Below are 115,343 nucleotides of genomic sequence, written 5' to 3'. Positions count from 1 at the left end.
ACATATTATCTCCTTTTTCAATTTTCAAGTTACCATTTTTCTCTAATTCATCAAGAATACCGGTAAGGGTACTTCCTAAGAAAATAGATATTATAGCAGGAGGAGCCTCATTGGCACCTAACCTAAAATCATTTCCTGCGGATGCAATACTTGCTCTTAGCAAATCAGCATTTTCATATACAGCTTTGATCGTTGCTACTAAAAAGCATAAGAACTGAAGATTTTCTCTAGCAGAGTTACTAGGTTGGAAAAGGTTAACACCTGTATCAGTAATCAAAGACCAGTTGTTGTGCTTTCCACTACCATTCAATCCTGCAAATGGTTTCTCATGGAAAAGAACTTTAAGACCGTGCTTTTCGGCTACTTTTTCCATTACTTCCATTAGTAGGAGGTTATGGTCAGTCGCTTTATTGATATCTTCAAATAAAGGTGCTACTTCAAATTGCCCAGGAGCTACTTCATTGTGACGAGTAGAAACAGGAATACCTAATTTCAACGCCTCAATTTCAAAGTCTTTCATGTATTCCTTAACTCTTGAAGGAATAGAACCGAAGTAATGATCATCTAATTGCTGACCTCTTGCAGGGTTGTGACCAAAAACTGATCTTCCCGCCATTACAAGATCCGGACGTGTTGCATATAGCGCTCTGTCTACAACAAAATATTCTTGTTCTACACCTAGTGAAGGGTTTACTTTTTTGACATTTCTGTCAAAAAGCTGACAAATTTCTACAGCTGCTGAGTTGATGGCTTCTGTAGACCTGATAAGAGGCGTCTTAAAATCCAGGGCTTCACCTGTGTAAGAAACAAATATAGTAGGGATGCAAAGGGTTTGATCGAATATGAAGATCGGGGAGCTTGGATCCCAAGCTGTATAACCACGTGCTTCAAAAGTCGTTCTTATCCCACCATTTGGAAAAGAGGAAGCATCAGGCTCTTGCTGAACCAAAGTACTGCCTTTGAATCTCTCCATTCCAGACATTGCGTCGAAAAAAGTATCATGCTTCTCCGCAGTTGATCCCGTTAATGGTTGAAACCAGTGCGTATAGTGCGTTGCTCCTTTAGACATGGCCCATCCTTTAACTGCAGTAGCGATTTCATCTGCAGTGGACATATCAATTTTTGTTCCTTTTTCAATCGCGGTTTTGACTTTTTTAAACACAGGACTTGCTAAGGTTTCCTGCATTTCTTTTAAGCCAAATACATGAGATCCGAAATAATCAGAAATTTTTAAAGAAGGTGCTACTGCATTGACCTTAGATCTGCCTTGCACTTTCATTAACGCTTTTTGTCTTAATGTTGCCATTTGTATAGTTTATGGTTTAAAAACTAATTACAAAATTAGAAAAATAAATGAGTTTTTCTCTATTATGGGCATTTTTAGAGGTGATTTTAGTAATTTTTACATTATTGATAACAAAAGCGCCTTTAATATCCATCAGAACTGGTGTTATTTTTCATTTTCGCCAAATTTATTGCAAAAATGGAAAACTCAATGATATTCACTAAATTTGCATCGCAATAAAAGAAATCAAAAGTTTGAAAAAAGTAGCATTCTATACCCTCGGTTGCAAATTAAATTATGCAGAAACTTCCACAATCAGCCGTATGTTTGAAAAAAGGGCTATTTGAAGGTTGGCTTTGAAGAATCACCCGATATTTTTATCATCAACACTTGTTCGGTAACTGAAAATGCTGACAAAAAGTGCAAGAAGATTGTGAAGGAAGCGAAGAAAATATCTCCCAATGGCTTTATAGCCATTATAGGGTGCTATGCTCAACTTAAACCTCAAGAAATCGCCGGCATACCCGGGGTGGATGCCGTTTTAGGTGCAGCAGAAAAGTTTAGATTAATAGAATTACTTGATGATTTCTCTGCCGGACAGGAAGCCAAAATATACGCTTCTTCTATAGCAAAGGCTGATGAATTTAATAATGCCTACAGCATACATGACCGAACAAGGACTTTCTTAAAAGTACAAGATGGATGTAATTACGGTTGTGCTTTTTGCACCATTCCATTGGCTAGGGGAAAAGCCGAAGCGATACCATTTCCAATATTGTAGCAGCAGCCAATGAAATTGCGGTGACAGCTGTTAAAGAAATCGTAATTACAGGAGTTAATATTGGGGATTATGGTATTCAGAATGGAAAAAGAAAGGAAAAATTCATAGACCTTATTCAGGCCTTAGATCAGGTATCCGGAATTGATAGATTTAGAATATCCTCCATAGAACCAAATCTTCTGACCAATGAAGCGATAACCTTCGTGTCTCAATCCAAACATTTTGTTCCCCACTTTCATGTCCCTCTACAATCCGGAAGCAACACCATTTTAAGAAAAATGGGAAGAAGGTATTTAAGGGAATTGTATGAAGATCGAGTAAGTAAAATCAAAGGGCTAATGCCTCATTGCTGCATCGGAGTAGATGTCATTGTAGGTTTTCCCGGAGAAACTGAAGAATTATTCCTTGAAACGTATGAATTCCTAAAGGAGCTACCCATTTCATACCTACATGTATTTACCTATTCAGAGCGGGCCAATACAAGAGCCGCAGAAATGGAGGATGAAGTCCCTATGAAAACAAGAAATAAAAGGTCTAAAATGTTAAGAATTCTTTCTGAAAAGAAAAAAAGGGCTTTTTATGAAGAGAATATCGGTAAAACCTATACTGTATTATTTGAAGGTGATGTAGAAGACGGTAAAATGTTTGGCTTCACAGAAAACTATATTAGGGTAAGTGCTAAATATGATCCTCTTTTAATCAATGAACTTAAAAAAGTGACTTTAATCGGCATCAATGAGAAGGGAAGTGTGGATGTATTGGAACCTAAAATTGAAGAAATTCACCATTAGTTAATTAAATTGGTAACGTTAATCAACCGATAATCCACCTAATCTTAGATTTTATAATTTTTATAGTGCTAGATTGAATTTCATGCGTTAAATTGGTTTTCAGAAAGATTAATCCACAATACAATTTAATAAAATGATCCCCCATTCTAGAAAGCTTCTTTTTACAGCATTTGTACTATTGTTACAAATCAATTATTCTTTTTCACAAAAAACTAACAAGAAAGATTTTGATCCATACCAAGCAGTAAAAATAGCTGATGATGGAAGCTGGTGCTGGTTTCAGGATGAAAGGGCATTACTAATAGACAATAAGGTAATCTTTACCGGAGTAACTTCGCAAGGTTACAATACAGTTAATGAGTGGAATTTAGATGACAATAGTTCAGCTACTACAATCATAACTGAAGGTTCACTTCCGGCAGATGACCACAATGTGGGTTCAATAATGTTAAGACCTGACGGTAAAATTTTAACCGTCTATTCGGGTCATACTTATGACCCTTATGTAAGACACAGAACGACCGTCAACCCCTACGACATCAGTGAGTGGACTGAAGAAAAAGTTTTCACTGCCAATGCAAAGGTTTGTTATTCCAACACTTATTATCTTGAAGAGGCAGATATTACCTATAATTTCTTTAGGGGAAATGGAAACAATCCACATTATATGGTTTCTGAAGATTATGGTGATACATGGACTTTTGGAGGAAGGCTCTTTGAATTCCCGGGAAGATCTTACTTAAGATATGCCTCAGATGGTAAAAACCGAATTCACTTCATCACCACAGATGGCCATCCTAGGCATATGAACAATAACATCTATCATGGATATGTGGAAAATGGAAAGGCTTATAGGTCTGATGGAACACTTGTAGGTCCTTTAAGCACAACCGAGAACAGCAAGTTTCAACCCTCAGATTTTACTTTGGTATTTGATGGAGATCTTGAAACAAGAGAAGATGTAGGATGGACCAGCGACATCCAACTAGACGAAGAAGGTGAGCCCTATTTCGTATTTACAGTAGCCAAAGATCCGGTAACTAGAGGTGAGAGAGTAAATGTATCAAAAGGTGGATTTGACAACCGGTACCATTATGCGCGTTGGGAAAATGGTCAATGGATAGAAGATGAAATTGCTTACGCAGGGAGTCGCTTGTATCCGGATGAAAATGAATACACAGGTTTGATTAGCCTCAACCCAAAAGATAAAAACGTTCTGTACTTCTCTGCAGATGTACACCCTGTTTCAGGAGAACCTTTATTGGTGGATGGAGAAAGAAGATATGAAATATTTAGAGGAGAAAGGCTAAATGAAAATAGCCCATGGGAATTTACTCCTGTTACCTTTAATTCAAAAGAAAACAATATCAGACCAATTGTTTTAGCAGATGACAACCGAGAGATTGTATTGTGGCTAACCGGAAGGTATACTACTTATAAGGATTATCAGCTGGAAGTATATGGTAAGGTAATTAAGGAGAAAAAAAGGCTGAGGAGAAAAAAGCAAAAAGATAACATTTTTGATCAGCAAGGATCCCAACAACTACGAAGCGGACCTTACCATTCCTTATTTTGCAATGAAACTGGCTAAGGAAAGTGGGTTTGAAACCAAGGTAATTCTAGGAGAAGGAGAAAGAAAGGCATTCAAGCTACCCGAATTGGAAAACAATATGGACAGTGATCTTCTAGTCCTTTTCTTGCGTAGGGTGGCGCTATCCACTGATCAATTGCAACTGATAAAAAACCATATTGCTGCAGGTAAACCTATTCTTGGAATAAGAACTGCCAACCATGCTTTTTCGGTAACTGAGGAAGGTATTCCAATTGGCTTTGAAGATTGGTGGGAATTTGTGCCCGAAGTATTGGGACATGAAAACAAAGGCTATGGAGCTGCAAGTGCAGCAACGCATATCAAGGAGAAAAAAGGGTTGGAAAAGGAATGTTGAAAGGCATCAATAAGGGTAAATGGCAAAGCCAAGGTAATCTTTATCTAATGGAGAATTCCCTGGATAAAAAAGCCAATGTTATACTTAGTGGAACCTCTGATGGTAAAACTATGCCAATAGCCTATACAAGAAAATATGGAGATTCTAGGGTTTTCTATACTTCTTTGGGATTTCCTACTGACTTTGTTCATCCCTATTTTAATCAATTGCTGGAAAATGCAATAGACTGGACACTTAATATAAAATAAGCCAAGTACAAACTTATCCATTAGATTATGAAAAGCTTCATTTTAACCTACCAACCTATTTTATTCACTTCTTTGCTGTTTTTATTTCTTGCCATCGGTTACCAAGCCAAAGCACAGAAAATAAACGGATGGAAAGCGGGTACGGATAAAATTAACATTACACCTTCCTCCTCATTATGGATGGCCGGATATGGCCATAGAGACCATCCCGCAGAAGGTAAATATGGGGAACTTTGGGTGAAAGTTCTGGCCATTGAAGATGCCAAAGGATATCAAACGGTAATTGTAACATCTGACTTGCTGGGCTTACCAAAAAACCTTTCTGACGGGATTAGAAATGCTGTCAACAAAAAATATGGCCTTGAAATATCCCAGATTGTTTTAAACAGTAGCCATACCCATTCCGCTCCTGTTTTAGGGAAATCCTTGTTTGATATTTACCCAATGAATGAGCAGCAACGTAACGATGTGGAGCTATACACGGATCAACTTCAAAATGATATTGTAGCAAGTATTGGCAAGGCAATTTCCAACATGAAACCTTCTCAAATATTTTCCAATAATGGGACAGCACGCTTTCAAGTTAACAGGAGAAACAATAAAGAAAGCGAAGTTCATTTATCAACAGACCTCAATGGACCTATGGATCATGCAGTTCCTGTATTGAAAGTAATGGATGAGAAGGATCAAATTACTACAGTTCTGTTTGGTTACGCCTGCCACCCAACGGTGCTTAGTGGTTACCAGTGGTCAGGAGATTATCCCGGTTATGCTCAGGAAATGGTAGAAAAAATTACCCGGGGGCAATGGCCATGTTTTTTCAAGGTGCCGGAGGAGATCAAAATCCATTGCCAAGAAGGACCCTGCCTTTGGCCAAACAATATGGAACAGTCTTGGCTGCAACGGTTGAAAGAGTCCTTTCTGAAGACATGAAGCCTTTGGAAGCTTCTCTTAATAGTGCTTACACAGAAATAGACCTAGGATTGGAAGCCCCTCCTAGCAAGGCCGAACTTAGTAAAATAATCAATGAGCAGAGTGGTTATATGAAAAGGTGGGCTGTAAGAATGTTAGGAGAAATTGAAGCAGGAAATCCATTGCCTTCTTCTTATCCTTTTCCCGTTCAAGTAATTAAAATAGGAGATCAAGCCCTTTTCACCATGGGGGGAGAAGTAACTGTAGGCTATGCCAATCGCCTCAAAGAAAAATATGGACCGGAAATATTTGTAATGACCTATACCAACGATGTTATGAGTTATATCCCTACCGAAATCATCCTTGAAGAAGGAGGGTATGAAGGTCACACTGCCCAAATGGTCTATGGACTTCCTAGTAAATGGAAGCCTGGGTTAGAAGATCAAATCCTTACAGCTTTTGATAAATTGGCTGCTAAATTAGCCATTCAACCAATAAAATAAATCCAACCTTTTTCAGTAGATCCCATGAGAAAAACAAGTCAGAAAATTATCGCTGTAGTTGTCACACTACTCCTGCAAAGCTCATTTTCTTTGGCCTTATTTGGCCAATCCACATCATCCTATGAGGTATTGTTTGATGGGAAATCCTTGGAGAAATGGTGCCCAAAAAACGCCCCTAACTCTGCCATAAAGGGATGGAAAATCGAAGACGGAACGCTTTATATGGATGGTAAAGGCGGCGGAGATATTATCACGAAGGAAAAGTACAGCGACTTTGAGCTGGTTTTTGAATTTAACCTTACGGCAAATGCGAATAGTGGTATAAAATATTTTGTAGACACTATTTATAACGAAAAAACCGGAAAGATGATGGTCAATGGGCCTGAATATCAAATAATTGATGATTACAATTATGAAGGAGTAAAGGATAACCCCAATGGAACGACATCAACCGGTGCTGCTTACCTTTTCTATCCTCCAAAAAACAAGGAGTTAAAGCCGCATGGTTCATGGAACCAAGGTAAGATTATAGCCAAAGGAAAAAAGGTAAGTCATTATTTAAATGGGAAAAAATTAGTTAGTTATACCCGAGGAAATAAAGATTTCCTGAAAAAGAAATCAGAAAATAAGTTCAAAGATGACGAAAATTATGGAGAGCTTAAAGAAGGGCATATCTTGATAACGGACCATGGTGATAAAGTCTTTTTTCGAAATATTAAAATCAAAAGATTATAGTGAACGAAGTGCTCTTGCCAGAGCTAAATTTGATTAATTCCCAATTGCTGATTGGGTACTTTAACCGTATTTCAATCAGCAATTGGCTTATTATACTATTTCCACAAAAAATCAGGATGAATCAATTTCCACTCAAGGCAAGCATTGCAACCTTGTATTTGACGACTCCAACCAAATATCGCCCTCTATTTTTTAGTTTTGTTTATCTACTTGCTTTACCTTTTACCGGTTCTAAATACCCTGACAGATTTATTTAAACTCTTCTAACATTAAGGAAGATTTCTGGTCGAATGTTTTTGATATTTTAGAGTCCTTGGTCAAATCCCAATAGCTCTGATCCTGTAAAACCAATACTTGTGTGGCAACAATCCAGCTTTGTGTCCAACCTGTAAGGGTTCCCCATGCACCCCATCCGGCATCTGCATTGGAGGCCCAGTACTCCCATCTTTCATAATCAAAAGCCCTAAACCAAGCACCATCAAGATCTTTTATGGTTTCACTTTTCACTTGAATCCTAGTTAAAAAGTCAGATAACTTTTCCAATGCCTCAAAGTAAACAGGGTTTCCCGTAGCATGTGCTGCTTCATTCAGACTAAAGAAAGCAAAATTGCTGGTATACAACATGTCAGCAATTGGATCTCCATTTTCAAATATCAAAGGTGCTTCATGAAGGCCATATTCTTGATTTGAAGCAGTTCTGCCATATTTACCCTTGTCAGCCCCTCCTAATTCCTCCATGATCGCCCCACTCTCTACCTGATTTTCCAAAAGTTTACTCACAATTCTGTCTAGCCACTCCCTATGTTCAGGAGTATCTTCAACTTTCACCAACCAAGCCAAGGGTAAAATCATTCTAGCTCTTTCCTGTTGTATCCCATTGGTCCAATGCCACTCTTCAGGATATTTGTCCATCATTATTTCTATAGCTTTTTTAGACTTGGTAAGCAATGGTTCATATCCGGTTTTGTCATAAAGCCACAAATAAATTGCCCACATCCAAGATTCAAAATGAGGTGCAGGATTAATTGTTTCTTGATTCCAGTAATGTTTCCAGCCTAGACGATGAAGGTTGGCATTGTTTAATCGGCTTCCTCTAAAGCCATTTTTTCCGGTTGTCCTGAAGTTGGCCAAAATACTCTCTAACATTTCTTCATTCCAATCATCTTTTTGCATATGTGCCATCGCTCCTAACACTCCAAGTATGGCCCTGGCGTTGTCATCACCATAATAGACAAAAGGATGTGTATTCGACCAGCCTATCAATCCATATGCAGCTGAATCCGGCTCACTTCGAGGCCCTGTGGTAAGGTTTTCCCTGTACAAGAATTCAATCAAATTTTCCGCCGGCAAATTGTAATCGGGATCTTCTAATAAATTGGCTGCTGCGGCAAGTGCATAGGCCCCTTCCCCTTGAACATCTGCTCTGATCCAATAACGATATTGTTGAGTGCCATCAAAAAATATATTCGAAGAATGACCTTCCAATAACCCTTCGCTTCCATCCCCGGATTGAAATTCTTCAGGCACCGGTGGGCCTATGGGATTTGTACCATCTCCTTGGTACTTTAGCCAATATTCTTTCCACTCCTTGGCGATGTAAAACTTTCCTTTCTCAAACCAATCAACGCCTTTTTTTACTGAATTAATTTTATCCTTACGGCTAATCGTTTCCTTGGCACCAAAAGAAGGTTCTACCACCCGAGGCCAAGTATCAAAACTAAATTGCCTATCCTGAAGAGTAATTTTATTAATAATATGAGCCCATAATGCCTGCCAATGGGCTTCAGGTCCAAATCTTCCCCTAGCAAAATCAGATAATTTACTTAATGCAATAAAGCTTTCGTCATTATTAATTAGTAATGGGTAGGCAGGAACCCCTTCCAAACCATAAACCGCACTGTCAAGACCTGCTACTTTAGCTACTACCATCAAAGGGTCACTTGCCTCAGTGGAAATTACATGACAATCATTTATTCCCAAAATGTTCATGGGATTAAGGCCTTCTCCAAACTTATCTGAAACAACTACCGCCCTTTCAAGTCTGGTTTTCAACACTTCTCCATTACTTTCAAAGCCCTCAAAATCTTCAGGGTATTCTATGTAATATTTAATATTTTTTCTTCAACCAAAGAGAAAAATTTATCAGGGATTTCTACCCTATTCTTCGGATATTCGGTAGACAATACCAATAAAGCTTCCCCATTGTCCATCTCTTCAATGGCTTGCATTACATCTGAATAAAAACCCAAGTCATAGCCCTCCCCTTTTAACCACTGAAAAAGATCAGTATTCCGTGATCCAACAATGTGTATTTTTTCTTTTGAGACTGATGTGCAAGAGGTGATAACTATCAATAAAACAATAAAAAACCAGTGTCTATCCATAAAATAATTTTTTACACTAAAAACCGCAATATAGAAGAAATACCCACTAATTAGCAAGTTTAATTTAATATTTGGTGCAATTTATATTGTGGTTTTTTATCCTCATTGTATCAATGCATAATGCATCAAAAACAGGGTCTTCCGTAAAATATTCTTAATAAAATTCTTAACTTTAATCAAACTCCTATTATTTAAATGATGCGATTTAACTACCTAGATTTTATTCTATTTCACATCTTTTTTTAGCCACATTATCGGTTCAGGCTAAGTACTTCAATGACTCCACTTTATCAAAAGATGCAGTTGAATTGGACATGCATACAAAAGAGATCAATGGACTGAAATTATTGCATCTTTGGCAGAGTTTAGACCAAGATTCATTGGCAATTAATCCTGATGTGGTGTTTATTATGGCAGGGAAAAATGATATTCACCAACTACATAATCCACAAGCTGAGCACACATTTTCATCTAACTATCAGAAAATAATCTCAAGCTTAAAACAAAAAGGCATAGAAACGGTTCTTTTCAATTTCTCTCCCTTAACTATTAAGAATAATGATTTTAATATACCTGATCATAGCGCTTCTCAGCATAATCAAATTAATAAGGCGAATAAAATAATTCAAAGCCTTGCTAAAACAAATGAAATCAAATGGATTGATATGAACTCAGTCTATGCTAATTTTAATAATACAGCGGGATCTGAGTTTAACTCAGACCAAGCCCTAAACCCCGGTATTACCAACCGTATTGCCGCAAATAAAGCCTATGAATACTTGGTGAAAAATAAGAAGCTTGATAAAAAATTAAAAGTATTATTTTTGACAGATGCCCCTACCAAAAGTGAGATTTCTACATGGAACGAACAGGAGAAAAGCATTCAATTTCATTTTAGTAAATTGCTGAATTGGCAAAAAATCGCCCCCTATTTCAAAGTTCCCGATAAATACAAAGGTGACCGAGGATCCTTTAGAGATCCCTTTACTTTTGATGATCAATCAAAGGTAACTTCACTGGAAGATTGGAAGAAACGAAGAAATGAGATTCTTACATCTTGGCATGCTTATATGGGAGAATGGCCTGAATTCATTGAAAACCCAAATTATGAAGTTTTGTATTCAATTAACAAAGCGGATTATATTCAAAAAAAGATCCGTTTTGAATGGGTTCCCGGCCAAATGACCCATGGGTATTTACTGGTTCCCTATCAGGCCAATAATCTACCGGCTGTTGTAACGGTTTATTACGAACCGGAAACAGCAATAGGAGAAGGCAAGGAAGAAAGAGATTTTGCCTTACAATTGGTTAAACGTGGATTTGTAACCCTGTCAATCGGCACAACTGAAACAACTGAGAACAAAACTTATTCTCTATACCATCCACATATTGACAGTGCCACTGTTGAACCACTTTCTTTACTTGCTTATGCATCAGCAAATGCATGGCATCTACTTGCGGGTTTGCCGGAAGTAAATCAAGAAAAAATTGGGATAATGGGGCATAGTTATGGTGGGAAATGGGCCATGTTTGCCTCCTGTTTGTTCGAGAATTTTGCAGCAGCAGCTTGGTCAGATCCCGGAGTTGTTTTTGACCAAGAAAGGCCAAACATCAATTACTGGGAACCTTGGTACCTTGGTTATCATCCAAGACCAAGAAGAGAAAGAGGTGTTCCTACGGCAAATAATCCTGCGAAGGGCACCTATCTTCAGCTCTTGAAAGACAATAGGGATCTGCACGAGCTTCATGTATTAATGGCTCCCCGACCTTTTTAGTCTCCGGAGGAGAAGAGGACGGGGAGCATCGATGGATTCCCTTAAACCATAGCATCAAGGCAAATCAATTGTATGGTTACAATGACCGTGTAGGGATGAGTAATCGACCGGAACACTCTCCCAACCCGGAATCCAATGCAATCATTTACAACTTCTTTGAATATTTCTTAAAAGAATAAATACCTATGAAAGAAAACTTTGAAGGTTTTCTTTCACAAAGGCGTCATCGTTGAGCCAAGGATAAGCTTCATAAACACGATCAATTTCTTCTGATTGACCGGGAGAAAGGACTTCATTTGGATTGAGACACCAAGTTCCCTGTAGTAAACCCTGTCTTCTCAGCACTTCATGAATACCCGGAATACAACCTTTAAACTGGTGTTTGGGATCAAAAATAACAGCATTGGAATCGGTTATTTGCACTCCCAACTCAAGCAATTCAGGCATTGCTGAAAGGTCATTGTCACGGCATTCCTTTATCTTCTCCAGCAGCGCAACGGCTTTAGTGGTCCACACTGCCCAATGGCCAAGTAAACCACCAACCACTCTTTTTGTAATTTTCTCTCCATTCACCACAAAAGTAAATGGTGTAAGGAGGTCTGCCACAATGTTATCATCGTTTCCGGTGTACAAGGCTATTTCCTTATGGCGACTTGAAGAACAAACTGCCCTTACTACATCTAAAGATTGGTACCTGTTAAAGGGGGCCATTTTAATGGCTTGAACATTGGGGATATCAGCAAAATCTTTCCAAAAATCGTAGCTTAACAGTCGGCCACCGGCTGATGGTTGAAGGTAAAATCCAAAAATAGGCATTACTTCTGCAACCTTTTCAGCTCTTTTTATCAAATCCTTTTCTGACCAATCTCCCAATCCCCCGGCACTAAGCAGGCCTAGATCATATCCTAAGTCCTTTGCCAAAGTAGCTTCGGCTACTGCCTGATTAGTGTCTCCAACAATCCCTGCCACCATTGCAAAAGGTCTTTCGATGGCTGCAGCTTTGACTTCTTCCATGGCCATTCTTAAAACCGGCTCAAAAAGTCCATATTTTTTTCCCTAATTTCAAATTGCGTACTATGTACACCCACTGCCATTCCTCCGGCTCCGGAGGCGATATAATAGCGAGACAATGCTCGTTGGTATTTTTCGTCAAGTTCTCTTTCTGCAGTTAAAGCCAATGGGTGGGCAGGAATTACGGTCCCATCATGTAATAATTGCCTGATTGCGGGATTTATATTACTCATTATTTTATAATTAAAATTTTCCTTCTCTTTCTTGAAAGTGGGTTGGTTTATTTAAGGTAGCTCCATCTTGCTGGATCCATTGCACTGTCATCTCAATCATTGTTAACAAAGAAACCGACGGATAGCCAAATAGTTGGTGACAAAGGGAGGCATTGTTTAATAAAACGTTAGGCTCCGGTTCATTTACAAAAACCGGCTTTTTATTCAATAACTTACCAAATTTCTCTGCTACTTGCCGAATGCTGATTGTCTCAGGACCGGTAACATTTAATATTTTAGGTGGACTGCTGGTATGTAACAATGAACGGATAGCAATTTCATTGGCATCTCCTTGCCAGATTACATTCATGTGCCCGCTTCTTAAATCGATTGGCTTTTCGGTATTTACCATTTTACCTATTTCCAAAAGGTTACCATAACGCATATCAATGGCATAGTTAAGCCTGTACATTAACATCGGGATGTTGAACTGATGACTGAAGTATTCAAATACACGTTCTCTCCCCAAGCAGGATTGTGCATATTCACCAATAGGTTCCGGAGGGGTTTCCTCCAAGGCTCCTCCTGATGCATAATGCACAAAGGGATAGATGTTTCCGCTAGAAAATACGATAATTTTAGAATTTTTATACTTTGTGGCTACCCTTCCAGGTAAATAGGCATTCATTGCCCAGGTGGAGTGTTCCTGACCTGTGGTACCAAACTTTTTGCCGGCCATATAAATAACATTCTCAGCCTCAGGTAAAGCCTGTAGGGCTTCATCATCCAACAAATCAGCTGCTATGCAGGTTACGCCATGGTTTTCAAGATCAATTCTTAAGCTATCATCAGAAAATCTGGAAACGCCTATAACTTTTTTATCGATACCGGCTTCCTTTACTGCCCTACTAGCAAGTTTAGCCAAGCTAGGCCCCATTTTGCCTGCAACACCCAATATAATGATGTCTCCTTTTATCTCTTTGAGGTCTTCAATCAAGCCTGCGGTGGGCTTGCTAAGAATTTCTTCTAACTCTTCAATAGATTTCATTGATTCAATAGTAAATTTTAATGGTTTGATCCTTCTCTTAAAACTCCTCGCCTAAAAGAAAAACCTTTTCATATATTATTTTTTATGCATTAAACAAAGAATAGGCATTACTTAATGCCAAAGTAAATAGCACCAATAAGCCAATTACACCAATAATATTGGTGAAAGTATTATTTTTAGGGAGCCCATTATATTGGTATCGTTACCAATTAAAAACAGACCTAAACCGATGAAAGGTACTGCGAATATGGTTATTCCCTGGGCAAAAACAATTAATTCAAGTGGTAGCCTTCCAAATATTAGTGCGATGGATGCTCCAATTATAATAATCAGTGTAATTAAGATTTTTACCGGAGTACCATTTAAATTTCTACCCAAAGACAAAGCATCTGAAAGCAATGTGCCGCCTATACTCGCATTTCCTAAAAGGGAAGAAAAAGAAGCCCCAAATAAACCTATCATAAACACCATAAACGAAAATTTTCCATAAACCGGTTCTAATGCCATCCCAATATCTCCGGCTGAGGTGACTGTCACCCCCTTTGGATATAAGATGGTGGCTGCACTAATCATGATCATGGAGGAAATAAGGCCTAAAATAACGATTCCAGTATAACTCTCTCTCAAAGCATCTTTAGCTTCACCTTTTTCCCAGCCTTTTTCCTGAACCAAATAAGATTGATAAAAAGCGCCTGCGATAGAAAAACTTGAAGCTACCAAAGCGATTACCAAGATAAAGGAACCTTGTGGAATACTTGGATTCAGCCCTGCCATAACCTCAGACCAAACAGGAGGGGCAATTATTAGCGTAAAAAGGAAAGAAATTAACATTATCCCAACCATAATCATCATCACCTTTTCTAAAATCTTATAGAAGGATTTAAAAAACATCAACGATATAGCCATTAATGATATAACTACAATCCACAAGCCATTTGTTTGTCCGAGAGACTCAGAAAGTGCCAACCCTGCCCCAACAGTATTCCCTGCTTGAAAAGCAGCAGTAACAAAGAAAATACTTATTCCGGCAATTAAAGCTGCTGCATTTCCCCATTTTTTCTAAATAAACTGATAAGGGATTGGTCAGAGGCCAACCCTATCCTGGCTCCCATTCCTGTAAAAGTTAACATCAACAGTGCTGCCACTATTATTACCCAAAGTAAATTGTAGCCATAGACTGCACCCAATTTGGAAGTAATGGTAAGGCTACCGGGACCAAATACCAAAGCGGCTGTAATTAGCCCAGGGCCTAGAGATTTAAACCAACGACGGATCATATGTATATTTTATGCAAATTTTAAATGTGAATTATTGATGTGGTTAAAATTAAAAATGCTTTCTGTTAAAGACCTCTGTCAATACCACGGCATCTTTTAAGGTTTCAGGATTTTTCAAAATTTTAGCGTATTTGTTACCAACTGTATATTCGCCTGCTACATCTACAACTTCTCCTAAAATCTTTTTATTGTCATCCAGGTCAACTTGATCGTCAAGTTTAACCAAGGGCTGTTTGATACTTCGGTAAGCACTGGTATGTGTTTTTTCTTTTGGTAAAATTTCTTTCTCTGAGATAGGAGGTAACTCTTCTTTTACCTCCGAATAATCATGATCAGAAACCTCATCACTCCATTCGTCTCTATTGTCTTCAGGGAAGGTTTCCGTTTGATCTTTTCTAATTTCTCGTAACAACTCCTCAAAGGACGGCCCTTGCTTTGGAGCTCGCTCATTATCTTCCTTTTCAGCATACTCCTCCTCGGGTTTCTTTTTCACAAAAGAAGTATAAATAAAATAGAAAATTACTGCTATTAAATATAATACCGTGCTACCGTCCATAATCGTCCGTAGTGATTTGAAATTAAAATTACAAAAATTATCCGGTATGAGACTATTTTTTTGACAGGGATCAAATAAAAAGGTTCAATGGTTTTCTTAGAAATTAAGCTGAATAAATCCTCCAAAGCCTTTCAAAATGGCAAAAAAAATGAGCTTTATTTTAACATAATATGACTATAGTCATTTAATGTTAAATTTTTAATTATTCTTCTTTTATTTAAAATAAATTGATTAAATTATAATATTATTTAAATACAGATTATAGTTGTCATAAAACCTGAATCCTGCCATGAAAACTGCACCCTTAACCCCCTATCAATTAGAAAAAGAAATCGCTTGCCCTAACTTAATGGTCAAAACGCGTTACGGAAATGTTAATTTAAAGTCAATAATTAAAGGTCAAAGAATTATTATTTACACCAACCCTTCTGCGTTAATTCCAAAAACCGATGAAGATCGACACAAACTCATAACCGCTTTGACCAAATTAAAAGAGCTCAATTATCACCTCATTGGGTTTAACATTGATTCATTCGAGGAGCATTTGTACGCCACCAACTGGCTTAATTCTCAACTTGATGATTATTTGGTCTTCCCAATCTTTTATCAACCGATGAATGATTTGAAAAGAGATTTGGAACAAAAATTATCCATGAGAATAAAGATTGATAACCCAATTTATTTCATCAATCAAAAGGGCAATACCCAATACATTGTCAATGGAGATATCCAAAAGTATAAAGACATGGACAATATTGTAAGCTTAGCTTCAAAAATGGTTTTAACCAATCAAAATTTCGACAAAGTATTGTCTCTCAATTGATAATTATAAGGCGGTTAAAACTAACTGGTTTGTACGACCAAGACGGCAAACACTTTTAGTCCGTAAAAAATTGCGGTTAGGGGGTATCTTGTGCTTTGGCCAAAAAACTTATTTGATCCAATGTAATTCAACTTACTGAGGCAATGGCAGGGTCTAAATTTTGATCATCTGAGGGGACTATGTTGTTTTGGGCATGACTAATTTGGGAATTGGTTTTTGAAGACAAGAAAAGATTTTCTTCATTAACCTGTTTATTTAATTTTTGAATACCGGCTTCCATTTTTGCACCAAAATCAACTTGAATATTATCAGTATAAGCCATCCCTTGAAACAATGCATTTTTCCCTATGGTTAGCCTACTTAATGCGACAACCTTTCCTTTAACTTCTCCTAACACCACTATATGCTCGGCTTCAATATCCCCCAGCACTTTTCCACTCTCTCCGATGATAACCCTCTTCTTGGTACTAATATTCCCTCGAATCTCACCTTCTATTCTTACATCATTTTCGGCAGTAATATCACCTTCTAGGTGAAAACCACTCGAAAAAAAAGATACAATATTTGAAGGGTTGAGCTTTGATTTCATGTTGTTGGTGGGCTAGCAAGTTACGGGGCATAAAAACATACTCCCCTATTCGACAGGTGAACGTAAATAAAATAAAATTTGGTGAAACTTCACAATTAATTAAATAAAAGGATTTTTTAGTAGCAACAACCAAAAATTCAATTTAAATCACTCTATTATTATATACTTTTCTTCGAAAAGCACATTCTTCAATAATCAGCCTTTTTATTTCACAAAACATAATTGTTTCCTGAAGCTAATTTTTCAATAAAAATCTTGTGTTACCAATAAAAATCAGGCCTCTTTATCCCAAATTCTTCCCAATTGATTTATCCTCAATGTAAAATATAAAACTCAGGAGCTTCAATGATAATTTAAATAGTTCCCCAATAAAAGGTTCGGGGCAATAATAATAAGAGAGAAAAAACCACCATATTCAAAAACTAGGGAAAGCTGAACTGCACACATTTGTAAATTGAATGGTTTGGGTTAAATTTGTTTAGGTTTAAATCGAATACATGCAACTCTCCAAATTAGAAATAAGAGGCTTTAAAAGTTTTGGTGATAAAGTAATGATCCACTTTGACAAGGGAATCACTGGAATAGTAGGCCCAAATGGTTGTGGCAAGTCAAATGTTGTTGACGCAATTCGGTGGGTACTTGGAGAGCAAAAAACCCGGATGCTTCGTTCTGATAAAATGGAGAATGTAATTTTTAACGGAACAAAGAACAGGAAACAGCTCAATATGGCGGAGGTATCCCTCACCTTCGAAAACACTAAAAATTTATTACCTACAGAATACACACACGTCACGATCACCAGAAGATATTATCGTTCCGGAGAAAGCGAATACCTGCTAAATGGGATCACTTGTCGATTAAAAGACATTACAAATCTTTTTATGGATACTGGAATTAACTCCAATAGCTATGCTATTATAGAGTTAAAAATGATCGATGAACTGCTCAATGATAAAAATAATTCAAGAAGGGATTTATTCGAAGAAGCTGCTGGTATTTCAAAATTCAAAACTCGAAAAAAGAAACCCTAAAGAAATTAGGTGATACAGATGCAGACTTGGATAGAGTGGAAGACCTGCTGTTTGAAATTGAAAAAACTTAAAATCGTTAGAAAAACAAGCTCGACAGGCTACCCGGTATTTTGAAATAAAGAAAGATTATAAATCTGCAAGCATCGCACTTGCTAAAAAAGGGGTAGTTCATCAAAGAGATGTATTAATAAACCTCAACAAAAAACTAGAACATGAAAACGATCAAAAGCTTAAGCTTAATGCTGAGCTAGCCCATAAAGATGCTTTATTGGAGAACCTTAAAGCAGAAATGATCCATAAGGAAAAGTTGCTAGGAAGTAGACAAAAAACCTTAAATGAACATGTTCACAAAATTCGGCAATTTGAAAGTGATAAAAAAATTAAGAATGAAAGACTCCGCTTTCTTCAAGACAAGTCTCACCAGCTGAGAGAGCAGATTGAGCAAGATAAAAAAGCAATGAAAGAGCCGGATTTAGCATCAAATCACTGGAACAAGAGCATCGAATTTCGGAAAAGCTTACTCAAGAGAAAGAACAAACTGTAGAAGAATTAAAAGCTGTTTACGAGGAAAAAAAGGCTCAGCACAATGTCTCCCTCGAAAAACAGAAAGTGATGCAAAGTACTTACTCTCGAAAGCGAGATGAATTGTACCAATTATCAAAAAGCCAAGAGATCAAGCAAATCCAACTCACAACCATTAAGCAGGAGCTGGAGAAAACCGCAACAGATGACAACAGTCAGATTGAAAATTTGGCAGGTTTTGAAGAAAAACTAGGCCTCATAAAAGCGCAATTAGACAAAGAAAACACTGCCTTTGAAGAATTAAAAGAAGAAGAAGCCGCCCACCTGGCCAAACAAGAAGAAACCTCCAGATTGCAAGAATTGATCCGAGAGGAACTTACCCAACTCAATAGAAAACTGGATGCCAAAAGCAATGAATACCAGCTGACAAAATCCTTGGTTGACAACCTTGAAGGATTCCCTGAGGCAATAAAGTTCCTAAGAAAAAACAGTCAATGGGGCAAAAACATGCCTTTGCTATCAGACATTATCACTACAGATGAAAAGTACCGAGTAACCATAGAAAATTTTCTTGAAAACTACATGAATTATTATGTGGTTGACAATGATACCGAAGCAATCGCTGCCGTGAAACTATTAAGTGATTCCGGCAAAGGAAAAGCTCATTTTTTTGTATTGGAAAGGTTCGAGAAATTTAGGGCTAGTCAAAATAAGCTATTTCCCGATGCAGTGGCTGCTACAGAAATAATCGAGTATGATTCCAAGTATGCGCCGCTAGTGGCTTATTTGTTGGATGATGTCTATATCTTTTCCGGAGACATTCACCAAGTACCAAAATCTCAAGAGGGTATTTTCATTACAGAAAGCGGGAAATTCATCGACAGAAAATTTACCATTTCCGGGGGATCAGTAGGCCTCTTTGAAGGTAAAAGGATAGGTCGGGCAAAAAATCTGGAAAAACTCGACAAAGAAATAAAAGTACTCCAGAAAAAAATAAATGAGACCAGGGCCAATCTCGATAAAAAAACAGCTGAACTATCTAAATTAAAAGCCGTTAACTTCAAATTATCGATTGAAGAAAAACAGCTCAAGGTCAATGAATTGAACCAAGACTTTGTTTCAATTAAAACGAAAAAGAGCAATTGGCGGAAATGCTAAATTCCAATGCCAATAAAAAGAAGATATCGAGGATAAGATCTTTACTCTCACTGAAGAACTAGAAATTATCGGCCCCAAATTAAAGGAAGAGAAAGAAGCCTTCGATTTACTTGAAGAAGAAATCAACAATATCAATGCTGATCTGCAGGAAGATGCGGAAGAACTTTCTCACCGCTCCTCACAGTTCAATGAAGAAAACATCCTTTACCATCAACTATTAAACAAACTCCAAAGCATTGAACAAGAAATAAGCTTCAAAAAGAGTACTTACGAAAGTAGTAAAGAGAGAATTGAAAAGGCCCAGACCGATTTGGGGCAAACAGAGCAAGAAATCATGTCCTTGATTGACAATAATGAAGTAAAGGACGATGAGCTTATAGAACTGTACGGGGAGAAAGACAGTATAGAATCCGGGGTAAATGATGCCGAAAAAGACTATTATGCTGCAAGAGGCGAAATTGATGAAGTAGAAAAAGGTATTAGAGAAATTCAAAGGAAAAAAGAGCATTCTGACGCCCTTTTAATGGATCTAAAGCAAACCACCAATGAAATTAATTTGAAGCTAAGCGGAATTAAAGAAAGGCTTAGTGTAGAATTTGAGTTGGATCTGGATGAGATTATGGCTGAGAACCCTGATTTGGACGAGGAACATGCTTCCAAGTCTGAAGATGTTTTGAGGGAAGAAGTTCAAAAGGCAAAATCAAAATTGGAAAAAATGGGTCCGATTAACCCCATGGCTATGGAAGCTTATGACGAAATTAAGGAACGTCATACTTTCATAACAGCGCAAAAAGAGGACCTTATTCAAGCAAAAGATTCTTTAATGTCAACGATCAAAGAGATTGATCAGGTGGCCAAAGAGACTTTCATAGATGCTTTTGAAAAAATAAAGGTCAACTTCGTGAAAGTCTTTCGCTCACTATTTACCGAAGAGGATGACTGTGACTTAAAACTAACCAATCCGGAAATGCCTTTAGATAGCACCATTGAAATAATTGCTAAACCTAAAGGGAAAAGACCTTTGACGATTAACCAACTCTCAGGGGGTGAAAAAACCTTAACAGCAACTTCTTTACTGTTTTCCATTTACCTACTAAAACCTGCTCCTTTTTGTATTTTCGATGAAGTAGATGCACCATTGGATGATGCCAACATTGATAAATTTAATCAGATCATTCAGAAATTCTCGAATGAATCTCAATTTATCATTGTCACCCATAACAAACGAACCATGGCAAGCACTGATATAATTTATGGCATTACTATGATTGAGGCAGGAGTATCAAGAGTGGTACCGGTAGACTTAAGAGAATTGGTCGATGAAGAAGCTTCTCAAGGATAACTCTGCCCTAGCCCTCCCTCTATAGGGAAACATCTACGAGAAATATTGGAGTAATTAGATAATTTCAGCACTATTGTAGGTAGGACATACTTGTTAAAAAAATAGGATTGAGTCCTCCATTTCATTTATCACACCCAATTCTATTGTGTTCTGCTGTGTTGTGGAAAACATTGGAGAAAAGGATCAATAAGTATTCCCCAAAAAGGATAAACCTATTGATCCGTTTACTGTGTTTTATTTGGGGAGAAAAGTAGCCAACCTACCATATACCCAAGTACCAGCCACGGCACTAAGTAAGGAAACGAAAACTACAGTAAATCCTGTACCAATCTGGGCAAACAATGGTCCGGGACAAGCTCCGGTAATGGCCCAGCCTAATCCGAAAATAAAGCCCCCGTATATTTGCCCCCTATTGAACTTCTTATCCTTTATTTTGATAGGTTCACCATTAATGGTTTTAATCGAAAACCTTTTAATGATTTGAATGGAGAGCATGCCAACAAGAATTGCTGAACCGATTACTCCATACATATAAAAAGATTGAAAGCGAAACATTTCTTGAATCCTAAACCAAGAAATTATTTCTGCTTTTACGAAAATAATTCCAAAAAAAGCCCGACAAAGAGGTACTTTAATAAAGCCAAACCAGATTCCCCTTGCCTCGCTTTAATTTTTGAGTCCTTACTTTTTTCAATCTCTTTTTGTTCAATTTCTTTTAATAACATGTCAATAAATTTATATTTTATTTGAATTAAAAGCCTACCAATGTCATGATGAAAGGCAGTAATAAATGGGTCATTACTAGCCCTCCTATCATAAAGAATGCGGTAGCCACTACAGAAGGCCATTGAAGGTTACTTATGCCCATTATGGCATGTCCTGAAGTACAACCGCCAGCATACCTTGTACCAAAACCAACCAAAAAGCCACCTACCACCATAAAAAAGAAACCCTTTAAGGTAAAGAGATACTCCCAGCTAAATATTTCTGCAGGCAAAAGGCTTTTAAAATCAGTCAATCCCAACGCCCTCAAATCTCTTTGGGTGCTTTCAGCAATGACAATTGCCTCAGGGTTTGACAAAAATATGGCAGCCACTACTCCTCCTAAAAACACTCCTGCCACAAACATTAAATTCCAGATTTCTTCTCTCCAATTGTATTGAAAAAAGGGATTTTTGCCGGAACACAGATTGCACAAACATGTCTTAAGGAAGAAGAAATACCAAAAGATCGGTTTCCTAATATTAAGAGGATCGGTACAGTTAGCCCTATCATAGGGCCTGCTATGTACCAAGGCCAAGGTTGACTGACCCAATTCAAGAATTCATTCATTATTATATTACATTATTGTTAATAAAAGGAATTAAAATTATCCCAAGGACATAGTCAGAAGTACAGGCGTACTTTTAAGACCCCGCGATGAATCACTAAAATGAGCTAAAATTACATTAGATAAGGATGGGATAATTATGCTATTATTAGAGCGTGCTAAATGATTACCACTTAGCGCGCCCTAGTTTATTGGTTACAAAATCCTGTCAGTTTATAACATGGTTGTTGGACAAGCATAATCACTGACAGGGAATTTTTCGGATGATTTAATGGCTGCAAATCCCCCTTTATATTGATTAAATTGTCATAACCTCTAGCCCTAAGAACGGAGCAGAAAATCATGGAACGATAGCCTCCTGCGCAGTGTACCATATAGGTCTTATCTTTATCTATGGTCTTCATGCTATCATTGATATAATCCAAGGGAGCATTTACAGAACCTATTACATGCTCACTAAAGTGTTCACTTGCTTTTCGAACATCTAAGACAATATTTTCGGGAGAACTTTCAGACAACTTTCTAAACTCATCGACATTAATTGAAGGAATGTTATCTATTTCTTTCCCTGCTTTTCCCCAAGAATTCATTCCTCCTTTAAGAAATCCCAAAGCATGATCATAACCTACCCTGGCCAATCTGGTAATGACCTCTTCTTCCCTACCTTCATCTGCTACAATCAAAAGCTCTTGCTTCACATCCGGAATTAGCGTACCTACCCATACAGCAAAACTTCCATCGATCCCAATGTTTATTGCATTAGGCACGAACCCTTTAGCAAAAACCTCAGGATCTCTTGTATCAAGAATTATTGCTCCTGTTTGATTGGCTAAGTATTCAAAATCATTTGGATCAAGAGCTTCTTGACCACGTTCCAAAACATCATCAATACTGTCATAACCTTGAATGTTCATCATCACATTCTGAGGGAAATACGCCGGGGAGGTGTAAGCCCATCCAATACTTTTTCAACAAATTCCTCTTTGCTCATTTCCTGCAAAGCATAATTTGTTTTCTTTTGATTGCCTAGGGTATCACTAGTGTCCTTACTCATATTTTTACCACAAGCACTGCCTGCACCATGTGCCGGATAGATAATCAAATCATCAGGTAGTGGCATTATTTTATTCCTTAGGGAATCATACAAGTGCCCGGCTAATTTTTCTTGCGTTAAGTCTTTAACCACTTTTTGTGCAAGGTCAGGCCTTCCAACATCCCCTATAAATAAGGTATCACCTGTAAATAAAGCTTCAGGATTTCCTTCCTCATTGATCAATAGAAACACAGCACTTTCCATGGTATGTCCCGGAGTATGCAGTACTTTAATTTTACTTTTACCAAGGATAAATTCTTGGTTGTCCTGAGCAACTATGGCATCAAAACCCAACTCCATTTCGGTAGGACCAAATACTATAGAAGCTTTGGTTTTTTTGGCCAGATCCATATGTCCGCTAACAAAGTCTGCATGAAAGTGGGTTTCAAATATATATTTAATTTTGGCACCATTTTGTTCAGCTTTATCAATATAGGGTTGAACTTCTCTCAATGGGTCAATGATTGCTGCTTCCCCATTGGACTCTAAATAATAAGCTCCTTGAGCTAAACAACCTGTATAAATTTGTTCTATTTTCATAGTAGATTTCAATTCAATTAATGATAGCATAAAACTACAAGGGAAATCTATATTCCAATATGACATTAGTCACACAAGTAGTTCTATGACGGAATCAGAACAAATAGAAGAGGCTAAACCGTTCAAAAGAAAAATACATTGGTTGAAATTTACAGAATAAATCTGCAAACTTGGTAGTCAGGGGGCTTGGAGAAAAACGAATCCAAGGTTTGATGAAAAAAAATAGAGAAAAAAAAGCTGTTTCCATAGAAACAGCTTTCAAAATAACTTATAAAATCCTATACTTAGTTTTCAACTTTACCTACAGAAGCATACATAAGTTTCCTAGCATCAGCTTCTCTTAGTTCAAATTGAATGTCACTAATTGGTCCCATTTTAACGTCTCTATCGGCTTTAAGAGAAATCCAAATTTGGTCTCTTTCAGCTTCAGAAAGCGCATCTTTTTGTTGGTTTACCCAAAGGACAAGGTCTGAAGTATTGATCAACACATCATTGGCTTGGAGCCTAGGCTCAGAACCGTATAATGAAGTGTTTTTAGGCTTTCCAATGTACAGATATGATATCAAAGTTTTCTTTTGAATCTTCTGCAACTGTGTTGCCTGTGGGATCTTTTGCTCAACCAATATTGTTTGTTCCCTTAATACTGTTGTTACCATAAAGAAAAACAACAACATAAAGATAATATCAGGCAATGCCGAAGTTGGAATATTGGTATCCGCTTTGGTTTTCTTTTTAAACTTTGACATATCAGCTTCCGGTTTTATCAGGTTCAGCAATGGAAATGGCCATAGGAATATTCTCTTTTCCTCTGTCCATCAATTCCTTTTCAGCAGGAGTCTGACCTGACAGGGTTCTATACTCTTCTCCTGTAAGCCCTACACGCTCTCCATAAATTTCGAAGTAGGCCTGTTTTACTAAATCCAAAACCTCCAAGTAGGTCTCATAGCTGGTACCTCTATTGGTTTTGATAGAGATTACCGCGCCACCTGACATTGGATGATCTGAAGATTCAGGGCTTTGATCTGCCAATCCTTTCAAGGAAGGAGGCAAACTATTGAACAAGGCGATAGCATCTTCATCAGGATTTCCGAAATTCAGAATAAATCGTTTGATTTCGTCAGAAAGACCATTTAAATCATTTCTAAACTCCCCTTCGATCAAGAGATCATCGTTTGCATTGATAAGAATATTAAAAATATTCCTTTCGTTTAATTCAACCTCTGGTGGGGGTTGATTAGGATCTTGCTTGGGAGGAAGGATGTTCATAATTCCTTTATCCGAAGCAATGGTTGTGGTCACGAGAAAGAAGATAAGGAGCAAGAAGGCGATGTCTGCCATCGATCCTGCATTTACCTCCTGAGCCATTCTACCTCTCTTGCTAGCCATATTATTTAATTATTTTATTAATTTCTGTAATTACAATCCCAACAATTGCAAGTAAAAACAGGGCATAGACTGTTATCAATACACCACCGACCATTTTAGCTCCTTCAGGAGTAATATTGAATGGGTCAGCCATATATTTTGCAGCTACGTCACCACTAGCGCTAGAGTAAGCTATTCCAAATACAGCAGCAATTATAACAACTCCTACGAGTGTTTTTAAAAGGCTCTTAGGATCTCCTAAGGAACTGATCAATGGCATAATTAAAGCTAGTATCGAGCCGATAACAACTAGTAAGTACCCTGCATATAAGAATATATCAGTAGTATCCATTTTATCTTAAATATATAAGTGAATAATCATTTTATTGAAAAACATTAAATTGACTAGAATTATCTAGTCAATTTATGCTTAACCAAAATGTCTACTAAACTGATGGAAGCATCTTCCATATCATTTACGATAGAATCAATTTTAGCCACACAATAGTTGTAAAACAACTGTAGGATAATCGCAACGATCAAACCTGCAACTGTGGTCAAAAGGGCAATTTTAATACCACCTGCAACAAGAGATGGAGAAATATCACCGGCAGCTTCAATTGAATCAAAGGCACCAATCATACCAATTACAGTACCCATGAAACCTAACATTGGAGCCAAAGATATGAATAGAGATATCCAAACAAGACCTTTTTCCAAACGTCCCATTTCTACAGATCCATAAGCTATGATAGATTTTTCTACCATTTCAATACCCTCAGAGTATCTCATTAGACCTTGCGTGAAGATAGATGCTACAGGACCTCTAGTTCCTTTTGTTACATCTTTTGCGGCTTCAATTCCGCCTTCATCTAACGCATTCTCTACTTTAGCCAACAATTTCTTGGTGTTAGTCGTAGAAAGGTTTAAGGTAACGATTCTCTCCAAAGCTACAGCTAAGCCTAAGATCAAACACAATAATACCGGAGTCATAAAGGTAGGATCACCCTCAATAAACTTGTCTTTTATAACTTGATGAAAAGATTGCTCTTCAGCAACGATGTCATCATCAGTCATAACTGGAGCTGGGGCCGGAGCAGCTTCTACCGGTGCGGCCTCTTCAGTAGTATCAGCTTCTGATTCTGTTTCTGTTTCTTCTTGTGCTTTTGTGATCATCGGAGCAAATAAAATTCCGAAAAGCATGAACAAAGCGATTAACTTTTTCATAGTGTAGTTTTTAATAGACATTTAAAGGTTGAACGGTTTCTAATTTTAAATTGATTTTTAAAGTTATAATTTTTTCGGCTCAAATTGCAAATGATTCCATTATAATTTCTGAGAATTTGTTGCAAATCCTCAAGTAATATTCATTTGACAGGGGCTAAGCCCTTGAAATTCCTACTGTTCTCTAATTTGCAATATAAGAAAAAAATTACTCACTTTCATAAACGCCAAATCCTTCATCTAGTATATGAAGCAAAGCCTTTACTTATATAAAACTAATTATTTAAAAGTTAATACGCAAATAAATCTCTTATTAATATAAGCCTATCCGACTAAATATCAAACATTTAAGCTTATTATTCTTTGCAAAAACCCAAGGACTTTCTGCGAAATGTTAAGAATAATGCCTACCCCGACTCGAATTAATCTCGAACTTTCAGGTAATTCAGTTTCCTATATTAATATGTTTCCTCCTTGAATTCCACATATAATTTTAGACCAATTCCTCCTGATATTTAATTAAACTCCATTAATCCTCTTCAACGCTAAGTCCCGATATCCACAAACTGGGTCACAGCTGTTTTTTCTTCCAATTTATAATAAAGTAGCTTCTTTTATGATTAATGGCTTTGCATTCCACTCCTTATAATAAAGATTCATTCAAGTTAATTCGAAAATCAGTTAATAATCGAAGACAAAACTGATGCTTAATCACCTTTTTAGGCAAGGCTCAAAATACATCCTCTATCAATTAAAAAATTTAACTTCTATACCCCTTATTTCTGGACTTTGTAGTGGCCCATATTTAACTTAATTTTGTTGATTCATCGAATCCTGTAAACACCTATATGAAAGAATGTGAAATTTGCCAAGGCTCGGAATTCAAAGACATTGTTGCCCAAGAACGAATGTATGATACAGGAGATATTTTTAATTATATAGAATGTGAATCTTGTCAAGCACTCTTTTTAATCGACATTCCTGCAGACCTTGGCAAATACTACCCCTCTAATTATTATTCCTTTGGTCCTTTCAACCGTAGCAATGCCCTTTTGGCACTTCTCAAAAAACTAAGGTATAAAGCATTTTGCAGGGGCTCTCTTTTCATTCTCCGGTTTACTATGATTGGCTCTCTCCACTTTCCCTAAATCCAAAAAGTAAAATTGCTGATATCGGATGCGGAAATGGACAACTATTAGCTGAAATGGCTTACTCGGGTTTTAAGCAGCTCAATGGATATGATCCTTTTGTAAAAGCAGCTTTTTCTTCAAAAAATTTTTCTATATATAAAAAGGACTTTTTGAAATTGATCAGAAATTTGATCTGGTAATGTTTCACCATTCTTTTGAACATCTACCCAGTCCTGTTGAGGTCTTTAAAAAACTTGTGACCATCTTAAACCCGGAAGGGCAAGTATTGATCAGAGTGCCTGTCACCGATGCCCAAGTTTGGAAAGAAGAACATACTTATTGGTTTCAGCTGGATGCACCAAGGCATTTATTTATCCCCAACACCAAATCAATGGAAATTTTAGGGGAGAGGTTTGGACTTGAACTTTTCAATACCACTTTTGATAGCATGGACAGTCAATTTTGGGGAACAGCTTTGTACAAAAAAGGAAAACCTTTGGTTGGCACCGACATCCACCAAGAATTCAGTAGACAAGAACTGACCGAGTTTCGGAATAAAGCACTACAATACAATAAATTGAAAATAGGTGACCAAGCTTGTTTTTATTATAAGAAGAAAGCTCAATAAATAGAACATCCACTCAATCAATTCTATGTCTTCCCAAAATTTGAAATGTTTGATTCCATATCAACTTGAAATAAGCTATAAGCTTACTCTTGCCTGATCAAATCAATTTTGCCAAGAAAAAACCTTAAATTGCTTTCTACGTTAGCGAATGGTCCTATGCCGTTCCAGAAAAATTAAGTTAAATCATCAATCCTAATAGAAATCAAGCTTACTTTAACCAAACCATACAACTATCAATTATGAAAAAACAACTGAAAATTTTTCTCGTCATTGCCTTGTTTGCCAGTACGGCTTGCACCAAGGAGACAGAAGAAAAAACTACCGGTATCGAACAAAACTTGGCCCTTGTTGCGGCTTTCCCGGAATTATCGTTTACCAGACCCGTTGATTTCCAGCATGCAGGAGACAAGTCAAACAAACTTTATGTAGTGGAGCAGCGAGGCGTCATTTCTGTTTTTAAAAATGAGCAAAAAACTTCGACCAAAGCAACGTTTTTAGCCATTGAAGACCGAGTAGAAGATTCAGACAATGAAGAAGGTCTATTAGGCTTGGCATTTCATCCCAATTTTGAAAGCAACGGTTATTTCTACGTAAACTACACGGCATCCAATCCGGATCGTTCAGTAATTTCAAGATTCAACCTTTCCTCCACGAACCCTGATGAGGCCGATCCAAACAGTGAATTGGTATTGTTGGAATATGAACAACCATATGGCAACCATAATGGAGGACAAATAGCTTTTGGCCCGGATTACTACTTATATATAGGAGTTGGTGATGGTGGAAAAAGTGGAGATCCACATGGACATGGCCAAAACCGTAGTACCTTATTAGGAAATATTCTTAGAATTGATGTGGACCAAGAAAATGGAGCTATGCCTTATTCCATTCCGGATGACAATCCATTTGCCGGAAATACCGAAGGCTTTAAGGAAGAGATCTATGCTTATGGCATGCGAAACCCTTGGAGGTTTAGTTTTGATACTGCCACTGATCAGTTGTGGGTGGCAGATGTAGGTCAAAACAGCTATGAAGAAATTGACATCGTTAAAAACGGTGGGAATTACGGTTGGAATACCATGGAAGGCTTTCATTGCTTCAAAGCCGATGAATGTAACCAAGAAAACCTTGAATTGCCAATTTGGGAATATGATCGGGATGAAGGAGACATTTCCATCACCGGTGGATTTGTCTATCATGGCGAGGCCCTACCGCAGCTTCAGGGACTTTACATTTATGCTGATTATGTGTCAGGTAGAATTTGGAGCCTGGATTTCAGTGATACTGAAAACCCTGTAAATACTGAATTGTTCAAAGCCGATTTTCCTATTTCCTCCTTCGGAGTAGACCAAAACCAAGAAATCTATATTTGTGGTTTTGATGACAAAATTTATAAGTTTGGATTGGAGTAATTAAGGACAAACAAAAAGGTGCCCGGCAAAATTGTCGGGCACCTTTTATTTAAAGCGATTACTGTAAGGCACCGGTTTTTTGTGGTGTATGGATATAGTTAGTAATTTATTACAAGACTAATGTATGGATAGGGTTTATTATCCCTTTCATTCCCTGAGCTTTGGTTAACTTTCATCATTTTAGGTCTGAGTTATGCAGCGCTAAACTGAGACCAGTAAAAGAGGGATAAAGCTTAAAAACTACCCCTTAGGTTTACATATTCTTTGGTGGTATTCTCGTTTGAGAAGCTTTAGGCTTAGAGTGAACCTCTCCCTGTACAGGAGGGGCAGAAATATCGCTTTGATTGCCAGCACCATTTGCGGGTATTGGATTTGTATTAGGAACTGCTCTGACAGCATTGTACCTCTCCACTACATTCTTATTCCATTCTGCTTTTTTCTTCCAGAGATTATCCCGAGTTTGAATGCTGTATTGTTAAAGCCAATATGAGCATCTCGCAAAGGTCTACCGAAGCGATCTAAAACTGACTTTTGAGCGGTGCCATTTTCTATGGAATCAATTACTTTTTTCACAGCGAACCCTACTAGAGCTGCACCTACTGCCTTGGTTATAAATTTCATTTTAATAGTCGTTTAGTGATACTTTCTGTGTAGAAATAATCATGCCATACTTACCCTAAAGACAGGTCCGGTTATAAATTAATTCATATGAGCTAACGTTTAAAGTTTGGCCTCAGTGTGTAGAATTAAATTAACAATCTGACGCAAAAACAGAAGTGTTTTCCATCTTATTAATACATCCAAATTATAGATTTGGACTGGGGGTAGTTTGAAACTACGCTTAATGGAGGTAACTGAATAAAGTGTCGTTGATTTGGATGGGGTTTCAAAATTTTGTCCATATTTGTTTACTTGGATAAGGAGGACTTTCAGAAGCCATTGCAAATGGCATATAAAAGGTTTCGACTTCAAAGTAAGTTAGGAATAAAAGGGTGTTGAGGATTCTACAAACAGCCGGGGATTTACATGACCTCATTTCTAATCCTTGGTTCAATACTTAAAAGGAAAAGTAAGTCTTACTTCAACTTTTTCGCCAGCTATTTCACCAGGTTTCCAACTGGGCATTCTTTCCACCACTCTGACAATTGATCTATTTAACCTTTCATCTTTTCCTTTAACAACCTGAACATCTTTCACACACCCATTTTTATCAATAATAAAACTTATAAATGACCTGCTTTTTTCCTCCCTATTTAAGTAGGTACGGCCCATATTTTCTTGAACAAATGAATATACCTCCTCATTTCCCTCATTAAATTCCGGCATTTTATCAGCAGTCAAATATATACCCTCAGAATCAAAAACATGATCAATATTGCTATACACTACAGAGGTAGTGTCTATTATTTGACCTGATAACTTCTCGACTACCAACAGGTAAATTGTAATTATTATTACTATTTTAAAATCCATATTATAGCTTATAGTATTGTTACCAAAATTATTAAATAAGGTGGATCAAATTTCTCGAAATCAAATAAAATAAGAAGTACTAATTACTTTTACAGCCAGACTAAGTGTAGTAGTTGGCAAAACACCCTTCTATCCTTTCCAATTTGCAATTGGAATTGGACGGAATTACCAATGATCCAAGGTTATCAAATCTTCTCATCCAGCATAATTTCATTTGTTTAAAATTGTTTTTAATGGTCAGAACTTGCCCTGGTTTATTGGGGTGGAATCTCGTCACCATAACCATCCATTGACTTGACGATTTCGTCACGCTCGATTTCCTGATCTCTTTTTTGGTAAGCCTCTCCATAACTAAAAATAGTTTATCCTTGATAGAATTACAAATAAATGCTGGCAGAGCGTATCGTTATGGATGGAGTCTCCAATTTCAGTCAAACGGTATTCAAAATTTTGTCCATTTGTTTACATAAAGAGGGGATTTCAAATGGCATATAAAAAATTTCGACTTCAAAGTAAGTCAGGAATAAAAGGGTGTAGAGGATTCTACACCCAGCCCAGGGATTTGTACTTATTCGCTTTTATCCCCCATACTGAAACCCATCCCGGTCAACTCCAATCCCCAGGGTCCCTGAGTTCCTCAGGACAGGCTCCATGGGTCTCCTGCATAATGGGTGAAGTGGTACTTATCACCATAAAGTCATCGAACCAGACATCCTCTCCAGTTTCATTAACGACTATAGTTCTGTATAACTGTCTTCTGTAATTTACTTCTCTTTTATATAAACTTTTTCAATGAAATACAGATGATTTTCAAATTATTCTACTATTCCCAATCCCAAAGTTTGTCATTTTCGGACACACCGCTCCATTAAATTCGCCCCCTTCACAAAAACAAAAACCCTAACTATCAATATATCAGATAGTTAGGGTTTTCTATGAAGAGAGGAAGGGATTCGAACCCTCGATACCATTGCTAGTATACACGCTTTCCAAGCGTGCTCCTTAAACCACTCGGACACCTCTCTGTGGAAATAGTTCGTTTCTTTGAGCCGACAAAGAAAAATATAAAAATCAGTTCTTGCAAATAATTTGAAGCTTTATTCTGGAAAAAAACAACTAATCTTATCCCAAAAAAAGGCTGTAACTGATATAAAACTGAAGATCAACCCATTGCAAAAACAAACCCTATTGATTTAAAACTGACATTTCTCCGGCCAAGGGCATCATCATCCGTCTTTTGATCTCTGTTTCATCCGGTTCATTGGCCAATAGAAACATCATTTTGGTGATTGCTGCCTCTGTAGTGATGTCTGCACCACTCAGTACCCCTACCCTTTTCAAGTCCATACTGGTCTGATACCTCCCTTGAATTACTCGTCCTCCATTGCATTGAGAAACGTTCAATATCAAAATCCCTCGGTCTACAGCTTCTTCCATTTCTTTGATAAACCAACTTTCACTAGGACTGTTTCCTGAACCGTAAGTTTCTAAAACTACCCCCTTAAGGCCCTCCATACTTAAACTGTGATGGATCACTTGCTGAGTGATGCCGGGAAATAGTTTGAGCACCATAACACTTTTATCCAGCTTGTTGACATACCTTAGCTTCTTTCCCTCTTCATAGGGTCGAATGGCTGAATAGTTGTAATCAATGACAATACCTGATTCTGCCAAGGGTGGATAATTTTCTGACTCAAAAGCATCAAAGTGAACACTTTGTACTTTTTTGGCACGGTTGCCACGCAATAGCAAATGGTTGAAAAAATACACACCTCGGGCACTATCGGCTTTCCATTGGCCTTAGATATTGCAATTTCCAAGGAGGTCATTAGGTTTTCCCGGGCATCTGATCGCATTGCACTGATTGGCAACTGTGCCCCGGTAAATATCACCGGTTTATTCAGCCCTTTCAGCATAAAGCTTAACATAGAAGCGCTATAAGCCATGGTATCAGTTCCATGAAGCACTACAAATCCATCATATGTATCATAGTTTTCAAAAATAATATAAGCCATGTCGCCCCAATGCTGCAAATTGATATTGGAAGAATCAATGGGTTCCGGAAAAGAAATCACCGTAATACTGATATTCAGGTTATTGAGGTTGGGTATCTTTTCAAGTATTTTTCCAAAATTAAATGGTACCAAGGCCCCATCATCGTCATAAGCCATCCCCAATGTACCTCCGGTATAGATGATCAATACCGAATGTTCAATCTCTTTTTGTGCCGCTGTATTAAGGCGTACTATTTTATAATTCATCAGGCAACAATTTGAAAACTTTTAATGCGTTCCTGTTGGTTATTTCTGAAACCTCTGCAATACTAAATCCGGTAAATTCTGCCATTTTTTCTGCGATATATGGAATGTATTCCGGTGAATTTCTCTTACCCCTAAAAGGCACTGGCGCAAGGTAAGGACTGTCAGTCTCCAACACAAGGTGTTGCGGACCAATATCTTTTATCACTGCGCCTACCCCACTGTTTTTATAGGTGAGAGTTCCCCCTATTCCTAAATAAAACCCCATCTCAATGATTTGTTTGGCCTGAGCTAAGGTTCCGGAAAAGCAATGGAAAATACCTGTCAAGCGTTTATCCACTAAAGGCGCTAGTAATTCAATGGTTTCACCCAGGGATTCCCTACAATGTAAAATCAAGGGCAATTGCTTTTCTTTAGCCCAATCTACCTGGATTTTCAAGGCAGTTTTTTGTTCCTCAAGATAAGTCTTGTCCCAGTAGAGGTCAATTCCTGTTTCACCCACCCCGTAAAAGGTATGCTTGTCCCACCATTTTTTCATCTCGGTAAGAGTCTTTTCAAAACCTTTGTCTACATCACAAGGATGCAATCCCAGCATGGGATAACAATGGCCGGGAAACTTTTGTTCAAGGGAAAGCATACCCTCAATTGAATCTAGGTCAATATTGGGCATAAAAATCTTATCTATTCCTGCTTCTATGGATCTTTCTACCACAGCAGTGACATCTTCACTAAATTTCTTACTGTATATATGTGCGTGAGTTTCAATAAATTTCATGTGTATTCTCGGTTTTTCCAGGTTAGTTCAATAGGGTAAAAGTAGAAAATTACTGTTGCCCAACTAACCCACCAATTGTATATTTCAAAGTAAATTAAATCAAAAAAACTGACTCTGGTCATTGTTTTACCGGCAAATGTGTGAATAAATATGGATTGAAAGATAATTTTAATCAGCCAAAAAATCACAGTCCACCAAGGTATAAAATACAAACTTACCAGTAAGCCGGCATAGAATGCCACTTGGAGACCTAATAACAATTGCCAAACCAGCGGCAAAAGGAATGCACCCCGCATCCAACGTTTTCTTTGCTGGAGTAAGTTCCTTACCGTTTTTTCAGGCTTGGTTCTCACCAAAGACTCCTTATTGACTAGATGAATAGGACGGTACCCCTGATTATACAAAGCAATGGACATGGCCAAATCCTCCGTCACATCCTTTATTACCCTTCCAAAACCTCCTGAATGCTGATAAGCAGCTCTTCCCATAACCATATTATTACCCATTGCAGTAAGGGAATAGCCAATATCAGAAACCACTTTTACCTTTCCTAAGGTAAGCCACCAATCCAATGCCTGCATTCGTGCAAACAAGCTGCTACCTCCCACTGTTGTGATTCCGGTCACAAGCCCATATTCCTCCCTATAAACTTTAGCCAATGCCATACACCAACTGGCAGGAACTACGCAGTCGGCGTCTGTAAAGATCATTAGACCGGATGTGACCTGCTTTGCCATTTCAGCCAAGGCCTTGGCTTTACCATTTTCCCCTTTTTCAGGTCGTTTGATTAAAGGTACCAAAGTGCGATTAGCCGCCTTATTTACCCAAGCCTGTAAAATATTGAGGGTTTTATCCTCACTGTGATCATCTGCTACTAAAAACCTGACTTTATCAGCGGGATAATCAATTGCTTCAAGTGCTTGTAGGCATTTAGGCAAATTTTCGGCTTCATTCCTACAAGGCAACAGAATGGCGATGGCCGGCAAAGTGGATGATTCAAATGCGTATTGCTTAAAATTAAACCGAATCAAAACACATAAGGTAGCATAAAGAAGGGAAACTAAAATCACCAAAACAAGTGCTACCAGACCAATCATTTTATAATACTGCTGTTTTGAAACCTTTCCTAGCCAAAAATTCTAAATAGGCAGGTAATATTTTTTGCAAATTTGCTTTTGATTTTTGTTGATCATGAAACAAAACAATGGAACCGTTTTCTGTGTGTTTTTTTATTTTATTCAGGGCTTTTAAAGGCTGTAGTTCTTGTTTAAAATCCCATGAAATCAAATCCCAAAGTACTATTTCATACTCCTGTGACAAACAGCGGACATAATTGCTGCCCATTCTACCATATGGGGGGCGGAAAAATTTTGGTTTGACTCCCACTTTATCTTCAATGACTTGTTGGCATTTTTCCACATCATCCAAATATAACCCAAGTGAAGTTTTTGGTGCTTTAAGGTGATGAAAAGTGTGGTTTCCTATCCCATGCCCTGCCCGGGCTACTTCCAAGGCCAGAGAAGTATGTTTTTGAACATTGTCTCCAACCATAAAAAAGTTGGCTTTCATCTTATAGTCATCCAATTGACGCAAAACAAAATCAGAAACTCCGGGAACCGGCCCATCATCAAAGGTCAAATAAACTGTGTTTACCTTACGATCTCGGTGCCAGGTATATCCTTTCATCAACTTTTGAACTAAACCCGGAACCTTATACAATCGCATATCAATTGAATTGAAGACTTAATAAAGTAATGTCATCCCTTCCGGGAACTCCATCAGAAAACTTTTCCATATCCTCCAAAAGGCCAATATGAAAATCTTCCGGAGTACTATCTCTGCATTGATTGATGTAGTCAAGCAACCTCTTTTCTCCATACTCCTCATCCTGCGGATTCATGGCCTCCGTCAAACCATCCGTATACAGGTGTAAGACAAAATGGTCTAGCCCTTCTCTTTCTCCAAGTTCCAAAAATGGCAAAGTCTCAAATGCCCCTAAAATAGTGGTCCCTGCTTCGAGCAACTCAGCTGAATCTTCGGAATTTAAACATAAAATGGGAGGGTTATGCCCTGCATTCACGTAAGTTAACTTCTTTTGGCTATAGGAATAATGTCCTAGAAAGAAAGTGATAAATCGTTCACCCTTGGTGGCATCAAAGATGGACAAATTCAATTGCTCAACTATGGTTTTCAAGTCTGTGCCACTTCTTAAAAGTGTTCTAAGGGCCGCTTGGAAATTGGACATCAGCAAAGATGCCGGCATGCCTTTTCCTGACACATCCCCCACACAAAAATATACATCATCTTCAGTTGGCTGAATTAAATCATAATAATCCCCGCCTACAGAAAAATGGGGAATATATGTTACTTTCGCTTTTAGCTTCTCATGATTAGGCAAGGTTGCAGGAAAAAGCATCCGTTGAACATTGCTGGCAATTTCCATTTCTTTTCGAAAACTCTCCTGTTCCAATTGCTTTCTTGCAAAGCGCTTGTTTTCCAAAGCAACCACCAAGATATTCGTTAATGCTTGTGTAAAATCCAAATCCAAGCCTGCATCTTCATCTTTTGTACTTAAGAAGAGGATGGCCAACATTTTATCTTTGTGATAAACGGGTACATAAATATTTACTTCTGCAAATGAATATTCACCTGAAAGCGACAAGCTCAACTTCCCTAATTCCTTATTCTCCTGAACGTCTCCTTTTTGAATTTCCTCTGGAAGTTTTTCTTTTACCTGATGAGAAATTCTTCGAAGAAAAAACTGTTCTTGTTGATTGTATACATACAGCACCAGTGATTTAATATTCAAATGAACCAGACAGGTAAATTTGAAAATATTTAATAGTACGCGCTCATTTTTATTTTCATTGATGGCTTGGGTGATTTCCAGCAATGCTTTTAACTCCAGCTCTTTCCTTTGGTATTTGATGGTCTCCCCTGTCATATTATAAGGTATTGTGTTTGAGTAGACCTTCCTTGGTGGCAAGGAAAAAATAACCTTTGGCTTTTTCTGTAAGAGGCAATGCTTCAAAAAGCTCATTTTCAGGCCCCTCATAACACCTTACCCAGCCCTTTTTCAGTAAAATCTCCAAATTCTTTAACAGTCTTTCATCCTCCCACCCCAAACTAGATTTCAGGTATTGAAAAGACTGAAGAAAATACAACTCATCCAAAAGGTCAAATTCATCATTAGTCATTGTTGCTAGGCCATTAAGTCCAATGACAAAAATAAGGGATTCATTAGTTTTTCCTTCCTTTCCAGGTATATTTTCCTAAAATAGCATTCGGAAGACTCGCTAATACCATAATTGGGTAAATCCAGCCTGACAAGAACCAAATATGATTTGAAAATATAAGGCCGAAGGAATTCAAGACCTTGCTCAAAACCGCCTTTTCTGCCAGTAATTTCAAGCCCCACACCAATAAAAACATACAGGTAAGTTTCCATGAAACAAAAGCCAAGGGAATACTTGCTAACACAATCAAACAAAAAAACACAAGTAAGGCTGCTGTAAAACCGTGGCCATATTCTTTGTGGACATTCCATTTGCTTGCCCATCTGCTTCGTTGACAAATCCAATCTTCGGGAGATGCTAAAGGCTCTGTTTGAACAAGCGCTGAAGGACTATTCAGGTAAACCAAAGCATCAGGCCCAAATCTTTTATTAATCTTTTTTAATAAAAATTCATCGTCCCCTGAAGGAATATGAAAATTACCGGAATACCCTGCTACTGCCTCAAATGCACTTGTTCGAAAAGCCAAATTAGCACCACTACACATAAGTGGACGTCCTATTTAAAAAATAATTGCTTACCAATAGCAGGCTTGCCCACTCTATTTGTTGAAATTTAAAAAAATACCGGCATTCGAATAAGTCATGACAGGACCGGCTACCAATTGAATATTTTCTTTATTAAAAGGAGCCAACATGGTTTTTACCCATTCCTTTGACAGGCTAACATCTGCATCTATTGTCAGAATTATTTTTGCCTGGCTCGCTTCAATCCCTGTGGTGAGGGCTGCCTTTTTACCCTGCCCTTTGCTAGGTTCTACACACCAATTTTGGACATCAAAAGCTTCGATAAAGCTACGAACTAATGCAGCTCCATCATCTTCACTATGATCATCTATAAAAACAACCTTAGAAGCTAAAGGCAAATTGACAAATAAGTTGTGTAATAAGGCAGTAAGTTTTCGTTCCTCATTTCTGAAAGGTACCAAAATGCTGAAGTCGGTGGGAGTTGGCAAGCTTGCGCTTTGGCAGGGGACTCCACTTGCCAGGCTTTACCCAAAAGGTATAATCCCCAGGTATAACTAATAACTAACAAAAAATAGCAAATTCCTATGGCAAGCATTTCATGGAGCATTAGAGGATTTGTGGTAAATTGCACTGATGAGTAAAATTGTAAAAAATCCAATTAAGGAAAAAGTCATTTTAGGAATAGACCCCGGCACCTCTGTGATGGGATACGGCCTAATATTGGTAAAAGGAAATAAATACACTGTTATGGAGTTTGGAGTAATTCACTTGAAAAAGTACAGTGACCATGCCTTAAAACTCAAAAAGATATTTGATAAAATCAGTTTTATAATTGATACCCACGGACCTGATTCTATGGCATTGGAAGCCCCCTTTTATGGACAAAATGTACAGTCCATGCTCAAACTAGGTAGGGCGCAAGGGGTAGCCATGGCGGCAGCACTAGCCAAGGAAGTCTCTATCACAGAATACTCTCCCAAGAAAGTAAAACAGTCGGTCACCGGCAATGGAAATGCTTCTAAAGAACAGGTGGCTGAAATGCTTAAATCCTTATTGAACTTTGACGAGATACCAAAATTACTGGATGCGACCGATGCCCTGGCAGTGGCTTTGTGTCATCATTTTCATGATGGAAGGATTCAAACAAAAGGAAGGAGTGGTGGATGGAAATCATTCATCAATGAAAATCCGGACCGAATTAAAAAATAAAGATTTGTTAAAAAATTTTAGAATTCTAGCTCATATTTGATAAATTGGTAAAGAACTAATTCAATATACCCATGAGAAAACCAGTGCTGGACTGCGAAAACTGTTTTGCTGAATTTACCAATCAGTTAAATGAACTACAAGATTTGATTCTTGAAGGAAAAAGCCACGGAATGAATGATGAGGTCCGGTCAAAATTGATTGTAAGTTTTGAGAAAACCCATGATGCGGCTCTTGAAACCATCGCTGCCTATTTTAAAAACCAAGGCAAGCCTCCTTTCTCAGGATCAAGGGACATTACGGTGGAAGCTTTTCATGCAGACCTGATCGATGATGGGCAAGGCTGGTTGGACATGATTATCCATAGAATTAAATACAATCCGCTCTATCCGGGAGATTATCTGGGCTCGCTCTCCGAAAACATTGTCAAAAATTACTTAGGTTTTCTTGAATCCTTTGAAAGGAATATGAGTAAAAAGCTTGATACTTGAGGAATTTAAGCCACCCTTAAGCTTTTATTATTTTATTTTTTAAAAGGTGTAGCATTTTGACAATTTATTTCGTCTTGACAGGGAAAATTAGCACAATCAATGCTAATGCTATTCTTTGACCTTATTCCTGACATGCCATGAAAACAAATTTACACCCTCGATTTATTCTCGGAGCACAGCTTATGCTCTCCTTTATGCTAGTAATGGTACTTCCCTCTTGTGAAGACCAAATAGAAACGACCTATACCTATCAAACTCAGGTGCCGGTATTTATTGAAGTAAATTCTTTTAGAGAAGCTGACATTATCATTGAACCGGGAATTCCTCTGGATCAACCGGGCAAAATTTATATTTATGGAGATTATCTTTTTATTTCAGAACCCGGTAAAGGCATACACCTATTGGATAATACTGACCCCGAAAATCCTCAAAATCTAAATTTCATCAATATTCCCGGAACGGGTGACATGGCCATCAATGAAAGCATTCTATATGCAGACAATTACGTAGATTTATTGGCCTTTGATATCTCAAACCCTGAGAATATTCAATTGGTGAAAGGGAAAAAGACGTATTCCCCAATTTCTATTCCAATGAAGAAACAGGAACGATTGTCACCTACAAAGACACCCTGATTACCTCCACGGAATCCAATATGCGATGGAACAGCTGGGGATTCCCAACTTTCCGTACAGACATTATGACTTTGGAATCCGCAGCCTTCAGCTCTAAATCTGATGGAGGTCAAAGCTATGGGCAGGGAGGGTCAATGGCAAGGTTTACCTTATTGGGAGGTCACCTTTATACGGTAGACGAATACAGCATGCGGGTATTTAATGTAGAATCTCCTATGGATCCCCAATACCTAAGCGATATTGATTTAGGCTGGGGTATTGAGACAATCTTTCCATTCAAAGGTAATCTCTTTATCGGATCCATGACCGGTATGCACATTTATGATGCCAGCAATCCTGCTGAACCTAGGGAATTGGCAGTATATTCACATATCACCTCATGTGACCCGGTGGTAGTTAATGATGATTATGCCTTTGTCACCTTAAGGAGTGCTGCAATTTGCCGAAATGGCGCCAATGAACTTCATGTGCTTGACATCAAAGACTTGAATGTACCCACTCTTATTCAATCCTACCCCATGGACAATCCTCATGGACTAGGACTTTCCGGAGACTACCTTTATCTTGCTGAAGGGGAACAAGGCTTAAAAAGTTTCAACGTGGCAGATGTTAAAGAGATTAGCAACAACCTGATTGAACACCTGAAAAACTATGTTTTTACAGACATTATCCCCGGCCCCAAATCACTGATTGTAATTGGTCCTGATGGCGTTTGTCAATTTGATTACTCCAATCCGGAAAAACTGGAAGAACTTAGTTGTATCAATGTGGCCAACTGATCGATGAAAAACCTGTTTGTACTTTTCTTAGTAGCATTCATTTGCTCTTGCCCTTTGATTAGCAAAGGGCAAGACTTGCCTTTTGTTAACCATACGGAATTAGGGCTGCTTACAGGAACTGACAATTTTGGTTCCCGAACCAACTTCACCTTTCAAACTTTAAATGGGGTGCAAATTCACCGGAAACATACGCTAGGTTTCGTTACAGGCTTAGACCAATACGGTAACTATTCCGTCCTACCTCTGGCAGTAGGCTGGAGAGGAGTTTTAAACCCACAAAACAAATGGCAGTTATATGCTGGTGTAGATGTTGGTTATGGTTCTGCCCTTTTTGAAAAAGTAGAAATTAACGAATGGGATCAACACCATTGGCGGAAAGGTGGCAGGATGGCCCAAGGGACCTTTGGTATAAGGTATAAAACCAAAAAAGCCAACTTCTGGACGATAAGTTTCTCATTGAAGCAACAAATCAGTTATTTTTATACCGGAAATCCCTCCAGGTTATCTCCCGACAGAAACCGACTTGAAGATTGGAGTTACTATGAAGAAGATAAAGTTATTTTCAACAATCTAGTTTATAGGGTTGGCTATTCTTTTTAATAAGATATTTTTTACTATTAAAATCAATTCGAAGTTTAGAATTTGATCTACTAATAATTCTTAATGACAGCAGGTTAACCAGATCCTGAACAGAGCCGAAGAAGTTGAAAGGAGGACGTTATCCGCATTACCGGACCCTGAGCAGAGTCGAAAGAGAAGGTAAACAGGAAAGTTATCCTTTGGCTTCGGTTCCGAGCAGTCGCCGAAACTCGATTTCGCTCTGCTTCCGCTAAAAAAAGCGAAACCACTATACAATCTGATGATTAGTGGTTTCGCTATTCATTAAATCAGGAGGTAACCCTAGCTTTCAGAAATAAATATGGTAAATGAATCAATCATGGGAAATAAAACCCACTAGGCCCTCTTCCTACACTTACCTCATCAATAAGGTCTCCCTGGGCATTGATACGCATCACAGAACCATTTCCCTGCCAGCCATTGTGTTCACCTATATACAAGGTTTGAGTGTCATCATCATAACCCAAACCATAGAAGTTGCTGCCCGAGTAGAAATTATCATTTTCAACCGATCCAGAAGAAAGGGAAAGTTTTACAACCACATCTTCAGTATCTTGGTTGCTAATTACAAATAATTCACCACTGTTGCTGATTGAAAAGTTACCATTGTAAATGCTATTGTCCACAGAAAACTCAAGGCTTTCTTCCACATTAAAAGTTGCTGTATTTAACTTGTGCAGGTAGATTTTTTCACTATCCTTGGCATAAAGGTAGGTGCCTCCTTGGTATTCAAAAAGAAAAATGGCGTTCCTGCCACATCTATTGTTTTCTCCACTTCATCATCACCAACTTCAATCACAGCAATGGCACCCATTTGACAGGCCACCAAAACTCTATCACCTATAAAGGTAATCCCTTCAGGTCTAGATGGTGTTGGAATTTTATAAGCGATGTCCCCACCTGTAACATCTTCCACAACTGCCACAAATGATTCGGTATTGCTCCAATTGGCATCATAGGGGCCCCAATCACTAATATACAATTTACCATCAGCCTTTACCATGCTTCGGCTATTTACCAAGTCGTTATTAACGGCTCCTACTGAAATAAAATCTGCGGATTGCACCACCTCCACTTTACCGGTGTTGGCCACTAGGTAGGTATAATCCTCATAACTAATCAAATCCTGAAGCAATCCAGCAAAAGGTCTACCGTTAACATTTTCGAAAACATTGGCTTCAAGCTCTGCTGTATTGTTGTCAAAATGGAAAACTTCACCATCATTGGCTCCAAATGCACCTTCATTTATTATTAGCACACCATCTTCATAGGCCCCTTGAGGTATTTCAACCGGATCAGTTCCACATGACACCAAAATGGCAAACAAAAACAACTTACAGACTAACTGCATTTTTTTCATAACACTACATTTAAATTAAATTGAAAATTTCTTCCGGGCATAGACCGCAGGCGAAGCACCTGATAATCTACATTGAAAATATTATTTGTATGGAATCCAAGATTCCCTTTTAGCTTTCCTTTCCAGTCAAAAGCATAAGTAAGCCCTGTATCCCACAAGCTATATGCGGCTAATACGGTTTGATTGTCTGTAGTCACAAAACGCTCACCAGTCCACTGATTCTGAATGTACAGCTTGTAAGGACCTTTCTGGAGATTGCCTTGTGTACGTATTTTATGCTTAGGCACGTAAGGAAGCTGCTTACCTTGACTAAGCGAATTTCCAAAATCTCCTGATTGATTGACTGCACTATTCAGGCTATAGTCTACATGCAGCGTCCAACGTCTATTACCTTGCTCAAACCCACCTTTAAAAAAAAACTCCAACCCTTGATTGACCACATTGCGGACATTTTCGGCTTGCCAATAAGTGCTCTGTGGTAACCATAGAATCCAATTATCCACATTCATATGAAAATAGGTAAGCCTATTTTCAAAACTAAATGCAGATAAATGCGCCTTACTTGTTAGTCCAATTTCTTTGCTAAGGCTTTTCTCAGGTTTTAAATTAGGATTACCACCGGGCTCCCAAAACCTATCGTTTAAAGTAGGTATTTTAAAACTTTTCGACAGGTTGCTAATTAACTGCCAATTCCAAACAGTTGATTTAAAAAAACTCCATTCCGCACCTATGGAAGGAGTAAAAGGAACGGCTTCTCCTTCATGGATAAGCTGCCGGAGTTGCATAGAAATCCCAAGATTTTGACTTGGTTTGAAATTGGTGGCTTGGTACAGTTCTATTCGCTGTTCCTGTCGATCATAGGTGGCCAATCGCCCTTTGATATGTGAATAACGAATACCGGCAAGGGTCTGCCATTTTGGAGAAAAAGAGTAATCCAAGGCGGTCCCTATCAAAATTAAGCGGGTTTGATTGTTATCTGAATTGAATACCATCAGGTCATTTGAAATCCCTGTGGTAGCAGTCCAAATAAGGTTTTCACCGGCATGGGTATAATCTATAACCGCTCTAAAACTCCGATCCTCTTGAACATCATTGGTTGATGAACCAAGCAGTGGCTGTATTTGCCGGTCGTTGGTATTGAGCCAAAGATTGGCTTTCAGTGACTGTACAGAATTAATTTTATAGGAAAAATCCTGCACCCAACCTATTTGAGAAACCTTGGCGTGTTCTTGACGCTTTTCCGGTGTACCCGGACTGGCATAATCCTTATAGGTGAAATTATTAGCTGTATAATTTCGATAAAGGTTGGTTTTGAAGGCAAATTTTTCATTCCCTTGCCGATAACTTACCTGCTGATGCCAGCGGCCAAAACTTCCCACAAGAGTTCCAACCTTTAACTCATTTCCGGTATTGAATCCTAGGTTTGAGGACAAATGAACAGATCCACCGATAGCATCCGTACCGTATAAAGCCCCGGAACTCCCATAATGAATATTCACTGCGTCAAATCCACCCAAAGGGAAAATTGAATAATCTGCCTGACCAAGAGAAGGGCTATTAACCGGCAATCCGTTCCAAAACAAGGCATTGTGTCCTGCTGAAGTGCCACGCATGCTTAGAGAATTCAACATTCCAGGCCCATATTGTCTTAAAAACAAACCAGTTTCCTGCTGTAAAACCTCCCCTAATGAATATCCCGATAATTGCTCTAACCTATTCTTATCGAGGGACCTTACATATTGACCAAAAGCATACTTCTTTAAAGCAAAGGCTTGCACTTCCACTTGTGACAGTTCCAGAGTATCTTGTGGGAAAACAGATGAGGAATCCGGTTCACTTTGCCAACTCGCAATCATAAAAATCAAACAAGCTATTAATGACATCCTCTTTCTTTTAATATAAGCATCACTATTTCATGCTTTGTGGGAAAAATTAGGAGAATAGAGAATATCAACTGGCAGGCAAGTCTAGACAATCACCAACAGGTACCTGACTTGGTTATCAATGTTCCATAAATGAAAATATTGAAAGCAGCTAAAACCTTCTTCTCAGCCTTTCTCCCGAAAGCTACGAATGAAAAGATTTTAATGGCAGGTCTCCTGACTTCCCAAGGTAAATCCGCCTTCTCATCCAACAAGGACAATGGCAAAGGATGGATTTCCGTTTTCTTTATTGAAATAAAGACCGGGTTACAGTTGCGGGGACAGTTCCGGACTTTCACCGAATTCCCTATTAATCCCGAGCGCCTGGTTAAGGATCGGGAACCATAAATCGGCACAAACATACGCTAAAAACTCTATTTGAAAAAATTAAGTTATTGGAAATGGTCTAAGCAATGGTTTACTTTGACATGAAAATCAAATTTTATTTATTCTTTTTCCTGAAAAATGGCTGCTATCCGTTCATTAATTTTTGTACTTTTATTTATTTCATCTTGTCAACCATCCACACAAAGAGTAAGTTTGGACACTTTGGAAGAAATTGCTTTGCAATATGCTGAAGGGTTTTCACTTTTTCGTGGGGACAATTTTTATATCATTGAAATCATTCATCAGAAAACAAAAAACCAACTCTTCTTGGTGCATAGTGACGAGGATAAGGGTAAATTCCCGGAAATCCCTATCGATGGAAAGATTGTTGCAGGAAGTCATAAAGTCATACTATCGGCTACTCCGCAGGTTGCTCATCTGGATTACTTAGATGCTGAGGAAAACTTAATGGCTTTCCCTGACCTGGATCTGATCACTTCAGAAAAAACCAGAAAAAGAATCAATTCTAACAAAATCATTGATCTTGGTAAAGGGCCTGCATGGGATATTGAAAAGATCATAGACATTCAACCCGACTGGGTTATGGTATCTGGATTTGGTGAAACCTCCCAAATGGAAAACCGCTTAAATTCAGCAAAAATACCTGTAATAATCAATAAGGAGTACCAAGAAAAACACCCATTGGGAAGGGCTGAGTGGATTAAGGTCACCGGAGTTTTACTGGGAAAACTAGAAGAAGCAGAGGCTGTGTACAATAAAATAGCCAACAATTACAAAATTGCCCAAGAAAAGGTGAGCCTTATTTCTTCAGAAGACAAACCCACCGTACTGTCAGGGTCCATGTACAAAGACATTTGGTATGCACCTGCCAAGGGTAGTTGGGCAGCTAAAATCATTGGGGATGCTGCCGGTAAATACCTATTCGACCAAATGGAAGGGACGGGGAGCTTGACCTTGAATTATGAATTTGTCTTAGATCAGGCAGGTCAGGCGGATTTTTGGATTGGGGCGGCTGACAATGCTTCTTTAGGAAGTATGGTGGCACAAAACCCTAAATACATTGATTTCGAGGCATATAAAAAGAAAAAAGTATACACTTATACTTTGGGCAAAGGGGAAAAGGGAGGATATAGGTATTTTGAAGAAGGCTACTTGCGACCAGATTTAGTACTTTTGGACATGATTAAAATTCTCCACCCCGATAAGGCAGTTGACCATCAATTTAGGTATTTCCAAAAATTAGAAGATTAGACACATGACTCACCCAGTTAAGTTTATCGTCTGTTTGGTTCTAATGTTCTTTCTGTGGCTATTGAACCTTAGCCTTGGTACCATTTCGATTCCATTTGTCTCTCTTTTGGAAAGACTAGGAGGATATTCTTTCCCTAGGGAGAGCTGGGAAATTATAGTAATCAATTATCGAATTCCAAAATCTTTAACTGCGATTTTAGCAGGAATAGGACTTTCTGTAAGTGGTTTGCAGATGCAAACATTCTTCAGAAACCCACTTGCTGGCCCATTTGTTTTAGGAATCAGTTCAGGTGCCGGCTTGGGGGTAGCCATATTATCAATGGCTGGAACAGCCTTTGGCTGGCAAATCTTGTCAGGTACTCCCAACTATTGGGCGGCCATTCTGGCATCAAGCGCAGGGGCCATCGGAGTATTGGTCTTGATGGGTTTGACAGCTTGGAAGGTAAAAGACAGCATGACCTTGTTAATTGTAGGGTTGATGTTTGGTAGTGCAGCCTCATCAGTGGTCACTCTTTTGTCCTATTTTAGTGCCGCTGAAGAATTAAAAATGTTTACGCTTTGGTCCATGGGCAACCTCGGGAATACAGGTTGGAGTGAACTATGGTACTTATCCGGAGCCCTGGTAATTGGATTATCGTTGGTAATATTTTCCGTAAAATCTTACAATGCCATGCTATTAGGGGAAACTTACGCCAAAAGCATGGGAATTAATTTCGAAAGATTACGGTGGATAATGATAATCAGCACGGGTATACTAACCGGCGGAATAACCGCTTTCTGCGGACCTATTGCCTTTATCGGAATTGCTGTCCCACACTTGGCCAGATTATTATTTAAAACCAATGACCACAAAATATTATTTCCTGCCACCGCCATCTTAGGCATATTGGTACTATTGGCTTGCGACACCATCGGTCAGTTGCCCGGCTTAGCAACAAGCCTTCCAATCAATGCGGTAACAACAGCTTTAGGTGCACCTTTAATTATCTGGCTGATCATGAAAAGAAACTTTAGTGAGGCGTTTTAATTATTTTAAGTTATGGAAACCAACATTGACAGCCTTAGACTAATAAAACCATGCATTTATGCCAGAAACTTGGTGCTTGGATATAAAAATGATCGGGTAATCAATACTGTAGCTACTGATGTTTCTTTTGATTTGTATAGTGGAGAATTGACCTGTATGATGGGGCCCAATGGGGTTGGGAAGTCTACCTTATTGAAGGCAATCATGAATCAAAATCCTCCGATAAAAGGATCAATTTGGTTAGGGAAACATGAAATCGAGTTGCTGAATGATCAAGAAAGAGCAAAAACCATTGCAGTAGTTTTGACTGAGAAAATTCGTTCAGGCCTTATGACGGTTTGGGAACTAGTAGCGTTGGGCCGTACGCCCCACACAGGTTGGTTGGGCCATTTAAGCAAGACAGACAATAAAATTGTGAATGAGGTATTGACAATGACTCATCTTGATTTGATTTCCCATAAGAAATTGTCCGAACTGAGTGATGGACAACGGCAGACGGCCATGATCGCAAGGGCATTGGCACAAGACAGCAGCATCTTAATTCTGGACGAACCTACGGCACACTTGGACCTTACAAATCGGTTTGAAATCATGCATTTGCTGAAAAAACTGGCAAAAGAAGCCGGTAAAGCTATTTTGGTGGTCACTCATGATCTAGAAGTAGCTATGGAGACAGCAGATCAATTATGGATCATGGGTAATCAAGAACCTTTGGTTTCAGGGAGCCCGGAAGACCTCATGTTGGAAGGTCAGATTCAGAAATTACTGCCCGGAAATAAATGGGAGATAGATGCCAATAATGGAAAAATCAGGTTAAAAAACCCTAGTCTTCTACCGGAAATAAGCGGTCCCAAAAATATGAGGCATTGGGTCAAAAATGCACTTAGAAAAAACCTAGACCTCTCCATGCCCGAAAAAATAATCACCAAAGACAACCCATTGGAGATAATTGTCTACAAGGGACAAAAAAGCATAACTTTTTCAAGTATATCTGCAATGATTAGATTTTTAAAAAACGCCTCATCTTAAAAAAATATAATTATTTTTTTTGATATATTGATGAATTTATTATATTGATAATCAGATTATTATAAACTATAATTTTGAATTTACAAAGTTTATGAATTTTAACAATCTGCAATCTAAATTTCATTGGATATGAATAGGTATTTAAAGTTTGGGCTTATAATATTAACATTCCTTTTGGTATTTATAGTTGGTGCTATTGTTTACATTCAAATGGTTTTACCTGATGTAGGCAATCCTCCCGAGAGTATAAGCCTAACCAATAGTTCAGAAACACTGAATCGAGGAAAATACCTTGCAAATCATGTAATGCTTTGTATTGACTGCCATTCCAAAAGAGATTTTAGTTTATATAGTGGCCCACCGGTTCCTGGTACAGAAGGTGCCGGAGGAGAGGTTTTCGATCATGATTTGGGATTTCCAGGTAGATTTATTTCACCCAACATTACTCCTTTCAACCTCAAATCTTATTCTGACGGTGAACTTTTTAGGCTAATTACAACCGGGGTAAAAAAAGATGGAAACCCCATTTTCCCTATAATGCCTTATGCAAATTATGGAAAAATGGACAAAGAAGACATTCTTGCTGTAATTGCCTATATCCGATCATTGCAAGCTATTGAAAAAGTTCAGCCTACATCTGAGCCAGATTTCCCATTCAGCTTAATCATGCGTACCATCCCTCAAAAAGCTGAATTCTCCATCAAACCTCCCACTTCTGATGCTATTGCTTATGGAAAATACCTTGTAAATGCAGCTTCATGTAATGAATGTCATACCAAATTTGAAAACGGACAATTTACCGGTGAAAATCTTGCCGGAGGGAGGGTATTTACCATGCCCGGGGGCAATATTTTAACAAGCTCCAACCTCACTCCCCATTCCACGGGACTAGGAAGTTGGAGCAAAGAGCAATTTGTCGAAAGATTTAAGCAATACAAAGACAGAAGTAAGCTTAGAAAAGTCCAAGAAGGAGAACCGCAAACAATAATGCCCTGGAACATGTATGCCGACATTACCACTGAGGATTTGGAAGCCATTTACAGCTATTTGCAAACCCTCAAACCGGTAGATAATCTTGTTGTTAGATTCACCAAAGCAAAAAGCCTATAGGCAATTTAAGGCTGCCCCATCGATTGGGATACTTGCTCCGTTAATATATGACGCAAAAGGCGAGGCCAAAAAGGCCAGCAAATAACCGTACTCCTCAGGTTGGCCAAACCTCTTGGCAGGAATGGCAACCTTTTTCTTCCGCAGCAATTCTTTGAAATCTTCCCCTGTTGCCTCCGATTGGTTTTTAATAATCGATTCAATTCTTTCTGTTTCAAAAGAACCGGTAAGGATGGTGTTGACAGTTACTCCAAAAGGAGCCGCTTCCTTGGATAAAGATTTGGCCCAACTTACGACTGCCGTTCGCATGGTATTGGACAAAATTAGGTTGGGAATTGGTTCCTTAACTGTAACTGAAGAAACATTTAATATTCTTCCATAACCTCTTTTTTGCATTCCCTCCAACAAAAGGTGGCTTAAATGATGGTAGGTTTTAAAAAGTAAATCAAATGCTTGCTGATACTGCTCAGTGTTTTTTGAATGACAGAACCGGCTTCAGGGCCATTGGTATTGTTAACCAATATATCAACTTTCTTTCCGGTAAAAAATTTTTCAGTTTCTGCTTTAAAGGAGTGGAAATCTAGAAAATCAATAGCTAAACTTTGATGCACTTGACCTACACTATTGTCCAAGGATCCAACTGTGGCCGCTAATTTTTCTTTATTTCTGGCTAATAAGATTACAGAGGCCCCACATTTTGCCAATTGTTGGGCTGTTGCCAGTCCTAACCCACTGGTCCCACCTCCTACTACGGCCTGATATCCTTTTAAATCTATATTCATGTTGGTATTATTTTGAAATGGTCTTGCGTTTAAAATTATAAAAATGATATTCCAAATCAGCTATAAATTTGAGAAATTATTTATTATTCAACAATTCCTATCTTTTTTATAGGGTTTGTTGGGATTGTATTTAAAATATTAATTATATTTGTCGTACTAATTATTGGCATGACATACGAGCAATTTAGTAGGTATTCATTTTTGCTGGACAGGACCGCAAGGAAGGTCAAGCAATACGCACAGCAAAAGTTCAAGTTAAAAGAATTTGACATTACGGTGGACCAATGGCTGGTCTTGAAGAATTTAAATGAGAATGAGCGACTCAGCCAAACAGAGTTGGCCCAATTGGTTTTTAAGGATCATCCAACCCTAACAAGGATTGTAGATATTCTTTGTAAGAAAGGTTATTTGGAAAGGGTACAGCACCCAGAAGACAGGAGGAGTTATCAGTTGCATCTCACTCAAGAGGGTAAAGACAAGGTAAAAGACCTAAAACCTCAAATAGCGAACATCAGGCAAAAGGCTTGGGAAAATCTTGACGAGAAAGATTTTCAAGAATTTAAACGAATACTGAACACGATTTACAATAATCTAGCAGAATAATTCTAACAGTTACTTAACATTAGTTGTTATACTAACTATATTTGTACAAACTATTGACTTTTAAAGAGGTTAACACATAAAAATCGACTAAAAGATGATTACTACTGACATTTGCATAATTGGAGCAGGCCCGGTTGGCTTATTTGCTGTCTTTGAAGCAGGTTTATTAAAGATGCGTTGCCATCTGATAGACGCCTTACCGCAAGTAGGAGGACAACTTTCGGAGATCTATCCACAAAAGCCTATTTATGACATACCGGGATATCCTGAAGTAAAGGCTCAAGAATTGGTAGACAACTTAATGGAGCAAATCAAACCTTTTAAACCTACCTTTTCTTTAGGAGAACGTGTTGACCATTTAAGCAAGCAAACGGATGGGTCTTACATTGTCACCACCAATGACAAAACCCAAGTTCATGCTCAGGTAATCATCATTGCCGGAGGTTTGGGCTGTTTTGAGCCTAGAAAACCTGCTTTGGAAAACCTTGCAGAGTTTGAAGGTAAAGGAGTTACTTATATGGTAAAGAACCCTGAGCAATTTAGAGATAAAAAAGTGATTTTAGCCGGAGGTGGAGATTCTGCTCTAGATTGGGCAATTTACCTGTCTGATGTAGCAGAGAAGGTGACCTTGGTTCATAGAAATGAAACTTTTAGAGGTGCTCCTGACTCTGCGTCTAAAGTATTTGACTTGGCAAATGAGGGTAAAATTGACCTAATCCTTTCAACCAACCTTAAAAAGCTTGGAGGTAATGGTCATTTAGACACGGTCTATTTGGAAGATAAAAGTAAATCTAAATTTCAGATTGAAACCGATTACCTAATCCCTTTATTTGGTTTAAGTCCCAAATTAGGACCAATAGCGGATTGGGGTTTAACCATACACAAAAATGCCATTGAAGTAGATACCAGGGATTATTCTACCGGTGTAGAGAGAATTTATGCTATTGGAGACATTAACACTTATCCCGGCAAATTGAAATTAATCCTTTGTGGGTTTCATGAAGCCGCCATCATGATGCATTCTGCATTTAAGTTTGTGTATCCGGATCAGAAATTAAGCTTTAAATATACTACCGTTAATGGTGTAAATACATTTTAATCGTATTTTTGCAAAATGGTTACATTCACAGTAGAAGATCACGCTGGCAATCGCCAGCCTATTGAAGCCCCGGATGATATGGGCTTGAGTTTAATGGAAATATTAAAAGCATCCGAATATCCAGTTTTGGCAACATGTGGAGGAATGGCACTTTGTGCTACTTGCCATGTTGAAGTATTAGAAGGCAAAGATGGCCTAGGCGATGCTACCGATGTAGAATTAGATCAATTGGAAGCCCTTCCTGAATATTACCCTACCAGCCGACTGGCATGTCAGGTAAGAATCAGTGACGAATTGGAAGGAGCTGTTATCAAGCTCAGAGGAGAAGACAATTAATTAATATAAGGAGTTGATACCAAATATCAGCTCCTTTTTTTACCCCTTTTTCTTTGGTTATTATTTTTTAAGCCACTTGCTGACTGTCTTTTGGAATTTCTCCTGAACCACCGGTTTGGTTAGGAAACCATCAAATTCTGAATTTTTCGTTTCACTAATTTCATCTTTAAAAGCATTGGCTGTAAACCCTACAATTGGAATGTGTCTGGTACTTGAAGTAGCCCTTACTGCTTTTAGCAATTCATAACCATCTAGCTTCGGCATATTGATGTCGGTAATTATCAAATCAAGATTTGAGTTTTCCTTGATTATGCTTAATGCTTCCTCTCCATCATCAGCTTCCATTATTATAGCACTAGGATCCAATTTCTGCATGTAAATTTTCACCAGCATTCTGTTCACCGAATTGTCTTCTGCAATTAATAGGCGAAATGGTTCTTCAGTATTAGAATCCAATACCTTCCCATTGTCACGTGGAGTGAGAACAGGTTCTGCTTTATTGCTTTTCAAGAGACTCTCAAATATCTTTTTTAATTTGGTTGGAGTGGCAGGTTTATAAAGTATGGCCTCACAGCCTATGGAATTGTAATTTTTTACAACCCTTTCTTGTTCGATACTTTCCACTGCCGCAATAAAATTCACTTTTGGCACCCTTTCCTTTACTAACTTCATCATTTTTTGCATGGTCCAAACACTATTGCTTCCTAAGATGGAGTTATTAAAAATCACAAGATTTATGTTCGGGTTGGTCTCTAAGGTAAAAAATCCATCGGTAATGACTGAAGTATGGGTTGCTTTCACACCAACTCTTTCACAATACGATTTGGTCACCTTCCCTGAAATTTCATTGGCATCTATTATTAATGCTTCCCCTAGTTCACTTAAATCTTTTTCTGAAACATTGGGTTCAATAGCTACAAGATCCAGGTCAAAGTAAAATTCACTTCCTTTACCCAATTCGCTATTCAGTTGAATTGAGCTATCTAATAATTTGAGTAATTTATTAGAAATGGTTAAGCCCAAACCCGTTCCTCCAAACTTTTTTGTAGTTGAGGAATCCGCTTGAGAAAATGCATCAAAGATTAATTGCTGCTTATCTTTAGGGATACCGATTCCACTATCTATAACAGAAAATCGAACCCTCAGCTTCTCTTTGTCACCCTCTATAAGAGAATCCAGCAGGGTTAATTTTAATATCACCTGTCCCTTATTTGTAAATTTCAGGGCATTGTTTAATAAATTAATCAGTACTTGTTTTAATTTCAATTCATCCACTTCAATAAGATTTCCAATTCGGGGGTCTAAATCAAGAATTAATTCCAATCCCTTTTTATGTGCCTGAAAACTTAATACATCTAAGATGGTTTCTAAAAAATCATGAAGATGAAGCTGATGAATATTAGTTTCTGATTTCCCTGATTCAATTTTTGCCAAATCAAGGATATCGTTGATTAGATCAAGTAATGCATTGGCTGAATTTAAAGCTGTATTGGCATATTTTATCTGCTGTCCATTCAATTGAGTATTGGACAATAGTTCTGTAAAGCCTATCACTCCATTCAATGGGGTTCTTATTTCATGACTCATATTGGCTAAAAATTCACTTTTGGCCCTATTGGCTTCCTCTGCCTCTTCCCTCGACCTTTGTATCTCAAATTGAAAAAGTTTCTCTTGCGTAATATCCCTTACCAGTATTATACTCCCAACCACTTGTCTATTCTGCCCTTTGATTGAAGATTTTGAGACCAAATACCAGTTTAAAATTTCATTCTTCTTACATGAAAATTCTATCATTCTGTATTCTTCCGCACAAGTAAGCAATTCATTAACTTCAGGCCAGCCTTTTTCTATTACTTTTAAAGCTAATTTTTGATTGATGGTTTTCAACTCCAACATATTTGCAGCAGCAAGGTTGAGGGTGATTAAACCGCCTGAAGTATCCGAAACCAACACTCCTTCCTGCATATTGTCAAACAAGGTTCTATATGCTATGGGTGCAATTTTAAAAAGGTTGTAGCGGGTCAAGCCCAAGTAAAAAAACACACCTGTACCGAGAAAACTAAAAGTGATAAAATCTATTAGTATGGGGCCTTTGATTGTTAAATACAATATATAGACCAGAAAAGGGAAACATAGCCCTAATATTACCATAAAAACCTGTTTGTAATCTGCAGGTGGCACTTCCCTTATTCTTAATAATAAGAGGTAAAGGCTGACAAACAATAAAAGCAAAGTATAAGATTGATGAAGCCAATAACCGAACCCTTTACCGGTGACCATCATTATAAAATCCCCTCTTTCTACCAGATCAAATGAGCTATAAAAATAAGGGTGGTAATCGTTTGTCCAAACCAATATCAGGTTTACTATAGGAACAATAAACAATAACATGAGTCTCCTCGATGTGATCCATTTTTCTCGTTCAGTATAAATAAGGGTAAATAATAGCACCAATGGAGCGAATGAAACAGCACCAATATACATTGTTTTCAGCATTAACAGCTTACTGAAAACAGTTGTCATAGACAGTTCAACAACATTTGAAATAGAATACACAAAACAGGCAACCATTAAACCCGAAAAGTAAGAAGCTGCCTTGCCATGAACTTCTTTTTTTAAAAAAAATATAAGAATGACCGGAGCAATGGCTACCACCACTAATAAAACCAATAAAGTATTCAAATTTAATGATGATAGCATATTAAAAAACGTATTATCGTTATGAAATATAAACCTTTCTAGCCATAATTTCCATTTTTACTCCCACTATTTGTGTTGAATTAAAGGGATCTGTAAAATGAACTCTATAGCTATTTAAGTCATGGCTTTTTCACTAATTAAAATGCTCAAATTAATATTTAGAAAGCCTTAATAATATTTATAAAAATAAAGGAATTTTTGACAATTCACACATACACAAAAACATACAATTAGACCAAGATTGGATATGCTTACCTTCCTTTTAAAATTAATAATTTAATTTTGCTCCATTTATTACAAAAAAGTAGAAAGGTATAAAACTGTTATCTTTCCAAAGTTTACATACAAAGATTTTCATTAATTTATCATGAAAAAGTAAAACTTTACTTTTTCATGTAAATCCTACTCAAATGCATTACAAAACCTATTTCTTATAAATACTTTCGGTATTTATCTGCCCATCCATATCTAAGTACCAGTCTAAATAGGAAGTTCCTCCGGACTTGGCCCAATCGGAAAATTTAGGATAAGCTTTTGTGAAATCTATTTTTTCCTGAGCATAGGGAATACTTTTAGGGATATGTAGCGCCCAGTTAAATCCCTCTTTGCTGATAAAATACTTTTCATCATCGGTTGAACTTAGGTCATCACCGGTAGCAAACAAACCTTTATCCATTAAATCTGTAGGTTGTTTATTCATTAAATGTACCTCCCTACCCCTGTCTTGGTTAATAATCATAAATGGATTATAAGGAGCATTACCTAATTCGGCTCTTCTAACAGCAGTTTTGAAAACAACTTTCACAACAACTGTATCCTCTTCTTGATGAGGAGTACCGGAAGTTACATTTGACAAAAACGGCAATTGGTCATTGACGTCATCCATTACTATAATTGTTGCCAATTCTTGTCCCTGTTCAAGGCCGTTGGCTGTAGTATTAATTTTACCTGTATTTAAACGAACGCCTTCCACACTTTCCACTTGATCAGCCGAAATTGGCAATTGAAAACCGAAACCGTTGCGATATCCTGCTCCCGTAGCACGCACCACTGTGGTTAACTCAATTTCCTTGATAAGGTTGTTCGCATTTGATACCTCTATTACGTTATAGTCGATTACCAAGTCATTCAGGTCATAATCTCCAAAACTAGGCCATAAATCTTCGAATAATAGGGTTCCATAAATATTGACACCAGGAGAAAAATTATTGAAAGCTCTTTCAGAATCTTCAGGATATTCATCTTGATCATCTGTTACCCCATCCTCATCGTAATCCTTTTCTTCAGTGTCAATAGGGACATACTCGTCTACATCCACACTAGTGACAGGATTCCAGGATGCATAAAACATTACATCATTAAAATCATGGTCACAATTATTAAAATCTCTTCGGATATCTTCCCATCCCATTAATAACAATTGCTCCGTGGCATCATACAAAAACACCATTTGATCTCTTAATGCTTCATTACCATTGAAGGTGTTTAAGTCCTTATCAGCATAAAAAACACCATTTCCACTAGTAATCTGATTCCCTTGCCAACCATTGGAAATCAAAAACCAACCAATGTAGGTATCCTTTTCAAATGCACCATCTACTGGTCCTTCCAGTTTTACCTTAGCCCCGGACTCAAAACTCCAGACTGAGCATTTGGGAAAATAATTGTTTTATTTTTTATATCAGCAGCAGTCTCGGGTGCTTCACCTTTTTTATAGTAATAATAGCCAATAGTATTTCGATACGATCCTCCAGTGTGGACATAGGTCACCCAAACCTCAGCAAGTTCATTTACAAATAACTCTCTTTGGTATTTTTCATCCAATGCTTTTGGATTGCTATTCCTAATATCTTTTCGTTCCGGAAGGCTAGCATTGATGTTTTTTAACAGTTGGTTGGATATCTTATCCGGCTCCAATAAATAGGAGGGTTTACCATTGCCGGCCCAAGTTCCTAAGGTCTGAAAATCTTCTTGAGTCGATGCCATTCTGGCATTACTGCTTTCATTACTTTCGTAAAATTCATCAGGCAATATATTCGGATTTGTCGCATCATAGCTATAATCTGCTTGATTACCAGCAATGGAAATTACGGCAATGGGCTCCACTCCAATAAAACTAGTACTAACCCATACCTGTTCTTGAAAACTAGGTAAATCTATAGATACCGTAGCATTTCCTTGCTCATTCAAACGGACAGTGTGTAATAGTTTCCCTTCCTTATAAGGGTTATCATCATAGATCTTGTAAACGACAAAAGGAATGGGTTCTTTATCCCTACTTTTTGCAGACAAATTAAATTCTACTGATTTTGTGGTAGTAAAATCAAAACCTGTAGGTAAATCTATTCCCAAATACCCGTCAGTGATAATCGGATCGGGACTATCAATGGTAGGGTTACAAGCTGAGAGCAAGGCCAATAAAACCGGAATTAATAATAAACTGTTAATTTTCATAGCGAAAAAAGTTGAATAGAACTCGTATTGAGTTATGCAAACATACCAATAAAAAAACTCTTTTTTCCTACTTTAATAATTGGTTAAATTAGAGAATAACAAACAATATTTTTCACCAGTCAAATTCTGACCTTCAAATAATAAAAAAGCATTTTTATATCATTTAACATGAAAAAAATATTCTCCCTAGAATCCCTTATCTCTCAACTTTTTTCCAAAGATGACCTCAAATTTTCGCCTGCTCTTTCTGGGATATTCGGAAGATTAAAATCCATATCTTCCAACTTAATCACCTCATCAAATCCCGCCTCATCTGCCTCATTTCCTGAGGTTATAATCCACACTTTTTTCCTTGGGCCCGAGCGAGTTGAAGCAATTCATAGCTACCTTTACCATCGGCAGACTGGTTGTCATACCTTCCTTCACCGGTAATTACCACATCAGCAAAAGCTATCTTTTGGGACATATCAATTTTATCGAAGAAAAATGAGCTCCTTGTGCCATCTTGGTTGGGAAAAATGCACTTAAGCCAAGCGCTATGCCACCGGCCGCACCGAAACATGCTTGGTCTTGAATTTCAATGCCTTTTGCTTTTTCAAAAAGATGGTAAACTTTTTTGCTGCTTCCAAAAATTTAGATTGATCTTCAGGTTTGAGGCCTTTCTGAGGACCAAATACAGGTATTGCACCCCTGTCACCTAAGAAAGGGTTGTTCACATCACAAAGACATGTAAATGACAATTCAGGAAGTTTTTCTTTGACTTGAATAGCGGAGATGTTATCTAAAAAGTAAGGACTAAAAAGTGCCAATTCGGCCCCATGCTTGTCTAGAAATTGGACGCCTAAAGCAGCTAGGATTCCTGTCCCCATATCTACAGTGGCACTTCCTCCCAAGCCTAAAACGATATTTTTCACACCTTTGCTTAACGCCTCTCTAATTAATTCTCCCGTACCATAGGTACTGCATTTCCAGGGATCCAACTCATTTGTTTTCAGCCACTTGATCCCAGAAACTGTGGAAACATCAAGGTAAGCCGAACCGGAAGCAGGCTCATAGCCGTAAAACCCCTTAATTGCTCTCCCTATAGGATCACTGACTTCAGCATAATGCTCAGTCAAACCCAAATGCTGATTCAGGAGAAAACAGGTTCCATCACCCCCATCTGCGATAGGGGCTGTCACAATATTATCGTTTTCGTTCCTGAGTCGAATCAGGTCCCGAATGATTATTGCAGCCTCATCAGCTTCCATACTTCCCTTAAATGCATTAGGTGCGATCAACCAGTTCATTGCTTGTCCAGTTTTTTCATTCTTTTAAAATAATCTTTTGTAGCTGCAACTACTTTGGGGGAGAGATAAATCGCAGAAAGCATAGTGGGAAAAGCCATAATCGCGTATACACCATCCACAAAACTCATGACCACTCTTAACGAGGTCACCGCCCCTACCACAATGGTTATCAAATAAAAATAATTGTAATAATCAGCCTTTTCTGCACCAAACAGGTAGTTAAAGCACTTGTGCCCATAATAAGAATAGGTGAACATAGTAGAAAGTGCAAATACCAATACTGCTACCAATAATATGTATTTTCCTATACCCGGCAAACCCTTTTCAAAGGCCGAGAGGGTTAATAGCACACCATCCTGCTCTCCGGATGTCCACACTCCTGTTACCATTATCACCAATGCTGTCAATGTACAAACCACAATGGTATCAATAAAAGGCCCCAACATGGCAATCAGCCCTTCTCGTACAGGTTCATTGGTTCTTGAAGCACCATGTACCATAGGTGCTGTACCTATCCCTGCCTCATTTGAAAATGCAGCCCTCCTTGCTCCGGTAATAATAACCTGACCAACTGCTCCTCCAAGTACCGCCTTTCCGGAAAAAGCATCTTCGATTATATGCCAAAACATATCTGGAACTGCTCCTAAATTTTTATATAAAATCACAAATACGCCTAGGAAATACATGGTAACCATAAAGGGAACTAGTCGGGATGCTACTTTTGCTATCCTTTGTATACCTCCCAATATTACTATTGCCACCAAAATCATCATTGTAATGCCAATGATCCACCGGGTAGATTGACCGTAATCCAGCCCCCAAGGCCTAAGCATCACCACCCTTAATACTTCCGTCAGCTGATTGGCCTGAAAAACTGCAAGTAGCCCCATGATACCGGCAACACAGAAAATCACAGAAAGAAATCGCCATTTTTTCCCCATTCCTTCTTCAATTACATACATGGGACCTCCCTGGATATGTCCTGAAGAATCCTTTCCCCTATACATAATGGCAAGTGTACAAGTGAAAAATTTTGTTGCCATCCCTACAAAGGCAGAGACCCACATCCAGAAAATAGCTCCCGGACCTCCCGTTCCAATTGCCAAGGCGACCCCACTTATATTCCCTAAACCTACAGTTGCTGCAATAGCCGAAGACAAGGCTTGTAAGGAGGTAATATCTCCTGAAGCATTGGGGTCGTCGTATTTACCACCCACCACTTTCATGGCATGTTTTAACCCCTAAAAGGTATAAAACCAGAATAAACCAACATAAAAAAGCCGCCCCCTGTCAAAAGTAGCAACAAAGGGGTTCCCCAAATCCAATTACTAAATGCTATGATATACTCTCCCAAACGTGATATAATTTTTCTTGAAACAATTGCCTTCAATTGTACAAAGTAATCAATAATAATCTAAACCGGAAAAAGGAAGGTAATATTCTATTCCTGAGAGGCATTTGAATTCGCAAGAGCAAGCTTTTCCCTTCTATAAAAAGTATAGAAACCGAAAACAAAACCATCCAATACCATTGATTATCTGACACTTGTATAAATAGGTTAAAAAAGGCAATCCTTCATGAAACATAATTCAAGCTAAAAATGCTACAATAGCCCAATAAATGAATTTTGTAAACTAGACTATTTAATGAATCTTTCTAATTTTGCATTCATTCTATTATTCTAAATGAAAATGAGCCGTAAAACCAATACTGTCGTCATCAAGATAGGTTCCAATGTACTAACCATGGAAGATGGGAGCCCCGATCTCAACCGCATGTCGGGTTTAGTAGACCAAATGGCCTTTCTTTTGAAAAAGGGCTTGAAAGTTATTTTGGTTACTTCGGGAGCAGTGGCCTTTGGAAGAAAATCCCTTTCCCTAATGCCAAAAACCGATGCAATCTCTAAAAAGCAGGTTTGGGCAGCTTATGGGCAAATAGAACTCATCAGACAGTATAAAGAACTCTTTTCAAACCAAGGGCATCCCATTGCCCAACTTATGGTGACAAAGGAAGATTTCAGAGACAGGGCTCATTACCTCAACATGAAAAACTGTTTGGATGGCTTATTGAAAAATAATGTAGTGCCGGTAATTAATGAAAATGACGCTGTTGCCATAACCGAATTGATGTTTACCGACAATGATGAATTGGCAGGATTGGTTGCAGCCATGGTGGATGCCGACAGCCTACTCTTGCTCACCAATGTTGATGGCATTTACAAAGGACACCCGACAGACCCCTCCGCTGAGTTGATCACGCATGTTGGCCAGAAAATGCCTAATTTGAGTCAGTACATCTCCACTCACAAATCTTCCTTTGGAAGAGGGGGAATGCTTACAAAAATGACGATGGCAAAAAAATCTGCCAATCTTGGTATTGAGGTACTGATAGCCAATGGTAAAAAAGATGATGTGCTAATCGCCTATTATAACAAAACGCTTAAATGCACTTACTTTGAGCCCGGTAAAATTAAGGACAATCATAAAAAATGGATTGCACACAGTGACAACTACTCCAAGGGAGAAGTTACCATCAATGAAGGGGCTAAATTGGCTTTATTATCCGACAAAATTACTAGTTTGTTACCCATAGGCATCTCAAAAATAAAAGGAGATTTCTTGAAAGGAGATATTATTCGTATTGTAGACCCCTCTGGCATCAGACTTGGTTTGGGCAAAGCCGAATACAATGCCATTACAGCCAATGAGAAAATTGGTCTTAGCGGACAAAAACCATTGGTACATTATGATTACCTTTACATTTCTGACTTAAATTAATGCCTATTTAGGTATAAAAGATATTTCTTATGAACAATCAGAAAGACCTATTTGTAAAAACACTGGCAGCAAGCAGAGACCTTTCTTTGCTGTCGGAAGATAAAATAAATAAGATATTAGATGATTTGGCGATGGCAGCCATCAAATACACTCCGGAAATTTTGGATGCCAACCAGGAGGATTTAGATCGTATGAATCCAAATGACCCAAAATATGACCGCCTTAAATTAACCGAAGAAAGATTAGAAGGAATAGCAAGTGATCTGATAAATGTCGCCAAACTGGATTCCCCACTTGGGGAAATAATTTCAGGAAAAACCTTAGACAATGGCCTGGAACTAAAAAAGATTAGGGTTCCTATTGGTGTCATAGGCATTATTTATGAATCCCGACCTAATGTTACTTTCGACGTTTTTAGCTTATGTCTTAAAACTGGAAATGCCCTTGTTCTAAAAGGAGGATCGGATGCTTATGCTTCCAATTCATGCATAGTAGATGTCATTCACAAGGTCCTCAAAAAAACAAGGTTTCTACAGATATCGTCAGCCTTCTTCCCGCCGGAAGAGAAGCTACCAAAGCTTTATTACAAGCTGTAGGTTTCGTCGACATGATTATTCCTCGAGGAAGTCAGGGGCTTATAGATTATGTAAGGGAACATTCCAAGGTACCGGTTATAGAAACAGGGGCAGGCATTGTACATACCTATTTTGACCAGTCAGCCGATCTTGAAAAGGGTAAAGAAATCATTTGCAACGCAAAAACAAGGAGGGTTAGCGTATGCAATGCACTCGACTGTTTATTGGTTCACCAAAGTCGTGTAAGCGATTTGGAAGCAATGACGTTGCCTCTGGCAAAAAAAGAGGTGACCATATATGCTGACAATCAGGCCTATGAAACATTGGAGGGAAAGTATCCTGAAAACCTTTTGCATCATGCAGAACAGGAGCACTTTGGTACAGAATTTCTTTCCATGAAAATGTCTCTAAAAGTAGTCACTGATACCAACGAAGCATTGGAACACATCGCTAAATATAGCAGTAAACATAGTGAAGCCATCATTGCTGAAGATGAAAAAACCATCAATCACTTCCTTAAGGCGGTAGATGCAGCAGCAGTCTATGCGAATGCTTCCACTGCTTTTACTGATGGGGCACAATTTGGCCTTGGTGCAGAAATTGGGATAAGCACACAAAAATTACATGCCAGGGGCCCAATGGCTCTTGAAGAAATGACCTCCTATAAATGGATCATTAAAGGTCAAGGTCAGGTGAGGAATTAAACCTTTGCACAAACATTAATTAATGATTCTCATTAATTCAAAGAACGGGGATTGGAAGGGGTTGAAAATTATTACAACATCATCCAATCCCCGTATTTTTTTAAGCGAAACAATTACTGTGAATCCTTCAGCATTTTTTTAGGTTTATATCAAAAGTATTTAATAAAAACCCTCTTATCTAGGATTCAAATTATTACTGATTAATATTTTATAATACGTTAATAGGCAGAATGAATTTGGCATTTAACCCAAATCTGGAATTTCCTATAATTCAATTAATACCAAGATTGGTATATATAAAATATTCGGGTAATTCATTAATCCTGAGACTTCATTTCTTAAAAACTCTTGAGTTAAATCATAAAAAGGAATAAATGGCCTTAATTTTGAGACCTAGAAAAAGAAATTAATAAAAGAAGGAAATATTAGAATAGGTCGGCAAACTTAATATACTCAAAATAATAAAAGTCGGTATGGCTGATATTAAAGGTTATCAATCCATTAAATTTTTAACCTTTAGTCCTTAACATTACTGATAACCCCTTTATAACCAAACTTATTAAAACGATTGCGTTTTAATAATTATAACCTATGATTAAAAATTTAACATCTTGGGCATTTAGCGATTCATCTGTTCAAAACTCCTTGGGGAATAATTTTCGACAAAAACGAATGGCATTATTCAAGAAACAACTTGAAAAATTTAAAAAGCCCGTTAAGATCTTGGATGTCGGAGGCTATGAAGAATTCTGGATTAATGCCGGCATGGCAAATGTTCCCGGCATACATATTACCATTTTAAACCTAGAAGCCGGAGAAACAACTTATAATAACTTTGAAATTGTAAAGGGCGATGGAACTAATTTATCTGCCTATAAAAACAATTCATTTGATATAGGTTTTTCTAATTCAGTTATTGAACACCTTTACAACAGAGGGCAACAAAAGAAAATGGCAGAGGAAATAATAAGGGTTGGCAGGTATCATTATGTTCAAACTCCCAATAAATATTTCATCATAGAACCTCATTATTTATTGCCCTATTTTCAGTTTATCCCAAAAAAGTCAGGTTTTTTATCTTGACCAAAACAAAATTCAGCAGGTTTAAAAAATGGTCTAAGAAAGAGGCACAACAATACTTAGATGAAATTCTTCTATTGTCAAAAAAGGACATGAAAGAATTATTCCCATCAAGTAAACTTACCAAAGAAAAATTTATAGGAATGACCAAATCTTTTGTCGTTCACAATTTTAAAGATTGATTCAACATAGACAAAAGGTTAGAAATCATTTTCATTTTAATCCTTAATCTTTACAGGAAATTCATCAATTGTAGTGGTTATATTCAAGGGAAACAATGGTCTATAAATTTAAGTAGTTGACAATTTAAATTTAAGAGATATAAGCACTAGCCAACTAAACAAAAGACTGATGGGCCAAATAGCTGAAAGGTTAAATTTTGGTTATCAAGGCAATCCAGATTTTGAACTTTCAACAACCGTCCTTATCCCTAATAGAACTTTTAAATTTTACTTCTGATAAAAAATAATTTCATATTCACTTATTTTTAATTTTAGACTACATTAATAATCCTTTAAGCAAATCTTAAGAAAGAAACTGTTAATTTGCTTTATAAGCATCCTAAGTGCACCCTCCAAAAGGGGGAAGACTAAAAAAGGCACTTGGAGGCTTAAAAGCTTATCGAGATGAGGATTTTAATAATTGAAGACGAACCGGGAATTTCGGGCTTTTGAAACAAGGTCTGGAAGAGGAAGCCTATGCAGTGGATATTGCCGACAATGGCAAAAAAGGTTTGGAAATGGCCTTGGAAGGATACTATGATATCCTTTTAGTGGATTGGATGTTACCCGGTATGAGTGGGATAGAAATAACACGACAATTCAGAAAAGAGTATCCATCCACACCCATCCTCTTTCTTACTGCCAAAGACACTTCGGATGAAGCCATTTTCGCCTTACAAACCGGGGCCAATGACTATATCCGCAAGCCTTTTAATTTCGAAGAATTATTGGCTCGAATAAGGGTTCAATTTAGATCTCGATCTGATGACCAATTGTCTTTAAGTTTAGGACCTATCAACTTATTTACTGAAAACCACAGAGTAGAAATCAATGGCAAAGAGGTGGTATTAACCCAAAAGGAATTTGCTCTTCTGGAATACCTGATTCGGCACAAAAACAAAGTTTGCCGGAGAAGTAGGATTATAGAGAGCGTTTGGGACATACACTTTGATTATGACACAGGAGTGATTGATGTATTCATTAATTCCCTCAGAAAAAAACTGGGGTTAACAAAAGACAACAACTACATTCAAACGATCAGAGGTGTAGGTTATATGGCCAGAGAGGAATGAAAAGAACTTATAAAAACAGGCTTTCATTTAAATTAACCATGGCCTCTGCCCTAATGGTCTTAATGTCTTTTTTACTTATTTACCAAGTAGTCAAATCTACTGTTTTGGAAAATATTGACAACAATCTTGAAAATGAGACCAATAAACATGTCAATCAAATCAAAATAGAGGATGGTCAAATAAAATTTGTTCACAAAGGCGAATGGGAGGAAGAAGAACATAAAGAGATAAATTTCAATCCTATTTTTATCGAAATTGTAGATAAGGAAGGAAATCCCATGGACAAATCTCCGAATTTGGGAAGCAATAGTCTCTATTTTAAACCCGGTACCGCTTCGGTAAACAAGGGGTTCAACCTAAACTTAAATGGAAAAGAAGTTAGGCAAATGCAGGTTGAATTGTTGACAGAAGGAGAATTGACCGGATACTTATTGCTCGCAACATCATTTGAAGACTCCAAATCCCTACTCAACAATCTCAAAACCGTTCTATTTTTTCTTTACCCTATTGTCTTGTTGTTCCTTTTTCTCACCTTAAGATGGCTTGCTTCCAAGAGTATTCAACCCATTATAGATATTACTAGGAAAGCAGAAGTTATCACCAAAGACAACCTTAATGAGAGACTCCTACACTCAAGTATAAGGATGAAATTAACAGTCTTTCAGTTTCTATCAATCATCTTTTAGAAAGGGTGGAAAAAGGAGTATTAAGAGAGAAACAGTTTACTTCAGATGCTTCTCATGAACTTAGAACCCCATTGGCCATTTTGAAAGGGAATTTTGAGGTTTTGATAAGAAAACCTAGGACTCCTGAAGAATACATAGCCAAAATTAGGGAGGGTATTATTATCATTGATAAGTTAAATGCTATTTTAGATCAACTGTTGACCTTGGCAAGGCTCCAAAAAGGCATTCATAAAAACGAAGAAGTAGATTTAAAATTTCTTGTAAAAGACATCATTGACTCCACCCAAAAACAGAACCCTACACGCAGTATTATATTAACAGAAAAACTTGTAAATAAAGGCTTTATAAAGGCCAATGAAAAATCTGTCGCAATCATCCTTGAAAACCTAATTCAGAATGCTATAAAATACTCACTTGACACCCAAGATATAAATTTGGTATTAAGGAGTGAAAAGGAAGGTATATGTTTAGAGATTATTGACCAAGGCATAGGGATATCTGATGAGGAATTAAAAAAATATATCAGCCATTTTTTCGTGGTGAGAGCCATGAGCTGGGAAGAATAAATGGAGCCGGTTTAGGTCTTTCCATTGTAAAAAAACTTTGTGATTTATATCAGATAAAAATTTCTATACTTAGCGAAAAAGGCAAGGGTACTACCATCATTTTATTATTCCCTACTACAATCATACACGCTTAGTTTGGTTGGAACTTTCGGTATAAATAAAATGGGAATATAAGTATATCTTATCACCCTGTATTATAGGTTATTCCATTTAAAAAAGGAAGGCTTAGGGAATTTCATAGCATAATTATTTAAGCCAATCTTAAGAAAAGCTTGAGAAAAGACATGGTATTGCCTACTTATCTTTAGGCCTTCATTATAATCCTTTGTTTCAATGTTAGAGCGAATTATTGAATACAGCATCCGACATAAATTGATCGTGCTTCTTTTTTCAGCAGCTGTTATTGCCTTCGGTACATATTCTTTATATGAAATCCCAATTGGTGCGGTTCCAGACATCACCAACAACCAAGTGCAAGTGATTACTACCTCTAGAAATCTTGCAACAGAAGATGTTGAGAAGTTTTTAACCTATCCAATAGAATTGGAGATGGCCAATTTACCTAATGTCAAAGAAATCCGTTCGGTGTCTAAATTTGGCCTTTCGGTAGTAACAGTGGTATTTGATGATGAAATAGGCACCTATCTGCCGCGCCAACTCATCGCTGAAAAAATTAAAGCAGCTGAAGAAAAAATCCCCGCAGGTTTTGGTCAACCTTTTATGGGACCTATTTCCACCGGCTTAGGAGAGATCTATCAATATGTAGTAGAGGTAGATGCTGCCTATAAAGATCAATATTCTTTAACAGAAATAAGAACCATTCAAGATTGGATCATCAAACGGCAACTCTCAGGTATTCCAGGTGTTATTGAAGTCAATACCTGGGGAGGCTATTTGAAACAATATGAAGTGGCAATCAATCCTGAAAAACTAAGAAGCCTCAACCTTACTGTGGCACAAACCTTCGAGGTTCTTGAGAAAAACAACAGCATTGCAGGAGGCGGTTATATAGAAAAAACAAATCAGGCTTATTTTGTTAGAGGGGAAGGACTGGCAAATTCTATAGAAGACATTGAAAATATTGTAATTGAAAACAGAAATGGCACTCCTGTTTTTATAAGAGATGTGGCTACCGTGGGTTTTGGTAAAGCCACCCGCTTTGGAGCAATAACCGGCAATGGTGAGGGAGAGAAGGTTTTGGGGCAAGTAATGATGCTGAAAGGAGCCAATTCTAAAGAAGTGATCAATGCGGTAAAAGAAAGGGTAAAAGAAATCTCCCCTTCCCTGCCACCGGGCATTCGAATAAATCCCTTTTTAGAAAGGAGTGAGTTGATTGGCAAAACAACTTTTACAATTGCCGAAAACCTTATCCTAGGCTGTTTAATAGTGATTTTTGTGGTAGTTCTCCTGTTGGGCAATTTCAGATCCGGACTAGTAGTGGCGTCTGTTATTCCTATGTGCTTATTATTCGCATTGTCACTAATGAATATTTTTGGGGTGGATGCCAATTTGATGAGTCTTGGGGCCATTGACTTTGGAATTATTATAGATGGAGCCGTAATAATTGTGGAATTTATTGCTTTTAAAATCACTGCGGAACGGTCAAAACTCTTACAATTACCAAAATCCAATAGGCAGGGATTGATCGATAAAATCACCTATTTAGGAGCCTCTAAAATGATGCATTCTGCAATTTTTGGCCAACTCATCATCATCATTGTATTTATTCCTATTCTGTCACTGGTAGGTGTGGAAGGCAAGATGTTTCGGCCAATGGCTTTGGTTTTCTGTTTCGCATTGATTGGAGCAATCTTATTTTGTATTACCTATGTACCGGTTATGGCTACCCTATTTATCAAGCCTTCAGACCCTAACAAAAAAACCATTTCATCAGGATTGATTAAATTTTTAGAAAACAGGTACAGGCCTGCCATCGTTTGGGCCTTAAGGAAAAAGAAAATTGTAATCGGAACAGCAGTTTCTTTAATGGTGTTAGCAGGTGTTATTTTTTCTCAGATGGGTGGAGAATTTATACCCACCCTTGATGAAGGTGATTTTGTAATACAGCCAGTACTCAAAACAGGAACATCCTTATCCAATACCATTGAAATCATTACTAGGATGGAGAAAATTATCCAAGAATTTCCTGAAGTGGATCAGGTGGTTAGTAGAATAGGTGCCGCAGAAGTTCCAACTGACCCAATGTCAATGGAAGAAAGTGATATCATCATTAAACTGATTCCAAAAGATGAATGGATTACTGCCAGTAATAAAGATGACTTGGCCAATCAATTTAAAGAGGCACTTTCTGAAATCCCAGGCGTGGAATATGAATTTACGCAACCCATAGAGATGCGTTTCAATGAACTCATAACAGGTGTTCGAGCAGATTTGGCCATCAAAATTTTTGGGGAAGATTTAGATATACTGTATGAAAAAGGTTTAGAGGTTGGCAAAGCCATTCAAAATGTAGCGGGTGCTGAGGACATTACCGTGGAGAAAATAGCAGGCTTGCCACAAATGTCTGTTAAATATGATCGGCTAAAAATTGCAAAATACGGATTGAATGTGGAAGACCTCAACAATATACTTACTATGGGCTTTGCCGGAAAATCAGCAGGGACCATTTTTGAAGGTGAAAAGAAATTCGATTTGGTTATCAGGTACGATGAGGCTCACCGCAAAGACATAGACAATATTGAGACGGCCTCTATCCAATTGCCAAATGGCAGTCATCTGCCACTTAGAGAATTTGCCGAGATTACCTACACCAAAGGACCTGCTCAAATATCTAGAGACAATACTAAAAGAAGGATTGTAGTTGGGGTAAATGTAAGGAATAGAGATCTTGAATCGGTGGTAGATGATGTACAAGAAATTATAAAAAATAAAATTGACCTTCCAGTCGGTTATACGATTGATTATGGCGGGCAATTTGAGAACTTGAAAACAGCAAAGGAAAGGCTATTGATTGCCGTCCCTATTGCCCTTCTTCTCATTTTCATTCTATTGTATTTTGCTTTTAAATCTGTAAAAGAAGCCCTGCTTATATACAGCGCTATTCCCATGGCAACTGTTGGAGGCGTAGCCTTACTGTATATTCGAGACATGCCTTTTAGCATCTCTGCCGGTGTGGGCTTCATTGCCCTTTTCGGAATTGCCGTCCTGAACGGTATAATACTAATAGAAGAATTTAAAGAATTGAAAGCAAAAGGGGTAAATGACATTAATCGGCGCATACTTTTGGGAACAAAGAGTAGGTTAAGGCCTGTCTTGTTAACTGCGGCCACTGATGCATTGGGATTTTTGCCTATGGCTATATCCACTGCAGCCGGTGCCGAAGTTCAAAGACCCCTAGCCACTGTAGTTGTAGGAGGACTGATTACCTCAACCATTCTCACATTAATTGTTTTGCCTATATTATACGCCCTTTTCGATGGGCAAAGACCGGAACCGAAAGCAAGGCTTCCTAAAATGGCTCTTCCTATCCTATTATTATTTTCATTACCTATTATAAGTCAAGCACAAGACCGTGAAATTAAATTAGAAAAGGCCATAGAGATTGCTTTGGAAAACAACCTGGGATTAAAAGCCTCCCAGCAAAGAATTGATCAAAGTGAACAGCTGATAGGAAGTGCCATAGATATCGATAAAACAGAATTTTTTTATAGCAAAGACCAAAACAATTTAGCCCCAAATAACTTGCCACTCAATGTCTGGGGCATTCAGCAAAATCTGCAATTTCCAACCGTCTATGGAGCACAAAAGCAGGTAATGCAAGACAAATCACAGTTGGTTAAGGACCAATTCCAGATGGACCAATACCTCATTACTAAAGAGGTTGCCAAGTCCTATTACGAAATTATTTACTGGCAGGAAATGCTAAAGAATTACACTTACCTAGATAGTTTATACGCTCAGTTTCAGCATGCTGCAGGCAGGAGATTTGATCAAGGTGAATCTAATTATTTAGAAAAGTTAACCGCTGACACCAAAAGGAAAGAAATTTCCCTAATGCTGAATCAAATTAAAGAGAGTATTAACAGGTCCTATATCGAATTGAATCAATGGTTACAATCTGACACTGAGTACCGGGTAGGTGAAGAAAAACTTAAACGGATACCCTTGAGTCCCCTCGATTCAGCTAGCCATCCTGTTATCAATTATTATGCAGATGCAATGAATTTATGGGCCAATAATTATAAGCTCGAAAAGCAAAGATTACTTCCAAATTTAAACCTTTCTGTATTTCAGGGCATGAACAATGGTGTAGGCAGACAAACTTACTCTGGTTTTCATATAGGGCTAGCCCTTCCCTTGTGGTTTGGGTACCAAAAGTCAAAAATTGAGGCAGCAAAGACCCATACCAAAATAATTACGTCTGCAAGGAACAATTACCTAATACAATTGCGCTCCAAATACAATGCTTTACTTTCTGACCTTAGGCAATTTGACGAAGAGTTAATTTATTATGAGGAAACAGGAAAAAATTTATCGGAAGAAACGCTGTTTCATGCCAACAAAGCTTACCAAAATGGCGAAATAAACTTCCTTCAATACACCCAGTTTTTGGAAAATTCCAAAACCATTGAATCCAATTATCTCCGTTATCTTTTCCAATATAATGAGACTGTGTTGGAGGCAAATTATTTAATGAATTATAAATAAATAATAACCACCCCATGAAATATCATGCACTAAATTATATGATTTTTGCTCTCCTCCTCAACCTTTTATCCTGCTCATCTCCTGCAGATTATTCAGGTCAGGAAGAACCTGTGGCAGAAGAGACAATGGAGGATGTGTATACACTTACAACCAGCCAATTCAAGTCTTCAGAAATGGCTCTGGGAACCTTTGACAGTTCTTCATTTCATCAGATTATTAAAGCCATAGGTAAGTTTGATGTTCCACCGGAAAACAATGCGGCCGTTAGTTCCTACTTCCCGGGAACGATAAAGGATATCCGGCTTTTACCTGGTGAACAAGTTAGGAAGGGTCAAAAACTATTCACCTTGGAAAACCCTGATTTTGTTCAGATCCAGCAAGACTATTTGGAAGCAATGGGACAGCTTACATACCTTAAATCAGATTATGAGAGGCAGAAAAACCTGGTGCAGGATAAGGTGACTTCACAAAAAAACTACCTAAAAGCTGAATCTGACTATACCGTTACAAAGGTAAAAGCAGCCTCTTTGGCAAAAAACTATTATTAATGCATATAGACCCCAATACCTTAAACATGGATAATATTCGTACCTCAATACAGATTAGCTCTCCCATTGGTGGCTTCGTAACCCAAGTGGATGCAATGAGGGGACAGTTTCTGGAGTCTTCCCAAACAGCCATCTCAATTGTAGACACAGATCATATGCACCTTGAATTAAATATTTTTGAAAAAGATTTATCTAAAATTCGAAAAGGGCAAATCATCCATTTTAGAACACAGGAAGACAACAGCCAAAGCTATGAAGCTTTCGTTTATCTGGTAAATAAAACGGTAAACCCCGAAGACAGAACCATTGGAATTCATGGACATTTATCTGATGAGAATCTCAATCAAAGATTCAATCCCGGCATGTATGTAGAGGCAGAAATTTACACTAATACCACAAGCAAAATATCCCTTCCTCAGGAGGCTTTGGTAGACATGGATGGGAAATATTATGTATTGATTCTCAATAAATTTTCCCAAGATGTGTACTCTTTCACCAAAAGAGAAGTGATAATTGGCTTGAGTAATGACGGTAATGTGGAAATCTTAAATCATGCTGAGTTTTCAGAAAACACCCGGTTCCTGATAAAAGGAGCCTTTAATTTAATAACAGATTAAATGCTCGAATTGCAAGAAAAACTGCGCAATTTTGCCGAACTTCAAAGTTTACCTGTAAAACAATACGAGGGTAGAAGCTCTCGTATTGTTCTCTCTACTGAACCTGCTTAGGAAGAAAGGTATCCTTAATTCGGCGGGGAAATCCTTCCTTATTCAAAACCTACAAAGACAGTAGAAAATCCTGAAATTCTTGATTGTTAAAGTTACTCATTCCCTCCTGGTAAAATACAATTTCTCCTTCAGGGCTTACCACCAATGTAGTAGGGATAGCTTGACTTTGCAAAGAAGGGTTTAATCCATAGGCGGCATGAACGATGGGAAATGAATAATTCTTTTCTTTCACCAACTTAATGCTTTTATTAAAATCCTCATCCAAAGCAATCATTAAAAATTCTAAGTCTTCTTTTCCTTTCACTTTGTCATACAATTCAGAAATATGGGGCATTTCCGCCCGGCAAGGGGGACACCATGTTGCCCAAAGATTTATAAAAATGGTTTTTCCTTTATACTGAGACAAGCCCAACCTGTCTCCATTGGTATCTAAAAACTGACCTGCATAATCAAAAGCCTGTTTTTCTTTGTTTTCTAAAGTCACTTTAGGTTTTATCAATCCGGTGGATAGTACCAAGGACTGAATGCCTCCCATTATCGGAGTAATGAGGCCGGTAAAATATAGGGTCCCAAATACCAGCAACATTATGCCCCAACTTTTTATCTCTTTTCTCCAATTCATCTGAAATATTTTTTTAAATATAAATCCTATTTTTTAGTAATTGGTGACAAATCTCACGCTTAATTTACCGAAATCATTAGGACTTGTTTATTTTTGTTTAAAACGAATCCTATGAAAACAAAGTTAAGATTTACTTCATTTTTTGTCGCCCTATTAATATTCGCCTCTTTAAAGGGGAATGCTCAAGTGCATGTGGGCATTTACCATGAAGGCATACTTAGTCATATAGGAGTAGGAACGGATCCTGAAAAGAAAATTTTTGCTGAAGCCCGAGTGCTTGCGGGGGTATGGTAAATCCCTTCATGGGCTTGGAAGCTTTGGGACACTATAATTTTCGTCAAACTGATTGGTATAACCTGCATGGAGGCATTATGTTAGGGCATAATGAAATATCAGATGCTCAAGCAGGAATACCACTGGGTCTAAGTGTAAAACCGATAGCGAATCACCGTCAATTTACTCTGCTAATGGAGGGGACACCTATGTATAGTGCCTATGATTTCACCTTCAGGGCATTGATAGGCCTGCGGTACACCCTTAGCAAGGAATACTAGTCACCTTAGTATCCGTACTTCTTTCCCCAAAGTTTTTGCAGGTTTTTTCTTAAGTCATTTTCACGGGCATTTTGTCCGGGATCATAAAGTTTGGTCCCTTTTATCTTGTCCGGAAGAAACTCTTGAAAGGCAAAGTTATTTTCATAATCATGAGAATATTTGTAAGCCTTACCGTAGTTGAGATCCTTCATCAACTTTGTGGGAGCATTTCTGAGGTGAAGTGGAACAGGTAGATCCCCCTCCTGTTTCACCAATGCTTGGGCAGTGTTGATGGCCATATAACTTGCATTACTTTTGGGAGAAGAAGCCAGGTAAGTTACACATTGGGAAAGAATGATCCGTGACTCGGGATATCCGATAACATTAACTGCTTGAAAGCAATTGGTGGCAAGCAAAAGTGCATTCGGGTTGGCGTTGCCTATATCTTCAGAAGCCAAAATAAGGAGCCGCCTTGCAATAAACTTAACATCCTCTCCTCCTTCTATCATTCGAGCCAGCCAATAGACCGCAGCATTGGGGTCTGACCCTCTTATGGATTTTATAAACGCAGAAATAATATCATAATGTTGCTCTCCCGATTTGTCATAAAGGGCAACTTTCTGTTGCGCTACCTGCATGACCAACTCATTTTCTATAATGATCTCCTCTGATTTTATACTATCGATGACAATTTCCAGTAAATTAAGTAATTTTCTACCATCTCCTCCGGAAATCCGTAGCAGTGCATCTGTTTCTTTAAGCACCACCTTTTTTCTTTAAAACGGTATCATTCTCTAATGCCTGAATCATCATGGCTTCGAGTTCCTCCCTTCCCAAAGGGTTTAGGGTAAAAATTTGACACCTGGACAATAAGGCCGCATTGACTTCAAAGGAAGGGTTTTCTGTGGTGGCCCCTATCAACCTAATCACTCCTTTCTCCACTGCTCCTAACAATGCATCTTGCTGGGACTTATTAAACCGATGAATTTCATCTATGAAGAGGACTACCCCAAGTTGATATTTTGCTTTCTGTATTACTTCCCTAATGTCCTTAACTCCGGAACTAACTGCACTTAGGGTATAAAAAGGAGCTTTCACTTCATTGGCAATAATGTTGGCTATGGTGGTTTTCCCAACACCTGGAGGCCCCCATAATATTAAGGAAGGAACCGTGCCGGCTTTGATGGCCTTATGAAGGAATGTGTTAGGCCCGGACAAATGTTCCTGTCCAATCAACTGATCCAAGGTTGTCGGGCGCATCCTCTCTGCCAAAGGGGTTTGTTCCATAATTTTTAATAATTTATTCTAAAAAAAGGTATTCAATCCAATTCATTTTTCCCAACGCTTTATTCTACTTTCAAAAGCCTCAAGGTGTTGGTCTGTGAAATCCATATGGGTAACCATTCTTATTTGATCTCTACCGAACTTAACAGCCCATATATTTCTTTCTGTTAATTCATCCAAAAAGACTCTGGGCTAATTTGTGATAAGCGAGCTATCACTATATTGGTGGTTATGGGTAATACTTCTTTCACAAAGGGAGCTTTCTCTAGAATCTTCCCTACTGCTTTAGCTCTCTCATGATCCTCTTCCAATCTGAAAACATTGTGATCAAGGGCATAAATTCCTGCAGCTGCTAACATCCCTGCCTGACGCATACCACCACCCATAGCTTTTCTTATTTTTCTTGCTCTTTTTATTTCAACCCGGCTACCTAACAAAACGGAACCCACAGGGCAGCCCAATCCTTTGCTAAGACAAACAGAAATGGTATCAAACATTTTCCCCCATTCAAAAGGTCTTTCCCCTGAATGGACCAATGCATTAAATATTCTGGCACCATCCAAATGAAGTTTTAACCCGGTTTCCTTACAAAGTTGCCTAATTGGTCTTATTTCATCCAAGGTATAAACACTTCCTCCACCTTTGTTCATGGTGTTTTCCAAGGACACCAATGTGGTTTCCGGTAAATGATCATCATCCGCGTTAATCACCTGCCGAATCGCCTCCGCTTCAATTTTCCCTAGTTTTCCATCAAGTAGCTTTACGGATGCCAAGCTATTGGACATGATTCCTCCACCCTCGTATAAATAAATATGAGAGAATTGGTGACAAATCACTTCCGTTTGTGGGCGGGTGTGCAATTTAATAGCAATTTGATTGGTCATGGTCCCGGATGGGCAAAACAATCCAGCCTCCATACCAAATAACCCAGCCAATTTATCTTCCAAAATATTTACCGTAGGGTCTTCTCCAAACACATCATCACCAAGCCCTGCATTGAGCATGGTCTCTTTCATTTCCTTAGTTGGTAGCGTCAGCGTATCGCTTCTCAGATCCACTCTCAATTGATTATCATTCATGAATCCTTATCGTTTTTTCTAATGCTTTGCCCAAAAGATGTTCTGGTTTTTATATTGAGCAAGTCCTCAATATCAGATAGCTCAATATTCAATGCATTGTTTGAAATTTGGATTTCCACTAAGGAGATGCCCAGTGAAATTAACAAACAAAGCATACTTGCCATAAACACCCAATTGGCGGCGGTATCAAAGTCTTGATACAATAAAAACATACAAATCACACAAAGGAAAAAACTAATGACTCCATAAGTCTGCATGTTTTTAATCATGGTCAATCTTCGCTTTAGGTTTTTTATCTGTCCAATAATTACCTCCTCATCCATACTGCTTTCTTTGTATTCCTTGTGTAATCCCCTTATCAAGCTAGCCATGGCCAAAAACCTGTTGGTATAGGCCAACATCAGTAAAGTGATAGCAGAAAAAAGAAGTGCTGGGGTGGAAAGTGTCAGTTCCATAATTCATTAATTTTTAAATGGGTTTCCTAGATACTATCAAGAGCACTGAAAATAATAACAACATAAACATCATATCATCAGACAAGAAGTTGGTTTGAAATTCGGGGAATTTCTAATTTCTATTAACCAATTCAAATCCTAACTCCTCTTCAAAAGTTAAGCCACAATTTAAAACAAAAACCCCGTCAATTCCATGACGGGGTTCGGTTTATTTTAAGTTCCTGACTATTAAGAAACCTCTCCTAAAACGACAAGCTTTTCAAGAGTTGGGCTCTTACTTCCACCTTTTGGTTCAATAGTGATGGCAAAGGCTTGTGCATCAGAGGCTATATCCATTACTTGTAAGTCTAGCTTTTGTCCGGGATCTACCAATCCTATACCAATTGGTCCTTCTTCACCTATTGCCCAAAGTTGGTAGTCATTATTGGGATCAAGAGAAGCCAATTGATTGACAGAAAGTAATACTTCTTTACTCTCTTTATCCCAAAACACATCAACAGCTGCATCTTTTTGCATGGGAAATCCCTCACCTTTCATTAGGATTTTTCAAAATTCCCAGTGATAAATCTCTCCATCCCACTGTTCAGTTCATTTAATTTTACTTGATTGGTTTGCACTTCTTCAGCCAATATTGCATTTTGCTGCAAGGCAATGGCAAACCTTTCTTCCACGTCAAAATATTGGTTGGCAAAGTATATAGCAATTCCTACCGAAATTACCGCAACTACTGAAGCAGCAACAGCAAAAGTTTTCCATGGATTGGAGGCAGTCACATCTTTACTATTTATCAATTTTTCAGAAGAAGCCTTGACTTCTTCCGAGTTAATGGGAATAGGTGCTTTCTCCTCTATTTCGAGAGTGTCGAAAATTTTATCCTTCAACTTAGGTGAAGGGCTGACAGCTGAAGCTTGATCAATAGCATGCATGGCATCTTCAATGGCAAGAATTTCCTGATTGATTTCAGGATACTTCTTAGCCATAGCCAAGACCTCTTGTTGTTCTGTCTCATTGAGATCTCCCAAAACAAAGAGTTCCAATTTACCGGACGATATGTAGGCTTGGATATCCACTAGATTTTATCAGCTTTCTTTTTCAACACTTTTATGGCTGACCGAATTCTGGACTTAACGGTCCCCAATGGCAAAGCGTATTTCTCTGCCACCTCTGTATGGGTATATCCTTTAAAGTAAATACACTCCATTACGAAACGTTGTTCCTCATTCAAGTCATTCATCAACTCTTTTACACCAATTCCATCAACAGCTGCTGCTGTATCTGAAGTGCTTTCCATTCCATATACGTAAGCGTCTATGGTATTGGTCTTACTCTTTTGGAAAATTCTTTCGACCGGGTTTTATCTATCGCTGAATTACGGCAAATATTCGCCATCCAGGTATATAATCGCCCTTTAGATTCATCATAATTGTCAATTTTGGTGACGATTTTCACAAAAGCATCGTGAAAGACCTCTTCGGCGATGTCCCGATCAAAAATTATTCGGGAAATTACACCAAACAAAGCCGCAGAATATTTTTCGTACAAATATTCTTGGCTTTGTTTGTTTCTGGCCCTCAGCCCTTTTATTAATGCTTCTTCTTCCAAAAAGGATATTGGTCAATAATGACAATTATAAATTTTGAACTTACTCCTCTACCTTAAAGGTGGATGACCTCATCATATGCCGCCGCCGCCGCTTCCATTACTGCTTCAGACATGGTTGGATGTGGATGTACAGTCTTGATAATTTCATGTCCTGTGGTCTCCAATTTCCTGATGGCTACAATTTCAGCAATCATTTCAGTTACGTTGTAACCGATCATATGTGCTCCTAAAAGTTCCCCATATTTAGCATCAAAAATCAGTTTTACAAACCCATCTTTGGCTCCGGCTGCAGAAGCTTTTCCTGAAGCGGTAAATGGAAATTTACCAACTTTAATGTCATATCCGGCTTCCTTGGCTTTGGTTTCTGTATAGCCCACTGAAGAAATTTCCGGCAAGCAATAAGTACAGCCCGGTATGTTATTATAGTCTAGGGGTTCCGGATTTTGACCGGCAATGTTTTCAACACAAATAATTCCCTCAGCAGAGGCAACGTGAGCCAAGGCAGGTCCCGGTACAACATCGCCAATTGCATAATACCCCGGCATGTTTGTTTTGTAAAACTCATCCACTTTTATCTTACCTCTATCCACCAAGATTCCAACATCTTCAAGTCCACAGTTTTCTACATTAGAAACCACTCCAACAGCGGATAATACAACATCACAATCAATGTTTTCTTCACCACTTTTGGTCTTAACGGTAACTTTGCAGCCTTCTCCTTTGGTATCCACATTGGTTACCTCAGCACTGGTCATCACCTTAATACCTTTTTTCTTGTATATTTTCTCAAGTGTCTTGGACACTTCTTCATCTTCATTTGGAACGATACGATCCAAGAACTCAACGATGGTTACATCTACTCCTATAGAACTGTAAACATAAGCAAATTCAACGCCTATGGCTCCAGAACCTACTACCACCATTTTCTTGGGGAGTTTATCCAAGGTCATGGCTTTGCGATAGCCTACGATTTTTTCATTATCAATTTTCAAGGCTGGCAACTCCTTGGACCTTCCACCGGTGGCAATAATTATATTGTCTGCACTGTAGACCGTTTTATTGCCGTCTTTGTCTTCTACTTCCACTTTTTTGCCGGGCTGAATTTTTCCCCAGCCCATTAATTTTTCAATTTTGTTCTTTTTAAACAAAAATTGAATGCCTTTGCTCATTCCTTCAGCTACATTACGGCTACGCTTAATAATATTCTCAAAATTAACGCTTGCTTTTTCTACGGAGATACCATAATCCTCAGCATGGTTAATGTATTCAAATACCTGCGCACTTTTTATCAAAGCTTTGGTAGGAATACAACCCCAATTCAAACAAATTCCCCCTAGTTCGGCAGCTTCTACTACTGCAGTTTTTAACCCTAATTGAGAAGCTCTTATTGCTGCTACATATCCACCTGGACCACTGCCCAGAACAATGACATCGAATTTCGTTGAAGACATATTTTTGACTTTTAATTACAATTTTGCTATGCAAATTTATAATAAATTAGTTCAGAAAAAATTTGGTTTTACATATAAAAGTTAATATAAATCCAATTATTCATCAGGTCGGGTAACGTTCATCAAAATGTAAGGCTTACGAATTAATTATTCAGTAGCCCATATTTTATAATAAATAGCTATTTTTGAATTGAATTAAACAATAAAAACATTGACTATGGGATTACTTACAGGTAAAAAAGCCTTGGTAACAGGGGCTTCCAAAGGAATTGGCAGATCCATTGCCATCCGTTTTGCTCAGGAAGGTGCTGATGTGGCCTTTACATATTTATCTAGCGTAGAAAAAGGAGAAGCTCTTGAAAAAGAATTGGAAGCTTTTGGTATTAAAGCCAAAGGATTTCGCTCAGATGCTTCTGATTTTGCGGCCGCAGACAAATTAATTGGCGATACGGTGGCATTTCTGGGTGGAATAGATATCCTTGTAAATAATGCTGGAATCACAAGAGACAACTTATTAATGAGGATGTCAGAGGACAATTGGGATGAAGTGATCAATATTAATCTCAAATCTTGTTTCAATACTGTGAAGGCAGTAACCCGCACAATGATGAAAGCTAAATCCGGATCCATTATCAACATTACATCTGTAGTGGGTGTTAAAGGAAATGCCGGACAATCCAATTATGCCGCATCAAAGGCCGGCATCATTGGCTTTACTAAATCAGTAGCCTTGGAGCTAGGCTCAAGAAATATTCGTAGCAACGCAGTGGCTCCCGGTTTTATCGAAACAGAAATGACTGCTGTTCTTGATGAGAAAGTTGTGCAGGGTTGGAGAGATGCCATTCCTATGAAAAGAGGGGGAACTCCTGAAGATGTTGCCGATGCCTGTGTTTTCCTTGGATCGGACATGAGTACTTATATTTCTGGTCAAACACTTGAGGTAAATGGTGCCATGAACACTTAAAAACCACAAAAAAAACATTTTGTTTCAGCCCGGGGTTCTCACCTTGGGCTGCTTCATTTTGAAGCTAATTCTATTCCCATTAAAATTTAATCAATATGTTCTTCCCTCTTATTAAAGCAGATGAACTTATCCACCTTCACCGAACCGGCAAGCTCATTCTGATAGATGCACGCTTTCATTACCCTGCCTATTTGGAAGCCCATCTCGAGGGAGCAATTCATGTAGACTTAAATAAGGATTTATCTCAAATTGATGAGAATCCGGCAAATGGAGGTCGCCATCCATTACCTTCTCCAAAAGCTTTTGCAGAATTACTTGGACGACTTGGTATCTCTCCGGACAGCCATGTGGTTGTTTATGACGACAAACAAGGAGCCATGTCTGCAGCCCGTTTCTGGTGGATGTTAAAAGCTTTGGGACATGAAAAAATCCAGGTGTTGGACGGAGGGTTGCAAGCAGCCCAAAAACAAGGCTTTCCTTTAGAGCGTACATTCCCCCTTCACATGCTGTTCCCGCCTACCCTACCAGTCATTGGCAATCTCCTATTTCAAGCTTTCATGAAGTAAAAACAGTTTATAAGACCAAGGAAAAAATAATCATTGATGTAAGGGAAAGTGAGAGGTTTCGAGGGATTGTGGAGCCTATTGATAAAATTGCGGGACATATTCCGGGAGCTGTTTACCTTCCTTATTTAGACAACTTAGATGAAAAGGGCCTTTTTTTACCTCAAGATAAATTAAAAGAAAAATATTTAAAAACTTTTCAAGGCCAAGCATCAGAAAACATTATTGTTCATTGTGGGTCAGGAGTCACGGCTTGCCATTCCCTTCTTGCCATTTGCATTGCAGGACTGGATATGGCCAATCTATATGTAGGCTCTTGGAGTGAATGGTCTAGAAACAATTTACCGATCAGTACGGAAAAATAGTGCAATCAATGCGTACCTAAATTGATGCAAATTGCATTTAGTCGAATGATTGCTCCTATTCTGATTTGTCCTTAGGGAAGAAATGTCTTGGCTTTTAATCATTAAATTAAATCCATCCCTACAATTTTCATTTTCCTTCTTATTTTTGAAAGAAAGTATAAAAATGGATAGACAAACCCCAAAGAATAACCTGATGGATAGGTTTTTAAATGCCATCGAAAAAGCAGGAAATAAGCTTCCTGATCCTGCTGTTCTATTTTTAGCGTTATTGTTACTCACATGGTTGCTGTCTGCATTACTTGCACCTATTGATTTTGGAGCCATAGACCCGAGAACCGGAGAAAAATTGTTTATCCAAAATTTACTTACCGGGGAAAAACTGGCTGATTTTTTATCTCGAATGATTGCTGTTTTTATTAATTTCCCACCTCTAGGTGTGGTTTTATTGGCCATGTTAGGGGTTGGTGTAGCTGAATATTCAGGTTACATCAATGCAGGCCTAAAATACCTTCTCAGTTTTACACCACAAATTTTGTTAACGCCCATAATTATTTTGGTGGCCATCGTAAGTCATACTGCGGCTGATGCCGGGTATGTTTTGGTAATTCCGCTCGGGGGAATTATTTACTATGCTGCCGGCCGACATCCACTGGCGGGGATTGCTGCTACTTTTGCAGGGGTTTCCGGAGGATTTTGTGCCAACTTTATCCCTTCTGCCATAGACCCCTTGCTTCAAAGTTTTACTCAATCGGCTGCTCAGATAATCGACCCTAACATTACACTAAACCCACTAAATAACATTTTCTTTACAGGGCTTTCGAGTATTGTGGTGATCACAGTAGGGTGGTATTTAACAGATAAAGTCATTGAACCCAGACTAAAAAGAACAACAACTGTAGATGAAAACCTTTCGGATCTACCCAAAATGGAGCAGCTTAAGCCCGAAGAAAAACTGCATTTAAAATCGCAAGTTTGGTCATGGTCCTCGGTCTTTTTGGACTTTTCTTTTGGGCTTATCCGGAGGATTCCAGCCTAAGAAGTGAATCAGGAGAAATCACCTCCTTTGCAGCCCCTTTGATGCGATCCATCGTGCCTTTTATCTTTCTAATATTCTGGATCCCTGGTATAATTTTCGGCTTTTTATCTAAAAATTATAAAACATCTGCAGACGTTATCGCTTCCATGAGTAAATCTATGGGAGGCATGTCTCACTATATAGTCATGGCGTTTTTCTGTGCCCTATTTATTGATTCATTTGCTCAGTCAAATATCGGAGCCATGATTGCGTTAAAAGGAGCTTCCTTCCTCCAAAGCTTACACTTGCCTCCTCAGGTAACTGTTATCAGCATCGTATTTCTGAGCGCCATTGTTAACTTATTGGTAGGATCAGCCTCAGCAAAATGGGCTTTGATTAGCCCTATTTTTGTTCCTATGTTGATGCAGTTACAAATTTCACCGGATCTTACCCAGGCTGCATATAGAGTAGGTGATTCGGTTTCTAACATAATTACACCATTGAACCCTTATTTTCCCTTGGTGGTTATTTATTGTCAAAAATACATCAAGAAGACCGGAATAGGCACGTTGGTTTCAATAATGCTGCCTTACTCCTTATATTTACTGTTTATCTGGACGGTGTTCCTATTGATTTATTGGACGCTCGGCATTCCATTAGGTTTACAATCTTCCTATGAATATTTACCATAAAAAGGGGTTATGATGAAACGGTTTAATTCAGTTTTTCCCTTCATTTTCGCTTTTACATTATTTTGCCTTAATAGTATTCATGTATCAGCCCAACAATCGTTGAAGGCCTATTTGAAGACCATAGATAACAAGGTGTCATTGTCCTATATTATCCAGAATAAGCAAGGGAAAATACTTTCAATGTCTAACTCAGATAAAATAATCCCTTCTGCTAGTATTATTAAAGTACCATTGCTGATATATTTTATGCAAAAGGCATCAGAAGGGACTTTCTCACTGCAAGACCACTATCACCTGAAAGTCGAGGACAAGGTGGGTGGATCCGGAGAATTACAATTTAAACCTGCAGGGATTAGTGTAACTTATGAATACTTGGCTAAGGAAATGATCAGGGTAAGTGACAACACTGCCACTAATATTATAATAAAAAAGTTAGGATTGAAAGCCTTCCAAAAATGGATGAAGGAAAATGACTACTCAGCCACTCAGCTGAATAGATTCATGATGGACTTCGATGCAATAGAAAAGGGTAAGCAAAATTACTGTAGTTCAAAAGAAATCAACAGGCTTTTACTAGCCCTTTACAATGGAAACTTGCTTGCTGAAAATCCAAGCTTGAAAGTTATCGAATGGCTAAAAAACTGCGAGGATAACACAGGGTTACCCCACCTATTACCCGATCGGGTGGCCATTGCTCATAAAACCGGTACCTTGGATTATGTCCGAGGGGATGCGGGGATCATTTTTGGTGAAAAACCCATTTTCATTACAGTACTGGTTGAAAACTTCCCAGAAATAGCTGAAGCAGACAGTATCATTTCCACAATTGGTAGGCTGGCTTATCTGGAATATTCCAAGTAATTGATTGATTAAGGCATAATTTTTGGAATCAATGATTAAAAAAACTAACCTAAATTACGAAGTCATGAAAAATGAAGCTTTAATCAAAACTTTAAATGATTGTGCTGAAGCGTGTAATTTTTGCGCAGACGCCTGCTTGGAGGAAGAAAATGTTGCACATATGATTTCCTGCATTAGGACCGACCGGGTATGTGCAGAAGTTTGTTCGAGCACAGCCAAAATCCTTTCAATGTCTTATGGGCCAATTGACGAACTGCTGCGGTTCTGTGTCAATGTTTGTAGCAGATGCGCAGATGAATGTAGTCAACATGATCACGAGCACTGTAAAAATTGCGCAATAGCATGCACCGAATGTAAAGAGGCATGTGAGAAAATTTTGACAGGTTGAAAAGTATAGCGTAGCCTTCTCTTGGTACTCACTTATCAACCTTACAATTGAAATTTGCTGACTACCAAGCTTAAGGCTTCCATTCAAAATTCTTTACCAGGAAGTCAATTCCTATAGGCCGGCATAAATGATTATAATGATTCCTATGATAAAACAGGCAAACATACTTCGAAGCATGTTTTGAGTTCTTGTGGTAGCTCCTTTAAATTCTTTCCACACGAAGACTCCCCAAAATGCTGCCACCATGGTTGCTCCTTGACCCAGCCCATAGGAAATGGCCGGTCCTGCTTGTTCTGAGGCGATAATGCTAAAAGCCATACCAATGCACCAGATTGCTCCTCCTAAAATACCCACCAAGTGGACTTTAATACTTCCGGAAAAATAATCTCCATACGTCAAAGGAGTTCCATCTACAGGCTTCTTCATAAGGATGGTATTGAAAATAAAATTGCTCAATAATATTCCTAGGGAAAACACAAACACAGCGCTATAGGGAGTGAACTTGCCTACCTCCGGTAATTGAAAATTTAAGGACATGGATTGCTGAACTAAAAAATAGAAAAAAGACATTAAAACACCGCCGATCAAAGCCAGTTTAAGCCCTTTAGAAACATTTTTAGCTTGGTCCCTACTGTTTTTCTTATAAGCCAAAGCGTCCAAAATAATGGCCACCGTGACTAAGGCTACTCCTATAAACAACAATACCGGATCACCTTTCTGTTCAGAAATAAAATTGATCATGACTCCCAAAACCAAGGCAAGTCCAATGCCTACCGGAAAAGCTACAGCCATACCGGAAAGAGATATTGCTGCTACAATTAAAATATTGGCCAAGTTAAAAACAGCACCGCCAGCCAGAGCGCTCCAATAACTCGAAGGGGCTGCTTGGCTCAAATCATCCAAAAAGATCGACCACCTTCTCCTACACTCCCTAAGGTTAATCCAAAAACAAGGGACAACAAGACTATACCCAACACGTAATCCCAATAAAACAACTCAAAACGCCAGTTACCTTCTGCCAATTTTTGTGTATTGGCCCATGAGCCCCAACATAGCATGGTAATGAAACAAAAAAAGACAGCCAGAGGGTAATCGTTGATTATAAACATTGGTTAAGGGTTTTGTTAACTACAAATTAGTTGGCCAATAGCGATAAATTGATTGAAGCGATGAGGAGAAACAGTGTTTTCCTAAAAACATTAAGGGGTAACCAGTACATAGTTTTCCATCCTATCAAAGAAATCACCCATAATGGCTTCTTTGTTAAAATTTTCCCATATCATCACTTTTCTTGGATTATTAGGCCTTTCCTGCCATTCACCATCTACCAATAGGGGTGCAGGAATTTCTTTTTCTCAGCCCAAGAGGGATCCTTTACTATAGCAATGGCTGCCATGTCATACAAAGGTCTTGTTCCTGCTTCATCGTAAGTATGAATATTACTATACAGGTTAACGGAATAATCCCCGAAGTGATCGAAAGTATCACCATGTCTGCCTGTGACCGGATTGTCAGCCAAAGGACCTTTTCCCGGCATGATACTATTGATTTCAGCTCTATTGGAAGAAACTGCGGCGGTACCTGTTTCTTTTCCTCCTCTAACCAAAACCATCTCAAATGGTACATCAACATTTAAAATATAATTTAGCGAAGCTTCATCATTGTCTTGGTTGTACTCACCGGGATAGGGATAATTTGAACCTAACCATACGATTCTTACTTTATCGGCAATAGATGGATCTTTTTCTAATGCCAAGGCAATATTGGTCAATTTCCCTACCGGCAAAAGGATTAGTTTTTCATCTGCTTTTTTATGGGCCTCCTCTATGATAAAGTTGACCGCAGCAGCCCCATCAAAATCTGCCTTGTCCAAGTTTTGTCTGATTTCTTCAAACGAAGCATTTGCTCCTTTGTGCAAAGGCATGGATGAATACACATTACAAAGATCCATTACTCTTCTGGCCTCTTGGTAGTGTCCTTCAATATCCCCTCCATTTCGAGTAGTGTTAACAGTAATGCCGGCTACATCAAAAACATCTCCATTGAAAAATAAGTAAGCCATGGCATGTTGATCATCCAATTCGTTGTTCGCATCTGTATCTAATAGTACTCGATGTTTGGGGGTATCAGACGATTTTTGGCAGCTGGTAAATCCAAATAAAACCAAGCTTAATACAAAGACAATGTTAAACTTATTCATGAGCAGTATATAATGTAAGAAATATATTTTTTATAATTTCAGGCAATTAGACTTTGAGGTCTTTCAAAAATGGTACAGAGGCTTGCGCTCCATGTTTGGTCACAGACAAAGAAGCAGCCTTATTGGCAAAGGCTACTGCCTCTTCCCAATCCATCTTGTTGGATAAAGCAGTGGCCAAGGCACCATTGAAGGTGTCCCCTGCAGCTGTCGTATCCACCGCTTCCACCTCAGATGTGGCAATTGTACCGGAATAATCGGGTGTGGAAAGAAAGGCACCTGCAGCACCTAGGGTTATTATGACTACTTTAACCCCTTTGTCATGGAAAAAATCTGCCGCATGTTGCGCACTTTTTTCACCGGTAATATTGATACCTGTCAAAAATTTGGTTTCTGTTTCATTCGGGGTAATGGCATAAATTGAGGCATATAGTTTATCTGAAAGTTTATTAGCCGGAGCCGGATTCAAAATTACTTTCTTTCCCAGACCTGTGGCCTTTTGTGCTACATATAAAACGGTTTCCATAGGGACTTCTAACTGCAAAAGAATTACTTCGGCTTCCTGCACTAGGCTATAGTATTTATTGACCTGTCTTGTATTTAAAGCCAAATTAGACCCTCCTGCTACCACTATGGTATTTTCTCCAGACTTGTCAACTACAATTTGAGCCACACCTGAAGGTAATTTATTGTCAAGTACAACACCTTCCACATTCAGCCCTTCTTTTTTAAAATTCTCAATGGTTTGTTTTCCAAAAGATCGTTTCCTAATCTAGCCATCATGGCAACTTTGCCTCCAAGCCGTGCAGCGGCAACGGCTTGATTGGCTCCTTTCCCCCTGCATTTAGTAAAAAATTATGTCCCGATAATGTTTCTCCCGGAGCCGGAAATTTTTCTACTCTGATGACCATGTCTGTATTCGCACTTCCTACCACGAGGATTTTATGTCCCTGATTCATATTATCTCATCTGATCTCCCATAAATCTAATGACAATAAATTAAAAATACATAGAAAAGTAGGGGAATGGAGTAAATTCACTTTAAAATATTGTTTTCCATAGATTATAGAAGATAAGTTAATACTCCGCAACCATAAAGTATTGCAAAACCTGCATTATTTAAAGTGATCGAATTCTTAAATTAACAGGGGTTTGGTACAATTTTCAGCAATAAACAAGGAATATAATTTTGGTTAAAAACTGTTTTTGTATTTAATCAACAAAGGATTATCATTTTCCATACTTCCTTCCATTCTTTCGATTATCCTTTTTAACCTTCGGTATTTCTTAAAAAATTGTATACACTTGTCATGTAGATCCGTATGTATTATATCCAGATTCAAAGCAGCATTTTCATAAAAAATATATACATGTTCCGGATCAATGTCCCCAGGTTCCTTTAACCTATTCTCATTGATTAGACCCAATTCAAAATAAGCTTTTCCGAAAAGATCCTTGTATTCGGTTTTCAACCAACTGGGCTGAATTTGATTGATAGTTTTTACTAAAACTCGTTCAAAAACCTCCTTAGGTAAATCCTCTTTATTTTTAAGCGCAAGATTCACCCTCACGATTTCAAAGATCATTAGCATCAAAACCTCATTAATCATTATATTAGGATCTAAAAGTTTCTCCTTATTGATATAATCCCCATTAACTCTAATATAATCAGTGGTGATAGCCTCTATCACTTGAAAAAATTGAGGTCAAATAGCCCTTGAAAACCATTAATAACTTTTTTTACTCCTACCAAATTTAAAGTTTTGAAATAATAATGATTAGCGTCTACAGATTGTTCCATTAGGTCGTAGAGGACTGCGATACGAAAATTCAATTCAATTTCCTCATACCCCGAGTCTAATAAATCTTTTAATAGGGCTATGGATTCAGCATAATTCCCTTGGTAAAAATGCCGTATTGCAGAAGCCCATGAAATCATTTGTTTAAGTTTTGACCTAAACTCTTCTATAAAGGTTAGAAATTTAAAATTATCTGTTTTTAAACTGAAACCATCTCCAAAAAAATCAATATCCGGTTTTAATATTTTCAAAGTTAATGTGACTTCGTTAGGGCTCAACATTTTGCCCCAAATCACAAAATCTGCCATTTTTTCGTCACCAAACTTTTCAGCATCTCTATTAGTAAATTGAGTAAAGCCCGAAAACTTTTCATCCGGAACTCGTTCAATATTTAAATCGTACTCAGGGCATTGTTTTAGTTCCTTGCAGATGTGCTCCAATTCATCTTCCAATTGAGTGCACAGAGAATCTTGACAAAAAAAAGGCAATAAGACAATGTCTATCTCCAGGTCTTTTGAAAAACATTGGTGAATAAAATCATCAAAATTTTCATATCTACATAACTTAGCAATGGCATCAAGGGCCCTCATACTTGAAAAAGCTGGTGGATCCTTATCCTCCTCATCTTTTTCTCTTTAAAATACAAAGCTGCATTCCAAAAATCAGCAGCCACTTTGTTCTCATTAGATTTATAGGGCCAATATTTTTCTCCTAATAGATCCTCTACCAAATATCGAAGGTGCCACTTTTGATCCTTATTAACAGGTCCGACATCATTGAAAGGAATATAATCTGCTAATTCTTTAGAGTACCTGTCTTTCAAGGTATCAATGTACTTCTCTCTTTCATACAATAAAAATTGCTTTACTCTTTGTTCAACCTTTTTACCTAAAACATAAAATGGTTCATATCTCCATTTAATATTAGCGTCGTATCTATTGTTATTTTGGTATTTTTTAAATAGTGGATGACTTTCAATATAATCCAAATATGGCATACAAATATATTTTTATTAAGGGTTTACAACAGTAAAAAAATCATTTTAAATATAATTATAATCACCCAAAATCAAAATCAAATCAGCATCATTTAGTTTATCCTCTTGGCTTCTCCTTCTAGCCTCTTAACAAGTTCTTTTCACCTCTTTACAAATATTTTCATCCTCTCGGTGCAGTAAATTCCCCTCGTGAGTACTCTTTGTTTTTTAATATTTTTTCTTGTTTTAGGACCATTATTTACCCTATAATAGGTGTAAATGCCTGGGTTTCGATAAGATATTTTATAAGAATCTCTAGACGAAACTATAAGCCAGGAGGCTTGGATTGAGGTTTCAATTGACGACACCATTCACCTCAATCCATTAAATAAATCTTTTATATAGAACCAGAAAAAAATGTCAACTATCAAATTATTATTCGAAATCTTGTTGTTTTCAACCCTAGGAAGTCGTGACTATCCTGAAAGTGAAAAAACAGCAATTCCACAGAACCAAACTTACTTTAACAGCATTAGAAACGAAGACGATGCTGGGCGTGGAAAATTTTATTAACCATCAAATAAAATTGTGTATCCTTCAACTGATCAAAGAATGGATACCTTTCAACAATAGGACCTGGAAACCCAGGTCCTTTTTCCTTATTTGGGAAATCTAAATAATCAGGAGTGTCTATCTCCATTTTTAAACAGTTACAAGATAGGAAACAGCATATAATTGAAACAATAAAACTCGTGAACCTCCTATATAAATACGTAAAACCTACCATGAAGACCGTAAAAGTGAATTAACATGCTTCAATATTAGGTTTTACACAAGGATATATTGCATTTGTGGTAAAGATAAAAGATATTTATAAAACTCGATAAAGCAATTGCCCCTTGTTTACCCTTATAAGTTTCCTTTAAAATGAAAAGTGCTTCGCATACACCCTCTTTGAATATATTCCTAATAGCTTTATTTTTTGGGACTTTATTCTTTTATATTAGCCTCAGTGAAGCAAGGCAGTCTCCTATAGACAAAATAATTGACGCTAGCATAAACGAGGGGAATTATGAAGAAGCAAAGGTATTGCTTGAAAATGCTTTAAAAGAAGTAGATAATCAAGATACTACTCACCTAAGGCAATATGCTGGAGATTTAGGCTATGTATTGTTTCATTTAGGACAATATCAGAATAGCATTACTAACTATGAGCAGGCGCTTATCTATACAAGAGCACAAGGGGACCATCGTCGCACGAGCACCTTTTACGAAGTATAGGCTTGAATTATCAACTTTTAGGTCTATATGGTTTGGCTATTGAGAATTATCAGGAAGCACTTGATGCCCTCGCTCTGGGTCAAACGGACCTTGTACGAGAGGCTGCACTTTACAATTCCATGGGCAACCTATACCGAAATACACAAAATGAACCAAAATCACTTGACCTGTTGCATAAGTCTTTGAATATTTATAAAGACCTTGGAGACACCGTAAAGATAGCCAATGTGCTAAACAACCTGGGCGTTAATTTCCAACATTTCAACCATTTAGATTCAAGCCTTTATTATTTTAAATCAGTTCTAGGTTTGGTAGCGCTGGATATCAACTCACAAAAAAACATAGCTAAAGACAGATCTGCTACCTATAATAATATAGGTGTCGTTCTTTTGGACCAAGAAAAGATTGAGGAAGCTTTCCCTTATATTTTAAAATCTTACCATATCAATCATTTAAACAAAGACATCCAAGGTTTGGCGATTAGCCACAATAATTTAGCAGAATATTGGCTCAAAAAACGAGACCTAAAAATGGCATCCCTACACCTGGACTCTGGGCAGACTATTCTTAAGGAAACTACCGATAAGATTCTTTTGGTGGAAAATCTTGAATTACGGTTTAAGCTATTGGAACGTAAAAATCAATACAAGGAGGCACTTGCTACCTACAAAACCTTAGACTCCTTGAACAACCAACTGTTTCAGGATGAAAAACTAAAAGTAGAAGAAATAAGCAATATCTACCTTTTGCGAGAAAAGGAATTTGAGAACCAGAAAATAAGTCAGGAAGCTAAATTATTTGCACTACAGAGTAGTAAATTCCAACAGACCAGTTTGTTTCTTGCCCTACTCGGAATCATTTTAACCTTATTCCTATTTTGGGTTTTTAGGAATCTAAAACGACAGAAAAAGCTCACTCGAATTATTGGCGCCAAAAACGAGACCATTAGCCTCCAACAAACGGAATTGAGGCACCGTACCGCAAACAACATCATGCGCTTACAAAGCATTATTAAAGAAATCGCAAGAAGAGTTCCGGACAATGCCGCTCAACAGGAAATGCTAAGGTCCACACAGCTTTTGTATTCTGCCTCCTCCTTAGAAAGATATTTGTACAGTATAGACATACAAGACGAGAAGGAAGTCCCTTTACAGGAATTCATAAATGGCCTGCTACAACAACATAGAGATATGCTTGACAAGGAAAATAGAGCTGTGGAGATTGAGTATATCCAGTCAGCTGAAATTGTCCTTCCTGTAGCCTCAGTAATTCCAATATCAATGATATTAACAGAATGGATTTACAATAGCTTAAAGTATGCCTTTGAAGGAATTAGTCAACCTAAAATAACAATTGCTATTTATATCAATGGAAAAAATATAACCATTGACTATCAAGACAATGGCATAGGTATAAAACCTTGTGCAAGTAGAGGGACAGGTAGCCACCTTATTGAAAGGTTTGCTTTGGATCTTAAAGCACATATTAAAACCAAGGCACATCGAGGGACAAGGTATCAATTGGTTTTTAAAGCCATTGGCAAAAGTGTATTACCGAAGTAAGCTTCTAAAATAAAACCATAATTAATAAAAATGCCCATTCCTATGAAGATGAATCTTTTCCATTTCACGAACAATTTCAATAGGTTTACGAATTAATTTACGTAGTTCACGAAATTTTATACAGAAAGCTATAATTGTTTCTTACCTTGATAAAGGTAAACACAATTATATATAAATGTAATGCTAATATAAAAAAGAAGGCCTAATTATAATCAGACCTTCTTTCAACAAAAGCAAGATGTTTAGTTCCCCCTGCCAGGGGTATCTTCATCTCTCAATGATGACTCCTTTTTGGTTTCCTTTTTTTGCCAAAATCCTCATCACTAACTGATGATTTAGTTGTGGCATCCTTTGTATTACCAAAATTCTCATCGCTCACTGATGATTCAGTTTTGGCATCCTCTATTTTGCCAAAATCTTCATCATCAATTAAACTACAGCTACTAAAGGTAAATATTGAAATTAACAATAGAAGCTTTAACAACCAATTAATAGTAGACATAACCTTAGTGTTTAGGTTAAGCTTCTCTATTTAAAGGGCATTGCTCCATTCCGAGGAAGCGATCCGGTTTTTCACAATGCCCTGTAGCTACATTTCAAGACGATTCATAAGGTTTCCCTGAACACGTTGAGACGACTCCTTTTGAATCGCTTGTATACAAATATAGAGAATTCAACACAATTATGCAAGGATTTATAAGTTTTAACAGTTGTTTGTATTGAACTTTTAAATTATTTAAAATAAAATATTGTTGATGATGGATAGAAATTTGACCTTCATTTATAAGAATTTATGAACCATGTATAAATTGGTATCGGTCCATGTATAGAAATATTCAACCTATGAATAGAAATTATTAATTAAATTTTTTATCAAACTAAATGGAATAAACTTAAAAAAACACACAAGATAGATGTCTTACCGAAACCTAATTGAAAACAATCCGCTATTAATAAAGCATTGGGAGGAAGAAAACTACTTGTTCATTCCTCTTTACAAATTGGCTACTAAGGTCCAGGAAAAAGTGGTACAATTCATGGATTATGAGTATGAATCCAATAACTGCTACGGTTTTACGAATGATCCCAATAAATATGTCCCGTTAGGAGAAAAAGACAAAGTAAGTCAGGAATGTAGAGATTTTTTAATTTATCTATTAACAGACAAAAATCCAGAAGACTACCCATTTACTAATGATAGCAATAGAGCATGTTACCATTTTTGGCATGGGGCGAGAAAAGGTAAGTTCCGAGAAATAAAACCAGGTAAGCAGCCCCAGTTTCCAACAATAGAATTTCTCGATCAAGTATCTATTTTGGTAGGATATGAAAGTTTTAATTCCTTTATCCGAAAATATTTCTCCGCTTCTGAAAAAATAAAAGTAATACTATTGCCATTTTTGGAACCCTACTCACCAACCCAAATTGTTGTAGATTTATTAGAATATGAGTTAAACTTACTTCAAAAAGAATCCCTGTTGAATTTAGAAATTATCAAACAAATCCCTCTTAATGAGGATAAAATTGGTTGGAAAAATGCTAAGGAAATAGGTAAAACTTATCATGCTGATTTAGTAATTTGGGGAAGGCTAGACCACAATAACCAAATCCATCTTTCCAGCTATGCCTTAAAACCTGAAATTTGCTATTTCTGGGAGTCAAATACTCATGGACCAATAACCTTTAATCTTAATTCATTTCATGTTGAATTCCTGGAACCTATTAAAAATATATTTTTATGGACAACTGCAATTCGGCTTTCCCTAAGAAAAGACGACAGAAGGTCAATAAATATTTTCAGCAAGTTATTAAATAACAATTTTCGATTATTGGAAGTTAATCTCTGTTTATCTGTAGTTTACTATTATAAGAAATATACAAAATATGTTGACCACCATGTGATATCCACACTTTCTCTTGCTTTAGGTAGAAGTTATGAAGAAACTAAGCTAAAAATGAATCGAGAGAACCCTATGGATCACAAAAAAGGTTCAATCATTCATCAATTAGTCAGTAAATGGAATCTCTCCAGAGAAAATAGAGTCATAAATGAGAATCTCGATGAAAATAAACCCGGTAGAATTATATTTTTCGAATATATAGCAGCTGTAATACTTTTAGGATACAAAAATTTATTTTCATCAGAAGAATATGAGAAATTTCTTACCAAAATATTTAATAAAATTCAAATATTCTGGTTTAAATCTGAGTATGCAGAAGTATTTGGCTGTATTTACTTCGAAATGGGAATGGTAAAAGAAAATAAATTATCAAAAAACCCTAATATTGGGCCAGAAGACGTTTATAAATTATATAAAACAGCAATCCTACATTCAAATAATAAACATATTCATACGACTTGCAGAGAATTCTATATCAAATATGAACAATTTGACAAAATTAGAACGAAAATACTAGGTGACAACAAACATTCTGATGAGATTTTAGCCATCTACAAATAAATAGAGTATTTTAATAATTAAAATATAAATGTTTATTACTCAATCAAACTAATCGAACTAAATTAAGAGGTGAAAAATGTGGTATTAAGGACAAATATATGTTTACCCATTATACCACATTACCTTGGATATTGAAATTAGTTAAGACTAATCCTATTCCAACCCAAACTCCATCTTCAACTCCACAGCTCCTGCTTTGTAGTTGGTCTGATTAATAGTTAGGATCATTTTTGAGGCAGTTAGGGTATTGATTAGGAATTTATCGGGGCCACCATTCAGTAATACCTCCGATTCGGAGGAATTAAAAGCCCATGTCCCGGTTTCTTGTACCGAAAGTAAAGCACCTCTTGCAGTATAGCTGTTGGAAGCCGTAAACCTAATCGTGTAGCCATCCGTAGGTTGGTCAGAACCATTGGCCGTAAGTTTAATTAAATTCCAGTTTTGGGTTAGTAGTTCTGTCTTGGTTTTTCCTTTGGAGGTTCTGGCTTTGGGTCATCATCATCCTTACAGGAAAAAAGGCTAACCAATAGTAGTAAAGAAGTAAAATACAATAGCTTATTAATCAATTTCATGGCGAAGTATTTTTAATTTTGAATGGAGGTATAGGAGAGCGATACATAAATCGCTCTCCTTTTATTTTAGTGGTTTATAATAAGCCTTCGGACAACAAAAACCCTGTATCCTTGGATTTCTATCAGGTAGACGCCCGAATTAAAGCCGGATAAGTCAATGAAATTGTTTTCCTTATGTTGGTATTCCAACGTTACTCGGCTTTTACCATTGACATCATTAATGGTCAATTCGTAGGTTTCTCCTATGGTAAGCCCATCGATGGAGAAGCTATTTTTGGCCGGATTAGGGAACAGTTTTACCAACCCTTTAGCACCTGGTCTTTCTTCTAAATCTGTCAAGGTTTGTTCCTCGGAAATACTGCTACAATCATCTACTGTAACCATTACCGAATAAGCTCCGCCTTCAGATAAGTTAATTTCATCTTGATCAGCTCCTGAAATATCCGAACCGTCTAGTTTCCATTGATAAGTACTCCCTATAGGTGCATTTTTTACTTTAAGTACCAGCTCGGGAGAAAATTCAGAACCAATGATTTCTATTTCAGGAACAGGTGGCGCAACGCAAAAACTATTGGTTTTCTCTTCAGCGGCAGCATAATTGTCATTACCACTTTGACTGGCTTCAATGATTACTTTCCCTGCCCCCGTGAGGCTAACAGTCTTACCACTTACAGTTGCCGGCCCGCTGAGCACGGTAAAGCTAGGTTCCAGATTAGCGCTACTGCTTGCAATTAGATCAAAGGAGGCTGCGCCATAGGCTTTGTCTTCAATCGCAGTAAAATCTAAGGTTTGAGATTTTTCTTAACGGTCTGGGTGCGGTTCACCTCACTAGCAGTTTTGTAATTGTCATTTCCGGGTTGACTGGCAGTAATGACTATAGCTCCCGCTCCCTCAATAGTCAGCTTTGTTCCGGAGATTTTTCCGGGACCACTTTTCACTTTTAGGGTTACCGGTAATCCGGAACTTGAGGAGGCAGAAAGATTAACTGGCTGGTCCCCGTAAGTTTTATCAGGCAAATTGGCAAAGGTGATGGTCTGCCCTGCCTTTTCAACAGTAATCTCCTTCTCTTCAGAAGTAGCATTGTAATTGTCATTTCCTGCCTGGGTAGCTTTCACAGTAATCGTTCCGGCACCTGTAATGGTAACTTTACTTCCGCTAATGGTTCCGGGACCACCTACCAGAGAAATGGTAACCGGTAGTTCAGAGTCAGCGGTGGCTGCCACTGTAAATGGTTCATCGCCGTAAGTTTTCTTGGAGATGGAGCCAAAAGTGATTTCCTGATTGGCTTTCTCTACTTCGAAAGAATGCTCAATGGGCTCTGCTGCCTGGTATTCATAATTACCGGGCTGTTCAACCTTTACTGTTACAGATCCTGCGCCTGTAATGGTCAACTGCTTCCCAGTAATCGTGGCAGGACCACTAACTACTGTAAATTGAACCGGGAGCTCAGAGTCTGCTGTGGCCACTAAATCAAAAGGAGCATCTCCAAATTGCATGTCAGGCAAGGGGGAAAAGGACATGACTTGATTTATTCTGCTTTTAGTAGTTATTTCTATGTCATCAAGGAAAATGCCGTCTCTAGAATACGAATAAGTATAAATGGGGTTGCTTCCATATTGTTGAAAACGAACCACTGTTTTCTCTGAAAGCACTAATTTTTTCTCGTCTGCCAAGGTTGAAATATCCACTTCCATCGATTCCCATATATTGGAAATAAGGGTGAAATCTTGAATTTTGGTAAAGGTTAAACCTTCATCCACACTTAAATAAATACCATTTTGGGGACTCAGCTCTTCAAAACTACTGAAAACATCAAATTTAAGAATTACATTTTGCGCATCTTTTAAATTAAGCTTTAAATCAGCACTTACGATTCCCAATTCTCCTGATGCGCTTTTACCTAAATACAGCCCATTCTGCCCTGTTTTACTGACAGAAAGTGATTCATATTTACTTGCAACACCAACTGCTCCTTCTAATCGAACGGCAGATTTATTATCAACCATTCCTGTTGAATTATCTGACTTGGGATTAACATAGGGAAACGTAGGGTTACTATAGGCCCATCCCTTTGGCAATTGAGTACCTTCTTCAAACCCTTCGGTGTAAGGAAATTTATTTATAAAAGTCTGGTCAGGAACCCTAACTTCAACGTCATCTATAAAAATACCATCGCGTGAACTGCTGGAATAAGCTCCAAAGTAGGAATTGTCATATTGTTGAAATCTGACAATAAATGAAGAGGAAAGTGTCAATCCATAATGACTGGCCAGCCTGTCAATATCCAGAGGAGGCAGTTGACTCCAGCTTGCATTTGCCCATTTATCCCCATCAAAATCCATAACTTTGGTAAAGGTTACCCCAGCATCATCACTAAAGAAGATCCCATCGATGGGATGCGTATTTTCAAAATAGTTATTCATCCAAAAAGACAATTCAATATCCGGAGTATTACTTAGGTCCAGGTGAAGATCCACAGCAACGGCGCCAAGTTCACCACCTACTCTTTTTCCCAATATCAATCCGTTAGACCCTTCCCGAGATGCCTTTGTGGCTGAAATAGTAGAACCAACCGCAGCAACCCCTTCTAACCTTACAGTAGAAACTCCATTTACCAACCCGGTAGAGTTAGATTCTACAGGGTTAATATAGGGAAATGAAGGGTTGGCCTGCTTCCAGCCAGATGGAAGCTTAGAACCATCTTCAAAACCGGTCGAATATGGAAAAGTGGAAATATAGGTTTGGTCAGGTACACGAACTTCAACATCATCTATAAAAATACCATCTCGTGAACTGCTAGAATAAGCTCCAAAGTAGGAATTGTCATATTGTTGGAATCTTACAATAAATGAAGAGGAAAGTGTCAATCCATAATGACTGGCCAGCCTGTCAATATCCAGAGGAGGCAGTTGACTCCAGCTTGCATTTGCCCATTTATCCCCATCAAAATCCATAACTTTGGTAAAGGTTACTCCTGCATCATCACTAAAGAAGATCCCATCGATGGGATGTGTATTTTCATAATAATTATTCATCCAAAAAGACAATTCAATATCCGGAGTATTACTTAAATCAAGGTGAAGGTCCACAGCAACGGCGCCAAGTTCACCACCTACTCTTTTTCCCAATATCAATCCGTTGGATCCTTCCCGAGATGCCTTTATGGCTGAAATAGTAGAACCAACCGCAGCAACCCCTTCTAACCTTACAGTAGAAACTCCATTTACCAACCCGGTAGAGTTAGCTTCTACAGGGTTAATATAGGGAAATGAAGGGTTGGCTTGCTTCCAGCCAGATGGAAGCTTAGAACCATCTTCAAAACCGGTCGAATATGGAAAAGTGGAAATATAGGTTTGGTCAGGTACACGAACTTCAACATCATCTATAAAAATACCATCTCGTGAACTGCTAGAATAAGCTCCAAAGTAGGAATTGTCATATTGTTGGAATCTTACAATAAATGAAGAGGAAAGTGTCAATCCATAATGACTGGCCAACCTGTCAATATCCAGAGGAGGCAGCTGACTCCAACTTGCACTTGCCCAATTGTCCCCATCAAAATCCATAACTTTGGTAAAGGTTACTCCTGCATCATCACTAAAGAAAATCCCGTCGAGGGGATGGGTATTTTCATAATAATTATTCATCCAAAAAGACAATTCAATATCCGGAGTATTACTTAAATCAAGGTGAAGGTCCACAGCAACGGCTCCAAGTTCACCACCTACTCTTTTTCCCAATATCAATCCGTTGGATCCTTCCCTAGATGCATTTCTGGCTGAAACAGTAGAACCCGCCGCAGCAATCCCTTCCAATCTGACGGTAGAAGCTCCACTTACCAACCCAGTAGAGTTAGCTTCTGCAGAGTTAATATAGGGAAATGTAGGATTGGCCTGTTTCCAACCTGAAGGAAGCTCAATACTCCCCTCAAAACCTGTAGAATAAGGGAAAGTAGAAATATATGTTTGGTCAGGTACGCGAACCTCAACGTCATCTATAAAGATTCCATCTCGTGAACTGCTGGAATAAGCCCCAAAGTAGGAGTCATCATATTGTTGAAACCTGATGATAAACGTAGTCGAAAGTGTTAATCCGTAATGACTCGCCAGCCTGTCAATATCTAAAGGAGGCAATTTGCTGTAAACATCACTTTGCCAATTGTCTCCATCAAAGTCCATAACTTTGGTAAAGGTCGCCCCATCATTATCACTAAGATAAATTCCGTCCTGAGGATGGGTCTCATCGAAATAATTATTCAGGTAGAAATCCATTTCCACTTGAGAATAGGCACTTAGGTCTAATTTAAGATCTAATCTGTTGGTAACTAACCCTCCTTCCGAGCTAGTCTTACCCATGACTAACCCGTTGCTTCCTTGATAAAAAGCATTCCGTCCTTGAATTTGATTTTCTATCCCAACCACCGCATTGTCAGCACCCGGAATTGCTGTCCATTCCGTTTTCAGTGCGCCACTCTCAAAATCATCTTCAAATATTACTTGGGAAAAGACATTAGGTAAGCCCCCAAGTATATATAGCATTAAACAAATACAGTAAAACTTATTTTCCATAGTGATTTAATTTAGGTTCTAATTAAATGTAAATGAGTTTTACTATATCTGTAAATTACTTTCGTGAAACTGGAGAATGGACACGTGAAAGTAGCGTATAAAGGCATAAAGCAAAAACCACAAAAAATGCTTCACACCTATTAAAACCTATTTCATTATTTAATTAATGTATTACACATTTTTTAATCCGCACAAAAACTCCTATAAAAATCATCTGAACAATAGTTATATTTATATGAAAAATTAAAAATATGATAATAACTAATTTTCGTTTACGTTAACAATAATATATATTTCTATTATATATAAAGCAACTAAACAAACACCCTAATTACCACACATATAAAATCAATCCTTTCGCTTAGTTTATTAAGAAATTTTCTGTAAATTATTTGAAATATACACAGGTTGATAAAAAAAATACTACCATTAGGTTGCAACTATTATAAGTCAGAAATAATTATTGAGTATTTTTCTACTCAAAAATATATAACATTAAAAATTGGAGCTATTTTATTTTGATTGGAGACACCCACCAAACTTCAAACCTATATGAAAGTACTTATTGTAGAAGATGACCCTTTTATTTCAGAAGACCTAAAATTTGAAATCAACACTAGGTTTCCAACAGAAATTTCCGAAATAATTGGCCCAGCAAGCAGTTATTCTGAAGCCGTTTCTTTGACTTACACCTCCTCTCCGGATTTGGTATTGCTTGACATCTCACTAGGAGAGGACAAAGATGCGGGAATTAGACTAGCACATTTTATCAATCAGCAGGTCTGTATCCCTATCATTTTCTTATCGGGCCTACCTAAACAAATAGGATTTGATCAAGCCAAGTTTTTATGCCCCTTTGATTTTATCCATAAACCTTTTAACCCCGATATATTGGCTGAAAAAATTGAACTGGCCTTGATTTACCAATCTCAAAGAAAAAATAGCGGGCACATAAATACACAATCTAGCAATGGCACTCAGAGTAAATTAATGGTCACCACCGGCTTTAATGAAATAACCGCAATCCCGGTAAATGACTTAATCCTTTTGGAAGCTGACGATAAAATCATACGAGCCTTTACTGTCTCTAGTAAAAAAGCATTGATTTTATATCTCCCGGATTAAAGAACTTCTATCAAAACAATTTATTTCTATTAAAAAATTTTTATAGGCTAAATAGAAAACATGTATTCAACTTAAATATGGTGCATAAAATAAAAAACAATCATATACTGCTTCCTAAAATTAATAATAACATGGGAAATGGCGTGGATAGCTTTTTTCAATTACCAATACCTAAAAATGGTGACAGCAAAAAACTGCTTTATGCAAGATTAGGTTATAAGAATTAGTCATTATCGAATTCTATTTTCTCAACTAAAAACCCAATAAAATAAAATTCCGGGCAATTGCTTTGACCCTATTATAAAGCTGATGCCCGGAATTAATTTCATCAGTTAAGAAACATTAATTTCCATCTGGGTTCATGGCAGCCTCTGCGATAGCAGCAGTTAACTCCCCCTCCACTTGTGACAGCCGATACATTAAAGAACCCCTGAACCCTTGTCGGAGACTCTCCCGATACAGTGTGAATATTACTGATAACATTTGCCAAAGGAGTCGCAAATAATTCCGAAAAACCACCGGGTCTATTGGTTTGTAATATTACTCCGGACAAAAACTCAAATGCCATCGGGTCTATGGAATGAATCTCCAAATACAAGGAGTCTCCTACCACGTATGGGGGCAATAAAACGTTTTCATTATCGGGATTTTTATCCCATGGATTCACGAAATCTTTACGAATGATCTGATTAAAAAGCACTCCATCCATAGTTTGATTGGAAGAAAAACCTGCATCATAGGCGATATTGATTTCAGAAGGCTTGCTTAAGTATACACCATTTTTCCAAGCCTTGATCCAGTAGGCATCTCCTGCCCGGGGATATCATTGGCCAAAAACTCTGCAGTAAAATAAGGTTCCTTGAAATTAATATCTTTCGGATTATAAGTAAACTGCACGGAATCAACCTCAGGTACAGGCCCTAAACGCGCATTGGCACTATAAGTTACACCTTCCACTTCAATGCGTAGCTGATATTGGTGACCAACTTCCAAAAACCCTTCATCACCCGGTTCCCAAACATAGTTGGCATCTTTTTCAATAAATGTAATTGCTTCTCCTGAAGAAAGATCTATGACACTTACATTTGCATCCTCTACCTTCTCAGGCAGGGATTGATCAAAATAAGGTTGCGATATTGTCAAAAATATTTTCTGGGTTTCATTTTTATCATTTAACCAAGCATCCACAACCATCACTTCTGCCGCAGGATTAAGGGTAGGGTTGATTTCAGTATCACATGCGAAATTAAGACAGGCCAAAAAGAAAACGATTAACTTTTTCATGGTATTAGGTATTAATTTGTCTAAAATTAAAATTTAAAATTATAGGTTACAGAAGGTATTAAAGAACCTATGAGAGACATTTGATGAGCAGAGGTAGCTAATGGTTCGCCCACTTGTGGTCTGGAGGATGACCCTTGTGAAAAATAAATGCTGAAGGGATTTTTCCTGCCGTAAAGATTGTAAACCGAGACAACAAGGTTATCCGTACCTTTCCTCTGTTTCTTTCCTCTCCATACATTGTCAATTGTCAAAGCAATGTCCAATCGGTGAAAATTAGGAATCCGATAGTTATTTCTATCACTTCCATCGATATATGGAATCACCTTGCCTTGAACAATGATCCGATCTGTCGGAAAGGTGGTGGGCGTACCGGACAGGTAACTGAAATTTGCTGATAAAGTCACCCTTTTATTAAGTTCATAAAACCCTGCTAGTTTTAGATTATGGCGTTGGTCATACCTTGTAGGATACCAATTCCCCTCTCTTGTCAATTCATTGTCGCCATAATTTATTCCATCCACTTTCAATTCAGTTTTACCCAAAGTATAACTTATCCAACCGGTAAACCTGCCTTGATTTTTCTTGGCATATAATTCTAACCCATATGCCCTCCCCTTACCAGAAAGTAATTGAGAAGCCATAAATTCATTGATAAATAATTCGGCACCATCGATATAATCTATTTGGTTTTGGTTCCATTTATAATAGATTTCAGCGCTGGTTTCAAACCGATCGCCAAAAAAGTTTTTAAAAAACCTAAAGCTCCCTGATTCCCTGTTTGAGGCAAAATATTATTGTCGGACGGTTGCCAAATATCAATGGGTAATGAGGCAGTTGTATTTGAAATTTGGTGTAGATACTGGCTCATCCGATTATAACTTCCCTTCAAGGAACTGGATTCATTCAGTGAATATTTAATTGAAATTCTGGGTTCCAGATTATTGTATTGGGCCACCGAATTCCAGGATCCATTTTCTGTAACCCCTATCAAAGGCCGTTCTATGCCCGGCAAGGTATCTCCATAGGTATAAGTCTTATCTCCAAAATGATTGAAATAACTGAATCGAAGGCCATATTGCGCCACTACCTTATCTCCAAATTTTTGCTCACTACTTACATACAAAGCTCCCTCAACTGCTTTCCTATGATCCAAACTGATATTGGAAAGTTCTCCATTATTTACAATTGACGCATCTGCGGGTCGAAATCGATAAGCAATTAATTCTCCTCCAAAGGTAAGTTCATGAGAAGGGTTGGCAAACCAAGTAAATTCAGGCTTGAAATTCCAAGTAGAAATAGCTGCCCGCCAGTCAAACTTGTCGCTTTCATTTGTTCCAAAGCTAAAACCATAATTGTAGTCGCTATAAAAGGCTGAGAAGTTGGAAAACAATTTGCTTCCATAAAGATGATTCCATCGAATTGTGGCAGTTTTATTTCCCCAATTAAAGCCTTGAGATTCATCAAAATTAAATACATCTCTACCCAAATAACCTGAAACAAAGAGTTTGTTCTTTTCATTTAGTTCAAAATTGGTTTTTGCGGTAAGATCGTAAAAGTACATGCCCGCTCCATTGTCCAATGCGTCTGTAAATGGTCGTGCCAATACATCTGCATAAGAGCGACGTCCGGCAAGTATAAATGAGGATTTTCCTTTTTTGATAGGTCCTTCTAAAGACAGTCTGCTAAATACTGTTCCTATTCCACCGGCTACATCATAATTCTGGTTATTCCCCTCTTTCATCCTTATGTCAAGAACAGAGGATAACCTGCCTCCAAAGCGGGTTGGGATCCCTCCTTTATAAAGTTTGACATCCTTGACCGCATCCGGGTTGAAAACAGAGAAAAAACCAAACAAATGAGAAGACTGGTAAACAGGGGCTTCGTCCAATAAAACTAGGTTTTGACCCACTGTACCTCCCCGTACATTAAAACCGGAGGTGCCCTCCCCTACCGAACTTACACCGGGAAGAAGCTGTATACTTTTTAAAACATCCACCTCCCCTACAAATGCCGGCATTTTCTCGATGGTTTTAATGTCCATTTTCGTTGTGCTGTGCTCATTTCCACGGATGACACATTTTCATCCATCCTTTCACTTTGGATCACCACTGTCTCTAACTCGGTATCAGCCAAAGCCAACGAAATATCCAATCTAAGATCCTTGTCAAGCTTTACTTGTTTATGAACCTCTGAATAACCTACAAAGCTAAAATGCAGATCATAGATTCCTTCTTCCAAGGTAATGGAGTAGAATCCATACACATTGGACACTGTTCCATTATTGATTTGTTCTACTCTCACGGTAGAACCTATAAGCATTTCCCCATTGACCTCATCTGTGAGATAGCCGCTTATGGTAAAGGAATTGCTTTGCGCAAATCCGGGGAGGATAGAAAGGAAGAATAGACCTCCTATTACTAAAGATTTCATTTTTAATGAGTTAAAGGTTGACACATATTCTACTTTTGAATAAAATTGATGGTTCAAAAGTAGTAGACAAGGGTCCTGCTATCGTTCTAATTTATAATTCTGAACCTCTTTGCTGTGTAAAAAATCACTTCAAAAATCATCTTAGCTGCCTCACTTTTTATACTGCTAATGTATCGCACAAAAAAAGCTTCGAGAGTTTTACCCGAAGCTTAACGTGACCAATGTTTTGTTTTTTATTTATTTTCCTGATAACAATGGAAGTTTAGCTAATTCACTAAGTTTAAGATAAATAAACAGACCGTTCTTAACTGTACGAATGCTTTAAAAGTATTGAGTCAAACCTGTTTTAAGAATTCTTCTATATCATCACCTGTTATTAGATGTGCATGGTCCGTAATTTTTTGAATGGACCAGTTCCACCATTTTAAATCGAGTAATCGACTAATATTATCCTCAGAAAACCTTTTTCGAATTAGTTTAGCTGGATTTCCGCCAACAACTGCATAGGGTGGAACATCAGCAGTAACAACTGAATGGCTAGCAATAATGGCCCCATCACCGATTTTAACCCCAGGCATAACGGTTACCTCATGACCTAACCAAACGTCATTGCCAACCATAGTATCTCCTTTATAGGGGTAACTTTTTCCTTTCATGGCTTTTTCCCAGCCATGTCCAAATATCGCAAAGGGATAGGCTGAAATAGAAGTACTGAGGTGATTCCCTCCATTCATAATAAAAGAAACACCTGAGGCGATCATGCAAAATTTACCTATTATTAATTTGTCACCTATAAAATCAAAATGGTACTTGACGTTTTTCTCAAAATTGTAAACATCCTCTAAATCATCATAATAGGTAAAATCCCCCACTTCTATATTGGGGTTGGTGATGATATTCTTCAAGAAACACAATTTGTTATGATTCAATAAAGGAAAGGATTCATTTTTATCCGGGCCGGGTAATGGGTTCGTTCTCATGGTACAATAGTTAAATTAATAATTCAGAACAAAAATGAGCCATTACATTTGCATATGCGTTCTAAATTATAATGTGATACCTTTTGTTTCCGAGCTAGTTACTTTTCCATTTTGGCCTTTTTTAACCATACACTTGGTGTGACACCTTCTTTTGCTTTAAAGAAAGAGTTGAAAACGGTTTTGGAATTAAAACCACTATCATAAGCCAAGGCTAGCAGTGTTAGGTGATTAAAACGCGGATTGATCGCAATTTTTTTAAAATAGTTTAAACGGTAATTGTTTACATATTCATTGAAATTAGCTTGTAGTTTATCATTTATTAAATAAGACAATTTGTTAGGATGAAGTTCCAGTTTACTCCCAAGAGCATTTAAGTTCAATTGTGGGTCTAAGAACGGTTTTTCCTTTTCAAAATACCTAATTAACTTTTCCTTCAACAAATCCGCCTCCTTTTCATCCAGTATTTGAGATGGCTTATCCTTAGCAAACCACGCTTCATTACCAGTCAAACTAAAGTTGGCCTGATGTAAGCTTTCAAATCCTTCAATTTCTTTCAAGCCTTGTAAAAAGGGTTCGAATCTATAATTCATTAATTGCCCTCTACGCAATTCAACACCCCTTTTAACACTTTAAAAGCGTGGTCAAGGCAATTACTATTGGCTAGGATAAACAATTTATAGGGCATAATTTCACCTATTTCGCCTCCTAAGTTCTTCCACTCATCCAAGTACTCATTAGGAATTCGGGCTATTCTCTTATTGAAAATTGCGTCTAGCAGTTTTATCAATTCACTTTCCTCAAATTTTTCAGCCAATGCCTCCACCTCTTTCTCTTTACCCAGTAAAATAAGTATATTCACTTTTAATCTTAAGGCGTGGTCAAATTGGGGATTGATCCGCAATGCTTTCTCAATATGTTGCAAAGCAATATCAAAAGCTTGCTTTAAATAAAAAATATTGGCCATGGTAAAGTGGTGATTAGGGGACAAAGGATCCACTTCCAAGGCTTTCTTCACAAATAATTCGGCTTGATCAAAATAGCCTGTGGCTATAAATAATTCAGCCATGGCCTCCAATGCATCGGTATGTTTGGGATTCATGGCCAAGGTTTGCTGAATGTATTCATACCCCTCCTTAAAATCCCATTCCTTCCACAAGCTTCGGCCTACAAAAGACATGGGGTATTCGGGAAGTTCAGTATCGAGTTCCTTGGCAATTATAAAATTTTCTATTGCTTTCCCCATTCCTTCTTCGGCAGGAATAAAGCCCCAAATCACTAATAAGCCATAACACTGTAAATTCCCATAATAGGCTCGGGCAAATTCGGGATCCTTTGCAATGGCTGCATCGTATTGCACAATGGCTTGTTTTAAAGAGGCTGCAGTCCATTGAAGTTGGTGATAACGACCCTTTAAAAAATGTTCATAAGCAGAAACACTACGTGTTGAAGCTTGAATCAAATGATCTTGAATATCTAAATGTCCAAAATTTTCTCGGATTTGGTCAGCAATTAACAAGCTGATTTCATCCTGCAAAGCAAAAATATCCTGAATTTGACGATCAAAATTCTTGGACCAATAATGTACTCCATTTTTGGCATTAATTAGCTGCGCAGTAATGCGGACACGGTTTGCAACCTTCCGAACACTTCCCTCCAGTATATTGGCTACTCCTAGTTTCTGACCTATTTCTCTTACATCCAAATTCTTGCCTTTGAAAGCAAAAGATGAGGTTCTGGCAATCACCTTGAGCCCTTCCACCTTGGTTAAGGCATTAATAATTTCTTCCGTAATACCATCACTGAAATATTCATTCTCTTGATCGTTGCTCATGTTAACAAATGGCAACACAACAATAGATTTGTCTTGTATGATTACCTTTTCAGGAATTTCACCCATAGTGCTCTAGCTTAACAAAAAGATTATTTTACAAACAATATTTTTTTCAAAGCTAAATATGCAAATTAAATTTTTATAAAAAAATGTTTTAAAAGCCCCAACTAAAATAATTTGCACTAAAAACTTCATTTTAAGGCTCGTTACAGCATTTTATTAGGTAGATAAAGAAATAGGTTGGTGATAACAAAGCCAATTGACTAGTGTAGAAGTTTCGGGAAACTGATCTTATTGAAATAAAAGATTGTATGAGCTTCAATCTTAATAAACCCTGAGGAAGAGCTTTTCTTTAACGGCTCCCAATTGGCCTGGGAAATTAGCAAATCTGAAAGGAAAAGGATAGCCATAAAAATGCTGATAAGAATAATTTTGAACTTTTTCATTTGTTAGTTGCATTACTTGTTAATGCTTCAAAAATGAGAAAGTAAAAATGTCTTTCGTTCGGTGCTATAATTCCGAACTTTATTTATGGAAGATTTTGATTTATTTTCAATTCACTACATGGTGCCAAAAAATTGTCTTAAGTTTTACCTTTAAAAAGGATAAACACCTTCCTTTTGGTACTAAAAAAGGTATGAAACAAATGTTCCATACCTTTTCAATTTCGGTTTTCACAGGGTTTACTTTGAATTAGTTACAAGAAGAATTTACTCCATAAATTACCTGTTTCTTTTGGCACGATGCTCCAAATAAGCATCCAAATAATGCTTGTTTAATTCATCACTATCTCCATATTTATTTCTAACTTCTTCTAATTTTTCATGCATCATTTTCTGAACATCCGCATAAGCAGGGTTATCATACACACTTTGCATTTCCATAGGATCTTTTTCAAGGTCATACAATTCCCATTCATCAATATCATAGTAAAAATGAATAAGTTTATAACGTTTGGTAGACACCCCATAATGCCTCTTCACCATGTGTTCAGCGGGGTATTCATAGTAAGTATAATAAACAGCATCTCTAAACTCATCTGTTTTTCCCGAGACCACATCTCTAAAAGATTCACCCTGGATTTCCTCAGGTATGTCTACTCCGGCATAATCTAAAAAGGTAGGGGCAAAATCAAGGTTTTGCACCAATTGATCAAAACTACTTCCTGCTTTAATTTCCTTGGGGTATTTCATTAACAAGGGTGTTCTAAAAGATTCTTCATACATAAATCTCTTGTCAAACCAGCCATGCTCACCCAAGTAAAAACCCTGATCAGAAGTATACACCACAATAGTATTTTCATCCAATCCGGTCTCTTTTAGGTAATCCAATAATTCACCAACTCCATCATCAACAGATTTGATTGTCCTAAGGTAATCCTTAATATATCGGTTGTATTTCCACAAGGCCAATTCCTTTCCACTGAGATTTGCCTCACGCATGGCTTTGTTTTTAGGTTCATAAGCTGCCAGCCAGTCTGCTAACTGTTCCGGATTCAATCGCTTCAACTGATTTACCAACCAAGTGGTATCTCCATTGGTAGGGTCAAATTGAAACTTGAAATCATGGCCCCATCGCGCATGGCCATCAATCTCCATTTCTTGCGTCTTGGCCGCTGTTCCTCTACCTTCGTAATCATCAAAGAAATTTGCCGGAGGGTCAAAGGTTACATCATCATATAAAGTCAAATATTTCTGTGCAGGCTTCCAGTTTCTATGTGGTGCTTTTTGATGGTAAAGTAATAAAAATGGTTCATCTTCCTTTCTATCATTTTTTAACCAGTTTAAAGCGGCATCGGTAATAATATCTGTACAATAGCCCTCTATGCGTTTTTTCTCGCCATTGATTAGGAAATCAGGGTTATAATAATGCCCTTGCCCCGGAAGTACCATGGAAAAGTCAAACCCTTGTGGAAGACCATCCATATGTATTTTTCCAATCATGGCTGTTTGGTAACCATTGGCTTGAAGTAACTTAGGGAAATTATCCTGATTCCAATCAAATGGCTGGATATTATCAACTTTGCCATTTATAAAGCTATGCTTTCCAGTCAACATTACAGCCCTACTGGGAGCACATATTGAGTTGGTTACTGTAGCTCTATGAAATATGGCTCCCTCATTAGCTATCCTATCGATGTTTGGCGTTTCATTCAATCCATGGCCATAAGCACTGATGGCTTGATAGGCATGGTCATCACTCATGATAAAGATAATATTTGGTCTTGTTTCTTCCTTCGTTTCTTCCGGATTACAAGCCATAAAGCCTGCACCTACGGCCAGAAATAAGCTTAGTAGCAGTATTCTTTTCATATTTTTTTATTTATTAGGCTAGTTAAAAAGAAAATTAAACCGTAAGTTAACTAAATAAATTTAATTTTTTGTAAATCATAAATTATCAGATTTCCATCAAATAATACTATCGGCCATTTTTGACCAACCGAACATTTACAATAAATCTTTTTCTTTTAGCGCTTTGACCGCATGGTCCACCGCCCTGGCTGTAAAAGCCATATAAGTTAGGCTTGGGTTTTGGGTTCCTGTGGAGGTCATGGAAGCCCCATCAGTAACATAGACATTAGGGCAGGCATGCATTTGATGGTACTTACCCAATAAGGAAGTTTCGGGATCTTTTCCCATTCTGACACCTCCCATTTCATGTATATCCAGCCCCGGCGCCTGTCCACTGTCATTTTGCTTGATATCCTTACAGCCTGCCTTTTCAAGCATTTCGGCCCCTTGATTCAAAAAATCCTTAAGGGACAAATCATCATTTTCGTCATATCCCACGTCCACTCTTAGTTGAGGTATACCCCATTTATCTTTTAACTTTTCATCCAAATACACTCTGTTTTCAGCCTTTGGAATCGTTTCTCCCTGCATCATCATAAAAACTCTCCAAGGCATTGCTTCAGAATTGGCCTCTTTAAAGCCGGGACCGAAGTCTGCATTTCTTGCGCCACCCCAACCCCCTCTTCCGGCAGAATAAAAGGTCATATATCCCCTTAAGAAATCCATTTCTTGCTGCTTTACATTTCTAAAATTGGGCATCATGATGGCTGTGGGCCTTCGACCGTAGTAATAATCCTCCATGAATCCGTCCATTTTTGCAGAAAGTGTTCCCCGGTAATTATGGAAGGCAATATGCGTCCCAAGGAGTCCATTGTCATTCCCCAAACCATTGGGAAACCGTTTGGATTTTGAATTCAGCAAAATAAGGTTGGAATTTAATGCTGAAGCATTTACAAAAATCACCTTGGCATAATACTCAGTAGTCTCCATGGTTTCAGCATTTATTACCCTAACGCCGGTAGCCTTGGCTTTGGCATCGTCATAAATGATAGAATGAACCACAGAATGGGGTTTTATGCTGAGGTTTCCGGTGGCCTCTGCCGCTGGCAAAGTAGAAGAATTTGAGCTAAAATAGGCTCCGAAAGGGCAACCTCTTTGACACAAACTTCTTGCCATGCATTGGCCTCTACCTTGACCTTGGTGATGAGGTGCCGGCTTTGTGAGGTGTGCACACCTACCTATGATAAATTTTCTATCAGAATAGGCTGCATTTACTTTTTCCTGAATTGTTTTTTCCACCTTATTCATTTCCCAAGCAGGCAAAAATTCCCCATCAGGCAAAGTATCCAATCCATCTTTATTGCCACTTACCCCTATAAAATGCTCCACATAACTGTACCAAGGAGCTATGTCTTCGTACCGTATGGGCCAGTCTACGGCAAAGCCATCTCTTCCCGGGCCCTCAAAATCATATTTACTCCATCTTTGAACCTGCCTGGCCCAAAGTAATGATTTCCCCCCAACTTGGTATCCACGGATCCAGTCAAATGGCTTGTCTTGAATGTAGGGATGCTCATTATCTTTTACAAAAAAATGATCTGCATCATCTTTAAAAGCATAACACCTGGAAACAATGGGATTCTCTTGTTTAACCTTTAGTGACAATTGACCCCGCAAGGGAAATTCCCAAGGAGGAGTATGCATGGTTGGGTAATCTTCCTTGTGTCTTACGTTTCTTCCTCTTTCCAGCACAAGGGTTTTAAGCCCTTTCTCACATAATTCTTTAGCCGCCCAACCGCCGCTAATTCCTGAGCCAATAACAATGGCATCAAACGTATTGTTATTCATTCTAAAATCATTTATTCGTAACGGAGTGATTCTATAGGGTCGAGCTTGCTGGCTTTGTATGCAGGGATAAGCCCTGAAACTAAACCTACCACAATACAAACAATAAAGGAAAAAATAATCCAAACCCAGGGAACAAGAAAACCACCCGGCCCCACCGTATTGCCTACAATATTGCCTATCCCAATACCCATAATCACTCCTAGAATTCCTCCCATTACGCAAATCACTATGGCTTCTATGAGAAATTGTTGACGAATTCGAAGCGGGGTGGCACCCATAGCTTTTCTAATCCCAATTTCACGAGTTCTTTCAGTAACAGAGACAAGCATGATATTCATTAATCCAATAGATGCGCCCAGCAAAGTAATAAAACCTATTCCAAAACCTCCAATTCTAAGGTATCCGGCAATTTCTTCAAGGCTTTCCCCTAAAGTCTGAGATTTGACCACCTCAAATGAATCTTCCATGCCAACACCATCTTCTCTTATGGACCGCATGATACCTGTGGCTTGCCCCATTTCATATTGTAACCTCAAAGGATCCTGTCCTGCGATGGTAATGGTATAGCGAAAACTCCCTCTGCTATCCAGGTTTCTGGCATTAAGAATAGGAATTATAATGGCCCTATCTGCTCCCGAATCACCTCCAACCCCTCCTTGCTTTTCCATGATTCCAACAATGGTATATCGCCTTCCATAAAATGAGATGTATTGATTAATTGGATCTTCTGTATCGTCAAATAGTGTCTGTTGAATTTCAGCTCCTATCACACAGACATTATTGCCATAGGATAACTCTACATTACTGAAATTCCTACCCTTTTCTATCGCCACTCCTTTGATTAAAAAATAATTATCGTCGCCCCCAATTATCCGACTGTTGGGATTGGTTTTCTTTGATCCTTTCTTTACTTCAGCAGAACCTGATACAAAAGTAGTAATTGAGGATACACCTCTCTCATTGTACCTCTCCTTAAATTCGGTAGCCTCCCTATAGGTAATGTTGGGATAATTTTTGGGTGCAATTCCCGATGATCTTGCCCTGCCTCCAGAAAAACCCTTACTCCTAACATCAAAATTATTGGCCCCAAATCCGGATAGGCTTTCCTCTATTTGGGCCTTCATGGCATCAATGGCAGTGAGCATCCCTACCAATGAGGTGATACCAATGGCAATGATCAAACCTGTTAAAATGGTTCTCAGTAAGTTAGATTTTACCGATCTAAATGCTTCTCTTATATTTTCGAGCAGATTCATGGATTGTCCGTATGTGGGCAATAATAAATTTTATCCCCCTCTTTGACATTAATATTAACTATAAATAGCCTTTTTTAAAAAGAAATCAAAGGTTTTTAATTGTTTTCAAGAAGGCTAGCATTCATCTTCTTTAGAAATTCTCTGACCATTTCGTGAACTTACTAACATACATTAGCACAAACCTTTATAGTCAATACATTGCTTATTACAATCTGATTGACAAATGATCTTTAGTGCATGCGGTCTCCTCTTATCTCCAGGTCTTTCATTACATTCTTTTCATGATTTAACCACTCCTGCCAGCGATTTTCCACCTTTTCTGGGTCCTGATACTTTTTCGCCAGTTGAATAAAATTCACATAATGCCCTGCTTCGGATATCATCAGCTCATGATAAAAAACAGACAATTCCTTATCTTCAAGGTTTTTAGATAAAAGCTTAAAACGCTCACAAGATCTGGCTTCTATAAGTGCATTCATCAGTAGTAACTCTGACACTTGGTCTTTGCGGCTCCCTCCCTTGCGAACAAAAGACTGAAGTTGAGCAACATAATTATCCTTTCTGGGAAAACCAAACTTGAATCCACGCTTTCTTATTTGCTGCATTACCGATTCGAAATGTTGCCATTCCTCTGCTACCACCGGGGTGAGCACATCAACCATTTCATCGAATTCAGGAAATTTAATGATCAGGGAAATGCAAGAAGAAGCTGCTTTTTGTTCACAATAAGCATGATCCACTAGAATTGCTTCCAAACTAATGCTTGCTATATCTACCCACCTTGGGTCGGTGGGCAACTCCAACCTTAACATTTTATTTTTTGTCGATTCTTGCCAAGCCATATTTGCAAATTAATCAAAGAAATACCAACTTATTCCGAGGTCTAAGGTCCCCTTTAACCCGGTAAAATCCGGGGTGACAAAATAGCCCTCATTTGACATTTGTCCGGCATTCAAATGGTTGTACCTAAACAAAACCCTTGTTCTATTAATCCGGAAATTTAAAAAGGCATCAGCCACCGGGTAAGCATAGACATTAAAATTATCCTGCAAGTAAAATTGCTGGGTTGCCGGCATATAAGCGGGCGCATAATTGTCGCTTCTGTACCGACCTTCTACTCCAAGTTGAACATACACGTGGTCATCGAATAAAGGCCCGTCAAAGAATATCCTGGTGTTGACAAACAATTCCGGAATACGGAATTTGTCCGCAGCTCCTCCGGTAATTAAGGTATAATAGGCCTCCGATTGCCAGTGAAATTTTCCTGCAAAGACCAAATGAGTCTCCAATCCGGGAATTACCATAAATGCTTCTTCAGAAATCTGCTCCGGTACCATCTCTTGGTTATAAAAAATGTAATTGTTAACCCTATTGATGGTGATATTAGGCCTAATCTTATAGTTTTTAAAATTTCCTTTCAGGGTTCCTTTGATTTGATCTACACCGGTACTTTCAAAATCATTGTCCCATTTGTAATGATTGCCACTGTACTGTTGTTGCATCATATTAGGTTTGTATAGAGCCTTGGTATAACTAACATCCAAAAAGGGAGATTTGAACAAACCCTTCACTCTATATCCATCAGGGATTAGGTATTCTCCCTCAGCTTCAAAAACCCAGTTTTCATTAATTTCTCCCCTCAATGCTCCCCCGAGAGACAACTCATTAAAGGAGTTATTGGAAGTAAAAAATCGACTTGCCATTCGTCCGGTCCTAAACTTTAGAAATGCGTTGTAGTAAACAGGGCCGAAGTCACCTTTAAAACCAAATTCATTTTTCCATTCAGAAAAATGACTGTGATTGTTAGTCGTTTCTTCTATGCTGTAAGGATGGTCTTCATTATCAGAATTAAACCGATTTTCATTAAAAAATCAGCATCAGAAGTTTCTAAATCAGCAACAAACGTAACCGCCTGCTTTGCTTTATCAAAAACATGATAAGCCTGCCAACCTTTTAATATCTCGTATTCATGGTAAAGGTGGTAATTCTGCCTGAGGTCAACGGCTTGCGAATTACTCAGCCAAACCTTGGCATCTTCATAGGTGAAATACAAAGAGGTGGTGTCAACATCAGGAGGGATAATCCCCCTGTTCATCGACCTTGTGCTTCATCCTGGTGATATTGGCCAGCAAAAAATACTTACCATTTTCAGATTTGTAATTGGTAAAGATTTCGTAAGAATCATTGACAACATTGTGGTCATCCCTAGTGGTAGGGTTGAGGGTTTTTGTAGCCCTTATGGTATGATAAGCAATACCAACATTCCAGTTGGGTTTGATGTTCCTTGTAAATTCCACATCCAATTTATTGCGATTCCCTCCTCCAAAAAAGGCTTCGATCTTTGTATGTGGAGATTTGGTATCATAATATTTAATACTATCGGGCGAATTATGGTATAAATCATAAGCATGAAAACCTGAGGTTCTAC

General features: G+C 37.9%; 102 protein-coding genes, 1 tRNA gene, 17 pseudogenes and 1 riboswitch (2 of these 121 running past the window's edge). Of the genes and pseudogenes, 47 read left to right on the top strand and 73 right to left on the bottom strand.

The genetic code is table 11. The annotated features are described in order from the left end of the window. Window positions 1-1,306, bottom strand: partial view of a glutamine synthetase III family protein gene (locus WG932_RS30160; RefSeq protein WP_187770963.1) — the 5' portion only. It extends 857 nt beyond the left edge of the window; 1,306 of the gene's 2,163 nt are visible here — the first part of the coding sequence; it begins with the start codon at window positions 1,304-1,306; its stop codon lies beyond the left edge, outside the window. A gap of 233 nt (window positions 1,307-1,539) precedes the next feature. Here WG932_RS30160 and mtaB point away from each other — a divergent pair. The 7 genes and pseudogenes from mtaB to WG932_RS30125 all read left to right on the top strand — a co-directional run bounded on the left by mtaB (window position 1,540) and on the right by WG932_RS30125 (window position 7,201). Then, window positions 1,540-2,857: pseudogene (mtaB, locus tag WG932_RS30155) on the top strand (tRNA (N(6)-L-threonylcarbamoyladenosine(37)-C(2))-methylthiotransferase MtaB). Window positions 2,858-2,990: 133 nt separating this feature from the next. Next, window positions 2,991-4,448 carry a BNR-4 repeat-containing protein gene (locus WG932_RS30150; protein WP_483086355.1) on the top strand — a complete coding sequence of 486 codons (1,458 nt, stop codon included), beginning with the start codon at window positions 2,991-2,993 and terminating at the stop codon, window positions 4,446-4,448. Next, window positions 4,378-4,803: a hypothetical protein gene (locus WG932_RS30145; RefSeq protein WP_483086354.1), complete on the top strand. Its 426-nt coding sequence runs from the start codon at window positions 4,378-4,380 to the stop codon at window positions 4,801-4,803. The genes WG932_RS30150 and WG932_RS30145 overlap by 71 nt, the downstream gene beginning before the upstream one ends. Next, window positions 4,797-5,051: a ThuA domain-containing protein gene (locus tag WG932_RS30140; RefSeq protein ID WP_483086353.1), complete on the top strand. Its 255-nt coding sequence runs from the start codon at window positions 4,797-4,799 to the stop codon at window positions 5,049-5,051. The genes WG932_RS30145 and WG932_RS30140 overlap by 7 nt, the downstream gene beginning before the upstream one ends. A 27-nt stretch (window positions 5,052-5,078) precedes the next feature. Further along, complete coding sequence (locus WG932_RS30135; RefSeq protein ID WP_483086352.1) at window positions 5,079-5,984, top strand: neutral/alkaline non-lysosomal ceramidase N-terminal domain-containing protein; 906 nt, start codon at window positions 5,079-5,081, stop codon at window positions 5,982-5,984. Beyond that, window positions 5,921-6,466: a hypothetical protein gene (locus WG932_RS30130; RefSeq protein ID WP_483086351.1), complete on the top strand. Its 546-nt coding sequence runs from the start codon at window positions 5,921-5,923 to the stop codon at window positions 6,464-6,466. The genes WG932_RS30135 and WG932_RS30130 overlap by 64 nt, the downstream gene beginning before the upstream one ends. Before the next feature lie 24 nt (window positions 6,467-6,490). Then, window positions 6,491-7,201, top strand: coding sequence for a 3-keto-disaccharide hydrolase (locus WG932_RS30125; protein ID WP_149394376.1), 711 nt, complete (start codon window positions 6,491-6,493; stop codon window positions 7,199-7,201). Between the two features lie 249 nt (window positions 7,202-7,450). Here WG932_RS30125 and WG932_RS30120 read toward each other — a convergent pair whose 3' ends face one another. Beyond that, entirely contained in the window at window positions 7,451-9,253 is a 1,803-nt protein-coding gene (locus WG932_RS30120) for a hypothetical protein (RefSeq protein ID WP_483086350.1), read from the bottom strand. Window positions 9,254-9,297: 44 nt separating this feature from the next. Then, window positions 9,298-9,585, bottom strand: coding sequence for a hypothetical protein (locus WG932_RS30115; protein WP_483086349.1), 288 nt, complete (start codon window positions 9,583-9,585; stop codon window positions 9,298-9,300). A gap of 314 nt (window positions 9,586-9,899) precedes the next feature. Between WG932_RS30115 and WG932_RS30110 the strand changes: the two genes are divergently transcribed. Further along, on the top strand, window positions 9,900-11,360 hold the full coding sequence (locus tag WG932_RS30110) for a GDSL-type esterase/lipase family protein (RefSeq protein ID WP_483086348.1): 1,461 nt from the start codon (window positions 9,900-9,902) through the stop codon (window positions 11,358-11,360). Between the two features lie 183 nt (window positions 11,361-11,543). Here WG932_RS30110 and WG932_RS30105 read toward each other — a convergent pair whose 3' ends face one another. From WG932_RS30105 to WG932_RS30085, 5 genes and pseudogenes are all read right to left on the bottom strand, one after another. Continuing rightward, the gene (locus WG932_RS30105) at window positions 11,544-12,374 is read right to left on the bottom strand and encodes a dihydrodipicolinate synthase family protein (protein WP_483086347.1); all 831 of its coding nucleotides are present in this window, start codon (window positions 12,372-12,374) and stop codon (window positions 11,544-11,546) included. Window positions 12,375-12,382: 8 nt separating this feature from the next. Then, window positions 12,383-12,604 carry a hypothetical protein gene (locus tag WG932_RS30100; protein ID WP_483086346.1) on the bottom strand — a complete coding sequence of 74 codons (222 nt, stop codon included), beginning with the start codon at window positions 12,602-12,604 and terminating at the stop codon, window positions 12,383-12,385. Between the two features lie 10 nt (window positions 12,605-12,614). Next, on the bottom strand, window positions 12,615-13,631 hold the full coding sequence (locus WG932_RS30095; RefSeq protein ID WP_149394380.1) for an NAD-dependent epimerase/dehydratase family protein: 1,017 nt from the start codon (window positions 13,629-13,631) through the stop codon (window positions 12,615-12,617). A gap of 144 nt (window positions 13,632-13,775) precedes the next feature. After that, window positions 13,776-14,908: pseudogene (locus WG932_RS30090) on the bottom strand (Nramp family divalent metal transporter). Between the two features lie 49 nt (window positions 14,909-14,957). Continuing rightward, window positions 14,958-15,401, bottom strand: coding sequence for a hypothetical protein (locus tag WG932_RS30085; protein WP_483086345.1), 444 nt, complete (start codon window positions 15,399-15,401; stop codon window positions 14,958-14,960). A gap of 352 nt (window positions 15,402-15,753) precedes the next feature. Between WG932_RS30085 and WG932_RS30080 the strand changes: the two genes are divergently transcribed. Then, a complete protein-coding gene (locus WG932_RS30080) occupies window positions 15,754-16,287 on the top strand; it encodes a redoxin domain-containing protein (protein ID WP_014021362.1) in 534 nt (177 codons plus the stop codon). A gap of 127 nt (window positions 16,288-16,414) precedes the next feature. On the opposite strand, the gene WG932_RS30075 is transcribed toward WG932_RS30080, so the two are convergent. After that, window positions 16,415-16,876 (bottom strand): bactofilin family protein, encoded by a 462-nt coding sequence (locus WG932_RS30075; RefSeq protein ID WP_483086344.1) that lies wholly within the window; start codon window positions 16,874-16,876, stop codon window positions 16,415-16,417. 497 nt (window positions 16,877-17,373) lie between these two features. On the opposite strand from WG932_RS30075, the pseudogene smc reads away from it, so the two are divergent. Beyond that, window positions 17,374-20,929: pseudogene (gene smc, locus WG932_RS30070) on the top strand (chromosome segregation protein SMC). 234 nt (window positions 20,930-21,163) lie between these two features. Here smc and WG932_RS30065 read toward each other — a convergent pair. The 7 genes and pseudogenes from WG932_RS30065 to WG932_RS30035 form a co-directional block, all read right to left on the bottom strand. Further along, window positions 21,164-21,654, bottom strand: a pseudogene (locus tag WG932_RS30065) (DUF6691 family protein). Between the two features lie 26 nt (window positions 21,655-21,680). After that, window positions 21,681-22,261: pseudogene (locus WG932_RS30060) on the bottom strand (YeeE/YedE family protein). Between the two features lie 211 nt (window positions 22,262-22,472). After that, window positions 22,473-23,892, bottom strand: a pseudogene (locus WG932_RS30055) (MBL fold metallo-hydrolase). A 284-nt stretch (window positions 23,893-24,176) separates the two neighbouring features. After that, window positions 24,177-24,638 (bottom strand): ExbD/TolR family protein, encoded by a 462-nt coding sequence (locus WG932_RS30050; protein ID WP_014021356.1) that lies wholly within the window; start codon window positions 24,636-24,638, stop codon window positions 24,177-24,179. Between the two features lies 1 nt (window position 24,639). After that, complete coding sequence (locus WG932_RS30045; protein WP_014021355.1) at window positions 24,640-25,278, bottom strand: ExbD/TolR family protein; 639 nt, start codon at window positions 25,276-25,278, stop codon at window positions 24,640-24,642. 1 nt (window position 25,279) lies between these two features. Next, window positions 25,280-25,609 (bottom strand): hypothetical protein, encoded by a 330-nt coding sequence (locus tag WG932_RS30040; protein WP_014021354.1) that lies wholly within the window; start codon window positions 25,607-25,609, stop codon window positions 25,280-25,282. 59 nt (window positions 25,610-25,668) lie between these two features. Continuing rightward, on the bottom strand, window positions 25,669-26,484 hold the full coding sequence (locus WG932_RS30035; protein ID WP_014021353.1) for a MotA/TolQ/ExbB proton channel family protein: 816 nt from the start codon (window positions 26,482-26,484) through the stop codon (window positions 25,669-25,671). Window positions 26,485-27,329: 845 nt separating this feature from the next. On the opposite strand from WG932_RS30035, the gene WG932_RS30030 reads away from it, so the two are divergent. The 3 genes from WG932_RS30030 (at window position 27,330) to WG932_RS30020 (ending at window position 29,651) form a co-directional block, all read left to right on the top strand. After that, window positions 27,330-27,629, top strand: coding sequence for a hypothetical protein (locus WG932_RS30030; protein ID WP_483086343.1), 300 nt, complete (start codon window positions 27,330-27,332; stop codon window positions 27,627-27,629). A gap of 157 nt (window positions 27,630-27,786) precedes the next feature. Beyond that, window positions 27,787-28,239 carry a methyltransferase domain-containing protein gene (locus WG932_RS30025; RefSeq protein ID WP_483088750.1) on the top strand — a complete coding sequence of 151 codons (453 nt, stop codon included), beginning with the start codon at window positions 27,787-27,789 and terminating at the stop codon, window positions 28,237-28,239. A 239-nt stretch (window positions 28,240-28,478) separates the two neighbouring features. Further along, window positions 28,479-29,651 carry a PQQ-dependent sugar dehydrogenase gene (locus tag WG932_RS30020; RefSeq protein WP_483086342.1) on the top strand — a complete coding sequence of 391 codons (1,173 nt, stop codon included), beginning with the start codon at window positions 28,479-28,481 and terminating at the stop codon, window positions 29,649-29,651. A 411-nt stretch (window positions 29,652-30,062) separates the two neighbouring features. Here the strand turns inward: WG932_RS30020 and WG932_RS30015 are convergent, their stop codons facing one another. The 11 genes and pseudogenes from WG932_RS30015 to WG932_RS29965 all read right to left on the bottom strand — a co-directional run bounded on the left by WG932_RS30015 (window position 30,063) and on the right by WG932_RS29965 (window position 38,405). Continuing rightward, on the bottom strand, window positions 30,063-30,272 hold the full coding sequence (locus WG932_RS30015; protein ID WP_483086341.1) for a hypothetical protein: 210 nt from the start codon (window positions 30,270-30,272) through the stop codon (window positions 30,063-30,065). Window positions 30,273-30,701: 429 nt separating this feature from the next. After that, entirely contained in the window at window positions 30,702-31,124 is a 423-nt protein-coding gene (locus tag WG932_RS30010) for an energy transducer TonB (protein ID WP_014021349.1), read from the bottom strand. Between the two features lie 938 nt (window positions 31,125-32,062). Beyond that, window positions 32,063-32,149, bottom strand: a tRNA-Ser gene (locus WG932_RS30005). 160 nt (window positions 32,150-32,309) lie between these two features. Further along, window positions 32,310-33,385 (bottom strand): annotated as a pseudogene (locus WG932_RS30000) (asparaginase). After that, a complete protein-coding gene (locus WG932_RS29995) occupies window positions 33,375-34,157 on the bottom strand; it encodes a TatD family hydrolase (protein ID WP_483086340.1) in 783 nt (260 codons plus the stop codon). The pseudogene WG932_RS30000 and the gene WG932_RS29995 overlap by 11 nt, the downstream one beginning before the upstream one ends. After that, a complete protein-coding gene (locus tag WG932_RS29990; protein ID WP_483086339.1) occupies window positions 34,154-35,254 on the bottom strand; it encodes a glycosyltransferase in 1,101 nt (366 codons plus the stop codon). Before WG932_RS29990 ends, WG932_RS29995 begins: the two co-directional genes overlap by 4 nt. Window position 35,255: 1 nt before the next feature. Then, entirely contained in the window at window positions 35,256-35,882 is a 627-nt protein-coding gene (locus WG932_RS29985) for a polysaccharide deacetylase family protein (protein WP_149394260.1), read from the bottom strand. A gap of 1 nt (window position 35,883) precedes the next feature. Next, a complete protein-coding gene (locus tag WG932_RS29980; RefSeq protein WP_149394261.1) occupies window positions 35,884-37,101 on the bottom strand; it encodes a PP2C family protein-serine/threonine phosphatase in 1,218 nt (405 codons plus the stop codon). A gap of 1 nt (window position 37,102) precedes the next feature. Continuing rightward, window positions 37,103-37,354: a hypothetical protein gene (locus WG932_RS29975; RefSeq protein ID WP_014021258.1), complete on the bottom strand. Its 252-nt coding sequence runs from the start codon at window positions 37,352-37,354 to the stop codon at window positions 37,103-37,105. 43 nt (window positions 37,355-37,397) lie between these two features. Continuing rightward, entirely contained in the window at window positions 37,398-37,937 is a 540-nt protein-coding gene (locus tag WG932_RS29970; protein WP_483086338.1) for a glycosyltransferase family 2 protein, read from the bottom strand. Between the two features lie 54 nt (window positions 37,938-37,991). Then, window positions 37,992-38,405 (bottom strand): glycosyltransferase, encoded by a 414-nt coding sequence (locus tag WG932_RS29965; protein ID WP_483086337.1) that lies wholly within the window; start codon window positions 38,403-38,405, stop codon window positions 37,992-37,994. A gap of 145 nt (window positions 38,406-38,550) precedes the next feature. On the opposite strand from WG932_RS29965, the gene ruvC reads away from it, so the two are divergent. The 5 genes from ruvC (at window position 38,551) to WG932_RS29940 (ending at window position 41,628) form a co-directional block, all read left to right on the top strand. After that, window positions 38,551-39,126 (top strand): crossover junction endodeoxyribonuclease RuvC, encoded by a 576-nt coding sequence (ruvC, locus tag WG932_RS29960; RefSeq protein WP_014021256.1) that lies wholly within the window; start codon window positions 38,551-38,553, stop codon window positions 39,124-39,126. A 71-nt stretch (window positions 39,127-39,197) separates the two neighbouring features. Then, window positions 39,198-39,614: a nucleotidyltransferase substrate binding protein gene (locus WG932_RS29955; RefSeq protein WP_014021255.1), complete on the top strand. Its 417-nt coding sequence runs from the start codon at window positions 39,198-39,200 to the stop codon at window positions 39,612-39,614. Between the two features lie 137 nt (window positions 39,615-39,751). Then, window positions 39,752-40,249: a hypothetical protein gene (locus tag WG932_RS29950; RefSeq protein ID WP_483086336.1), complete on the top strand. Its 498-nt coding sequence runs from the start codon at window positions 39,752-39,754 to the stop codon at window positions 40,247-40,249. A 65-nt stretch (window positions 40,250-40,314) separates the two neighbouring features. After that, the gene (locus tag WG932_RS29945) at window positions 40,315-41,028 is read left to right on the top strand and encodes an LVIVD repeat-containing protein (protein WP_483086335.1); all 714 of its coding nucleotides are present in this window, start codon (window positions 40,315-40,317) and stop codon (window positions 41,026-41,028) included. A gap of 3 nt (window positions 41,029-41,031) precedes the next feature. Beyond that, a complete protein-coding gene (locus WG932_RS29940; protein ID WP_483086334.1) occupies window positions 41,032-41,628 on the top strand; it encodes a hypothetical protein in 597 nt (198 codons plus the stop codon). 335 nt (window positions 41,629-41,963) lie between these two features. Here the strand turns inward: WG932_RS29940 and WG932_RS29935 are convergent, their stop codons facing one another. The 3 genes from WG932_RS29935 to WG932_RS29925 are packed head-to-tail and all read right to left on the bottom strand — an operon-like array spanning window position 41,964 to window position 44,889. Further along, complete coding sequence (locus tag WG932_RS29935; protein WP_483086333.1) at window positions 41,964-42,296, bottom strand: YncE family protein; 333 nt, start codon at window positions 42,294-42,296, stop codon at window positions 41,964-41,966. Window positions 42,297-42,313: 17 nt separating this feature from the next. Beyond that, on the bottom strand, window positions 42,314-43,006 hold the full coding sequence (locus tag WG932_RS29930; protein WP_483086332.1) for a YncE family protein: 693 nt from the start codon (window positions 43,004-43,006) through the stop codon (window positions 42,314-42,316). Then, window positions 43,003-44,889: a TonB-dependent receptor gene (locus tag WG932_RS29925; RefSeq protein ID WP_483086331.1), complete on the bottom strand. Its 1,887-nt coding sequence runs from the start codon at window positions 44,887-44,889 to the stop codon at window positions 43,003-43,005. The genes WG932_RS29930 and WG932_RS29925 overlap by 4 nt, the downstream gene beginning before the upstream one ends. A 189-nt stretch (window positions 44,890-45,078) precedes the next feature. Next, window positions 45,079-45,290: riboswitch (cobalamin riboswitch) on the bottom strand. A 103-nt stretch (window positions 45,291-45,393) separates the two neighbouring features. Between WG932_RS29925 and WG932_RS29920 the strand changes: the two genes are divergently transcribed. The 4 genes from WG932_RS29920 to WG932_RS29905 all read left to right on the top strand — a co-directional run bounded on the left by WG932_RS29920 (window position 45,394) and on the right by WG932_RS29905 (window position 49,693). After that, window positions 45,394-46,527 carry an ABC transporter substrate-binding protein gene (locus WG932_RS29920; RefSeq protein ID WP_483086330.1) on the top strand — a complete coding sequence of 378 codons (1,134 nt, stop codon included), beginning with the start codon at window positions 45,394-45,396 and terminating at the stop codon, window positions 46,525-46,527. Window positions 46,528-46,531: 4 nt separating this feature from the next. Next, window positions 46,532-47,554 carry an iron chelate uptake ABC transporter family permease subunit gene (locus tag WG932_RS29915; protein WP_483086329.1) on the top strand — a complete coding sequence of 341 codons (1,023 nt, stop codon included), beginning with the start codon at window positions 46,532-46,534 and terminating at the stop codon, window positions 47,552-47,554. Window positions 47,555-47,566: 12 nt separating this feature from the next. Continuing rightward, window positions 47,567-48,583 carry an ABC transporter ATP-binding protein gene (locus tag WG932_RS29910; RefSeq protein ID WP_014021248.1) on the top strand — a complete coding sequence of 339 codons (1,017 nt, stop codon included), beginning with the start codon at window positions 47,567-47,569 and terminating at the stop codon, window positions 48,581-48,583. A 129-nt stretch (window positions 48,584-48,712) separates the two neighbouring features. Continuing rightward, window positions 48,713-49,693, top strand: coding sequence for a c-type cytochrome (locus tag WG932_RS29905; protein WP_483086328.1), 981 nt, complete (start codon window positions 48,713-48,715; stop codon window positions 49,691-49,693). On the opposite strand, the pseudogene WG932_RS29900 reads toward WG932_RS29905, so the two are convergent. Together WG932_RS29900 and WG932_RS29895 are read right to left on the bottom strand one after the other, a co-directional pair. Continuing rightward, window positions 49,688-50,110, bottom strand: a pseudogene (locus tag WG932_RS29900) (SDR family oxidoreductase); the annotation flags it as partial. The gene WG932_RS29905 and the pseudogene WG932_RS29900 overlap by 6 nt on opposite strands. Then, the gene (locus WG932_RS29895; RefSeq protein ID WP_483086327.1) at window positions 50,107-50,472 is read right to left on the bottom strand and encodes an SDR family NAD(P)-dependent oxidoreductase; all 366 of its coding nucleotides are present in this window, start codon (window positions 50,470-50,472) and stop codon (window positions 50,107-50,109) included. The pseudogene WG932_RS29900 and the gene WG932_RS29895, both read right to left, overlap by 4 nt. Window positions 50,473-50,640: 168 nt before the next feature. Between WG932_RS29895 and WG932_RS29890 the strand changes: the two genes are divergently transcribed. The 3 genes from WG932_RS29890 to WG932_RS29880 all read left to right on the top strand — a co-directional run bounded on the left by WG932_RS29890 (window position 50,641) and on the right by WG932_RS29880 (window position 52,510). After that, entirely contained in the window at window positions 50,641-51,075 is a 435-nt protein-coding gene (locus WG932_RS29890; protein ID WP_149394270.1) for a MarR family winged helix-turn-helix transcriptional regulator, read from the top strand. Window positions 51,076-51,169: 94 nt separating this feature from the next. Continuing rightward, window positions 51,170-52,174, top strand: a complete 1,005-nt coding sequence (locus tag WG932_RS29885) for an NAD(P)/FAD-dependent oxidoreductase (protein WP_483086326.1) — start codon at window positions 51,170-51,172, stop codon at window positions 52,172-52,174. A 15-nt stretch (window positions 52,175-52,189) separates the two neighbouring features. Beyond that, on the top strand, window positions 52,190-52,510 hold the full coding sequence (locus WG932_RS29880; protein WP_014021243.1) for a 2Fe-2S iron-sulfur cluster-binding protein: 321 nt from the start codon (window positions 52,190-52,192) through the stop codon (window positions 52,508-52,510). A gap of 60 nt (window positions 52,511-52,570) precedes the next feature. On the opposite strand, the gene WG932_RS29875 is transcribed toward WG932_RS29880, so the two are convergent. The 7 genes and pseudogenes from WG932_RS29875 to WG932_RS29845 form a co-directional block, all read right to left on the bottom strand. Next, window positions 52,571-55,192 carry a histidine kinase N-terminal 7TM domain-containing protein gene (locus tag WG932_RS29875; RefSeq protein ID WP_483086325.1) on the bottom strand — a complete coding sequence of 874 codons (2,622 nt, stop codon included), beginning with the start codon at window positions 55,190-55,192 and terminating at the stop codon, window positions 52,571-52,573. Between the two features lie 442 nt (window positions 55,193-55,634). Next, a complete protein-coding gene (locus WG932_RS29870) occupies window positions 55,635-56,768 on the bottom strand; it encodes an LruC domain-containing protein (protein WP_483086324.1) in 1,134 nt (377 codons plus the stop codon). A 56-nt stretch (window positions 56,769-56,824) separates the two neighbouring features. After that, complete coding sequence (locus tag WG932_RS29865) at window positions 56,825-57,664, bottom strand: hypothetical protein (protein ID WP_483086323.1); 840 nt, start codon at window positions 57,662-57,664, stop codon at window positions 56,825-56,827. A gap of 203 nt (window positions 57,665-57,867) precedes the next feature. Next, the gene (locus tag WG932_RS29860; RefSeq protein ID WP_483086322.1) at window positions 57,868-58,008 is read right to left on the bottom strand and encodes a hypothetical protein; all 141 of its coding nucleotides are present in this window, start codon (window positions 58,006-58,008) and stop codon (window positions 57,868-57,870) included. Beyond that, the gene (locus tag WG932_RS29855) at window positions 57,996-58,130 is read right to left on the bottom strand and encodes a glycerate kinase (RefSeq protein WP_483086321.1); all 135 of its coding nucleotides are present in this window, start codon (window positions 58,128-58,130) and stop codon (window positions 57,996-57,998) included. The genes WG932_RS29860 and WG932_RS29855 overlap by 13 nt, the downstream gene beginning before the upstream one ends. 70 nt (window positions 58,131-58,200) lie before the next feature. After that, window positions 58,201-58,953: a glycerate kinase family protein gene (locus WG932_RS29850; protein ID WP_483086320.1), complete on the bottom strand. Its 753-nt coding sequence runs from the start codon at window positions 58,951-58,953 to the stop codon at window positions 58,201-58,203. After that, window positions 58,950-60,307, bottom strand: a pseudogene (locus tag WG932_RS29845) (alanine/glycine:cation symporter family protein). The gene WG932_RS29850 and the pseudogene WG932_RS29845 overlap by 4 nt, the downstream one beginning before the upstream one ends. A 337-nt stretch (window positions 60,308-60,644) precedes the next feature. On the opposite strand from WG932_RS29845, the gene proB reads away from it, so the two are divergent. The 10 genes and pseudogenes from proB to WG932_RS29795 all read left to right on the top strand — a co-directional run bounded on the left by proB (window position 60,645) and on the right by WG932_RS29795 (window position 72,468). After that, window positions 60,645-61,730, top strand: a complete 1,086-nt coding sequence (gene proB / locus WG932_RS29840) for a glutamate 5-kinase (protein ID WP_483086319.1) — start codon at window positions 60,645-60,647, stop codon at window positions 61,728-61,730. 29 nt (window positions 61,731-61,759) lie between these two features. Then, window positions 61,760-63,009: pseudogene (locus tag WG932_RS29835) on the top strand (glutamate-5-semialdehyde dehydrogenase). A gap of 591 nt (window positions 63,010-63,600) precedes the next feature. Continuing rightward, window positions 63,601-64,092, top strand: coding sequence for a methyltransferase domain-containing protein (locus WG932_RS29830; protein ID WP_483086318.1), 492 nt, complete (start codon window positions 63,601-63,603; stop codon window positions 64,090-64,092). Then, complete coding sequence (locus WG932_RS29825; RefSeq protein ID WP_483086317.1) at window positions 64,089-64,271, top strand: hypothetical protein; 183 nt, start codon at window positions 64,089-64,091, stop codon at window positions 64,269-64,271. Before WG932_RS29830 ends, WG932_RS29825 begins: the two co-directional genes overlap by 4 nt. Window positions 64,272-64,759: 488 nt before the next feature. Beyond that, on the top strand, window positions 64,760-65,383 hold the full coding sequence (locus WG932_RS29820) for a response regulator transcription factor (protein ID WP_483086316.1): 624 nt from the start codon (window positions 64,760-64,762) through the stop codon (window positions 65,381-65,383). Then, window positions 65,380-66,069, top strand: coding sequence for a hypothetical protein (locus tag WG932_RS29815; protein ID WP_483086315.1), 690 nt, complete (start codon window positions 65,380-65,382; stop codon window positions 66,067-66,069). The genes WG932_RS29820 and WG932_RS29815 overlap by 4 nt, the downstream gene beginning before the upstream one ends. Before the next feature lie 5 nt (window positions 66,070-66,074). Beyond that, window positions 66,075-66,769, top strand: a pseudogene (locus WG932_RS29810) (sensor histidine kinase). Between the two features lie 199 nt (window positions 66,770-66,968). Beyond that, window positions 66,969-71,303 carry a CusA/CzcA family heavy metal efflux RND transporter gene (locus WG932_RS29805; RefSeq protein ID WP_483086314.1) on the top strand — a complete coding sequence of 1,445 codons (4,335 nt, stop codon included), beginning with the start codon at window positions 66,969-66,971 and terminating at the stop codon, window positions 71,301-71,303. A gap of 38 nt (window positions 71,304-71,341) precedes the next feature. Next, window positions 71,342-71,851 (top strand): hypothetical protein, encoded by a 510-nt coding sequence (locus tag WG932_RS29800; RefSeq protein ID WP_483086313.1) that lies wholly within the window; start codon window positions 71,342-71,344, stop codon window positions 71,849-71,851. Further along, entirely contained in the window at window positions 71,851-72,468 is a 618-nt protein-coding gene (locus tag WG932_RS29795) for an efflux RND transporter periplasmic adaptor subunit (RefSeq protein ID WP_483086312.1), read from the top strand. The genes WG932_RS29800 and WG932_RS29795 overlap by 1 nt, the downstream gene beginning before the upstream one ends. 160 nt (window positions 72,469-72,628) lie before the next feature. Here the strand turns inward: WG932_RS29795 and WG932_RS29790 are convergent, their stop codons facing one another. Further along, entirely contained in the window at window positions 72,629-73,201 is a 573-nt protein-coding gene (locus WG932_RS29790) for a TlpA family protein disulfide reductase (protein WP_483086311.1), read from the bottom strand. Window positions 73,202-73,312: 111 nt separating this feature from the next. Here WG932_RS29790 and WG932_RS29785 point away from each other — a divergent pair, with 111 nt between their 5' ends. Both WG932_RS29785 and WG932_RS29780 read left to right on the top strand, forming a co-directional pair. Then, window positions 73,313-73,495, top strand: a complete 183-nt coding sequence (locus tag WG932_RS29785) for a hypothetical protein (protein ID WP_483086310.1) — start codon at window positions 73,313-73,315, stop codon at window positions 73,493-73,495. Further along, complete coding sequence (locus WG932_RS29780; protein WP_483086309.1) at window positions 73,489-73,755, top strand: hypothetical protein; 267 nt, start codon at window positions 73,489-73,491, stop codon at window positions 73,753-73,755. Before WG932_RS29785 ends, WG932_RS29780 begins: the two co-directional genes overlap by 7 nt. Before the next feature lie 5 nt (window positions 73,756-73,760). On the opposite strand, the pseudogene WG932_RS29775 reads toward WG932_RS29780, so the two are convergent. The 8 genes and pseudogenes from WG932_RS29775 to lpdA all read right to left on the bottom strand — a co-directional run bounded on the left by WG932_RS29775 (window position 73,761) and on the right by lpdA (window position 79,605). Then, window positions 73,761-75,021 (bottom strand): annotated as a pseudogene (locus WG932_RS29775) (replication-associated recombination protein A). A 42-nt stretch (window positions 75,022-75,063) separates the two neighbouring features. After that, window positions 75,064-76,097: pseudogene (locus WG932_RS29770) on the bottom strand (threonine aldolase family protein). Continuing rightward, window positions 76,094-76,552: a DUF2721 domain-containing protein gene (locus WG932_RS29765; protein WP_014021226.1), complete on the bottom strand. Its 459-nt coding sequence runs from the start codon at window positions 76,550-76,552 to the stop codon at window positions 76,094-76,096. The pseudogene WG932_RS29770 and the gene WG932_RS29765 overlap by 4 nt, the downstream one beginning before the upstream one ends. A gap of 228 nt (window positions 76,553-76,780) precedes the next feature. Then, the gene (locus tag WG932_RS29760) at window positions 76,781-77,089 is read right to left on the bottom strand and encodes an anti-sigma factor domain-containing protein (RefSeq protein ID WP_483086308.1); all 309 of its coding nucleotides are present in this window, start codon (window positions 77,087-77,089) and stop codon (window positions 76,781-76,783) included. Then, entirely contained in the window at window positions 77,089-77,622 is a 534-nt protein-coding gene (locus WG932_RS29755; RefSeq protein WP_483086307.1) for a hypothetical protein, read from the bottom strand. Before WG932_RS29755 ends, WG932_RS29760 begins: the two co-directional genes overlap by 1 nt. Further along, window positions 77,622-77,843, bottom strand: a complete 222-nt coding sequence (locus tag WG932_RS29750; protein WP_483086306.1) for a sigma factor-like helix-turn-helix DNA-binding protein — start codon at window positions 77,841-77,843, stop codon at window positions 77,622-77,624. Before WG932_RS29750 ends, WG932_RS29755 begins: the two co-directional genes overlap by 1 nt. Window positions 77,844-77,860: 17 nt before the next feature. Then, on the bottom strand, window positions 77,861-78,154 hold the full coding sequence (locus WG932_RS29745; protein WP_483086305.1) for an RNA polymerase sigma factor: 294 nt from the start codon (window positions 78,152-78,154) through the stop codon (window positions 77,861-77,863). Window positions 78,155-78,207: 53 nt separating this feature from the next. Then, window positions 78,208-79,605 carry a dihydrolipoyl dehydrogenase gene (gene lpdA / locus WG932_RS29740; RefSeq protein ID WP_014021223.1) on the bottom strand — a complete coding sequence of 466 codons (1,398 nt, stop codon included), beginning with the start codon at window positions 79,603-79,605 and terminating at the stop codon, window positions 78,208-78,210. Between the two features lie 217 nt (window positions 79,606-79,822). Between lpdA and fabG the strand changes: the two genes are divergently transcribed. The 6 genes and pseudogenes from fabG (at window position 79,823) to WG932_RS29710 (ending at window position 84,453) form a co-directional block, all read left to right on the top strand. Then, window positions 79,823-80,569 (top strand): 3-oxoacyl-[acyl-carrier-protein] reductase, encoded by a 747-nt coding sequence (fabG, locus tag WG932_RS29735; protein ID WP_014021222.1) that lies wholly within the window; start codon window positions 79,823-79,825, stop codon window positions 80,567-80,569. Window positions 80,570-80,664: 95 nt separating this feature from the next. Next, window positions 80,665-81,135, top strand: coding sequence for a sulfurtransferase (locus tag WG932_RS29730; protein WP_483086304.1), 471 nt, complete (start codon window positions 80,665-80,667; stop codon window positions 81,133-81,135). Further along, window positions 81,060-81,497 (top strand): sulfurtransferase, encoded by a 438-nt coding sequence (locus tag WG932_RS29725; RefSeq protein WP_483088749.1) that lies wholly within the window; start codon window positions 81,060-81,062, stop codon window positions 81,495-81,497. The genes WG932_RS29730 and WG932_RS29725 overlap by 76 nt, the downstream gene beginning before the upstream one ends. 82 nt (window positions 81,498-81,579) lie before the next feature. Next, window positions 81,580-83,204 (top strand): annotated as a pseudogene (locus WG932_RS29720) (AbgT family transporter). 111 nt (window positions 83,205-83,315) lie between these two features. Further along, window positions 83,316-84,065, top strand: coding sequence for a serine hydrolase (locus WG932_RS29715; protein WP_483086303.1), 750 nt, complete (start codon window positions 83,316-83,318; stop codon window positions 84,063-84,065). 31 nt (window positions 84,066-84,096) lie between these two features. After that, window positions 84,097-84,453 carry a four-helix bundle copper-binding protein gene (locus WG932_RS29710; RefSeq protein WP_483088748.1) on the top strand — a complete coding sequence of 119 codons (357 nt, stop codon included), beginning with the start codon at window positions 84,097-84,099 and terminating at the stop codon, window positions 84,451-84,453. A gap of 111 nt (window positions 84,454-84,564) precedes the next feature. On the opposite strand, the pseudogene WG932_RS29705 reads toward WG932_RS29710, so the two are convergent. The 8 genes and pseudogenes from WG932_RS29705 to WG932_RS29670 all read right to left on the bottom strand — a co-directional run bounded on the left by WG932_RS29705 (window position 84,565) and on the right by WG932_RS29670 (window position 89,446). Next, window positions 84,565-85,562: pseudogene (locus WG932_RS29705) on the bottom strand (GRP family sugar transporter). 90 nt (window positions 85,563-85,652) lie between these two features. Further along, window positions 85,653-85,784 (bottom strand): hypothetical protein, encoded by a 132-nt coding sequence (locus tag WG932_RS29700; protein ID WP_483086302.1) that lies wholly within the window; start codon window positions 85,782-85,784, stop codon window positions 85,653-85,655. Next, entirely contained in the window at window positions 85,778-86,653 is an 876-nt protein-coding gene (locus WG932_RS29695; protein ID WP_483086301.1) for a nucleoside hydrolase, read from the bottom strand. The genes WG932_RS29700 and WG932_RS29695 overlap by 7 nt, the downstream gene beginning before the upstream one ends. Before the next feature lie 46 nt (window positions 86,654-86,699). Next, window positions 86,700-87,430, bottom strand: a pseudogene (locus WG932_RS29690) (PfkB family carbohydrate kinase). After that, complete coding sequence (locus WG932_RS29685) at window positions 87,430-87,609, bottom strand: hypothetical protein (protein WP_483086300.1); 180 nt, start codon at window positions 87,607-87,609, stop codon at window positions 87,430-87,432. Before WG932_RS29685 ends, WG932_RS29690 begins: the two are co-directional and overlap by 1 nt. A 234-nt stretch (window positions 87,610-87,843) precedes the next feature. After that, window positions 87,844-88,341 (bottom strand): hypothetical protein, encoded by a 498-nt coding sequence (locus tag WG932_RS29680; protein ID WP_483086299.1) that lies wholly within the window; start codon window positions 88,339-88,341, stop codon window positions 87,844-87,846. Beyond that, window positions 88,338-89,039 carry a hypothetical protein gene (locus tag WG932_RS29675; protein ID WP_483086298.1) on the bottom strand — a complete coding sequence of 234 codons (702 nt, stop codon included), beginning with the start codon at window positions 89,037-89,039 and terminating at the stop codon, window positions 88,338-88,340. Before WG932_RS29675 ends, WG932_RS29680 begins: the two co-directional genes overlap by 4 nt. After that, window positions 89,036-89,446: a hypothetical protein gene (locus WG932_RS29670; RefSeq protein ID WP_483086297.1), complete on the bottom strand. Its 411-nt coding sequence runs from the start codon at window positions 89,444-89,446 to the stop codon at window positions 89,036-89,038. Before WG932_RS29670 ends, WG932_RS29675 begins: the two co-directional genes overlap by 4 nt. 906 nt (window positions 89,447-90,352) lie before the next feature. Between WG932_RS29670 and WG932_RS29665 the strand changes: the two genes are divergently transcribed. Both WG932_RS29665 and WG932_RS29660 read left to right on the top strand, forming a co-directional pair. After that, on the top strand, window positions 90,353-90,706 hold the full coding sequence (locus tag WG932_RS29665) for a tetratricopeptide repeat protein (protein WP_483086296.1): 354 nt from the start codon (window positions 90,353-90,355) through the stop codon (window positions 90,704-90,706). A gap of 2 nt (window positions 90,707-90,708) precedes the next feature. Continuing rightward, on the top strand, window positions 90,709-92,268 hold the full coding sequence (locus tag WG932_RS29660) for a tetratricopeptide repeat-containing sensor histidine kinase (protein ID WP_483086295.1): 1,560 nt from the start codon (window positions 90,709-90,711) through the stop codon (window positions 92,266-92,268). Window positions 92,269-92,542: 274 nt separating this feature from the next. On the opposite strand, the gene WG932_RS29655 is transcribed toward WG932_RS29660, so the two are convergent. Continuing rightward, window positions 92,543-92,770 carry a hypothetical protein gene (locus tag WG932_RS29655; RefSeq protein ID WP_483086294.1) on the bottom strand — a complete coding sequence of 76 codons (228 nt, stop codon included), beginning with the start codon at window positions 92,768-92,770 and terminating at the stop codon, window positions 92,543-92,545. Window positions 92,771-93,305: 535 nt separating this feature from the next. Between WG932_RS29655 and WG932_RS29650 the strand changes: the two genes are divergently transcribed. Then, window positions 93,306-94,730: a hypothetical protein gene (locus WG932_RS29650; protein WP_483086293.1), complete on the top strand. Its 1,425-nt coding sequence runs from the start codon at window positions 93,306-93,308 to the stop codon at window positions 94,728-94,730. A gap of 638 nt (window positions 94,731-95,368) precedes the next feature. Here WG932_RS29650 and WG932_RS29645 read toward each other — a convergent pair. Then, window positions 95,369-95,995, bottom strand: a complete 627-nt coding sequence (locus WG932_RS29645; RefSeq protein ID WP_483086292.1) for a T9SS type A sorting domain-containing protein — start codon at window positions 95,993-95,995, stop codon at window positions 95,369-95,371. 89 nt (window positions 95,996-96,084) lie between these two features. Further along, on the bottom strand, window positions 96,085-99,870 hold the full coding sequence (locus tag WG932_RS29640; RefSeq protein WP_483086291.1) for a hypothetical protein: 3,786 nt from the start codon (window positions 99,868-99,870) through the stop codon (window positions 96,085-96,087). Between the two features lie 552 nt (window positions 99,871-100,422). On the opposite strand from WG932_RS29640, the gene WG932_RS29635 reads away from it, so the two are divergent. Beyond that, window positions 100,423-100,995, top strand: a complete 573-nt coding sequence (locus WG932_RS29635; protein ID WP_483086290.1) for a response regulator — start codon at window positions 100,423-100,425, stop codon at window positions 100,993-100,995. Between the two features lie 328 nt (window positions 100,996-101,323). Here the strand turns inward: WG932_RS29635 and WG932_RS29630 are convergent, their stop codons facing one another. From WG932_RS29630 to WG932_RS29565, 14 genes and pseudogenes are all read right to left on the bottom strand, one after another. After that, entirely contained in the window at window positions 101,324-101,704 is a 381-nt protein-coding gene (locus tag WG932_RS29630) for a hypothetical protein (protein ID WP_483086289.1), read from the bottom strand. Between the two features lie 56 nt (window positions 101,705-101,760). Further along, window positions 101,761-102,279 (bottom strand): DUF4249 family protein, encoded by a 519-nt coding sequence (locus WG932_RS29625; RefSeq protein WP_483086288.1) that lies wholly within the window; start codon window positions 102,277-102,279, stop codon window positions 101,761-101,763. A 26-nt stretch (window positions 102,280-102,305) separates the two neighbouring features. Continuing rightward, window positions 102,306-102,920, bottom strand: coding sequence for a hypothetical protein (locus WG932_RS29620; protein WP_483086287.1), 615 nt, complete (start codon window positions 102,918-102,920; stop codon window positions 102,306-102,308). A gap of 38 nt (window positions 102,921-102,958) precedes the next feature. After that, window positions 102,959-104,320, bottom strand: a complete 1,362-nt coding sequence (locus WG932_RS29615; RefSeq protein ID WP_483086286.1) for a TonB-dependent receptor plug domain-containing protein — start codon at window positions 104,318-104,320, stop codon at window positions 102,959-102,961. Continuing rightward, complete coding sequence (locus tag WG932_RS29610; protein ID WP_483086285.1) at window positions 104,281-104,709, bottom strand: carboxypeptidase-like regulatory domain-containing protein; 429 nt, start codon at window positions 104,707-104,709, stop codon at window positions 104,281-104,283. The genes WG932_RS29615 and WG932_RS29610 overlap by 40 nt, the downstream gene beginning before the upstream one ends. A gap of 335 nt (window positions 104,710-105,044) precedes the next feature. Beyond that, window positions 105,045-105,689, bottom strand: coding sequence for a CatB-related O-acetyltransferase (locus WG932_RS29605; protein ID WP_483086284.1), 645 nt, complete (start codon window positions 105,687-105,689; stop codon window positions 105,045-105,047). Between the two features lie 98 nt (window positions 105,690-105,787). Then, window positions 105,788-106,279, bottom strand: coding sequence for a helix-turn-helix domain-containing protein (locus WG932_RS29600; protein ID WP_483086283.1), 492 nt, complete (start codon window positions 106,277-106,279; stop codon window positions 105,788-105,790). Further along, window positions 106,279-107,586 carry a tetratricopeptide repeat protein gene (locus tag WG932_RS29595; RefSeq protein WP_483086282.1) on the bottom strand — a complete coding sequence of 436 codons (1,308 nt, stop codon included), beginning with the start codon at window positions 107,584-107,586 and terminating at the stop codon, window positions 106,279-106,281. Before WG932_RS29595 ends, WG932_RS29600 begins: the two co-directional genes overlap by 1 nt. 656 nt (window positions 107,587-108,242) lie before the next feature. Further along, on the bottom strand, window positions 108,243-109,832 hold the full coding sequence (locus WG932_RS29590) for a sulfatase family protein (RefSeq protein ID WP_483086281.1): 1,590 nt from the start codon (window positions 109,830-109,832) through the stop codon (window positions 108,243-108,245). 135 nt (window positions 109,833-109,967) lie between these two features. After that, a complete protein-coding gene (locus WG932_RS29585; RefSeq protein WP_483086280.1) occupies window positions 109,968-111,659 on the bottom strand; it encodes a GMC oxidoreductase in 1,692 nt (563 codons plus the stop codon). Window positions 111,660-111,670: 11 nt separating this feature from the next. Further along, window positions 111,671-112,915 (bottom strand): ABC transporter permease, encoded by a 1,245-nt coding sequence (locus WG932_RS29580; protein WP_483088747.1) that lies wholly within the window; start codon window positions 112,913-112,915, stop codon window positions 111,671-111,673. 230 nt (window positions 112,916-113,145) lie between these two features. Further along, window positions 113,146-113,757, bottom strand: coding sequence for a MiaE family protein (locus WG932_RS29575; protein WP_014021197.1), 612 nt, complete (start codon window positions 113,755-113,757; stop codon window positions 113,146-113,148). Window positions 113,758-113,766: 9 nt separating this feature from the next. Beyond that, window positions 113,767-114,735: a putative porin gene (locus tag WG932_RS29570; RefSeq protein ID WP_483088746.1), complete on the bottom strand. Its 969-nt coding sequence runs from the start codon at window positions 114,733-114,735 to the stop codon at window positions 113,767-113,769. After that, window positions 114,732-115,343, bottom strand: a pseudogene (locus WG932_RS29565) (putative porin); it runs 202 nt beyond the window's last position. The gene WG932_RS29570 and the pseudogene WG932_RS29565 overlap by 4 nt, the downstream one beginning before the upstream one ends.

This window comes from Cyclobacterium sp. SOCE241, assembly GCF_056867545.1.
Note: the sequence above shows the minus strand (reverse complement) of the source record. Positions and strands in the feature narration are given on the sequence as shown.

Coding starts and splice junctions, on each gene's coding strand:
- WG932_RS29830 (WP_483086318.1), top strand. CDS start 63,601: ATGATTAAAAATTTAACATCTTGGGCATTTAGCGATTCATCTGTTCAA.
- WG932_RS30150 (WP_483086355.1), top strand. CDS start 2,991: ATGATCCCCCATTCTAGAAAGCTTCTTTTTACAGCATTTGTACTATTG.
- WG932_RS29915 (WP_483086329.1), top strand. CDS start 46,532: ATGACTCACCCAGTTAAGTTTATCGTCTGTTTGGTTCTAATGTTCTTT.
- WG932_RS29750 (WP_483086306.1), bottom strand. CDS start 77,843: ATGGAAAGCACTTCAGATACAGCAGCAGCTGTTGATGGAATTGGTGTA.
- WG932_RS29990 (WP_483086339.1), bottom strand. CDS start 35,254: ATGATTGGTCTGGTAGCACTTGTTTTGGTGATTTTAGTTTCCCTTCTT.
- WG932_RS29985 (WP_149394260.1), bottom strand. CDS start 35,882: ATGCGATTGTATAAGGTTCCGGGTTTAGTTCAAAAGTTGATGAAAGGA.
- WG932_RS29945 (WP_483086335.1), top strand. CDS start 40,315: ATGACTTTGGAATCCGCAGCCTTCAGCTCTAAATCTGATGGAGGTCAA.
- WG932_RS29815 (WP_483086315.1), top strand. CDS start 65,380: ATGAAAAGAACTTATAAAAACAGGCTTTCATTTAAATTAACCATGGCC.
- WG932_RS30080 (WP_014021362.1), top strand. CDS start 15,754: ATGAAAACTGCACCCTTAACCCCCTATCAATTAGAAAAAGAAATCGCT.
- WG932_RS30020 (WP_483086342.1), top strand. CDS start 28,479: ATGAAAAAACAACTGAAAATTTTTCTCGTCATTGCCTTGTTTGCCAGT.
- WG932_RS29670 (WP_483086297.1), bottom strand. CDS start 89,446: ATGCCATATTTGGATTATATTGAAAGTCATCCACTATTTAAAAAATAC.
- WG932_RS29930 (WP_483086332.1), bottom strand. CDS start 43,006: ATGAAAAAAATGCAGTTAGTCTGTAAGTTGTTTTTGTTTGCCATTTTG.
- WG932_RS29685 (WP_483086300.1), bottom strand. CDS start 87,609: ATGAATCAGGGACATAAAATCCTCGTGGTAGGAAGTGCGAATACAGAC.
- WG932_RS30110 (WP_483086348.1), top strand. CDS start 9,900: ATGCATACAAAAGAGATCAATGGACTGAAATTATTGCATCTTTGGCAG.
- WG932_RS29885 (WP_483086326.1), top strand. CDS start 51,170: ATGATTACTACTGACATTTGCATAATTGGAGCAGGCCCGGTTGGCTTA.
- WG932_RS29925 (WP_483086331.1), bottom strand. CDS start 44,889: ATGTCATTAATAGCTTGTTTGATTTTTATGATTGCGAGTTGGCAAAGT.
- WG932_RS30075 (WP_483086344.1), bottom strand. CDS start 16,876: ATGAAATCAAAGCTCAACCCTTCAAATATTGTATCTTTTTTTTCGAGT.
- WG932_RS30010 (WP_014021349.1), bottom strand. CDS start 31,124: ATGGATTTTAAAATAGTAATAATAATTACAATTTACCTGTTGGTAGTC.
- WG932_RS29615 (WP_483086286.1), bottom strand. CDS start 104,320: ATGGACATTAAAACCATCGAGAAAATGCCGGCATTTGTAGGGGAGGTG.
- WG932_RS29590 (WP_483086281.1), bottom strand. CDS start 109,832: ATGAAAAGAATACTGCTACTAAGCTTATTTCTGGCCGTAGGTGCAGGC.
- WG932_RS30115 (WP_483086349.1), bottom strand. CDS start 9,585: ATGGATAGACACTGGTTTTTTATTGTTTTATTGATAGTTATCACCTCT.
- WG932_RS30015 (WP_483086341.1), bottom strand. CDS start 30,272: ATGAAATTTATAACCAAGGCAGTAGGTGCAGCTCTAGTAGGGTTCGCT.
- WG932_RS29975 (WP_014021258.1), bottom strand. CDS start 37,354: ATGACTAATGATGAATTTGACCTTTTGGATGAGTTGTATTTTCTTCAG.
- WG932_RS29605 (WP_483086284.1), bottom strand. CDS start 105,689: ATGAGAACGAACCCATTACCCGGCCCGGATAAAAATGAATCCTTTCCT.
- WG932_RS30040 (WP_014021354.1), bottom strand. CDS start 25,609: ATGGATACTACTGATATATTCTTATATGCAGGGTACTTACTAGTTGTT.
- WG932_RS30140 (WP_483086353.1), top strand. CDS start 4,797: ATGTTGAAAGGCATCAATAAGGGTAAATGGCAAAGCCAAGGTAATCTT.
- WG932_RS30035 (WP_014021353.1), bottom strand. CDS start 26,484: ATGAAAAAGTTAATCGCTTTGTTCATGCTTTTCGGAATTTTATTTGCT.
- WG932_RS29620 (WP_483086287.1), bottom strand. CDS start 102,920: ATGGCTTCTCAATTACTTTCTGGTAAGGGGAGGGCATATGGGTTAGAA.
- WG932_RS29970 (WP_483086338.1), bottom strand. CDS start 37,937: ATGTGTAGTGGTGCTAATTTGGCTTTTCGAACAAGTGCATTTGAGGCA.
- WG932_RS30105 (WP_483086347.1), bottom strand. CDS start 12,374: ATGGAAGAAGTCAAAGCTGCAGCCATCGAAAGACCTTTTGCAATGGTG.
- WG932_RS30125 (WP_149394376.1), top strand. CDS start 6,491: ATGAGAAAAACAAGTCAGAAAATTATCGCTGTAGTTGTCACACTACTC.
- WG932_RS29920 (WP_483086330.1), top strand. CDS start 45,394: ATGGCTGCTATCCGTTCATTAATTTTTGTACTTTTATTTATTTCATCT.
- WG932_RS29640 (WP_483086291.1), bottom strand. CDS start 99,870: ATGGAAAATAAGTTTTACTGTATTTGTTTAATGCTATATATACTTGGG.
- WG932_RS30045 (WP_014021355.1), bottom strand. CDS start 25,278: ATGGCTAGCAAGAGAGGTAGAATGGCTCAGGAGGTAAATGCAGGATCG.
- WG932_RS29695 (WP_483086301.1), bottom strand. CDS start 86,653: ATGAATAAGTTTAACATTGTCTTTGTATTAAGCTTGGTTTTATTTGGA.
- WG932_RS29865 (WP_483086323.1), bottom strand. CDS start 57,664: ATGAAAATTAACAGTTTATTATTAATTCCGGTTTTATTGGCCTTGCTC.
- WG932_RS29805 (WP_483086314.1), top strand. CDS start 66,969: ATGTTAGAGCGAATTATTGAATACAGCATCCGACATAAATTGATCGTG.
- WG932_RS29910 (WP_014021248.1), top strand. CDS start 47,567: ATGGAAACCAACATTGACAGCCTTAGACTAATAAAACCATGCATTTAT.
- WG932_RS29710 (WP_483088748.1), top strand. CDS start 84,097: ATGATTAAAAAAACTAACCTAAATTACGAAGTCATGAAAAATGAAGCT.
- WG932_RS29760 (WP_483086308.1), bottom strand. CDS start 77,089: ATGAAAGGTGAGGGATTTCCCATGCAAAAAGATGCAGCTGTTGATGTG.
- WG932_RS29795 (WP_483086312.1), top strand. CDS start 71,851: ATGCATATAGACCCCAATACCTTAAACATGGATAATATTCGTACCTCA.
- WG932_RS29575 (WP_014021197.1), bottom strand. CDS start 113,757: ATGGCTTGGCAAGAATCGACAAAAAATAAAATGTTAAGGTTGGAGTTG.
- lpdA (WP_014021223.1), bottom strand. CDS start 79,605: ATGTCTTCAACGAAATTCGATGTCATTGTTCTGGGCAGTGGTCCAGGT.
- WG932_RS29635 (WP_483086290.1), top strand. CDS start 100,423: ATGAAAGTACTTATTGTAGAAGATGACCCTTTTATTTCAGAAGACCTA.
- WG932_RS29955 (WP_014021255.1), top strand. CDS start 39,198: ATGAGAAAACCAGTGCTGGACTGCGAAAACTGTTTTGCTGAATTTACC.
- WG932_RS29980 (WP_149394261.1), bottom strand. CDS start 37,101: ATGACAGGGGAGACCATCAAATACCAAAGGAAAGAGCTGGAGTTAAAA.
- WG932_RS29880 (WP_014021243.1), top strand. CDS start 52,190: ATGGTTACATTCACAGTAGAAGATCACGCTGGCAATCGCCAGCCTATT.
- WG932_RS29950 (WP_483086336.1), top strand. CDS start 39,752: ATGAAAACAAATTTACACCCTCGATTTATTCTCGGAGCACAGCTTATG.
- WG932_RS29595 (WP_483086282.1), bottom strand. CDS start 107,586: ATGGGTGAAATTCCTGAAAAGGTAATCATACAAGACAAATCTATTGTT.
- WG932_RS29895 (WP_483086327.1), bottom strand. CDS start 50,472: ATGAATATAGATTTAAAAGGATATCAGGCCGTAGTAGGAGGTGGGACC.
- WG932_RS29600 (WP_483086283.1), bottom strand. CDS start 106,279: ATGAATTATAGATTCGAACCCTTTTTACAAGGCTTGAAAGAAATTGAA.
- WG932_RS29585 (WP_483086280.1), bottom strand. CDS start 111,659: ATGAATAACAATACGTTTGATGCCATTGTTATTGGCTCAGGAATTAGC.
- fabG (WP_014021222.1), top strand. CDS start 79,823: ATGGGATTACTTACAGGTAAAAAAGCCTTGGTAACAGGGGCTTCCAAA.
- WG932_RS29890 (WP_149394270.1), top strand. CDS start 50,641: ATGACATACGAGCAATTTAGTAGGTATTCATTTTTGCTGGACAGGACC.
- WG932_RS29940 (WP_483086334.1), top strand. CDS start 41,032: ATGAAAAACCTGTTTGTACTTTTCTTAGTAGCATTCATTTGCTCTTGC.
- WG932_RS30135 (WP_483086352.1), top strand. CDS start 5,079: ATGAAAAGCTTCATTTTAACCTACCAACCTATTTTATTCACTTCTTTG.
- WG932_RS29625 (WP_483086288.1), bottom strand. CDS start 102,279: ATGAAAAAGTTAATCGTTTTCTTTTTGGCCTGTCTTAATTTCGCATGT.
- WG932_RS29800 (WP_483086313.1), top strand. CDS start 71,342: ATGATTTTTGCTCTCCTCCTCAACCTTTTATCCTGCTCATCTCCTGCA.
- WG932_RS29780 (WP_483086309.1), top strand. CDS start 73,489: ATGGTAAATCCCTTCATGGGCTTGGAAGCTTTGGGACACTATAATTTT.
- WG932_RS29610 (WP_483086285.1), bottom strand. CDS start 104,709: ATGAAATCTTTAGTAATAGGAGGTCTATTCTTCCTTTCTATCCTCCCC.
- ruvC (WP_014021256.1), top strand. CDS start 38,551: ATGAGTAAAATTGTAAAAAATCCAATTAAGGAAAAAGTCATTTTAGGA.
- WG932_RS29790 (WP_483086311.1), bottom strand. CDS start 73,201: ATGAATTGGAGAAAAGAGATAAAAAGTTGGGGCATAATGTTGCTGGTA.
- WG932_RS29655 (WP_483086294.1), bottom strand. CDS start 92,770: ATGTCTACTATTAATTGGTTGTTAAAGCTTCTATTGTTAATTTCAATA.
- WG932_RS30100 (WP_483086346.1), bottom strand. CDS start 12,604: ATGAGTAATATAAATCCCGCAATCAGGCAATTATTACATGATGGGACC.
- proB (WP_483086319.1), top strand. CDS start 60,645: ATGAGCCGTAAAACCAATACTGTCGTCATCAAGATAGGTTCCAATGTA.
- WG932_RS29855 (WP_483086321.1), bottom strand. CDS start 58,130: ATGTCCCAAAAGATAGCTTTTGCTGATGTGGTAATTACCGGTGAAGGA.
- WG932_RS29995 (WP_483086340.1), bottom strand. CDS start 34,157: ATGAAATTTATTGAAACTCACGCACATATATACAGTAAGAAATTTAGT.
- WG932_RS29675 (WP_483086298.1), bottom strand. CDS start 89,039: ATGAGGGCCCTTGATGCCATTGCTAAGTTATGTAGATATGAAAATTTT.
- WG932_RS29905 (WP_483086328.1), top strand. CDS start 48,713: ATGAATAGGTATTTAAAGTTTGGGCTTATAATATTAACATTCCTTTTG.
- WG932_RS30030 (WP_483086343.1), top strand. CDS start 27,330: ATGAAAGAATGTGAAATTTGCCAAGGCTCGGAATTCAAAGACATTGTT.
- WG932_RS29730 (WP_483086304.1), top strand. CDS start 80,665: ATGTTCTTCCCTCTTATTAAAGCAGATGAACTTATCCACCTTCACCGA.
- WG932_RS29850 (WP_483086320.1), bottom strand. CDS start 58,953: ATGAACTGGTTGATCGCACCTAATGCATTTAAGGGAAGTATGGAAGCT.
- WG932_RS29785 (WP_483086310.1), top strand. CDS start 73,313: ATGAAAACAAAGTTAAGATTTACTTCATTTTTTGTCGCCCTATTAATA.
- WG932_RS29665 (WP_483086296.1), top strand. CDS start 90,353: ATGAAAAGTGCTTCGCATACACCCTCTTTGAATATATTCCTAATAGCT.
- WG932_RS30050 (WP_014021356.1), bottom strand. CDS start 24,638: ATGTCAAAGTTTAAAAAGAAAACCAAAGCGGATACCAATATTCCAACT.
- WG932_RS29580 (WP_483088747.1), bottom strand. CDS start 112,915: ATGAATCTGCTCGAAAATATAAGAGAAGCATTTAGATCGGTAAAATCT.
- WG932_RS30095 (WP_149394380.1), bottom strand. CDS start 13,631: ATGAAATCTATTGAAGAGTTAGAAGAAATTCTTAGCAAGCCCACCGCA.
- WG932_RS29630 (WP_483086289.1), bottom strand. CDS start 101,704: ATGGATGGAGTGCTTTTTAATCAGATCATTCGTAAAGATTTCGTGAAT.
- WG932_RS29765 (WP_014021226.1), bottom strand. CDS start 76,552: ATGGAACTGACACTTTCCACCCCAGCACTTCTTTTTTCTGCTATCACT.
- WG932_RS29650 (WP_483086293.1), top strand. CDS start 93,306: ATGGATTATGAGTATGAATCCAATAACTGCTACGGTTTTACGAATGAT.